Annotated in this window: 96 protein-coding genes, 1 other RNA gene and 3 pseudogenes (1 of these 100 only partly in view); 64 read left to right on the top strand and 36 right to left on the bottom strand. The window is 44.1% G+C overall.

All coding sequences use genetic code 11. The annotated features are described in order from the left end of the window. On the top strand, positions 1-789 hold a 789-nt coding region (locus tag DW182_RS07255), incomplete at its 5' end, for an Rpn family recombination-promoting nuclease/putative transposase (protein WP_118295169.1). Positions 790-1,413: 624 nt separating this feature from the next. On the opposite strand, the gene DW182_RS07250 is transcribed toward DW182_RS07255, so the two are convergent. Beyond that, entirely contained in the window at positions 1,414-1,983 is a 570-nt protein-coding gene (locus DW182_RS07250; protein ID WP_118295116.1) for a YdeI family protein, read from the bottom strand. 384 nt (positions 1,984-2,367) lie between these two features. On the opposite strand from DW182_RS07250, the gene DW182_RS22260 reads away from it, so the two are divergent. The 6 genes from DW182_RS22260 to DW182_RS07225 all read left to right on the top strand — a co-directional run bounded on the left by DW182_RS22260 (position 2,368) and on the right by DW182_RS07225 (position 8,703). Beyond that, positions 2,368-2,520 carry a hypothetical protein gene (locus DW182_RS22260; RefSeq protein ID WP_007212877.1) on the top strand — a complete coding sequence of 51 codons (153 nt, stop codon included), beginning with the start codon at positions 2,368-2,370 and terminating at the stop codon, positions 2,518-2,520. A gap of 157 nt (positions 2,521-2,677) precedes the next feature. Next, a complete protein-coding gene (locus tag DW182_RS07245; RefSeq protein WP_118295115.1) occupies positions 2,678-4,156 on the top strand; it encodes a radical SAM/SPASM domain-containing protein in 1,479 nt (492 codons plus the stop codon). Between the two features lie 38 nt (positions 4,157-4,194). Further along, on the top strand, positions 4,195-6,507 hold the full coding sequence (locus DW182_RS07240) for a TonB-dependent receptor family protein (protein ID WP_118295114.1): 2,313 nt from the start codon (positions 4,195-4,197) through the stop codon (positions 6,505-6,507). A gap of 271 nt (positions 6,508-6,778) precedes the next feature. Further along, positions 6,779-6,982: a hypothetical protein gene (locus tag DW182_RS22440; RefSeq protein WP_233564100.1), complete on the top strand. Its 204-nt coding sequence runs from the start codon at positions 6,779-6,781 to the stop codon at positions 6,980-6,982. Further along, a complete protein-coding gene (locus DW182_RS22435) occupies positions 6,979-7,164 on the top strand; it encodes a hypothetical protein (protein ID WP_233564099.1) in 186 nt (61 codons plus the stop codon). Before DW182_RS22440 ends, DW182_RS22435 begins: the two co-directional genes overlap by 4 nt. A gap of 531 nt (positions 7,165-7,695) precedes the next feature. Further along, positions 7,696-8,703 (top strand): PD-(D/E)XK nuclease domain-containing protein, encoded by a 1,008-nt coding sequence (locus DW182_RS07225; protein WP_233564098.1) that lies wholly within the window; start codon positions 7,696-7,698, stop codon positions 8,701-8,703. Between the two features lie 4 nt (positions 8,704-8,707). On the opposite strand, the gene DW182_RS07220 is transcribed toward DW182_RS07225, so the two are convergent. From DW182_RS07220 to DW182_RS07160, 13 genes are all read right to left on the bottom strand, one after another. Beyond that, a complete protein-coding gene (locus DW182_RS07220; RefSeq protein WP_118295112.1) occupies positions 8,708-10,303 on the bottom strand; it encodes an MFS transporter in 1,596 nt (531 codons plus the stop codon). A 12-nt stretch (positions 10,304-10,315) separates the two neighbouring features. After that, positions 10,316-11,383, bottom strand: a complete 1,068-nt coding sequence (locus DW182_RS07215; RefSeq protein ID WP_118295111.1) for an HlyD family secretion protein — start codon at positions 11,381-11,383, stop codon at positions 10,316-10,318. 38 nt (positions 11,384-11,421) lie between these two features. Continuing rightward, the gene (locus DW182_RS07210; protein ID WP_118295110.1) at positions 11,422-12,747 is read right to left on the bottom strand and encodes a TolC family protein; all 1,326 of its coding nucleotides are present in this window, start codon (positions 12,745-12,747) and stop codon (positions 11,422-11,424) included. Continuing rightward, positions 12,725-13,165, bottom strand: a complete 441-nt coding sequence (locus DW182_RS07205; RefSeq protein ID WP_007215588.1) for a MarR family winged helix-turn-helix transcriptional regulator — start codon at positions 13,163-13,165, stop codon at positions 12,725-12,727. The genes DW182_RS07210 and DW182_RS07205 overlap by 23 nt, the downstream gene beginning before the upstream one ends. A gap of 161 nt (positions 13,166-13,326) precedes the next feature. Next, complete coding sequence (locus DW182_RS07200; protein WP_147400116.1) at positions 13,327-13,596, bottom strand: sigma-70 family RNA polymerase sigma factor; 270 nt, start codon at positions 13,594-13,596, stop codon at positions 13,327-13,329. An 84-nt stretch (positions 13,597-13,680) separates the two neighbouring features. Further along, positions 13,681-15,531 (bottom strand): glycoside hydrolase family 13 protein, encoded by a 1,851-nt coding sequence (locus tag DW182_RS07195; RefSeq protein WP_118295108.1) that lies wholly within the window; start codon positions 15,529-15,531, stop codon positions 13,681-13,683. Between the two features lie 122 nt (positions 15,532-15,653). Beyond that, positions 15,654-16,988: a hypothetical protein gene (locus DW182_RS07190; RefSeq protein ID WP_117706603.1), complete on the bottom strand. Its 1,335-nt coding sequence runs from the start codon at positions 16,986-16,988 to the stop codon at positions 15,654-15,656. A 187-nt stretch (positions 16,989-17,175) separates the two neighbouring features. Beyond that, entirely contained in the window at positions 17,176-18,336 is a 1,161-nt protein-coding gene (locus DW182_RS07185; RefSeq protein ID WP_007666269.1) for a sodium ion-translocating decarboxylase subunit beta, read from the bottom strand. 1 nt (position 18,337) lies between these two features. Next, on the bottom strand, positions 18,338-18,763 hold the full coding sequence (locus DW182_RS07180; RefSeq protein WP_117693327.1) for a biotin/lipoyl-containing protein: 426 nt from the start codon (positions 18,761-18,763) through the stop codon (positions 18,338-18,340). A gap of 22 nt (positions 18,764-18,785) precedes the next feature. After that, positions 18,786-19,718, bottom strand: a complete 933-nt coding sequence (locus DW182_RS07175) for an OadG family transporter subunit (protein ID WP_117693330.1) — start codon at positions 19,716-19,718, stop codon at positions 18,786-18,788. Positions 19,719-19,750: 32 nt separating this feature from the next. Further along, positions 19,751-21,304 carry an acyl-CoA carboxylase subunit beta gene (locus DW182_RS07170; RefSeq protein WP_009128927.1) on the bottom strand — a complete coding sequence of 518 codons (1,554 nt, stop codon included), beginning with the start codon at positions 21,302-21,304 and terminating at the stop codon, positions 19,751-19,753. Between the two features lie 113 nt (positions 21,305-21,417). Next, positions 21,418-21,828, bottom strand: a complete 411-nt coding sequence (mce, locus tag DW182_RS07165; protein ID WP_007212904.1) for a methylmalonyl-CoA epimerase — start codon at positions 21,826-21,828, stop codon at positions 21,418-21,420. Between the two features lie 144 nt (positions 21,829-21,972). Further along, positions 21,973-24,384 (bottom strand): TonB-dependent receptor, encoded by a 2,412-nt coding sequence (locus DW182_RS07160; protein ID WP_118295107.1) that lies wholly within the window; start codon positions 24,382-24,384, stop codon positions 21,973-21,975. A gap of 151 nt (positions 24,385-24,535) precedes the next feature. Here DW182_RS07160 and DW182_RS07155 point away from each other — a divergent pair, with 151 nt between their 5' ends. The 8 genes from DW182_RS07155 to DW182_RS07115 all read left to right on the top strand — a co-directional run bounded on the left by DW182_RS07155 (position 24,536) and on the right by DW182_RS07115 (position 31,406). Next, entirely contained in the window at positions 24,536-24,769 is a 234-nt protein-coding gene (locus DW182_RS07155; RefSeq protein ID WP_115502469.1) for a YecH family metal-binding protein, read from the top strand. 261 nt (positions 24,770-25,030) lie between these two features. Beyond that, positions 25,031-25,858, top strand: a complete 828-nt coding sequence (gene coaW, locus DW182_RS07150; RefSeq protein ID WP_118295106.1) for a type II pantothenate kinase — start codon at positions 25,031-25,033, stop codon at positions 25,856-25,858. Positions 25,859-26,437: 579 nt separating this feature from the next. Then, positions 26,438-28,234, top strand: a complete 1,797-nt coding sequence (gene rpsA / locus DW182_RS07140; RefSeq protein WP_007212914.1) for a 30S ribosomal protein S1 — start codon at positions 26,438-26,440, stop codon at positions 28,232-28,234. 164 nt (positions 28,235-28,398) lie between these two features. Then, positions 28,399-29,313: a ribonuclease Z gene (locus DW182_RS07135; protein WP_115502692.1), complete on the top strand. Its 915-nt coding sequence runs from the start codon at positions 28,399-28,401 to the stop codon at positions 29,311-29,313. 269 nt (positions 29,314-29,582) lie between these two features. Next, a complete protein-coding gene (locus DW182_RS07130) occupies positions 29,583-29,903 on the top strand; it encodes a T9SS type A sorting domain-containing protein (RefSeq protein WP_007666249.1) in 321 nt (106 codons plus the stop codon). A gap of 20 nt (positions 29,904-29,923) precedes the next feature. Continuing rightward, positions 29,924-30,478 carry an RNA polymerase sigma factor gene (locus DW182_RS07125; RefSeq protein WP_115502464.1) on the top strand — a complete coding sequence of 185 codons (555 nt, stop codon included), beginning with the start codon at positions 29,924-29,926 and terminating at the stop codon, positions 30,476-30,478. Positions 30,479-30,525: 47 nt separating this feature from the next. Beyond that, the gene (locus tag DW182_RS07120) at positions 30,526-30,900 is read left to right on the top strand and encodes a hypothetical protein (RefSeq protein WP_118295105.1); all 375 of its coding nucleotides are present in this window, start codon (positions 30,526-30,528) and stop codon (positions 30,898-30,900) included. A gap of 32 nt (positions 30,901-30,932) precedes the next feature. Beyond that, a complete protein-coding gene (locus tag DW182_RS07115) occupies positions 30,933-31,406 on the top strand; it encodes a hypothetical protein (RefSeq protein ID WP_118295104.1) in 474 nt (157 codons plus the stop codon). Between the two features lie 154 nt (positions 31,407-31,560). Here the strand turns inward: DW182_RS07115 and mazG are convergent, their stop codons facing one another. Further along, positions 31,561-32,349: a nucleoside triphosphate pyrophosphohydrolase gene (gene mazG / locus DW182_RS07110; RefSeq protein WP_044264695.1), complete on the bottom strand. Its 789-nt coding sequence runs from the start codon at positions 32,347-32,349 to the stop codon at positions 31,561-31,563. A gap of 12 nt (positions 32,350-32,361) precedes the next feature. Continuing rightward, the gene (locus tag DW182_RS07105) at positions 32,362-33,411 is read right to left on the bottom strand and encodes a DUF3810 domain-containing protein (RefSeq protein WP_118295103.1); all 1,050 of its coding nucleotides are present in this window, start codon (positions 33,409-33,411) and stop codon (positions 32,362-32,364) included. Between the two features lie 174 nt (positions 33,412-33,585). On the opposite strand from DW182_RS07105, the gene DW182_RS07100 reads away from it, so the two are divergent. Next, positions 33,586-36,216: a valine--tRNA ligase gene (locus DW182_RS07100; RefSeq protein WP_118295102.1), complete on the top strand. Its 2,631-nt coding sequence runs from the start codon at positions 33,586-33,588 to the stop codon at positions 36,214-36,216. A gap of 106 nt (positions 36,217-36,322) precedes the next feature. Here the strand turns inward: DW182_RS07100 and DW182_RS07095 are convergent, their stop codons facing one another. The 5 genes from DW182_RS07095 to DW182_RS07075 all read right to left on the bottom strand — a co-directional run bounded on the left by DW182_RS07095 (position 36,323) and on the right by DW182_RS07075 (position 44,330). Beyond that, positions 36,323-36,769, bottom strand: coding sequence for a hypothetical protein (locus DW182_RS07095; RefSeq protein ID WP_118295101.1), 447 nt, complete (start codon positions 36,767-36,769; stop codon positions 36,323-36,325). Between the two features lie 66 nt (positions 36,770-36,835). Further along, positions 36,836-37,945, bottom strand: a complete 1,110-nt coding sequence (locus tag DW182_RS07090) for a DUF6340 family protein (RefSeq protein ID WP_118295100.1) — start codon at positions 37,943-37,945, stop codon at positions 36,836-36,838. A gap of 142 nt (positions 37,946-38,087) precedes the next feature. Then, complete coding sequence (gene secA / locus DW182_RS07085) at positions 38,088-41,384, bottom strand: preprotein translocase subunit SecA (RefSeq protein ID WP_118295099.1); 3,297 nt, start codon at positions 41,382-41,384, stop codon at positions 38,088-38,090. Positions 41,385-41,573: 189 nt separating this feature from the next. Next, positions 41,574-43,142 (bottom strand): alkaline phosphatase family protein, encoded by a 1,569-nt coding sequence (locus tag DW182_RS07080; RefSeq protein ID WP_118295098.1) that lies wholly within the window; start codon positions 43,140-43,142, stop codon positions 41,574-41,576. Continuing rightward, on the bottom strand, positions 43,143-44,330 hold the full coding sequence (locus DW182_RS07075) for a DUF4105 domain-containing protein (protein WP_370449797.1): 1,188 nt from the start codon (positions 44,328-44,330) through the stop codon (positions 43,143-43,145). Between the two features lie 336 nt (positions 44,331-44,666). On the opposite strand from DW182_RS07075, the gene DW182_RS07070 reads away from it, so the two are divergent. The 6 genes and pseudogenes from DW182_RS07070 to DW182_RS07050 all read left to right on the top strand — a co-directional run bounded on the left by DW182_RS07070 (position 44,667) and on the right by DW182_RS07050 (position 49,192). Continuing rightward, positions 44,667-46,241 (top strand): hypothetical protein, encoded by a 1,575-nt coding sequence (locus DW182_RS07070; protein WP_118295097.1) that lies wholly within the window; start codon positions 44,667-44,669, stop codon positions 46,239-46,241. 226 nt (positions 46,242-46,467) lie between these two features. Beyond that, complete coding sequence (locus tag DW182_RS07065) at positions 46,468-46,815, top strand: helix-turn-helix domain-containing protein (RefSeq protein ID WP_118295096.1); 348 nt, start codon at positions 46,468-46,470, stop codon at positions 46,813-46,815. Continuing rightward, positions 46,812-47,390, top strand: coding sequence for a BT4734/BF3469 family protein (locus tag DW182_RS07060; protein ID WP_118295095.1), 579 nt, complete (start codon positions 46,812-46,814; stop codon positions 47,388-47,390). Before DW182_RS07065 ends, DW182_RS07060 begins: the two co-directional genes overlap by 4 nt. A gap of 37 nt (positions 47,391-47,427) precedes the next feature. Beyond that, positions 47,428-47,721, top strand: a pseudogene (locus DW182_RS22765) (PriCT-2 domain-containing protein); the annotation flags it as partial. A 45-nt stretch (positions 47,722-47,766) separates the two neighbouring features. Continuing rightward, on the top strand, positions 47,767-48,201 hold the full coding sequence (locus tag DW182_RS22430; protein ID WP_233564097.1) for a DUF3987 domain-containing protein: 435 nt from the start codon (positions 47,767-47,769) through the stop codon (positions 48,199-48,201). Further along, positions 48,170-49,192, top strand: a complete 1,023-nt coding sequence (locus tag DW182_RS07050) for a DUF3987 domain-containing protein (RefSeq protein WP_158580792.1) — start codon at positions 48,170-48,172, stop codon at positions 49,190-49,192. The genes DW182_RS22430 and DW182_RS07050 overlap by 32 nt, the downstream gene beginning before the upstream one ends. Positions 49,193-49,209: 17 nt before the next feature. Here DW182_RS07050 and DW182_RS07045 read toward each other — a convergent pair whose 3' ends face one another. Beyond that, positions 49,210-50,106 carry an Abi family protein gene (locus DW182_RS07045; RefSeq protein WP_118295092.1) on the bottom strand — a complete coding sequence of 299 codons (897 nt, stop codon included), beginning with the start codon at positions 50,104-50,106 and terminating at the stop codon, positions 49,210-49,212. 323 nt (positions 50,107-50,429) lie between these two features. Between DW182_RS07045 and DW182_RS07040 the strand changes: the two genes are divergently transcribed. The 27 genes and pseudogenes from DW182_RS07040 to DW182_RS06900 all read left to right on the top strand — a co-directional run bounded on the left by DW182_RS07040 (position 50,430) and on the right by DW182_RS06900 (position 82,443). Continuing rightward, the gene (locus tag DW182_RS07040) at positions 50,430-52,358 is read left to right on the top strand and encodes a hypothetical protein (RefSeq protein ID WP_118295091.1); all 1,929 of its coding nucleotides are present in this window, start codon (positions 50,430-50,432) and stop codon (positions 52,356-52,358) included. Between the two features lie 148 nt (positions 52,359-52,506). Further along, a complete protein-coding gene (locus DW182_RS07035; RefSeq protein WP_233564096.1) occupies positions 52,507-53,331 on the top strand; it encodes a DUF6266 family protein in 825 nt (274 codons plus the stop codon). Positions 53,332-53,419: 88 nt separating this feature from the next. Further along, a complete protein-coding gene (locus DW182_RS07030) occupies positions 53,420-53,863 on the top strand; it encodes an N-acetylmuramoyl-L-alanine amidase (protein ID WP_118295090.1) in 444 nt (147 codons plus the stop codon). A gap of 50 nt (positions 53,864-53,913) precedes the next feature. Beyond that, a complete protein-coding gene (locus DW182_RS22125) occupies positions 53,914-54,006 on the top strand; it encodes a smalltalk protein (protein WP_158580793.1) in 93 nt (30 codons plus the stop codon). A gap of 90 nt (positions 54,007-54,096) precedes the next feature. Continuing rightward, the gene (locus tag DW182_RS07025) at positions 54,097-57,114 is read left to right on the top strand and encodes a hypothetical protein (RefSeq protein ID WP_147400115.1); all 3,018 of its coding nucleotides are present in this window, start codon (positions 54,097-54,099) and stop codon (positions 57,112-57,114) included. 21 nt (positions 57,115-57,135) lie between these two features. Then, the gene (locus DW182_RS07020; protein ID WP_233564095.1) at positions 57,136-60,357 is read left to right on the top strand and encodes a DUF6443 domain-containing protein; all 3,222 of its coding nucleotides are present in this window, start codon (positions 57,136-57,138) and stop codon (positions 60,355-60,357) included. 6 nt (positions 60,358-60,363) lie between these two features. After that, complete coding sequence (locus DW182_RS07015) at positions 60,364-60,801, top strand: DUF5958 family protein (RefSeq protein WP_118295087.1); 438 nt, start codon at positions 60,364-60,366, stop codon at positions 60,799-60,801. Positions 60,802-61,024: 223 nt separating this feature from the next. Beyond that, positions 61,025-61,606 (top strand): annotated as a pseudogene (locus tag DW182_RS22425) (RHS repeat-associated core domain-containing protein); the annotation flags it as partial. A gap of 556 nt (positions 61,607-62,162) precedes the next feature. Continuing rightward, on the top strand, positions 62,163-62,708 hold the full coding sequence (locus DW182_RS07005; protein ID WP_147400114.1) for a hypothetical protein: 546 nt from the start codon (positions 62,163-62,165) through the stop codon (positions 62,706-62,708). A 246-nt stretch (positions 62,709-62,954) separates the two neighbouring features. Next, entirely contained in the window at positions 62,955-63,260 is a 306-nt protein-coding gene (locus tag DW182_RS07000; protein ID WP_199678558.1) for a hypothetical protein, read from the top strand. A gap of 1,386 nt (positions 63,261-64,646) precedes the next feature. Beyond that, positions 64,647-65,195 carry a hypothetical protein gene (locus tag DW182_RS06985; RefSeq protein WP_171032145.1) on the top strand — a complete coding sequence of 183 codons (549 nt, stop codon included), beginning with the start codon at positions 64,647-64,649 and terminating at the stop codon, positions 65,193-65,195. 615 nt (positions 65,196-65,810) lie between these two features. After that, positions 65,811-66,275, top strand: a complete 465-nt coding sequence (ndk, locus tag DW182_RS06975; RefSeq protein ID WP_022392038.1) for a nucleoside-diphosphate kinase — start codon at positions 65,811-65,813, stop codon at positions 66,273-66,275. Positions 66,276-66,340: 65 nt separating this feature from the next. Next, a complete protein-coding gene (locus tag DW182_RS06970) occupies positions 66,341-67,072 on the top strand; it encodes a type III pantothenate kinase (RefSeq protein ID WP_007666214.1) in 732 nt (243 codons plus the stop codon). Beyond that, positions 67,059-68,321 (top strand): hypothetical protein, encoded by a 1,263-nt coding sequence (locus tag DW182_RS06965; protein WP_117706598.1) that lies wholly within the window; start codon positions 67,059-67,061, stop codon positions 68,319-68,321. The genes DW182_RS06970 and DW182_RS06965 overlap by 14 nt, the downstream gene beginning before the upstream one ends. Before the next feature lie 46 nt (positions 68,322-68,367). Next, on the top strand, positions 68,368-69,687 hold the full coding sequence (locus DW182_RS06960) for a tetratricopeptide repeat protein (protein ID WP_117706596.1): 1,320 nt from the start codon (positions 68,368-68,370) through the stop codon (positions 69,685-69,687). A gap of 11 nt (positions 69,688-69,698) precedes the next feature. After that, positions 69,699-70,361 (top strand): LPS export ABC transporter periplasmic protein LptC, encoded by a 663-nt coding sequence (lptC, locus tag DW182_RS06955; protein WP_117691620.1) that lies wholly within the window; start codon positions 69,699-69,701, stop codon positions 70,359-70,361. A gap of 3 nt (positions 70,362-70,364) precedes the next feature. Beyond that, positions 70,365-71,621 carry a hemolysin family protein gene (locus DW182_RS06950; protein WP_118295081.1) on the top strand — a complete coding sequence of 419 codons (1,257 nt, stop codon included), beginning with the start codon at positions 70,365-70,367 and terminating at the stop codon, positions 71,619-71,621. A 121-nt stretch (positions 71,622-71,742) separates the two neighbouring features. Continuing rightward, entirely contained in the window at positions 71,743-73,881 is a 2,139-nt protein-coding gene (locus DW182_RS06945; RefSeq protein ID WP_118295080.1) for a SurA N-terminal domain-containing protein, read from the top strand. A 155-nt stretch (positions 73,882-74,036) separates the two neighbouring features. Beyond that, positions 74,037-75,077: a 23S rRNA (adenine(2503)-C(2))-methyltransferase RlmN gene (gene rlmN / locus DW182_RS06940; RefSeq protein WP_117691614.1), complete on the top strand. Its 1,041-nt coding sequence runs from the start codon at positions 74,037-74,039 to the stop codon at positions 75,075-75,077. 69 nt (positions 75,078-75,146) lie between these two features. Then, the gene (locus tag DW182_RS06935; protein ID WP_118295079.1) at positions 75,147-76,208 is read left to right on the top strand and encodes a DUF4837 family protein; all 1,062 of its coding nucleotides are present in this window, start codon (positions 75,147-75,149) and stop codon (positions 76,206-76,208) included. 174 nt (positions 76,209-76,382) lie between these two features. After that, the gene (gene pdxA, locus DW182_RS06930; RefSeq protein WP_118295078.1) at positions 76,383-77,480 is read left to right on the top strand and encodes a 4-hydroxythreonine-4-phosphate dehydrogenase PdxA; all 1,098 of its coding nucleotides are present in this window, start codon (positions 76,383-76,385) and stop codon (positions 77,478-77,480) included. A 1-nt stretch (position 77,481) separates the two neighbouring features. Beyond that, positions 77,482-78,726, top strand: coding sequence for a sigma-54-dependent Fis family transcriptional regulator (locus DW182_RS06925; protein WP_118295077.1), 1,245 nt, complete (start codon positions 77,482-77,484; stop codon positions 78,724-78,726). Beyond that, positions 78,713-79,240 (top strand): LPS assembly lipoprotein LptE, encoded by a 528-nt coding sequence (lptE, locus tag DW182_RS06920; protein WP_118295076.1) that lies wholly within the window; start codon positions 78,713-78,715, stop codon positions 79,238-79,240. The genes DW182_RS06925 and lptE overlap by 14 nt, the downstream gene beginning before the upstream one ends. An 8-nt stretch (positions 79,241-79,248) precedes the next feature. Beyond that, complete coding sequence (locus DW182_RS06915) at positions 79,249-80,148, top strand: tetratricopeptide repeat protein (protein WP_118295075.1); 900 nt, start codon at positions 79,249-79,251, stop codon at positions 80,146-80,148. Positions 80,149-80,152: 4 nt separating this feature from the next. After that, positions 80,153-80,539, top strand: coding sequence for a preprotein translocase subunit SecG (gene secG, locus DW182_RS06910; protein WP_007666184.1), 387 nt, complete (start codon positions 80,153-80,155; stop codon positions 80,537-80,539). 141 nt (positions 80,540-80,680) lie between these two features. Further along, positions 80,681-82,081, top strand: coding sequence for an MFS transporter (locus DW182_RS06905; RefSeq protein ID WP_117706587.1), 1,401 nt, complete (start codon positions 80,681-80,683; stop codon positions 82,079-82,081). Between the two features lie 8 nt (positions 82,082-82,089). Beyond that, positions 82,090-82,443, top strand: a complete 354-nt coding sequence (locus tag DW182_RS06900) for a PqqD family protein (RefSeq protein ID WP_118295165.1) — start codon at positions 82,090-82,092, stop codon at positions 82,441-82,443. Here DW182_RS06900 and DW182_RS06895 read toward each other — a convergent pair. From DW182_RS06895 to DW182_RS06885, 3 genes are all read right to left on the bottom strand, one after another. Next, a complete protein-coding gene (locus tag DW182_RS06895; RefSeq protein ID WP_118295074.1) occupies positions 82,423-83,484 on the bottom strand; it encodes a DUF4831 family protein in 1,062 nt (353 codons plus the stop codon). The genes DW182_RS06900 and DW182_RS06895 overlap by 21 nt on opposite strands. A 412-nt stretch (positions 83,485-83,896) precedes the next feature. Further along, entirely contained in the window at positions 83,897-85,012 is a 1,116-nt protein-coding gene (locus DW182_RS06890) for a lactonase family protein (RefSeq protein ID WP_118295073.1), read from the bottom strand. A gap of 98 nt (positions 85,013-85,110) precedes the next feature. Beyond that, complete coding sequence (locus tag DW182_RS06885; RefSeq protein WP_118295072.1) at positions 85,111-87,942, bottom strand: beta-glucosidase; 2,832 nt, start codon at positions 87,940-87,942, stop codon at positions 85,111-85,113. A 242-nt stretch (positions 87,943-88,184) separates the two neighbouring features. Between DW182_RS06885 and ssrA the strand changes: the two genes are divergently transcribed. The 10 genes from ssrA (at position 88,185) to DW182_RS06840 (ending at position 98,533) form a co-directional block, all read left to right on the top strand. Next, positions 88,185-88,581, top strand: a transfer-messenger RNA (tmRNA) gene (gene ssrA / locus DW182_RS06880). Positions 88,582-88,844: 263 nt separating this feature from the next. Beyond that, positions 88,845-90,506 (top strand): glycoside hydrolase family protein, encoded by a 1,662-nt coding sequence (locus tag DW182_RS06875; RefSeq protein WP_199678557.1) that lies wholly within the window; start codon positions 88,845-88,847, stop codon positions 90,504-90,506. 393 nt (positions 90,507-90,899) lie between these two features. Then, entirely contained in the window at positions 90,900-91,928 is a 1,029-nt protein-coding gene (locus DW182_RS06870; RefSeq protein WP_118295071.1) for a L,D-transpeptidase, read from the top strand. Positions 91,929-92,015: 87 nt separating this feature from the next. After that, complete coding sequence (locus tag DW182_RS06865; protein WP_118295070.1) at positions 92,016-92,726, top strand: murein L,D-transpeptidase catalytic domain family protein; 711 nt, start codon at positions 92,016-92,018, stop codon at positions 92,724-92,726. 98 nt (positions 92,727-92,824) lie between these two features. Continuing rightward, entirely contained in the window at positions 92,825-94,174 is a 1,350-nt protein-coding gene (locus DW182_RS06860; RefSeq protein WP_118295069.1) for an MATE family efflux transporter, read from the top strand. Continuing rightward, entirely contained in the window at positions 94,171-94,314 is a 144-nt protein-coding gene (locus DW182_RS22120; RefSeq protein ID WP_158580791.1) for a hypothetical protein, read from the top strand. The genes DW182_RS06860 and DW182_RS22120 overlap by 4 nt, the downstream gene beginning before the upstream one ends. A gap of 271 nt (positions 94,315-94,585) precedes the next feature. Further along, positions 94,586-94,915, top strand: a complete 330-nt coding sequence (locus tag DW182_RS06855) for a PAS domain-containing protein (RefSeq protein ID WP_118295163.1) — start codon at positions 94,586-94,588, stop codon at positions 94,913-94,915. A 26-nt stretch (positions 94,916-94,941) separates the two neighbouring features. Further along, complete coding sequence (gene dinB, locus DW182_RS06850) at positions 94,942-96,045, top strand: DNA polymerase IV (RefSeq protein ID WP_118295068.1); 1,104 nt, start codon at positions 94,942-94,944, stop codon at positions 96,043-96,045. Positions 96,046-96,186: 141 nt separating this feature from the next. Next, positions 96,187-98,115, top strand: coding sequence for a heparinase II/III family protein (locus DW182_RS06845; RefSeq protein WP_118295067.1), 1,929 nt, complete (start codon positions 96,187-96,189; stop codon positions 98,113-98,115). Between the two features lie 43 nt (positions 98,116-98,158). Beyond that, the gene (locus DW182_RS06840) at positions 98,159-98,533 is read left to right on the top strand and encodes a YccF domain-containing protein (RefSeq protein ID WP_118295162.1); all 375 of its coding nucleotides are present in this window, start codon (positions 98,159-98,161) and stop codon (positions 98,531-98,533) included. Between the two features lie 64 nt (positions 98,534-98,597). On the opposite strand, the gene DW182_RS22255 is transcribed toward DW182_RS06840, so the two are convergent. Beyond that, complete coding sequence (locus DW182_RS22255; RefSeq protein WP_199678556.1) at positions 98,598-98,738, bottom strand: hypothetical protein; 141 nt, start codon at positions 98,736-98,738, stop codon at positions 98,598-98,600. Between the two features lie 287 nt (positions 98,739-99,025). Here DW182_RS22255 and DW182_RS06835 point away from each other — a divergent pair, with 287 nt between their 5' ends. The 3 genes from DW182_RS06835 (at position 99,026) to DW182_RS06825 (ending at position 102,556) form a co-directional block, all read left to right on the top strand. Beyond that, complete coding sequence (locus DW182_RS06835; protein WP_118295066.1) at positions 99,026-99,970, top strand: LytTR family DNA-binding domain-containing protein; 945 nt, start codon at positions 99,026-99,028, stop codon at positions 99,968-99,970. Positions 99,971-100,118: 148 nt separating this feature from the next. Further along, positions 100,119-102,059, top strand: coding sequence for a TonB-dependent siderophore receptor (locus DW182_RS06830; protein WP_118295065.1), 1,941 nt, complete (start codon positions 100,119-100,121; stop codon positions 102,057-102,059). An 83-nt stretch (positions 102,060-102,142) separates the two neighbouring features. Further along, on the top strand, positions 102,143-102,556 hold the full coding sequence (locus tag DW182_RS06825) for a DUF2141 domain-containing protein (protein ID WP_118295064.1): 414 nt from the start codon (positions 102,143-102,145) through the stop codon (positions 102,554-102,556). 274 nt (positions 102,557-102,830) lie between these two features. Here the strand turns inward: DW182_RS06825 and DW182_RS06820 are convergent, their stop codons facing one another. The 5 genes and pseudogenes from DW182_RS06820 to DW182_RS06800 all read right to left on the bottom strand — a co-directional run bounded on the left by DW182_RS06820 (position 102,831) and on the right by DW182_RS06800 (position 107,821). Beyond that, the gene (locus DW182_RS06820) at positions 102,831-104,153 is read right to left on the bottom strand and encodes a sigma-54 dependent transcriptional regulator (RefSeq protein WP_005775887.1); all 1,323 of its coding nucleotides are present in this window, start codon (positions 104,151-104,153) and stop codon (positions 102,831-102,833) included. After that, a pseudogene (locus tag DW182_RS06815) lies at positions 104,146-105,507 on the bottom strand (hybrid sensor histidine kinase/response regulator); the annotation flags it as partial. The pseudogene DW182_RS06815 and the gene DW182_RS06820, both read right to left, overlap by 8 nt. After that, positions 105,508-106,383, bottom strand: a complete 876-nt coding sequence (locus tag DW182_RS06810; RefSeq protein ID WP_004329298.1) for a radical SAM mobile pair protein B — start codon at positions 106,381-106,383, stop codon at positions 105,508-105,510. Next, positions 106,380-107,048 carry a radical SAM mobile pair protein A gene (locus tag DW182_RS06805; protein ID WP_004329299.1) on the bottom strand — a complete coding sequence of 223 codons (669 nt, stop codon included), beginning with the start codon at positions 107,046-107,048 and terminating at the stop codon, positions 106,380-106,382. Before DW182_RS06805 ends, DW182_RS06810 begins: the two co-directional genes overlap by 4 nt. Next, positions 107,045-107,821 (bottom strand): MBL fold metallo-hydrolase, encoded by a 777-nt coding sequence (locus DW182_RS06800; RefSeq protein WP_118295063.1) that lies wholly within the window; start codon positions 107,819-107,821, stop codon positions 107,045-107,047. Before DW182_RS06800 ends, DW182_RS06805 begins: the two co-directional genes overlap by 4 nt. Positions 107,822-107,951: 130 nt before the next feature. Here DW182_RS06800 and DW182_RS06795 point away from each other — a divergent pair, with 130 nt between their 5' ends. Then, positions 107,952-108,851 (top strand): AraC family transcriptional regulator, encoded by a 900-nt coding sequence (locus tag DW182_RS06795; protein WP_004329302.1) that lies wholly within the window; start codon positions 107,952-107,954, stop codon positions 108,849-108,851. 47 nt (positions 108,852-108,898) lie between these two features. Here DW182_RS06795 and DW182_RS22055 read toward each other — a convergent pair whose 3' ends face one another. Further along, positions 108,899-109,087 carry a hypothetical protein gene (locus DW182_RS22055; protein WP_005775886.1) on the bottom strand — a complete coding sequence of 63 codons (189 nt, stop codon included), beginning with the start codon at positions 109,085-109,087 and terminating at the stop codon, positions 108,899-108,901. A 23-nt stretch (positions 109,088-109,110) separates the two neighbouring features. On the opposite strand from DW182_RS22055, the gene DW182_RS06790 reads away from it, so the two are divergent. Continuing rightward, positions 109,111-109,770 (top strand): AraC family transcriptional regulator, encoded by a 660-nt coding sequence (locus DW182_RS06790; protein WP_004329304.1) that lies wholly within the window; start codon positions 109,111-109,113, stop codon positions 109,768-109,770. Between the two features lie 21 nt (positions 109,771-109,791). Here DW182_RS06790 and DW182_RS06785 read toward each other — a convergent pair whose 3' ends face one another. The 4 genes from DW182_RS06785 to DW182_RS06770 all read right to left on the bottom strand — a co-directional run. Beyond that, positions 109,792-110,739, bottom strand: a complete 948-nt coding sequence (locus DW182_RS06785; protein WP_008759995.1) for a relaxase/mobilization nuclease domain-containing protein — start codon at positions 110,737-110,739, stop codon at positions 109,792-109,794. After that, positions 110,736-111,101 carry a MobC family plasmid mobilization relaxosome protein gene (locus tag DW182_RS06780; protein ID WP_004329306.1) on the bottom strand — a complete coding sequence of 122 codons (366 nt, stop codon included), beginning with the start codon at positions 111,099-111,101 and terminating at the stop codon, positions 110,736-110,738. Before DW182_RS06780 ends, DW182_RS06785 begins: the two co-directional genes overlap by 4 nt. Positions 111,102-111,277: 176 nt before the next feature. Beyond that, positions 111,278-112,216: a toprim domain-containing protein gene (locus DW182_RS06775; protein WP_005775883.1), complete on the bottom strand. Its 939-nt coding sequence runs from the start codon at positions 112,214-112,216 to the stop codon at positions 111,278-111,280. Between the two features lie 257 nt (positions 112,217-112,473). Then, positions 112,474-113,213, bottom strand: partial view of a primase-helicase family protein gene (locus tag DW182_RS06770; protein ID WP_004328112.1) — the 3' portion only. Its footprint extends 466 nt past the window's final position; the window shows 740 of its 1,206 coding nt (coding positions 467-1,206); the start codon falls outside the window, past its right edge; it ends in the stop codon at positions 112,474-112,476.

Raw genomic sequence — 113,213 nt, 5'->3', positions numbered from 1 at the left:
GAGCCTATCCGCATCGTCGAGATACTGGAAAGCGAGGGCAACCAGCAACGTGAAAGCGAGAAGTTCAACCGTGTGGACATCAAGGCGCGCAATAGCAAGGATGAAATCATCATCGTTGAGGTGCAGAACACGCGCGAGATATACTATCTGGAGCGCATCCTCTTCGGCGTTGCCAAGGCCATCACGGAGCATATCGAGCTGGGAGAGCTTTACTCGGAAGTGAAGAAAGTGTACTCCATCAGCATTCTCTATTTCGACATTGGCAAGGGGAACGATTACCTGTATCACGGTCAGAACTCCTTTGTGGGCGTGCATACGGGCGATTTTCTGGAGGTCACCACCAAGGAGAAGGATGCCATCGTGCGCAAGTTGCCTGCCGAAATCTTCCCCGAATACTTCCTGATTCGTGTGAATGAGTTCAACAAGGTGGCCGTCACCCCGCTTGAGGAGTGGATAGAGTATCTGAAAACCGGAATCATCCGCCCCGATACGAAAGCTCCCGGACTGGAAGAGGCACGCCGCAAACTGATTTATTACAATATGGACAGGGCCGAACAACTGGCGTATGACGAACATATCAATGCCGTGATGATTCAGAATGATGTGCTGAGTACGGCGGCGGAGGAAGGAAGAGAGGAAGGAAGAGAGGAAGGAAGACAAGAAGGCATGCAGAAAGGCAGACAGGAAGAGAAAATAGAGAATGCCCGAACAATGAAATCCTTGAATATCTCCTCTGAGGTTATCCATCAAGTAACGGGTTTGGCCATCAAAGACATAGAAGAATTATAAATAGCACAAGATACTATTCATTTTCGTCTCGCCCGATTTCCGTTTTATGAGAAGCAGGCGGGACGTTCTGTTTTCCGGCGTAGAGACAGAGACATGAACCTAGAATATTGGGGGGTAAATAGATAAGTAATAATTTTAATCAATAACAAGTATTCCATTAATAACTGTAATCAGCGTTTTTAAAGAATAATAGCTACATTTTTTAAGAATGTTCTCCGCGTTTATTAACAGCGCAAAAAACGGTAATTAAACCTGATTTGGATATATTTCAACAAAAAAGGCAGTAATCCTTGTGAGGAAATACTGCCTTTACTTCTTTTATACTCGTTGCTATTTAGGTATATATTTGATATCTGTTTTTTTGAAAATATTGTCAGATTTATTACTTTTATGATGCTTTGCTGTAAGGATATTGCGGTATTCTTTGGAATAGAACGTTCTGGAAAATACATTCCGGTAAGTTCCGAGAAAAGAGAAAGTAAGTTTTTCCATTTGCTAAAGTTTTAGGTGTATATTAGAGTTCTGTTTTTAAACTTCTACAAAGATATTACATCAGAAAGGTGAAGTCAAGTGTTTCAGCCTTCATTTTAAATCGTTTTTCTATTTATGATGCTAATCTTTTGATTAATAGTATTTTTCAATTCCGCCAAATCCTGCTATTGTTTTATTGTCTTTTGTTTTGCTGATGAAGTTGTTTAACCGCTTCTCAAATTCTTCAGGACGTTTTCTCGCAGCCTCGATGTACGCTATTCGGATTCGCTTATATGCTTCGGAAAATGGTTGATAGTTTTTCCATACCGTTTCATTTTCTTTCAACTTATCAATTATATCATTGGGAAAAATGAAAGGCTCAGATAAAATACTTCGCGTTTTCTCTTCAAATTTTGGGTGTATCATTTTATTTTCCAATAGCCATTTAAGTCTTTCTTTGTTGGCTTGCGAGTAAGTGCTTTTAGGGTTTCTGGGTGTGAAACGCTGAATTTTATGATCTTTGTCAAGTGGTTTTGTTGTACTGTCAATCCAATCGAAGCAAAGGGCTTCTTCAACGGCATCATTGTATAAAATGCTTTTTTTGCCGGACGACTTATAGGGAAATACAAACCATATTTCACAGGAGGTTTCAAAGTTGTCCATTAACCACCTTCTCCAATCTTCTCGATTCTCAAAATACTTTATTTTATCTTCTGTAGTCATAGCAAGTTATTCAAACTAATCATTTTACTGCTTTACTTTCGTGGTAATGAAGCATTTCGCAATTTACTTTTGCCTCAATAATTTCTGTATGTAGCGCAGCTACCATTTTATACGATGCTAAAAACATGCAGGTTCCGATAGCTTAACGGCTTATTGCAACTGCCAAAAATACTAAATCTTGGAGAAACAGCCTCAATTATCTTTTAAAACCTTTGCTATGATTTATGGGGCTTATCTTCTATATAAGAAACCACGTGAGTTTGATATGCTCTTTAGTATAGTTCTCCTTGTATTTTTTTATTCAGTCCTGTTAAAGTGGACTGGCGCTACTTATATTTGCAATGTGATATTAATCAATGTTGTTTTATTTAAAATCTTTGAATTATGAAAGATGACGAAAAAAAAGCGATTGAAGAATTATTGAATTCTGAGTTGGAACAAATTGAAGGTGGTGCTTGTCAGTGTGATACAGGTGCAGGTCAGATTGTCTTTACCGTTCCTGATAAAACAAAGGATGACGGTATTAGGCAAGCCTAAAAGAGTACATTGATTCTATCAAAAATCTGTGTTGTTATATTTTTGCAGATTTCTGATGTCATGGTGATTAACGAGGCTATACAAAGGTAGTTAATTATTTTTGGATAGCTTCGTTTAAATAGAACGGCTTTTTAAAAGTATATAATAAGTAATATATATGCATGTATACTTCAATCCTCAATATTTTATCAGAAATGAAAGAGGGTGCTCTTATATTATAGCAAAGGCGATTCCTGTAAGTGAAAAACTAAAAGGTAGTGTGGGGAGTATTAGTGTTCTGCCACCTATTATTGGATATATCTTATCGCACATTGAAAATTGCGAGTTGGAAATAGCAGAGAAGGAAATCTCAAATGTAACCCAGCTTCGGGTTGAAACTATCGACAGATTCATCAAGAAATTGGTTGATAATGCACAAATGGTGGGATGGAAATATAGAGGAGTAAACATTTTATTCCCACCTTTTTTGCTGCTAAGTTCAAAAGAGAGATCTACCGGAACTATGTATACAACAAAAGATTTCCTTTGGATGGAACCTTTTATTCCTAAGCGTCCTTCAATACCCCTGAACATTAATTTTATGATAACTACTAAATGTTGTACTAATTGCATCTATTGCTATGCAGATAGAGATCGAGAGGATGATTTGTCTTCCCAAGATGTTCTGAAAGTGTTGGATGAAGCACATGAATTAGGAATCATAAACTTAACATTGTCAGGGGGAGATATATTTGCTTTTCTTGATTGGAAAGAGGTAGTACGGAAAGTGTGTCAATATGGTTTTTCATCTATCTTGAGTACAAAAGTTCCACTAGGTAAAGATGATATTTTTTTCCTTAAGAAAGTTGGATTGAGAAATTTGCAAGTGTCCTTGGATGCAGTGTCGCCGAGTATACTTATGACAACGTTGCGGGTGAAAAATGATTATGCAGGTAAAATGAAACAGATGCTTCAATACTGCGATGAGATTGGGCTGAAAGTAAATGTTAGAACAGTTCTTACTAAGTATAATGCAAATGAAGTAGAAATAGGAAAGCTATTTTCATTCCTTAATGGATTATCAAATGTTAATTCTTGGGTGTTAACCCCAGCCTTTTATTCCGCATTTAAAGATAATTACCAACAATATCGTGCAAGTGATCTGGAATTGATTAAAATTTATAACCAGACTAAAGCATTAAACACTGTAGCCCATTTTACAATATTGCATAATAAAATGAGTGAACGGAAATATACGCTTCAACCATATTCTACGGTTGAGAGTTTTGTGCAGAACAACCAAATATGCAATGCCAATAGTTATTCGATGGCTATATTGTCTAATGGAGATGTGACCGCTTGTGAAATGCTGTATGATAATCCTAACTTTATATTTGGTAATGTTCGTAATCAATCTTTATACGATCTTTGGAACTCAACTGTTGCTTTAAAAATGTATTCATATAAGCAGAGCATGATTGAGCAGAAAGAAAACAATCAATGTTCTAGTTGCCGTGTATATTCGGATTGCAAACTAAATGTTGGAAAACGTATCTGTTATGTAGATATTACTAAAGTTTACGGCAAAGATAAATATGAATATCCTGATCCCAGATGTCCTGAAGCTTTGGTTATAAAGGAAAATTTGATTTTATGATGCTGTCTCAATATTGAATGAATTAAAATAGTATTATTATGAAGCATATTTTCTCTTTCGCGTTCTTATTCCTGACCTTTGTTTATCAAGCATCCGGGCAAACGGTTAGTGGTATCCTGATGGATGAAACGGAACAGCCAGTTGCTTATGCCAATGTGGTGGTGATGTCATTACCCGATTCTGCCTTTGTTTCAGGGACAATCAGTGATGACAAAGGTTCTTTTACTCTTGCGGTAGACGGTAAGGATAAAATTATCCGCATATCTTCCATCGGATATATGACTGTCTATCAGCGTTGTCATGCTGCTGATTTAGGTGTTATACGGCTTGCGTCGGACACGCAGATGCTGAATGAGGTGGTGATTAAGGGAAGTCTGCCTAAAACAAGGCTGAAAGGGGATGCCTTGGTTACTAATATTCAGAACTCGGTATTAAGCGTTGCTGGTTCGGCTAATGATGTATTGGCGAAAATACCCGGTATACAGGGAAAAGACGGTAGCTTTACCGTGTTCGGCAAAGGAACTCCTGTTTTTTATATCAATGGGAGACTGGTACGGGATAATTCGGAACTGGAACGTTTACATTCTTCTGATATAAAGAGTGTGGAAGTAGTAACAAATCCCGGAGCGCAATATGATGCCACTGTAAAGGCGGTTGTTCTTATTCGTACTTTGAAACCTGTGGGTGAAGGGCTGGGCTTCAATGTCAAAACAGCTAATATGTATGGAGAGAATTATTTTACTCTCAACCAGTTCGATTTCAATTATCGTCATAAAGGATTGGATATCATAGGCTCTCTTTTCTACAGTGGTGGAAAAGACGGTACGAACATCAGTTTGGATCAGCAAACATGGGTAGATACGCTGTGGGCGCAGAGGTCGGATGCGTATACTTTAGCCAGGAGAGAGAATTATAAAGCTCGTTTGGGTGCCAACTATATGTTTAATGAAAAACATTCAGTCGGCATCCTTTATGATTTTGTTTATTATAGCACTGAGGAGCCCAATTATACTATGCGCTCTGAGATAAGTGCGGACGGTAAACCTTATGATAGTTGGAAAAGTAAGAATGTGCTTTCCAATGAATATCCTGTTCATCTTGTCAATGCCTATTATGTGGGGGCTATAGGTAAGTGGTCGGTCAATTTTAATACTGATATGCGTTGGAGCTATGAAGAAGATAAGCAGACGACAACCGAAGATAGTGAAAATTATCAGGATAGAACCGTGAAGACGAACCGCCGCTATGATAACGGATTGTTTGCTTCTAAATTGGTATTAAGTTATCCGCTTTGGAAAGGAAATTTGTCCTTCGGAGGCGAATACACGCATACTTATCAGAAGAATAAGTTTGCAAATGAACAGGGAATACTTCAGGATACGGATAATAAGGTTCAGGAATATAGTATTTCTGCCTTTGCAGAGTATAGACTGAAATTGGGAAAGTTAGATGTCGGAGCCGGAATACGTTATGAACATAATACCTCCGATTACTATGAAAGCGGTAAACTGGTGAATGAACAAAGTAAAGTATACGATAATGTTTTTCCGACTGTTTCATTGGCTTATCCGTTTGGACCGGTATCTGCCAATTTAAGCTATACGATGAAGACTCGGAGACCTTCTTATTCGCAATTGGACGGTAATATGAATTACATCAATCGTTATACCTACATGAGTGGTAATCCTTTGCTGAAACCTACTACTTACTCTGATCTTACCTGGGTGTCATCTTATAAGTTTTTTCAGTTGATTATCAGCTATCAGAGATCTGAAAATGCCATTGTCCACGTAACGAATCAGTTGAAAACACAGCCGAACATATCGCATACCACTTATCAGAATTTCAATAAGATAGATAAGGTTACTTTCCTGTTGGCAGCTTCTCCTACAATAGGATGTTGGAATCTTAATTATAGTGCGGGTATCATTAAGCAGTGGTTTGAGTTGGAGCATTTGGGAGCTATAAAGAAGATGCATCGACCGATGCCTTATTTATCGATGTTCAATACTTTCACGTTACCGAAAGGATTCCAGATTACATTGGATGGTGTATTCATGGGCAAAGGGCATGTGGAAAATCTTCTAATAGGTGAAAACAAATACATTGATGTCGGTATTGGCAAAACTTTCTTTAAGGATAAGGCTCTGTTGGTTAAACTAGATTGTTCTGACGTGTTTGACTGGAGGCGTAATAATACGACATTGTATGGAGAACGTAATATTCTGCGCGAAAAAGATAGTTGGACAGATTTGCAGAATGTGCGGTTGACACTTCGTTACAGATTTAATTCTTCAAAAAGTAAATATAAAGGTACAGGTGCCGGTATGGATGAGAAGGCAAGATTATGAAGACAGTGTATATAGTATTGATTAAATAACTTGATTTAGTTAATTGCAATCACCCCAAATAGCAATAGCCTCCGGATTTTTCACGTGAGGCTATTGCTTTTATAGTAAAAAGGAATGAAATGATCGAAAGCAGATACCGATTTATCTACATTTATTCGAGAATATTATGATTCACGTGAAAAGAAATCAGTAAAATATTGTTAAAATAGAATGTATTGAATAGCTTTGTAAAATTATCCTCCCGAATTGTAAAACCAAACATATTGTAAGAATGAAAACACACATCATTTATCTACTTTTTACTTTCTGTATCTTATCAGGCATTTATGCACAAAATGTGAGTATATCCGGTAGAGTTACTGACGGGAAGGGTGAACTTTTAGCATTTTTGTTGGGTGAAGTAGTTATCAAAGAGACTCGTCAGCATTTTAAGATGGAAAATGGTGGCATACACATATTAAGAAAGTTACTGTGATTACTAACCCCGGACCGGAGTATGATGCTTCTGTTAGCGCAGTGGTTCTGATTGAAGCCATACGTCCACCCGGAGAAGGGATAGGCGGTGAGGTTTTCGGAAGAATGGATGTCAGGAGCAAAGTTTCTGCCGATGGAGCGGTGTATCTGAATTACCGTAAGAATAAATTGGACCTGTTTTAGTTTCTGACTGGAACTCTATATTGATAATGAGATTTATGGCCATTGAAATACTGATTCAACGACTTAACTCCTTTAACTCCTAAAAAACAATATTTGCGAAACTAAAGTAATGTAGTGTCGCATTTGTATTGCAATGTTGCTGTATATGCTTTGCGTAACTGCTGCATATTGCTTGCATAACTGCTGTATATGCTTTGCAGTGATACTGAATATGCTCTGCAGCGATACTGTATGTGCTCTGCAGTGATACTGTATACGCTTTGCAGTGATACTGTATGCGCTTTGCAGTGATACTGTATGTACTCTGCAGTGATACTGTTTCCGCTTTGCAGTGGTTCGGTGTTATGGATGTAGGGAAACGGAACAGTGGTACATTGATTATCGACCCTAATTCCTTTAATAAAAATATAGTGGGGGATGTGGGTGTTTGCTTCGATAAAGCCCCATTTGCAAGCCCTTTTATGCACATCTTAAGAGAATTTTTTCATATCTGTAAAATGGATTATTTTTTATGATTTACAATGGTTTACGTTGGAAAATAGCCTAAAACTTAGTGCTGACAAACTGTTTGTCGTCACTTACAATCACTTTGTCGTCACTGCCGTCAAACCCCTACTGCCAAAGGGTTTGACGGCTATCAGTGCTGGAGTGCTGACAACTTATAGAAAAACTTTATTTAATCGGATATTCAATTGTGATATGACTTTCTATTATCTGCGTTATCAAACGGATTTTCATCGTGCTCCCGATGAAATGGTAGACAAGAATATCCGTACCGACTATAGTAAACTGAAAATGCTGGCACGCATTGACCATGATACCACGTATGAAGGTAGTCGTATGAGCACTATCGAAGAGATTGCTGCAACAGGTGAAATTATGGTGGACTTGTATACTTCTTTTCCTGCCGAACGGGTGGCGGATATAGACAATTTCCGCAGTCTGTTGTATTATTATGGGTTGCTCACCATGTGTGGCACGCGGGGCGACCGCTTGAAGATGTGTATTCCCAATAACTGTGTACGTGAGCAATATTTCGGTTTCCTGCGCGATTATTATCAGCAGATTCATCAGCTAAATCTTTCTCATCTGAAAGATTTGATAGATGACCTAACCTATGACGGTCAGTGGAAACCTTTCTTTGAAACGATGGCTAAGGCCTATCGTGAAAGTTCCTCTATACGCGACTCCATAGAAGGCGAACGCCATCTGCAAGGCTATTTGAAAGCATATCTTGCCCTTGCCTCCTATTATCTGGTGAAGCCTGAACTGGAAATGAACTATGGTTATTGTGACTTCTTCCTGTTGCCTGACAAGCAACGTTATCCGGATGTGAGGCATAGCTATATCCTGGAACTGAAATATGCTGCCCGTACGGCAACCGACTCTGAACTGGAGGCGCAAGCCGGAGAGGGGCGTCGGCAATTGCTGCAATACAGTGAGGACAAGATGGTGCGCGGCCTTGCCGAGGGGACAACACTGCACCGATTGTTACTGCAATTCCGTGGCTGGGATATGGTGAGATGTGAGGCAGTCTGAAGCTTTATACCATATCATCTCCCGTCTTCACCACAGCCACCTTCAGTGTCTTATGGAACGGGATGAAAGCGGAAACTATTGCGATGGTCAACGCTGTGATTAACAAATACCCGATAATGGTTTTTATTCCCAACAATAAACTTTGTTGTTGCAGGATGGCGTAGAGGCTGTTGGTGGCTATCTGGCTGGCTTCGTTATATCCATGTCCCTGTGCCAGTGCATTGTTCAGTGCCTGGCTGTAGCGTGTGGAAGTCACAGGATTAGTCAGTACCATGTTCTCCGAGAGGGTATTTATTCCCTTCATCTGCAAATGATAAAGTGCATTGCTGAAGAATGAGGCGGATATGGCAGGAGCCAGTACCGAGCGGAAAGAAATCAGGAAAAAAGCATTCGATAGCATCAGTTTGGGGTCTAAATCCTCTACTACATATACACCAAAAGCGATGAAGAGGCTCATCATAGCCAGCCCGCGCAGGAATACCGGAAGGTAAAGCATCTCATAAGTAGAGTAGGGGGTGACGCCAAAATAGAGTATCGCCAAATAAATGACGTAGCAGAACATTCCTCCTGAAATGAGGAAGCGGAACCGCCACCGTTGCCAACGGAACCACCAGAAACAGATGATGGCTCCCATTATGAAACCGGGTATGAGCAGCAGGCTCAGCGAGTTGGCGTGTACGCTATCTACTTTAATAATACTGTTCAGATAGTTGGTGATAAGTGAACTGCTGGCACTGAAAAACATTACCAATACCATGAAAGTATATCCGATGATGGACTTATGATGATGGAGAGGCTTTAGGCTGACGTAAGGCTTTTCTTGTGTGCGCTGCCGCTGTACAAAGAGATAAATAAGCAGCGGAATGGTGAGAACGTACACTTTAATCTTTATAGAATCAAACCAATCCAGCGTTTTCCCGTAAGTAAATACATATATGCTGAATAGTAGTGCTGCTGCTATGATGAACATGCTTCGTCCGTCTATATCTTTATATGGAATACGCATAGGGCGCTTGGCATACCGGAAGAATAATAAGATGAAAATAATGGCAATGAGCATCAGTAGAATGGTGAAGTAGTACATATATTGCCATTGATAATAGTAGGCCAGTTGCGCCGTCAGCGCCATTGAAATCTGTCCGCCGGAGAAAACGATGGGGTAGAAGTAGGCGTAGAATTCGCTACGTACATTCTTCGGGCTGAAGAACGGGCGAATCTGAATGATGAATTCCAGCATGATGAAAGCTTTCAGAAAACCGATGAAAAAGCTGCAAATAATCGTAATATCCATGTTGCCGACCTGGGCGCAGACGAAGCTGAGAATGATTTGCAGTAATAAATCGGTCAGTAGCAAGGTCTTTGGGGTGGCTATAGCACGAATCTTAGGAATGATGGGATAAGCTACCGCCATACCTGCCGCTGCCGCATAATACCCCATTGTGATGTCTTCGCTGAGTATCCCGAGGGTACTGCTGACTTCCAGCATGCTTCCCGTATAGGTTCCGTTGAGCATAATGATAGGGAACATCACCACGAACATAGTGACAATACCCAGCCATTGCGGTACCCAGGGGCGGAGTGGAAGGTTCAGTTTTACCATCAGTGGATTTTTTTATTTTCTCAGTGCTTCGGTTTCTACCATCATGCCTGCGCGGAGGCTTTTCATCTCTTCGGGAGTGGTATCGTCCAGCTCGATGCGAACGGGAATGCGTTGCTGCACTTTCACGAAGTTGCCGGCTGAGTTATCAGTCGGAACCAGGGCGTACTTGGAACCGGTTGCTTCGGATATGGCGGTAACTGTGCCGTGAAAGATATGCCCGCGGAAAGCATCGACCTTGATGCGTACTTTCTGCCCGATGTAGATGTGAGAAATCTGCGTTTCTTTGTAGTTGGCGGTGATCCATTTGTCGTTGCCCCGTATAAGATAGGAGATGGTTTGCCCGGCTTGTACGAATTGTCCCGGTTCGAGGGTACGGCGCCCCATATATCCGTCGTAAGGAGCGGTGACTATCGTATAAGAGAGATTCAATTTTGCCATATCCAGATCTGCTTCTTTGCGGAGGATATTCGCCTCGATGCCAGTGGATTTCTTACTTGTTTCGGAGTATTGGGATTTTGCCGCTTCCTTTTGTTGCAGCAGGGCCTGATAGCGTGCTTTCGTTGCTTCGTAGGCGGTTTTTACCTGTTCATACTGTTGCTGGCTGACGGATTCTTCGGCAAGCAGGTTGGCATAGCGGCGATAGTCCTGTTCCTGCTGCCAGAGCTTGGCCTTGGTTTCTGCAATGTTGGCTTCCTGAATGGCTACATTTACTTGTGAGGTCTGAATGCCGGAGCTTAATACGTCTTTTGCACCTTTCGCATCCATCAGGGCAGCTTCCGCATCCTTTACTTTGATGAGATATTCCCGGTTGTCAAGAATGAGAAGGGTGTCTCCGGCATGTACAGGTTGGTGCTCCGTGAAGCGGACTTCCTTGATATAACCCGAAGCGCGGATATTGAGCGGAGCTATATACTGGTCTACTACGGCATCATTGGTGATTTCGTAATGAACGTATTTCCAGAAGTAATTGATCGTCCATGAAATTCCCGCTAGTGCAAGGAGGATACATACCGTATTGAGGGTGATATTCCTTATTCTTAATCTCTTCAGTTGCTTATGTTTCTTTTGTAATTCGGACATAGACTACAATTGTAAATTAATAATTAAAAAATGAAGCATTAAAGCATGCCACAGGTTCGCTGTAATTCATAGTAAGTGTAAATGGCCTGCGTACGGGCAACGGTCAGTTGCAGTTCAGCATCCAGCCGCACGCTGCTTGCATCCAGCAGGTCGGTGAGGATGGAAAGCTGGTTCAGGTAGCGGTTTTGCACAATCCGGTAGTTTTCTTCTGCCTGGCTGACAGAGAGCTTCAGGGCTTCTATTCGGTTCAGAGCCTCTTTATGGCGGGTGTAGGCAGTCCGGATCTGAATACGGACGTTCTGCATCAGGAGTTCTTCGGCATACTTTTGAAGTTGTACCGTCTGCCGGGCTTCGTGCATCTTGTGCTTATTTTGATAAAGAGACGACAGGTTGTATGAGAGGCTGAGACCGATGTTCCAGTTGTTGTTGTACATGTCAGCCAGCGTAGTGCTGAGTGGGCGTGCAAGGGTGTTGCCCGCATGCAGTGACAGGCTGGGAAGGTAGTTTGCTTTAGTCAGCCGGATATCGTTTTTTGCCAGCAAGGTTTGTTGGCGGACAATCTGCATGCCCGGATAGTTGTTGTAGGCTAATTGTACATATGTATCATAATCAGACACACTGACGGCGGTATACAGTAAAGTGGTGTCCGGTGTTATCAGCTGTGATTCGTCCAGTCCCAACAGAATATCGAGTTGCTGAGAAGCTATGGCGATGCTGTTGTCAGCTTCCTGATAGGCCAGACGGTCGTTGGTCAGTTGCAACTCACTGCGGATTTCATCATTGCGGGTGACTATGCCTTCTTTTTTCATCCGGCGGATATCTTTCAGTCGGTGTTCGGACTCTTCGATATTGCGTGCCAGCACTTCCCGCTGTTTGTAGTAACTGAAAAGCGTCATGTACTGTTGCAGTAGTACCAGCTTGATTTCGGCTTCGTTGTCGGCACTGGTCAGGGCGGCTATTTGCTTTTTAAGTTCGGCCTGATGTATTTTTGCTTGTATCCTTCCTCCCTGGTAGAGGGGCTGCGTCAGGTTGATGTTATAGTTTTGTGACCAGTCCGGCGTTTCGGGGCGCACAGGATGTGAAAGTCCCCGCTGAAAGATGACAGGCTGGCCTATGATTCCGGCACTGGCACCTACTTGGATATCAGGCAATCGGTCTGTGTATGCAGACTTCTTTTGATCATTATAGATAACCTCTTGTAGTTTGCTCTTTTTAAGTTGAAGACTGTTTTCTGTGCCCAGACGGAAAAGTTCGTCTACGGATAATAGATGAGCATTCTCCTGAGCGGTTAGCCACAACGGAGCTACAGCAAGTATGTGAATGAGTAAGAGGCGAAGAAAATTAGAACTGATTGAATATCTCATAGAGTGTCTCTAGTTGATTGGAACATGCGTTTAGGTTCTCTATTCCCATCAGTTGGCCCGTCTGGGTATAAAAATCCTTGATGAGCGGGCGTACACGGTCGGATATCTCTTCTCCTGCGGGAGTGAGGTATACAAGTCGGTTACGGCGGTCGTTAGGGTCTTCCTGGCGCATGATCCAGCCTTTCTTTTCGAGGTTTGCCATCAGATTAGTCATGCAAGCTTTGTCTTTGGCTGTCTTTTCGGCTAATGCCTGCTGGCTGATTCCTTGTTCCTGCCACAGGGAACTCAATACTTGTAACATTTCAAAGGTGATATCTATGTTATTGCGTTTCAAAACGCGTTGCAGAGCTTGGCGGAATGCCATGCGGGTTCTTAGCATTTGCTGGATAAGCCCGCGGGATGAATTGTAATTCTCCATTGCTACGTTGCTTTTTATTTTTCGGGCGCAAAGGTAGAGCTTTTTATTGGAATTAGTCAAATGTTTGACTAATATTTATAGGAGGAGATTTGAAGAGCCTATATACCAAGCAACATTTTTTTGATACAATCTTTTACGGTGTAATGAGTATGAGTGAGGTTTTATACAGAGGTAATGAACTCGTTCAAACTGACATCTGTAGGCAATCCGATTTTTCTTTTAATCCGTTGTTTTGCCTTAACCACACCGGCAGTGCTTATACAAATAGTTCTTGCTACTTCCGCACTGCTGTATCCTAAATAGATGAGGATACAAATTATTCTTTCTCGCAAAGGCAGAACCATGAGTATCCTTTCTAAATATTCTCCATTGCGTCCGGAAAGCCAGAACAGTATTTCTATGATATCAATCCAGCTTTCTTCCGGTCTCACAAAGCGAATTTGGTGTAAGGATACAAAAAAAACGCAGAGCATGCATATATCTCTGCGTTTTTTTGTTTTCTGGTAAAATACTGTTTACAGTTCAATCACCAATGATTCTCTTGGTCCCATTGTCAGCGATTCACCGAATGCAACTGTCTTTCCACTAAGAATATCTTTTCCTTGTTTGGAATCTTTCAGTATTTCTTTGTAGAATTTCAAAGGAACAGTAGTCTCGGCATCTGTACCATTCAGCATTACGAATACGGTTTTACCTTCGTGCTGGCGGGCATACGCATAAACACCGTTCTGTACCATGAATTGCACCATGCTACCTTTGGCAATAACATCGTTCCCTTTACGCCAGTTCAATAAGGTCTTGTAGAAGTTATAACACTCGTTCTGTATCTTGCTGCGTCCTGCGGCTGTTAATGCGGTTTCTGTATCGCCAGTCCATCCACCGGGGAAGTCCTTACGAACGTATCCGTCACTCTTGCTCTTTACACCGTTCATCATGATTTCCGTACCATAGTAGAGTTGCGGAATACGGCGGGTGGTAAGTAGCAAGGTAGAAGCTTGTTTCAGCATTGGCAGATTGTCGCCTTCACCCAGGAAGCGGTCGGTATCATGGTTTTCGATAAATGCCAGTACGGAAGCCGGGTTGGGGTAGAGGAAGTCGTATACGAAGCTATTGTACACGCGATCCAGACCTTTGAACCATGTTTCGGTCTGCTCGTTCTTGGCAGTGTTGATTTTATCGAAGAAGCTGAAGTCCATAACGGTTTTCAGGTTACTGTTCTTCGGGGCAGAGAGTTTGGAATCCATTTGCCACCAGGCTGTATAAGCCGGTTCGGTAACCCAGGTTTCGCCTACGGTGTTGTAGTTGGGGTATTCTTCGTTCAGCTCTTTCATCCAGTTGCTCATGGCATCATAGTCGGCATACGGATAAGTGTCCATGCGGATACCGTCGATATTGGCGTACTCAATCCACCAGAAGCTGTTCTGTACAAGGTAGCGATATACGTGCGGATTCTTTTGGTTAAGGTCCGGCATAGCGGTAACAAACCAACCGTCGTTCATCTGATCGAAATCGTATTGTGAAGTATAAGGATCAACGTGCGGAGTCAGTTTGAAAGAAGTCTGCACGAAGTTCTTTTCATGATCGGGATTGTTGAACCAGTCTTTAGACGGCATATCTTTAATCCATGGATGTTCTACACCGCAGTGGTTGAAGATCATATCCATTACAATCTTGATGCCGCGGTCGTGGCATTTGGATATCAGTTGCTGATACTCTTCGTTGGTACCGAAACGCGGATCAACTTTATAGTAATCGGTAGTAGCGTAGCCGTGGTACGACCCGCCGGTCATATTGTTTTCCAGTACCGGAGTGAACCAAAGTGCGGTTATACCCAGGTCGGAGAAGTAATCCAGATTTTGCTCGATACCTGCAAGGTCACCACCATGGCGGGCATTCGGATCATTGCGGTCTACTTTGTATTCGGCCATGCCGGGGATTTGGTCATTGTCCGGATTGCCGTTTGCGAAACGGTCGGGCATCAACAGGTAGAGGGCGTCGGAAGCATCAAAACCTTTGTGCTCACAGCTTTTCTTGCTGCGTGCTTTCAGTTCATACTCTTTAAAGATTTTCTTTTTGCCTTGTGCAAAAGTGAGAGCTACTTTACCAGGTTTCACATCTTTCTCCAGTCTCAGGTAGACAATCAGGTAGTTCGGGCTTTCCAGCTTGACAGTGCTGCTCAAAGAAACGCCGGGATAGTTGACAGTAACGGAAGAATTACCGATGTCTTCACCGTAGACCATAAGTTGGAGTTCGGGATTTTGCATTCCGGTGTACCAAAACGGAGGGTCGATTTTGTTTACGTTCATAGCTGCATACGTACTAAGGGAAAGTAAAAACGTTCCCAGGATAAGGAATAATTTTTTCATGATATTAGCTTTTCGTTATTATGTCCGTATTTTGGTGCTAATATAAGCAAATAGCGGAGAAAGCTGCCGCTACTCCGCTACTATATACTTTATAATGTTATGCAAACGTTTTCTGTAAATGATCATTTATTTGTTTCTGCTCCTTTCCCTTGGAAGAAATCGTTGACTTTCCTTTTTTCTTGAATATCTTTTAGCCAGGCTTCGGCAGCATTATATCTGTTATTTTCCCCGATGATAGGTACGCCGTCGGCATCCACTTCTTGTCGTTTATCGTTATCCTTTGGCCGGGTTTTCAGGTAAGCTTTCAGGCATTGCTCGGCTTTGGAAGTATTTTTCAGCCTGTAATAGTAGACATAGGCGGCATCATATAGCAGTTTATGCTTATTCTTATCATACCTTTCATATTGTTCTAATAGAATATCAGCTTGTTCTTTATACATATTTGCCATTTTGTAGCAGTCGGCCAGGCCGGTGTAAAGGGGGACTATAGTGCTGTCACTGGGTATTGTAAGATTGATTGCCGTTTCCAAATGCAGTACGCCTTCCTTCGTCCATGGGGTTTTGGAGCAGGCACGCCCCAGGTAATAGTGTGCATTTACATTCGAACCGTCCTCTTTTACCGCCTTTTTTAATAAATCCCTTGCTCCATAAAAGTCATCGACAGCATAGTGGCTGATTCCTGCATACAGGCAAGTCAGGAACGTGCTGTCACCGTTTTGCAGGAGATAATTGTATCGCTCTATGGCCTCCGGATAATATTTATTCATACAATAAGCCTGTGCATTGACTCGGTTTACGAGAATGTTGGTGCTATCTAAGCAACGGTATTTCTCGGTAGTTCCTATAGCCTCATCAAACTGGCGGGCGGCTATGTATATATTTCCCAATATGGCGGGTGCCATGTAGTCTTTGGGATACCTTTCCTGTATGTCCTGATAGGCTTCTATGACAAGGTGCACATCAGAATTGTCGCAGACGCGTGACATGCTTTCCGCCCTCAGGTGCAGTACAAAAGCAGAACTGTCTTGCTCTGCCAGCAAATTGCTTTCCCTCAGGGCATCACGATTTCTTTTCATGTTCAGCAGCAGGCTGATGTACTGTATTCGTACATATTTATTGCTCGGATTAAGATTGAGCGCACTCTGGTAATAATCCAGCGCCTCCCTTTGTTTGGCGATGGACTTGCAGCATTCGGCGGCTTCAATATAAGCACGCGGGGTGAGTGAATCTTGCTCTATAATTTCCTGAAATACAAGCAAGGCTTTGTCATTATATCCCAATCCTTTCAATGCTCTTCCTTTCTGGTAGAGTAGCGGAACAGTTGGCGTCTCCTGCTCCATAAGTTTCAAGGCTGTTTCATAATCGTAGTTTGCCATCGCCTCCTGAATAGGATTCGTATTCTGTGCCATTAGTAATGAAGTGGCACTGAAAAAGAGTAGAATGAAGAGTTTTCGCATAGTCTTTTTATCTTTTAAGTATTGCTTAACTGGGTGCAAGTTACTAAAAAGATTTACTTTACGAAATATTCGTAGTGTCTTTTAGATAGATTAACTAATAAAAGTAGCGCCCCTTTTTTCGAAGGAGCGCTACAATAAACTGAGTAAAATGAATCGCAGAGATGCGAGTCATTTTACAACATATCTTTTACATCAAGAATCCCAGCAAGATACCGGCAGCTACTGCTGAACCGATTACACCTGCAACGTTCGGACCCATGGCGTGCATCAGTAGGTAGTTAGTAGGATCATATTCCAGACCTACAACTTGGGATATACGTGCTGAGTCGGGTACAGCAGATACACCTGCGTTACCAATCAACGGATTGATCTTATTATCTTTCTTCAGGAAGAGGTTGAATATCTTCACAAAGATGACACCTGAAGCGGTAGCAATTACGAATGACAATGCACCCAGACCGAAGATCTTGATAGAGTCCAGCGTCAGGAATTCAGAAGCCTGAGTAGAAGCACCTACTGTCAAACCTAATAAGATAGTGATTGTATCAATCAGCGGACCACGTGCCGTTTCAGCCAAACGACGGGTTACACCACTTTCTTTCAACAGGTTACCGAAGAACAGCATACCCAACAAAGGCAGACCGGACGGAACGAGGAAACAAGTCAGCAACAAACCGATAATCGGGAAGATTACTTTCTCCGTGTGAGAAACTACGCGCGGTGGTTTCATACGGATCAGACGTTCGTGCTTGTTAGTCAACAGGCGCATGATAGGCGGCTGGATTACCGGTACCAACGCCATGTACGAATAGGCTGATACCGCAATCGCACCCATCAGGTTAGGAGCCAGCTTGGATGAAAGGAAGATAGCCGTCGGACCGTCAGCACCACCGATGATACCGATTGCACCGGCTTGCATAGGATCGAAACCTATTTCCAAAGCAATCATGTAAGCACCGAAGATACCAAACTGAGCAGCAGCACCAATCAGTAACAATTTAGGATTGGATATCAGAGACGAGAAGTCCGTCATAGCACCGATGCCCAAGAAGATGAGTGGCGGATACCAACCGGAGGTTACTCCTTGGTACAGGATGTTGAGCACAGAACCTTCCTCATAGATGCCGACTTTCAATCCGGCTTCCATGTTAAAGGGGATATTACCGATCAGCATACCGAATCCGATGGGAATCAGCAGCATCGGCTCAAATTCCTTGGCTACTGCCAAGTATATGAAGAACAAACCTATCAGGATCATAGTGACATGACCTGCCGTTGCATTGGCAAAGCCCGTGTACGTCCAGAAGTCGGCAAGGTTGTTTCCTAAAAATGTGATAAATTCTCCCATATTATTCAATAATTACAAGGTCATTACCTTCGAGAACGGAATCTCCTTTACTTACGTTGATTGCAGTGATTTTACCGTCTTTGTCGGCATTGATATTGTTCTCCATCTTCATAGCCTCAAGGATAATAATCGTTTGTCCTTTCTTCACTGTATCACCTACATTGACTTTGATGTCGAGGATAACACCGGGAAGCGGAGATTTTACACCTGATTTGCCTGTAGAAGGAGCAGCCGGTTTCACTACCTGGGTCGGAGCAGGAGCCGGAGTGGTAGGACGGGTTACCGGTTTAACAACCACTTTAGGTGCCTTTTCCATTTCTACCTTGTAGGGGGTACCGTTCACTTCTACATGAGCGATATTTTCATCGATATCTCCAATGGTAACTTTATATGTATTACCGTTGATTTTATATTTATATTCTTTCATCGTTTTATCAATTTATAGGTGGTTACTTTTTCAGAGGAGTTTCACGTAATGTGTAAATCTTCGAACTCCATGGTGAATAGCTGCGTTTTACACGGGTGATAGTAAGAACGGTGTCTTCCACATCGTGTACATCGCTTTGCATCTCGTGCATGGCCATGGCAATGGCAGCAAATATCTCTCCCGGAGCTTCGCCCAGTTTCTTTTCTTTGGCTTCCTGCTTGTCAGTAATACCTTTAGCCTTCATTGCATTACGCTTGCTAAGGCTTACAGATGCTTTGCCGACAATCTTGAAAGCAATGAAAAGCAGGATCAAACCGCAAAATACTACACTCATGGCAGAAATAGACATACCGATACCATTGCTGTCATGCTCTTCGAATTTCTCCATCTTGGCATTGCTGTCGATGGTTTTGTTGTTGGTACTCGGAGTTACGTATTTCTCTGCACTACCGTCTTTAACTTCCCACTGAGAAGCAGCGTCGCTTACACGTCCGTAAGATTGATTGGTCTTCAATACTCCGGCAGGAATAGTAACTTGATCGATCAAGTTACGGCCAGAATCAAATAAGCCGATCCAATTCTCTTTTTCTGGATCCAGTGTGAAATTGGTATGGAATGTACCACGTCTTGGTTCTCCGTCTGCCCAGAATAATGAGTGCTGACGTGGTTTTATCAAAGTCAAAACATCACCTTTAGGGATGAAGTAGGTGGAAGTGTCACCGGGTTGGCTGCTTGCCCTTAATAAGCATGCTGCGAGGTCGGCACTACCATACGATCTATTGAATATTTCAATCCATGCGCTGTGCAAACCGTAGTCGTCCTGATAATTACCTTCGTTGGTAATCAGTACTTCATTCAGCAGCAGCTTATTGTTCGATCTTTTCTCTCCGCAGGAAGAGCATACACCTAACACCAGCAGCAAGGTAAAGAATATTCCGATTTTTGTTTTGTTCATAATCGTTCTTGTTTTTAGTGTTAAAAGCCTGATTACAAAGGAATATTACCATGCTTCTTAGCCGGATTAGTCAATTTCTTAGTCTGCAACTGTTGCAAGGCGCGGATAATGCGGAAACGTGTGTTACGCGGTTCAATCACATCATCGATGTAACCATACTTAGCTGCATTATAAGGATTAGCAAACAACTTGGTGTATTCAGCTTCTTTTTCTGCCAGGAATTGAGCAGGATTTTCCTGTTCCTTAGCTTCGCGGGCATACAATACCTCAACGGCACCGGCACCACCCATTACAGCGATTTCAGCCGTAGGCCATGCGTAGTTCATGTCACCACGGAGTTGCTTACAGCTCATTACGATGTGTGAACCACCGTAAGACTTACGCAATGTAACTGTTACCTTAGGTACAGTAGCTTCACCGTAAGCATACAGCAACTTAGCACCATGCAGAATTACACCATTGTATTCCTGGCCTGTCCCCGGAAGGAATCCCGGAACGTCTACCAATGAAACGATAGGAATATTGAAAGCATCGCAGAAACGAACGAAGCGACCACCCTTACGGGATGCGTTGCTGTCGAGCACACCTGCCAGATACTTCGGCTGGTTGGCAACGATACCTACGGACTGTCCGTTGAAACGTGCGAAACCGATAATGATATTCTTTGAGTAATCTTTTTGAACTTCGAGGAACTCACCGTTGTCAACGATAGCAGCAATTACTTCGTACATGTCGTACGGCTTGTTCGGGCTATCGGGGATGATTTCATTCAGAGAATCTTCCAGACGGTCGATTGGATCGGTGCAATCTACGTAAGGAGCTTCTTCCAGGTTGTTCTGAGGAATATAGCTCAGCAGTTTACGCAGCAAGGCCAAACCTTCTTCTTCAGTCTTGGCAGTGAAGTGAGTTACACCTGATTTAGTAGAGTGGACACTTGCGCCACCCAGATTTTCCTGAGTTACATCCTCACCCGTTACAGTCTTAACCACCTTCGGACCGGTAAGGAACATATAAGAAGTACCTTCCATCATCAACGTGAAGTCAGTCAGTGCAGGAGAGTAAACAGCACCACCGGCACAAGGGCCGAAGATACCTGAGATCTGCGGGATAACACCTGATGCCAGGATGTTGCGCTGGAAGATTTCAGCATAACCTGCCAGAGCATTGATACCTTCCTGAATACGTGCACCACCCGAATCGTTGATACCGATACAAGGAGCACCCATTTTCATTGCCTGATCCATAATCTTACAGATCTTCAGAGACATCGTTTCAGACAAAGAACCGGCAGAAACCGTAAAGTCCTGTGCGAACAGATAAACCAAACGGCCGTCGATAGTACCACAACCGGTCACAACACCATCACCGGGATAGTGTTTCTTTTCCATACCGAAGTTGGTACATCTGTGCTCTACAAACATATCCATTTCTTCGAAACTACCTTCGTCGAGAAGCATGGCTATGCGCTCACGAGCTGTATATTTACCTTTCTCATGCTGTTTGGCAATCGCTTTTTCACCACCACCCAGACGTGCAGCTGTGCGGCGATCTATAAGCTCTTTAATCTTTTCAAGTTGATTACTCATTTTATTAAATATAATGGGTTAATACTATTTTTTATTGTGAATTATGAATTACAAATGACGAACTGCCTGTAAAATAAGTAATTCGTCATTCCTAATTTCGTAATTAATGCATATTATTCCGGCTTTTCGCAAAGTTCTGTCAATACGCCCAGTGTTGATTTCGGGTGTAAGAAAGCAATGTTCAGACCTTCAGCACCTTTGCGCGGAGCCTTGTCGATTAAGCGAACGCCTGCAGCTTCTACTTCAGCTAATGCGTTTGCTACACCGTCTTCAATAGCAAATGCCACGTGATGAACGCCTGCACCTTTGTTTTCGATGAACTTAGCAATAGTACTTTCGGGAGAGGTCGGTTCGAGAAGTTCGATTTTAGTGTCACCAACTTTCAGAAAAGCGGTTTTTACTTTCTGGTCTTCTACAGTTTCGATGTTGTAGCATTTCAGACCCAATACGTTCTCGTAATACGGCAGGGCTTCTTCAATGCTCTTTACGGCAATGCCCAGATGCTCAATGTGTGAAATCTTCATAACTATATTTATTAATGTTGGTATAATGTCTTAATTAAAGGCATAAAACAGCACAAAGAAAGAGATTTCTTGCTTAATAAAGAAATTTTTCGTCAATTAATTATTGGATATTTGAAGTTTAGAAAGTTTTTTTTAGACTTCTGTTCAGAAGTCGAGCAACAGTCGGACGTTAATCTGACGGGATGTCAGGTAATTGGGCACTGCAAACTGGTTATTTCGGGTGTCTGTTACCCAATAATAGGAGTTGACGTTGCTGATATTTAGCAAATTGAAAATATCAACCCCCAACCAAAGGCTGCGGATGCCGCGCTTATTTTCGCGTTCGCTACGGTCGATGATACAGCGGGACATACCTATATCCACACGCCGGTAAGGGGATGTACGGAATACGGCAGCCTCGCGTCCGCTATGTGGAGGACCGAAGGGAAGACCTCCTGCAAGTGTACCTTTCAGGTTCATTTTCCATTTGCGACTACCGGGAAAATAGTCTGTAAAATAGAGCGAAAGACGGTAGCGCTGGTCGGTAGGGCGGGGGAGCCATTGTCCGTTTATTTTTTCTTCAGTTTTCATTAAGGAGAAGCTCAGCCAGGAATCTGTTCCGGGAACAAATTCACCGAATAGTTTCATGTCGATACCAGTGGCGTAACCTTTGGAAAGGTTGCGTCCGTAATAACTGATCCGTACATTATCTATATTGTAAGGGATGAGATTGCCCAACGCTTTGTAATACACTTCCATAGAGAAGCGGAACGGGCGCTCCATGGCACGGAAATTATAGTCGCCGCCTGCAACGAAGTGCAGGGAGCGCTGCGAACGGATGTCACGGTTCAGGGATACGGTAGCTATCCCGTCAACTTGGGTAGTATCCCGGAATTCTTTATAAAATGGTGCCTGGTAATAGACTCCGGCGGCTACTCTCAGGGTGAATTTCTCATTGAATGCCGGAATCAGAGCCAGGGACGCACGCGGGCTGAAGATGAATTCTTTGTTCCAGTTCCAGTAACTGCCTCGTATGCCGGCGGTCAGGGTGAATAGTCCGGCGGTGGAGCGGAAGCGGTATGTATCTTGCAGGTAAAATCCGTATCGTTTGCTGTCCGTTTCATTGCGTGAGCGGAGGGTGTAGAATAGTTCCGGCCCTTCGGAAGTCTGCGGCATGGAGTATCCGGCAGAGTCGCGCATTTCCCATTCGCGCATCCGGTCTTTGATGCGTTCCCGTTTGAACTCCGCACCCCATTGCAGGGAGTGGCTTTTCAGTCGGTGGCGGCCTGTGATGGAATAACTTTGCACTTCTGCGGTAAGGTAATTGCGGGCATGTTCCATGTAAGTTCCCACACCGATGGTTTCGGAAGTTTCCTCTTCGTTGGTAGTGCCGTCTACTTGCGTTCCACTGTCCAGGGAGTTCAGCCAGTATTGCCCGGTGATGTCGTACGTTTCCTGTTCTTTCGTGTGGAAGGCGGAGGCTTGCAGGGTCAGGCTGTTTTGTTCGTTCAGCCGGTAGGTGGCGTAGGCGGTTCCGAACAGGGTGCGGAATAAATCTTTCTCCTGTCCTTCAAAATAAACTTTAAACTCACGTACATTGCTGAGAGTACCGAAGCGGGTGTAGCGGTCTTCCGGCTGGAAGTTATAGCGGTTTTCTGAAATATTGCCGATGACGCCTATTTCCCAACGCTTCGAAGGTGTCCAGTCCAGATAAGTTTGATAGTCGATATAACGTGGGTTGTATTCTCCTTTTGTATCCAGCGTGCCGAGCAAATATTGGTTGGTTTTATAACGGACGCCGTTTGTCCAGGTTAGCTTTTTGGTGGCAATTCCTACGTATGCCGAAGCTCCCAACAGGCTGACGGAGGCACTTCCTTCCAATCGTTCGGGTTTCTTGTAAGTGATGTCCAGCACGGATGACATCTTGTCCCCGTACTTGGCCTCATAGCCTCCCGTGGAGAAGCCGACGGATTGCACCATATCGGGATTGATGAAACTCAATCCTTCCTGTTGCCCGGAACGGATCAGCAAGGGGCGGTATATTTCAATGCCATTGACGTACACCATGTTCTCGTCGAAACTACCGCCGCGCACGTTGTATTGCGAACTGAGTTCGTTGTTGCTACTCACTCCGGCCTGTGTGGCTATCACGGCTTCTATGCTTCCGCCCGAAGCGTCGGGGGCGAGGCGGTTTTGTTTGGTTTCTATTTGTTGGATGGTTCCGGTTTGCCGACGGCGCTCTGTTACGCTCACTTCGCCCAATTCAAAATTCATCGGGGGCAAGGTTATGTTCAGACTAATATTTCCCTGCGGACGTACTAACTTTCGTTTCCGGGTCTGGTATCCCAGCATGGAGAAGATGACCGTTACACTGTCTCGGCTTTCGAATTTCAGCGAATATCTCCCTTTCAGGTTGCTGACTGTGCCTATAGCTGTCCCTTCCAATCGTATTGTTGCCAATTCAATCGGATTACCATTTTCATCCGTAACCGTTCCGCCTATCTTGACCGCTTTCTGGGCAAGGGCGGGAGTGGAGAATAGTATTATAAGAGATGTCAGTAACCAAAAATGTCTCATACCTTTTCTATAAACGGAGAAACTTCCCGAAACGTATATCGGGAGGTAAAAAAGAGCTTTTAACTTTGCTTCTTTATTTTTTATAGGTTCGTGTCACATATGTTACAACTTCAATCCGTGCTCTGTGCTATCTTTGCAGAAAAAATAGATTATGGAACAGTTACATGCTCATGAAGTCCTTCACATGATGGAAGGCAACAGTTATTCGGAATCATCATTAAAAGAGGCAATCATCCGGAAATTCGGTGAGCATCAGCATTTCTATACTTGCTCGGCAGAAGATATGGATGCGGATAAATTGATAGAGTTTCTGAAAGCAAAAGGAAAATTCATGCCTGCTGCTGACGGATTTACGGTGGATATAACGAAGGTTTGCAGCCATTGATGCTGATACATTCGTCTTCTCCGTATCAAGTCCGTACCAAGTCCGTGTCAAGCCCAAGTAAAGGTACCTTTATACGGACCAGATACGGACTTGGTACGGACTTGACAGGGTTAAGATAGGGCTTTGGGACTGAAAATGAAGCAGAGGAATCTGCTCTTCAAGATGAATTTCTCTAAATAGATGTGCGGAGCAAAAAAAATCTGAATACATGTTTGCAATAAAACAATTTGTACCTTTGTAGCCGAATACAATATTGAAACTATGGGAATTGTAATAGGAATAGACGTTGGTGGAAGTACTACAAAAATTGTAGGAATCAACGGAGAACAGATACAGTCACCGATGTTTATCACTGCGACTGATCCGGTTACTTCTTTGTTCGGGGCTTTCGGGAAGTATATTTATGATAATGACATTCAGCTTTCGGATATAGAGCAAGTGATGCTGACAGGTGTGGGCAGTGCATTTGTAGATAGTCCATTGTATGGTTTACCCACGGATAAGGTCGATGAGTTTATAGCCAATGGGTTGGGTGCACGTCATGCCACAGATATTGACCAGTTGATTGTGGTAAGCATGGGAACGGGCACTTCTTTCGTAAGAATCAGCGGGGAGAAGATAGAACATATCGGTGGTATGGCTATTGGCGGAGGCACTTTGCAGGGGCTTTCCCGCTTGTTGCTGAAGACGCATGATTTCAGGCAGATTGCAGCCATTGCCGAGAAAGGCGACGTTACCCGCGTAAACTTACAGATCGGAGATATTTGCAATCGTCCTTTGCCGGATCTTCCGGTGCATGCCACTGCTTCTTTGTTCGGAAAGGCGGATAGCAACGCTTCGCAGGAAGATATTGCAAAAGGGATTATTTATATGGTACTGCAAACGATAGGTGGTGCAGCTGTGTTGTCTGCGCTGAATGGTCCTGTCAAAGATTTCGTCTTGATCGGTAATCTTACTAAATTTCCGCAATGCCATGAGGTTTTTCCAAATATGGAAAAGATATATGGGGTGCGTTTCCATATTCCACAGTATGCGGAATACAGGACGGCGATAGGGGCGGCGCTGGCGTATATCAGGAAGAATGCTTGAAATGTCTTATCTTTTGCAAATGACTCTCATGCTTTCCCTATTGTATCTCTTTCAGCGACTACTTCCCTTTCAAAAAAAACACCTGAATACTTGACTTCGGCTTTTCAATGTCGTATATTTGTATTCGTAATCTTAATTCAGATTCAACTTTAAATTAGCATAAGAGGAGGGACATTGTTTCTCCTCTATTTGTATCCTCCCTTTTCATTTCATTTGAAATGCCACATCTTAGCTTCCCGAATGCCACAACTCAATAAGTGAAATGCCATAGCTCAGCAGGTGAAACATGTGGCATTTGGGGGATTGACGTGTGGCATTTACTTCATTGACGTGTGGCATTTAGACCGTTTGTTTGTGGCAAATGCACCACCTACAGAACGTTTTTGCCTTGTTTCGTTCTCTATACAAAACAACTCGGTCGGAGTTCCCACTATTTTTATACGAGCCGGATGTAAAAATACCGAGAAATAACAGATGGAACTTTTTGCTCTTCAAGAAAATACTACTATCTTTGCGCCCGAATTTATGAGCTAATATAATGTCTCACTCAATTAATTATTAAACAACTTATTTTATTTAATGGAAAACTTAAAAAATGTAGCGCCTGTTGAAGACTTCAACTGGGATGCTTATGAAAATGGCGAAACCTTCGGTGGTGCCAGCCACGAAGAGTTGGAAAAGGCTTACGACAGTACGCTTAACAAAGTTAACGACCGTGAGGTAGTTGACGGAACTGTAATCGCGATGAACAAACGTGAAGTTGTTGTGAACATCGGTTACAAATCAGACGGTATCATTCCTTTGAATGAATTCCGCTACAATCCTGACTTGAAGATCGGTGATACTGTAGAAGTATACATCGAAAACCAGGAAGACAAAAAAGGACAGTTGGTTCTGTCTCACCGTAAAGCTCGCGCTACTCGCTCTTGGGATCGGGTGAACGCTGCTTTGGAAAACGAAGAAATTATCAAGGGTTACATCAAGTGCCGCACAAAGGGTGGTATGATCGTAGACGTATTCGGTATCGAAGCTTTCTTGCCGGGTTCTCAGATCGACGTGAAACCTATCCGCGACTACGATGTATTCGTTGGCAAAACTATGGAATTCAAGGTTGTTAAGATCAACCAGGAATTCAAGAACGTGGTTGTTTCTCACAAGGCTCTTATCGAAGCTGAACTGGAACAACAGAAGAAAGAAATTATCGGTAAGCTTGAAAAAGGACAAGTTCTTGAGGGTACCGTTAAGAATATCACATCATACGGTGTATTCATCGACTTGGGTGGCGTAGACGGTTTGATTCACATCACTGACCTGTCTTGGGGCCGCGTAAGCGATCCGAAGGAAGTGGTTGAACTCGATCAGAAGCTCAACGTTGTTATCCTTGATTTCGACGATGAGAAGAAGCGTATCGCTCTCGGTCTGAAGCAACTCACTCCGCATCCTTGGGATGCTCTTAGCGCTGAACTGAAAGTTGGCGACAAGGTGAAGGGTAAAGTAGTGGTTATGGCTGACTACGGTGCATTCATCGAAATCGCTCCGGGCGTTGAAGGTTTGATCCACGTATCTGAAATGTCTTGGTCACAACACTTGCGTTCTGCACAAGACTTCATGAAGGTAGGTGACGAAGTTGAAGCAGTAGTTCTGACTCTGGACCGTGAAGAACGTAAGATGTCTTTGGGTATCAAACAACTGAAACAAGATCCGTGGGAAACTATCGAAGAGAAGTATCCTGTAGGTTCTAAGCACACTGCTAAGGTTCGTAACTTCACTAACTTCGGTGTATTCGTTGAAATCGAAGAAGGTGTTGACGGTTTGATCCACATCTCTGACCTGTCTTGGACTAAGAAAGTTAAGCATCCTTCTGAATTCACTCAGATCGGTGCAGACATCGAAGTTCAGGTACTGGAAATCGACAAAGAAAACCGTCGCTTGAGCCTTGGCCACAAGCAACTTGAAGAAAACCCCTGGGATGTATTCGAAACAGTATTCACTGTAGGTTCTGTACACGAAGGTACTATCATCGAAATGCTGGATAAGGGTGCTGTTGTTGCTCTGCCATACGGTGTAGAAGGTTTCGCTACTCCGAAACACCTCGTTAAGGAAGATGGTTCTCAGGCTCAGATGGATGAGAAACTGTCATTCAAGGTTATTGAGTTCAACAAAGATGCTAAGCGTATCATCCTTTCTCACAGCCGTATCTTCGAAGATGCTGCAAAGGCAGAAGAAAGAGCTGAAAAGAAGGCTGCTGGTAAGAAGCCGGCTGGCAATAAGAGAGAAGACGCTCCGGCTATTCAAAACCAGGCTGCTTCTACTACTTTGGGCGACATCGACGCTCTGGCTGCTTTGAAAGAGCAAATGGAAGCTGGAAAGAAGTAATCACTTCTATATAATAAATAAGGTAAAGGGTGCTTGTAATTACAGGTACCCTTTTCTTTTTTCATCATAGGGGACACGGAGGCCACGGAGTACTTCTTATCAAGCAGAAAAAACTCTATGTTCTCTGTGCCCTCTGTGGTGAATTTCCGTATCTTTGCAGTGTTATGGAGAAATTTGAATTACATATACTGGGCTGCGGTTCTGCGCTGCCTACTACTCGTCATTTTGCCACTTCGCAAGTGGTGAATGTGCGTGACAAACTTTATATGATAGACTGCGGAGAAGGATCGCAATTACAATTCCGCAAGTCCCGACTGAAGTTTTCCCGCTTGAATCATATTTTTATTTCTCATCTGCATGGAGATCACTGCTTTGGTTTGCTGGGATTGATATCCACGCTTAATCTGCTGGGGCGCACGGCTGAGTTACATATCCATTCACCGAAAGGGTTGGAAGCCCTATTTGTTCCGATGCTAAGTTTCTTTTGCCGGCAAATGACGTATCAGGTTCTTTTCCATGAGTTTGAGACGAAAGAACCTGGAATGATCTATGAAGATCGTTCTCTGACAGTGACTACCATTCCATTGCGTCATCGTATGCCTTGTTGTGGCTTTCTGTTTGCAGAGAAGCAGCGACCCAATCATATCATTCGGGAGATGGTCGACTTCTATGAAGTGCCGGTATACGAGTTGAATAGGATAAAGAATGGGGAAGATTATGTGACTCCGGAAGGCAAAATCATTTCCAATTCCTTATTGACGCGTCCGTCTGATCCACCGCGTAGTTATGCCTATTGTTCGGATACCATCTATATGCCTGAGATTGCAGAACAAATAAAAGGAGTAGATTTACTATTCCATGAGGCCACTTTTGCAAATGCGGATTTGCCTCGTGCCAAAGAAACTTTTCATACTACTGCTGCTCAGGCGGGAGAGATAGCCAAGGCAGCAGGAGTGAAAAAAATGGTGATCGGGCATTTCTCTGCCCGTTATGAGGATGAGAATATTTTGCTTAAAGAAGCTTCGGCTGTTTTCCCTGAGACGGTGCTGGCTAAGGAAACGCTGTGCCTAGAGGTATAATTTAGTGCATAGCACTAAATTAGTGACGGGCTACAAGTTACAAGTGCCTTTCGATATGCTATTTATGGTTAAACTATTTTAATTATTCTTCTCTTAGGAGGGAAATAAAGCTACTTTCACGCTGCAAAGTACTTGTATCTTGTATCCCGTAGCTCGTAACTTAAATTAGCGGCATAGCCCCTAATTTATCATTTAACTGTCTGTTTTTTGTTTTATCGAACCGAATGCCGTATATTTGTACGGAATAATCTGAAAACATAGGCTTATAGATGAGAAAGTTACTCTACTGTTTTTTCTTTTTGTTGACTTTTTCGTCGCAGTCCGTGGCATGGGCGCAGGACGGTCGGAAGCAGGAAACGGCTCAGAAAGAGCAGCCGTCTTCTACTATTGTGCTGACTGTTTCGGTGGATAACCGGGTACGTGTGCAGAATGCAGAACCCGGCTCCCAGATGGAAGTCTACAATATTGTAGGCGTGAAACTTACCACGATACGCATTGACTCTACGGATGTCACCGTTCAGGTGAATTTGCCTAAAGGTTATTACATCTTTAAGATTGGGAATGTCGTGCGGAAAGTGGTAATCAAATAAACAAAACGGAATAGATACTTATGAATCCTTCCTATAATGAACGCGAAGTGCTGGAGCTTCTACAAGATGAAAGTACACAAAAGCGAGGGTTTGAGTTGATTGTTGCGCAATATAGCGAACAATTATACTGGCAGATCCGTCGTATGGTGCTTTTGCATGAAGATGCCAATGACTTACTTCAGAACACGTTCATTAAGGCATGGACCAATATCGATTATTTCCGTGGAGATGCGAAGCTTTCTACCTGGCTCTATCGCATCGCTTTGAATGAATGTTTGACTTTCCTAAATAAACAACGCGCTGTAACTACTGTTTCTATCGATGATGAAGATGCTTCTGCACTTCAGAAACTGGAAAGCGATCCCTATTTCTCCGGAGACCGAGCACAGAAGTCTCTACAGAAAGCATTGCTTACACTGCCGGAAAAGCAACGTATGGTATTCAACTTAAAGTATTACCAGGAAATGAAATACGAGGAGATGTCCGACATCTTCGGTACATCTGTCGGTGCTCTGAAAGCCTCTTATCATCATGCCGTGAAAAAAATCGAAAAGTTTTTGGAGGGAGAGGTTTAAACCTTTATCCCAAAACGTAGTCTAACCTAACAGAGAGGAAAAAGCTTATGAAAGAAGAAGATAACATATTGAAGAAGGTAGGGAAGGAAAATATTTTCCGTGTTCCTGACGGATACTTTGAGAATCTTACTTCAGAGGTGATGAGCCGGCTTCCCGAAAAGGAAACACCTGCAATTATTAAGAGAGAACCTACGAAGTGGGAGAGATTTAAACCATGGGTATATATGACTGCCATGTTTGTCGGCGCAGCATTGATTATCCGCGTTGCTTCTACTGATCGTACACCTGTTAACAACCGGATAGCGATGGACGAACCTGAAACCGAAGTTGTTTCTGATGAATATATCAGTGCTGTGCTGGATAATTCCATGCTGGATGATTATTCGCTGTATGTCTATCTCACAGATGCCGGTACAGAGTGATGTGAATAACAACTTAACTGTATGAGAAGAAAATGAAAAAGCTGATTGTTTTGTTTATTGTGATGTGCAGTTTCATCCCCTTGTCGTGGGCTATGGATGGATGTAATCAACATTTGTCTCCTGACGAATTCCGTGCCAAGCAGAAAGCGTATATCACTGAGAAAGCTGGATTGACCAAGGAAGAAGCTGCTAAATTCTTCCCCGTTTATTTTGAATTGCAGGATCGCAAAAAGCAACTGAATGATGAGGCATGGAACTTACTTCGAAAGGGAAAGGATGAAAAGACGACCGAAGCGCAATATAATGAGATTTTAGAAGGCGTATACGATGCCCGTATTGCTACCAACCGTCTGGAGAAAACTTACTATGAGAAGTTTAAGAAGATACTTTCGAACAAAAAGATATATTTAGTACAGCGTGCTGAAATGCGTTTTAACCGTGAGTTGCTGAAGGGGATGCATCATAAAGGTGGAGAACCTCAAAAACCGCAAGGAAAGAAAAAATAACAGAATATTAGGAGCTTCGGCTCCTTTTTTCGTCTATAGCCGATACATGCGGCTGCGAAGGCTTACACTTGCGGGAATGTAAGCCTTCACTTGTATAAGTGATGCCCTTCGCAGCCGCAAGTGTGAATCTTCGCAGTCCTATGCATTTGAGTTTTTATTTTTCCAGCTTTTTAGCTTCGTTCCAGAGGACGTCCATCTCTTCCAGAGTCATATCATGCAAGTTTTTGCCTTCCTTGATGGTGTGTGCTTCCAGATAATTAAAACGGTTGATAAATTTCTGGTTAGTGCGTTCTAATGCATTATCCGGATTGATCTTGTAGAGGCGTGCGGCATTGATGAGGCTGAATAGTACATCCCCGAATTCGGCTTCTGCTTTGTCCTTATCCATATTGGCAACTTCTGCCTGAAACTCCTGGATTTCTTCTTTTACCTTATCCCACACTTGTTCCCGTTCTTCCCAGTCGAAGCCGACATTGCGGGCTTTGTCCTGGATACGGTAAGCTTTGATGAGTGAAGGAAGGGCGGCAGGGACACCACTTAACACACTCTTGTTTCCACCTTTCTCTCTTAACTTTAGTTGTTCCCAGTTTTCGGAAACTTGTCCGGCAGTATCAGCTTTTACGTCACCGAACACATGAGGATGGCGGAAGATTAATTTCTCGCAAAGGTGGTCGCATACATCTTTCATGTCAAAATCGCCTTTCTCGGAACCTATCTTTGCGTAGAAAGCTACGTGTAGCAAGACGTCTCCCAGCTCTTTGCAGATATCATTTTTATCGTCACGTATCAGGGCGTCACAAAGTTCATAAGTTTCTTCAATGGTGTTGGGACGTAAACTTTCGTTGGTCTGCTTGCGATCCCAGGGACATTTCTCGCGGAGTTCATCGAGTATGTCCAGGAAGCGTCCGAAGGCTTCCATCTGTTCTTTTCTTGTATGTAACATATCTTTATAGGGTTATTTATTGCAATGTGTATAATAGGATATAAGCAACCCGACTACTTCGGAGTAGTTCTTGCGGCCACTTTGTATCTTGTTCCCTTTCAGGTACAGGTCGTATATCCAGTCTTGTATATCTCCGATGAGTGGACTGTATTTCTCTGTCCAGTATTCCTGATTACTTTTAGCCAGTTCAATGATTTCGGGGCGTATCCGGTTGAAGAGCTCTTTGTATTCTTCTTTATCCATCAGTCGGCGGGCATTGACAAGTATGTGTCCCAGTACTGAAAAATATCCGCAGAAACGGATACCTCGCGCTTGCGAACGGGTACAGACCTGATAAGCGTAGAAGTTGGCTTCCGCCTCGCTGGAAATGCCCAATAAATGTGCCAGCTCGTGAGCATACGTGGCAGGATACTGTGAGGGGAGCAGATCTCCATTCAAGGTAAATTCACAGAAGAAAGGTCCCATGCTACCGGTGACACCCACCATGGAAATCAGTGGAGTGAAAAGCATTGTCTTTACCCGTGGTGATTTATGGAAAGGATGATGTACACCCAGTGCATCACTGATCTGATTGTATCCGCGAACTGTTTCCCGACGGATGAGATCCTTATTGATGGTAGTTACATTTACATACGAACCATTCAGTTTGTCAACGTAATCATCAACAAAGTTCCGGAAGTTTTCGGGAGTGTATGCAGTGTAAGGAATCTCTGTTCGCTGGTAGAAATTGGGCTGTGAATAATTAAGTCCCCAAGCCAGATAGAACCAGACGTATATCCATAACAGATATTCAATATCATTCAGCAAGATGCGTTTCCACTTTTTCTTCTGAAAGCGGCGGGCATAGATAGGGTAGAGGAGTACGCCCGCAATGCTGAGGGCTATGAATAAGTCACCTATGGCAAAGGGAATGAGGCGGGAGAAAGACGAAAGAATATAGGCTATGACAGGATATACGCTGTGTGCATATATTTTTCCCATAGCCGGAATGAACTGTGTGGTCCAGACTACTAACAAGAGCGTGCATAGCACGATATAACGAATCTTCAGTTTATATTTCATCGCAAATTTATTTGAAAGGCAAAAATATACATTTATTAAATGTCACGTAAGAAATTAGCTTTATATTTGTCGTTCTCGGCGCAGAAAGTGCCGGAGGGTGGTAAGATTTGAATTAAATTTAGTAATTTTGCGCCCATTATTCGCGATAAATAAATTATATACAGATTTAAAGATATGGAATTAGCAAGTAAGTACAACCCTGCTGACGTAGAGGGAAAATGGTACCAGTATTGGTTGGATCACAAATTATTCAGTTCAAAACCCGATGGTCGTGAGCCTTACACCATCGTCATTCCGCCCCCTAACGTCACCGGTGTGCTCCACATGGGACACATGCTTAATAATACCATTCAAGATATTCTGGTACGCCGTGCCCGTATGGAAGGCAAAAATGCCTGCTGGGTACCGGGTACTGACCACGCTTCTATCGCTACTGAAGCGAAAGTAGTAAATAAGCTGGCTGCACAAGGAATTAAGAAAACGGATCTCACCCGTGACGAATTCCTGAAGCATGCCTGGGAGTGGACAGATGAGCATGGTGGCATCATCCTAAAGCAGCTGCGTAAACTCGGTGCTTCCTGTGATTGGGACCGTACCGCTTTCACTATGGACGAAAAGCGTAGCGAAAGTGTATTGAAAGTATTTGTAGACCTATACAATAAGGGATTGATTTATCGTGGTGTACGTATGGTAAACTGGGACCCGAAGGCTTTGACTGCCCTTTCTGATGAAGAAGTTATCTACAAGGAAGAGCATGGCAAACTGTATTATCTGCGCTATAAAGTGGAAGGTGATGCAGAAGGACGCTATGCTGTGGTAGCTACTACCCGTCCTGAAACGATCATGGGTGATACCGCTATGTGTATCAATCCGAACGACCCGAAGAACGAATGGTTGAAAGGTAAGAAAGTGATCGTTCCTTTGGTAAATCGTGTTATTCCGGTAATCGAAGATGATTATGTAGATATTGAGTTCGGTACAGGTTGCCTGAAAGTAACCCCTGCGCATGATGTGAACGACTATATGCTGGGTGAAAAGTATAACTTGCCAAGCATTGATATCTTCAACGATAATGGTACATTGAGCGAGGCTGCCGGTCTTTATATCGGTATGGATCGCTTTGATGTTCGTAAGCAGATTGAGAAAGACCTGAATGCTGCCGGCCTGTTGGATAAGGTGGAAGCCTATACCAATAAGGTCGGTTATTCTGAGCGTACCAACGTGGTTATAGAGCCGAAGCTTTCTATGCAATGGTTCCTCAAAATGCAGCATTTTGCAGATATGGCATTGCCTCCTGTAATGAATGACGATCTGAAATTCTATCCTGCCAAGTATAAGAATACTTATCGTCACTGGATGGAGAACATCAAGGACTGGTGTATCAGCCGTCAGCTGTGGTGGGGACATCGCATTCCGGCATACTTCCTTCCGGAAGGTGGATATGTGGTAGCTGCTACTGAAGAAGAAGCTCTGAAACTGGCAAAAGAGAAGACCGGCAATCCGGCCCTGACCATGGAAGATCTTCGTCAGGATGAAGACTGTCTGGATACTTGGTTCTCTTCTTGGCTGTGGCCCATCTCTTTGTTTGACGGTATTAATAATCCGGGAAATGAGGAAATCAATTACTACTATCCGACAAGTGACTTGGTAACCGGTCCGGATATTATCTTCTTCTGGGTAGCCCGCATGATTATGGCAGGTTATGAGTATGAAGGAAAGATGCCGTTCAAGAATGTGTACTTTACGGGTATCGTTCGCGATAAGTTGGGACGTAAGATGTCCAAGTCCCTCGGTAATTCTCCCGACCCGTTGGAACTGATAGAGAAATATGGTGCCGATGGTGTGCGTATGGGTATGATGCTGGCTGCTCCTGCCGGAAATGACATCTTGTTTGATGATGCTCTTTGCGAACAGGGACGTAACTTCTGTAACAAGATATGGAATGCCTACCGTTTGGTAAGTGGTTGGAAAATAGATGACAGTCAGCCTGTACCGGAAGCTGCAAGACTGGCATCTTGCTGGTTTGAATCCAAGCAGAATGAGGTTGCTGCCGAGGTAGCTGACTTGTTTAGTAAATATCGTTTGAGTGAAGCTCTTATGGCTGTTTATAAATTGTTCTGGGATGAATTCTCTTCTTGGTATCTCGAAATTATTAAGCCGGCTTACGGGCAAGGTATCAACAGTTCAATTCATGCTGCTACGATTGGTTATTTTGATAATCTGCTTCATTTACTTCATCCGTTCATGCCGTTCATTACCGAAGAACTCTGGCAACAGATGTATGAGCGCGAAGAAGGTGAAAGTATTATGGTATGTCCTTTGACTATAAATACTTATGTAGATACTGATACTATCCGGCAATTTGAAGTGGTGAAAGAGGTGATCAGTAACATTCGCTCTATCCGTTTGCAGAAGAATATTGCTCAAAAGGAACCGTTGACATTACAGGTTGTGGGTGAAAATCCAATTGCTGAGTTTAATGCGGTGATCCTAAAGATGTGTAATCTTACAGCAATTGATGTGGTAGATGCTAAAACTGAAGGTGCTGCTTCATTCATGGTAGGAACTACGGAATATGCTGTACCTTTGGGTAATATGATTGATGTAGAAGCTGAAATAGCCCGTATGGAAGCTGAATTGAAGCACAAAGAAGGTTTCCTGCAAGGTGTCATGAAGAAGCTGAGCAATGAGAAGTTTGTGAATAATGCTCCTGCCGCTGTCCTTGAACTGGAACGTAAGAAACAGGCGGATGCGGAAAGTATTATCAACTCTCTGAAAGAGAGTATTGCTGCGCTGAAGAAATAAGCCTTTTGGTCCGGGAGTTCTCCCGGACCTTTTACTATAAACGAATTAGCCCTTGCAATATCCGATTACTGCAAGGGCTAATTTATTTTTTATAAATCAAATGCTATTACTTTTCCAGCAGTTCTTTCAGAAAAGAATCCAACTCTTCATCCAGACCTTTCAGCAATTCTTCGTTCACAAGCAACGTGTCATCATCCATTAGCAGTAACTCTGCAATTGTCTCCTTTTCATCATCCACTAATACGAAAGAGTAAGGTTTCAGGATAGCCAGTTTTTCAAAGTCACCTCCGTTCTTCATGTTGTGGAGTAAGGTAGAAAGAATACGTTCTGCATTTTCGTAGAAATCATCTCCGTCATAAGTCATCCATTCCTCGATAGAGGCACACGCCAGATATTCGTCTTCGTCATCAAAGATGGATAGTTCGCCGGAATTCTGGTTGGTTTGCAGATGAATGTCGGTCACAATAGTTTGCTCGCAGCCGCAAGTGTATTTGCTGACTGCTTGTCTTATGGTCTTTTCTAAGAGTGATAAAGATGCTTGGCTCAGTTTCATAATAGGTATTCTTTCTTAATGGATGTTCAAAGGTATAAAAAAAATAATTACTCTTGCATCATTTGATTAAAAATCATTCTTAAATCGTTCCATTTGGACATTCAATCGTGTCATTCCCTCTTTTCGTTCTTGTAATTCATTTAAATAGCGGGTTACTGCAAAGTAGTTGGGAACGTCGCTGATGTCTATTCCTCCCTGCTCTTTTTTCTCTTCTATCTTGTCTATGTCGTATGCTTCTTTTTGCGCCTTCAGTGCCCATTCTTCTGCTGTCTGAATGCTATCTTGCATTTCATAACCTAAAGCAACGTTATAGGCTGCATACATTTTCTGTTTTCCCTTTTTCTTCTTCTCGTAAGTCTGTTTCCAAAGCTCAATAGCCTGTTCCCAGTTGTTTTCACGAACATAGACAGCTGCATCACGCATATTTACCGAACCGCTCGTAAACAGATAGCGGGAAGCCGTCTTCCAGTGTGGCAGCATATACTTTACAGGCACAGTGCCGGCAAATTCAGAAGCTTCTTTCAGCATCTCTGTTTCACTAATGAGTCCTGCACCGGCCTGAGCTATGCTGGGGGCAGCATAATCCCAGAAAATACTGTCGTTGGTATTGATTGTTACCATCGGGCCATTTCGGTTAGGCAGATATACTTTTACGGTGGGGTATACCTTTACGTCTATGGTTCCGGCATAAACACCCCATTCGCGCAGGTATTCAATTTTGCGGAGAGAGCGTATTTGTATATTTTCCAAAGCTATCAGGAAATCGACATTCAGGCTTTCGGTAAGACTTTCCACTTCACTCTTGCTGAGGGTACTTTCGCGGGGAATCATATCATTGGCCCGTAACATAGAATCGCAAATAACGACTTCGTCGAAATAGTTTTCGTTGGCAAGTGCTTCAGCCAGTGCCTCAGTGGTTATTTTTGCATTGCCGTTGAAGTATTTTGTTTTGCGGGCTATTTCCATCTCATCTTTTTTCTTTTCATCCGTTTCTTCTACGATCAGCTTGTTGTCCGGGATGGATGGCATATTATTTACCACGGCTACACGTTTGAGGCTGGGCGGAAAGCTAACTTCTGCCGGCAGCATATAGTCGATGGATAATTGCTCTACGGTCTGGCAACCGCCAAGTAGCAGAGCACAACAGATCCCTAAGAGATGCGAATACTTAGTCATAGGCTTGTTCTTTATCTAAGAATAACAAAAATACACTTTTGTATGGATATATAAAAGCCTCAAACAGATTTTAACCGTTTGAGGCTTTTATTAGTGATTGGGAGAGGGTGATAGGGTGATTATTACCTTATCACTCCTCTCATTACATGTTTTTCCCGTGACAGTTCTTATACTTCTTACCACTTCCGCAAGGACAAGGATCATTACGTCCTACAGTTCTTTCCGCACGAATCGGTTCACGTTTCACTTGCTCACGTGTATCCTGTTGGGCGGCAGCCTGTTGATTCGGATCATTCAGTTCTTGCTTTTGTTCGCGGTATTTGCTCATGTCTTGCTTCTGTTCGGGAGCAGCCTGCTGAATCTCCTGTGGCTCCTGTACCGGAATTTGTCCACGCATCAGGATAGAAACAGTCTGGTTATTGATCTTATTCACCATTGTATCAAACAGATTGACAGACTCCAGCTTGTAAATCAATAATGGGTCTTTCTGTTCGTAGCTTGCATTCTGTACAGAATGTTTCAATTCATCCAGCTCGCGCAAGTTTTCTTTCCATGCCTCGTCGATGACGTGCAGCAAGATAGATTTTTCAAAAGCTTTCACTACTTCCTTACATTCACTTTCGTAAGCGGCTTTCAGGCTGCAGGAGATGTTGTACATACGCTTACCATCCGTAATGGGGATAAGAATGTTTTCATACATATGTCCCTGAGTCTCATACACCTGCTTGATAACCGGATAAGCAACCTGTGCCATGCGGTCAGTCTTGCGCTTGAACAGATCCATGGCTACATTGAAAGCCTCTTCTGCGAGTTTCTCTTTCTTCTCGTTGCGGAACTGCTCTTCGCTGAATGGAGTTTCCATAGCGAGTGTTTGCAGGAAGTCCATTTTGCAGTTTTCGTAGTCGGGAGCTTCAACAGCAGCGGCAACACGATCCCAGATCATGTTCACGATGTCCATGCCGATACGTTCACCCATCAAGGCATGACGACGCTTGGTATACACAACGGTACGTTGTTTGTTCATTACGTCATCATATTCCAGCAAGCGTTTACGGATGCCGAAGTTATTTTCTTCCACCTTCTTCTGTGCACGTTCGATGGAGTTGGAAATCATCTTGTGTTCAATCATCTCACCCTCCTTGAAGCCGAGGCGGTCCATCACACCGGCAATACGGTCGGAGGAGAACAGACGCATCAATTCGTCTTCCAGTGATACGAAGAATACGGAAGAACCCGGGTCACCCTGACGTCCGGCACGTCCGCGCAACTGGCGGTCTACACGACGGGACTCATGGCGCTCCGTACCGATAATTGCCAAACCACCCGCAGCTTTCACTTCCGGGCTCAGTTTGATATCCGTACCACGACCGGCCATATTGGTAGCAATGGTAACAGTACCGCTCAAACCGGCTTTAGCTACGATATCTGCTTCCTTCTGGTGCAGCTTGGCATTCAGTACGCTATGCTCAATCTTGCGCATAGACAACATCTTGCTCAGCATTTCGGATATTTCTACAGAAGTAGTACCCACCAGCACAGGGCGTCCGGCTTGTACCAACTGTTCGATCTCTTCGATAACAGCTTTATATTTCTCGCGTTTCGTCTTATAAACGCGGTCGTTCATATCTTTACGAGCAATGGGGCGGTTGGTAGGAATCACCACTACATCCAGCTTGTAGATATCCCAGAACTCACCTGCTTCCGTTTCCGCAGTACCGGTCATACCCGAGAGCTTGTGGTACATACGGAAGTAATTCTGCAACGTAATGGTGGCGAATGTCTGCGTAGCAGCTTCCACTTTCACGTTTTCCTTGGCTTCGATAGCCTGGTGCAAACCGTCGGAGTAGCGGCGGCCCTCCATGATACGTCCGGTCTGCTCGTCCACAATCTTCACCTGTCCGTCGAGTACAACGTATTCGTCGTCTTTCTCGAACATGGTATAAGCTTTCAACAGCTGGTTGATGGTATGAACTCGTTCGGATTTGATGGCATAATTTGTCAGCAACTCATCTTTCTTGGCCAGACGTTCCTCATCTGTCAAGTTGGTTTCATTTTCCAGTTCAGACAGTTGTGCGGCTATATCAGGCAATACGAAGAGAGTAGGGTCTTCCGAATTTCCGGTAATCAGATCCACACCTTTATCTGTCAAATCTACGCTATTCAGTTTTTCTTCTATGACGAAGTACAACGGGTCAGTTGCTTCGTGCATACGTTTGTTATTCTGTTCCATGTAGATTTCCTCGGTCTTCAGCATGCCTGCTTTGATCCCCTGTTCACTCAGATATTTGATCAGAGGCTTGTTCTTCGGCAAAGCCTTATGGCTACGGAACAAGGCAAGGAAACCTTCTTCCTGTTCTTTTTTGTCACTGGAAGCAATGAGGCGTTTGGCATCGGCCAGGTATTGGGTAGCCAGTTTCTTCTGTGCTTCTACCAGACGTTCCACCAGTGGGCGGAGCTGTTCGAACAATTGGTCTTCACCTTTAGGTACAGGGCCTGAAATGATCAACGGTGTACGGGCATCGTCAATCAATACGGAGTCCACCTCATCGACGATGGCATAATTGTGCCGGCGTTGTACAAGGTCTTTCGGGCTGATAGCCATGTTGTCACGCAGGTAGTCGAAACCGAATTCGTTGTTCGTACCGAATGTGATATCTGCCATATAAGCTTTGCGACGTGCGTCAGAGTTAGGCTGGTGCTTGTCGATACAGTCCACACTTAAACCGTGGAACATGTAAAGAGGCCCCATCCACTCGGAGTCACGTTTAGACAGGTAGTCATTCACAGTTACCACATGCACGCCGTTTCCGGTCAATGCATTCAGGAATACCGGGAGGGTAGCCACCAACGTCTTACCTTCACCCGTTGCCATTTCGGCGATCTTACCTTTGTGCAATACCACACCACCGAATAACTGTACATCGTAGTGTACCATGTTCCAGGTAACTTCTGCACCACCAGCCAACCAGTGATTCTGATAGATAGCCTTGTCATCTTCAATACGTACGAAATCTTTCGTAGCAGCCAGCTGACGGTCGAATTCAGTAGCAGTCACTACAATTTCTTCGTTTTCAGAGAAACGTTTTGCTGTTTCTTTTACGATAGAGAAAGCTACGGGCAGTACCTCATCGAGTGCTTTTTCGTAGCATTCCAGTATTTCTTTCTCCAGTTTGTCTATCTGTGCGAAAACCTCTTCACGGTTTTCCAGTTCAATAGCTTCGATACCTGCTTTCAGTTCTTCTACTTTAGCGCGTTGCTCGGTAGCCGAGTTGTAGATGTAGGTTTTCAGTTCTTCCGTCTTGGCGCGAAGGGCGTCATTATCGAGTTTGGCAACTTCCGGGTAAGCGGCTTTGATTTTGTCCACCCACGGCTGAATTTCTTTCATGTCGCGTGTGGATTTATTGCCGAAAATCGAGCTTAAAAATTCATTAAATCCCATTATATATTTGTTTTTATTATTATTTGCTTAATTAGTTCGGGTGTAACTTTGCCTTGAATGCGGGTACAAAGTTACATTAAAATGCTGATTTACGAGAAGTTTACGAATTGTTTTTTGAGTAAAACACTCAACTTTCGATTCACTTCGTTAACATTTCACTTGATTTGCCAAGTAAGATGTGTTTTCAGCTTAAAAGTTCAGTGGAGTAGCTGTACAAGCGTTCGGGGCGCGGATGTGCATCGCACTTGACAGGGTAGGGGCTATGCGGGTAATATTGACAGGAACCCGTATGGTTTCGGGTTTTATACCACCACCCAGGAAGATGAGTGGAGCAGGCACATCTGCATGACGCACCACGCGGCTATCTGTGACATTTTCTTCTACGATAGTCCAGCCGGGCAACACGTCTATCAGCAGGTCGCCGGAACGCTTACGATGGAAACCGTTGCGTGCCAGTTCAATCTGGGGCGACCAAGGACCTGATAATAAGCGATGGGCGGAATAAGCTTCATTCACTCCGCTGAACTGTATCAGGAAGTCGGCGGATTTATTTTGTATTTCCGCTAAATTCAGTTGCTTACTCTCTATTAATTTATGGTTAAGATAAATCTGCTGGTTATAGTAGGTTTCTACGTATTGTCCTTCGCCATACGTAGCCATCAGATACATATTCAGCAAGGTGGCACAGCGATTCAGGTAGAATTCCCCGCCTGGGATGCGGTACAGGCCAAGGTCCGGTGCTTCCGGGTCGGCATATCCCGTAGATGCAATGCAGAAAATGACATTGTGCAAACCTACTTTGCGGTCGATGAGGTCGAGTAGGGAGCCGATACTGCGGTCCAGGCGTACGTATGTATCCTGCATTTCCATGGCACACTCCTGCGTACTCTTATGATTGTAGTTTCCTGCATAATAAGTCAGTGCCAGCAAATCCGGTATCTCATCTTTGGCAAGCGTACTCTTTTCCAGAAGTTCCTCTGTGAGTAAGTTTACCTCATCATTGATGAAGGGACTGGTAATCAGCCGGCGGAATTTATTGATCCGTTCGCTGTCGAACTTATATTTAAAGGGTTGGTCCCGCCATTCGGGCAGGAACGTATATCTATTTATAGGATGTATCGGTTCCCACACCATATCGCGGATGCGAAAATCGGGTGATTGCCGTTCATTGTATTGGCTTACCCACCATGGGAATTCGCTGTAATATGTAGTACTGCACCACTTACCAGTATTTTCATTCAACCAGAAAGCACCGTTTCCGGAGTGTCCGGCGGCAAGGATAGCTGCATCGCGCGAGGGGGCAATGGCATATACCATACCTTTGTTGCGGGTAGCTACTTTCAGTTCATCGGCAATGGTGGAAGTCAGTAATTGGGAAGGAGAGGAACTCTCGTCGGTGAAGTTCCCCATAAAAGCGGGGTCGTCCACACAGTTCATCGGGCGCAATGTATTGGTATTCATCCATTGCTGGGAGATGATGCCGTTCATTGAAGGCGTCGTACCGCTGTAGATGGCGGCAATGGCAGAGGCGCGGTCTGTTCCGCTGAAGGGAAACTCGGTTTGATAGAAAACCTTGCCTTCGCGCATCAGTCTTTTGAACCCTTTTTCTCCGTATAGGGAAGAGAATGCTTCCATGTAGTCGGTGCGCAGCTGGTCAATCGTCAACGTTACCACTAATTTTGGAGTGGCAGGCAGCGGTTGGGCTTGCAGACCGGTGAAAGTTAATGCGAGTATGGAAGTTATCAGTCCCTTTTTCATTTATCTTTTTTTCGATGTCAAAATAAGATTGCTTGCTGAACGTACCAGCAAACAAAGTGCCAAAGGTAATACAGCTAAGTCAAATCTTTGCGGTATTATCGCCCAAAGCAGTATAAAAAGTGTTAAAACGATAAAATTAAGTACCATGTACCGACTTTTCTGCCGTTTTCTCACCTTATTTATCATCCACGGGAGGCAGAATAGGTGCAACGGGTGGAATACAAACAGCAAATAATTGGGGCTTACTGCCGGATGTTGGGAGAACAAAGCCAGGAAAGTAAGGATACATCCGGCTATTCCGGCACAGAAGAACAGGATTAAATCCAGGCCCCAGAGAGTTTTCTGGCGTCGGATACCGTAAATAGTGGCGGCAGTTACCAGGATGAACAGCAGCAAGGCCGATTGCATAGGAGTAATGCCACCGGAGCGGTGGTCGGCAGCTGTCAGTCCGGTTTCTACAATTTTCTCTTCAGAGGATACCAGCGGGCGTGCTTTTCCCTCTTTATTTATGATTTGGGCAGTATTGAAGTACTCCTGCACATAGAAGGGAACGAACATCATCAGCCTCCGGTTGATAGGCTTGTCAGCTTCGCTACCCATACACATATCCATGCCAAAACGTGACCAAGGATGCCCCTCGCTGTATTTATGCAGTAAATCACGGAAAGAGATTCCCGTGTCATTGTCGGTCATATTGTCAGCATATTGCAGGGAGCCGTCAATGGCTTTCTCTATTTGGTCGCGCGGTCGGGTGGCGCAGTTGTCGTAAAAGAAGTTGTAACGATACTCACGGTTTTCCGGGCGATAGTTTTCCTGAAGCAGATTAAACAGATGTTCCTTTTCGTCCGGAGTGAGGTTCAGTGTTTGTTGCCATACGTCCCGCCCCAGGTAGTTGTATTCGGCTACAAAGTGCTCGTAATTGGTAACTCCTAACTGGTAGTCCGTCTCTCCCAAAGCGAAGCGGAGAATGAAGTTGGGGGCATTGAAATTGAACATGCCATAGTTGAAAACAGCGTCGATATTCCGGGTAAAGTTTTCGTAGCGGATGGCAGTATGCCCGAAAAGAGAATATATTTCTCCACCCGAGGCGCAGGTCAGCAGGCTGATGCGGATCGAGTCAGCACGTTGTGCCTTCATGTTGAAAGCACAAAAAACTCCTAAAATCAGTAGAAGGATCGTTCGTTTCATTTCGGTGCAAAGATAAGCAAACTAAGAGCAGAATAAAATGAATTTATTTATTTTTTATGTTGAAGTGCCGTTAATCTTGGGGGACTGTAGATTTCCCTTCATTTTCTTGGTAAAGATAGTATAATCCATTCTCTTTGTAAAATGCTTGGAATTAAAGATGATTAACGGTAAAACTTTGCTGTATTGTTTACAGTTTGCTACATTTGTGCGATTTCTTCTCAGCCCACCCAAAAGAACGATTTCGGTTATCGCTATGTCGATGAGCATTTTGAGAAAGACAGGATTACTGATTATTAACTTGTTAAACTAAAATGCTGGAAACTAAAATCGTTTACTATGTTTACCCCTTTGACCATCGCCATTTTCAGTGGTGCATTGTCCCCTTCCTGTTTAGAGGGGCAACGCTACGTTTCCGAGCGGCTTCAGCAGTCCGTTCGAAAGCTGATGAACCTGCCCGGCTCGTTGGACGGGTTGACCGATCAGTTGAAGGGGATATTGTCCGACTGGCAGGTTGAGTTACCGGTTCCCTCTTTCCTCTTCCTTTCTTCCACGTCCCCTTTTTCTGACTTTGATGCTACTGCTGTCCTTTGCCGCTTGCGGGTAGAAGAGATGGAGTATGTAGCTACGGTGTCTTATGGTGAGCAACAGTCCACTCCCCGTTATTATTTTTATAAAGCTCTTCTTCAGGCCGAAGCCCGGTGGCTGAATCTGTTGCTGAAAGATCGAATCAGTAGGATGAACAGTGACCATGCTGCACGTCTGCTGCTGTGTGAAGTGCTCGAAGAAGTGTATTGCACCGGAGTTGCAGTGGACGATGCCTGTCGGCGGGGAGTCTCTGCCGAACTGTGCGGACAACTGAAAGGAGCATTGGCCTCGCTCTACCTGACGCTGACTATCGACTTCGGTTACTTATTACAGCCAACTGATTTTATGGATTACCGCTACCTGCTCAGCGATGTCCGCTACTTTCACCCTATTCGGGAGTCGGAAGTGCGGCAATATGACATTCTGCAAGCAGGAAACCAGGTGAAATGTCTTCTCAGCGCAGGAATCACAGCAGAACATGAAGGTACTGCCTTGCAACTTTACAATAAACTGGTGGGCTTGCTTTCCGGTCTGGAGCAGCCTCCGCATAGCGATGCTCGTTTGTGGCAAGGTTTGGTAGCACTCGAGAACTTTCTTTTCTTTCTGCTCAGCGGCCTTCCACTCCATGAGGAGAATCTTTATGGAGTGCTGACCGATCAGGCATGGATGAACGATTGCCTGAACGATCTTTGTTTCCAGCAATATGCCGGACACTTGCACTACAATGAAGGGCGTGGTGCTTCCCATTGGATTATCCGCAAACAGAAAGAGCGTTGCATCGCCTTCCTCAACCTGCTGATAACGCACGATATGAGCCTTCCACGCCAGTTGCGTAGCTATCTGCTTCGCCAGCAGGAACTTTATGAGGAAAACTATTCACGGGCCTTCATTTCCATACAACCCAGCGAAAGACTCTCTTTCGTTCCTTCACGTCCGCTCGGGGCGAAGCTTCCGGATGAGGGGGAGATACATGCTTTTCTGGCCTTCCTTTATCGTGTGACGGACGGCAACGGGGCTTATTTGGTGACTCCTGAACATGTACAGTGGTTGGAAGATGCTTTTCTCTTGTTTTTGCAGAGCGGCCAGGTTGCAATGATTCACCGGAACAGGGTGAAAGTCCTGCGAAACTATATCGGGGTGCTTTACGGTCTTTTCTTTCATTACCAGCAGCGTAGAGGAGGATGGGATAAACAGGCGTATGCTGCTTTCCTTGCATCTATTTTCGATGTGGATGTGCAGCCCGAGAATCTGATAAGTAACAGTAAAAGGTATATAGAAGCCTACGAGAAGTTTGCCGAAAAAGAGAAACTTCGCTTCACTTCTTGATGATTCGTTGACGAAACTGTTTCGTCAACGAATTTTTTTTAAGAATTTCTGCTTAAAAAAAAGACATGGCAGCCGCTGGTATGTATCGTTTTGTATTACAGGATTTTTCTAATTAAAGATTCTATATAATGGAATTTGTGAGGCTGTTGCTTTGACGATACATCTCGTCAAGCTCACGTCAATTCAAACTCTTTTTCCTTTGCCTCCCGACAAACGGAAAAAGAATATGAAACAGAATCCACTATTTTCAGAAAAGCTGGAGCAGGTACATGATAACCTGCTCAGCTTGGCACGCTTGTTGGAACGTGCCAACGTGACTCCCCGTCCCCAGATTGCCAAAGACTGGGTAGATGGGCAAGAGGTGATGAATGCGCTGCACATCAGCCAACGTACCTTGCAGAACTTACGCGATAACGGTACATTGGGATACACCACCCTGGGCAAGAAGTATTTCTACCGTATCCGGGAAATTGACGACCTGCTGCAAAACAACTATGTAATGTATAAACTCAGTGCACTGGGCAAGCATGAGAAGAACCCGGTTACTGATAATGGGAAAGGAGGCAGCAGATGAATCGCTTCAGCTTTTTCCTGGCTCCCGTCAGCAACGTGGTGCCCCACAAGACGGTGGAACTGCATCAGATCTACAACGTCATCCGCGGCGATTATTATCGTCAGCCTACTGAGGAATTGCAGCGTCTCCGCCGTCTGCAGCAGGAAGAAAAAATCACTCAGAGGGATGTGCAACGCTTCAAGGCCCGCCATTTCGACTATGCCACTTTCAGTGGAGAATTCACCCGCAGGCGCGATGATGCCCTGCTGGCCCATAGCGGACTGATTTGCCTTGACTTTGACCACATAGACCAGTGGCACGATGGCGGACGCTTGAGCGGTGTCTATGGCTTGCGCTATGCCCTGATGCACGATGCTTCGGTAGATACCGCCCTGCTTTTCCGTAGCCCCGGTGGCGATGGTTTGAAGTGGGTAGTGCCCATCGACCTGGCGCAAGGCACACATACCGACTGGTTTGAAATCCTGTCTTTCTACGTATCCCGAAACTATGGGGTGGAACCCGATCCTTCGGGACGCGACCTCTCGCGTGCCTGCTATTTGCCTTGGGACCCGGACGTGGTGATGATGAAATGGTAACTAATTTCCCCGATTCACATAAATCATAAATCTTAAAATGTCAAAACAAAAATTCAACCTAAGCGAGTGGCAACGCAATGCTGCCCTCACCCTTGGTGACGAAGTAGAAATCGTCACTTCACGTATCGAACTAACGGGCGTGGACATAGCCCCCACCTATAACGACTGGCGCGATCTCGGCTTCGCACTTGCCCAAGGGCTGGGCGAGGAAGGACGTGCTTTTTATCACCGCTTGAGCCGTTTCTACAGTAGTTATCAGCCTGCCGAAACCGAGAAGCAATACACCGCCTGCCTGCATTCCCGCGGGCGGGGCATCACGGTGAACACCTTTTTCCATCTGGCACGGCAAGCAGGGGTGGACATCAATACCCGGTTATTGCCGAATTGCCAAAATGCCAAATTGCCGGAAGCGTCTCCGGTGGCACCGGGCGGAAGCACCGCTACGCCTGCTGATGCTGAGCTCCCGGTCTTTCCGGATGAGGTATATGCTTCGCTGCCCCGTCTGCTGGATGATGTCTGCTCTTACGGCATCTCGTCCGAAGACAGCGATATGCTCTTGCTGGGGTCTCTCACTGCCCTTTCCTCTTGCCTGACGCAAGTGACGGGCATCTATGGGCAGCGGCAGGTTTGTCCTAACCTGTTCCTCTTTGTCAGTGCACAAGCCTCGGCGGGTAAGGGGCGGTTGACGCTGTGCCGTCATCTGGTAGATGTGGTGCATGCCGACCTGCGCCGCCGTAACCGGCAGGAGTGGGAGGAATACCGGCGCGAAAAGTCGCTCTATGAAAAAAACAAAAGGCAAGGGGGGCGGTGACGAACCGCAACAGCCGCCTGTCAGGATGCTTTTCATTCCGGCAAACAGCAGTGCCACGGCTCTTTTCCAGACGCTGAACGACAACGAAGGCCAGGCCCTGATGTTCGAGACGGAGGGTGATACGCTGACTACCACTTTCCGCAGTGAGCATGGCAATTACAGCGACGGGCTGCGCAAGGCTTTCCACCACGAGCCTATCACTTACAATCGCCGTAAGGACCGTGAGTATGTAGAGATAACGATGCCCCGCCTCTCGGTGCTGCTCAGTGGAACGCCGCGCCAGGTAGGAGCACTGATTCCCGATGCCGAGAACGGGCTTTTCTCGCGCTTCCTGTTCTATAACCTTCCTTTGCGACCGGTGTGGAATGATGTTTTTGCCGGGAATGATGATGATACACTCGATAGCCGTTTCCTACGTTTGGGAGGTCGTTTCTTCCAGTTCTATACTCGCCTGCTGAAGGCCGGGCCTTTACGCTTCACGCTTACGGTGGAGCAGCAGGTGGAGTTCAACCGTTTCTTCGGCAACCTGCAGGAACAGGGGTTGCAGTGCAAAGGTCCGGATATGCTCGCCTCCGTGCGTCGTCTGGGGCTGACGGCTTACCGTATCTGCATGGTGTTTTCCGCCCTTCGCCTGATGGATTATGAAGGGGATGCCCCGTTGCCGGCCACTCTTTGTTGCCGTGATGATGATTTCCATACCACCCTTCTGATGATACAGGTGTTACTACGCCATACGGAGGCGGCTTATGAAAGCTTGCAGGCCGAGGCGTCGCATACGTCGCATCCGGCCTCCGTATCTCAGGGAAATACAAGTGAGAAGCGTCGGCAGGCCTTGTTGCAAATGTTGCCCCCTGAGTTCGACCGTGCACTCTATCAGGATAAGGCACACGAAGCAGGTATTCCCACTCGTACGGCCGACCGTTACCTTATTGAGTTGTGCAATCAGGGGCGGCTGAAAAAAGAGGGGCATGGGGTGTATGCCAAGAAGTAATGATGCAATGAGGATGCTTATTTCCAGATAACTTCGTTTTCCCAGTTAACCGGAAAACCCATGGCACGGGTATCTATCGAGGGATAGGCAGAAAGTAAGCTCCTGAACCTTTCGACAAACGAGTGGTTGGGGTTGATTATATCTAACAGGTAAACAATCATGCTTAATAGAAAATAGACCTGTCGTGTGCCGCTTGCGGGAAGTGCAATAAATGGTTGGTGTGGTGAACGGGGCATCAGGGGGCGGATGCTAAGTGTCCTATTCCATAATCGACAATGATGGGCGCAAATATTACGGATATACACGATACTATGCAACCATGAAGCAAAAACGGTATCGGGTAGCCCAAAATAGCTTGCAATACTTCGCTTGGCTCTTCCGGGAAGCAGGTTGTTGTATAGAATAGACAATGTGCCGAAAGAAGTTATTTCCATAGTTATCCAACTTGGTGGAAAAGAATCAGAATACTTTGATCTGAAAGCTGTTACAAATTCTTCATCGCTACGTTGGTATTCTTCGTTTATCTTTGATAAAATATGAGCATGGCGCATTGGATTATTAAAACGGGAAGCATCGGTAAACCAATATCCATCCCATTGTGAAGAGAGGATATAGGCGGTTTGTGTACGCACAGCTACTTCTATTTTCTCCAGTTCTGTGATAATTAGCTTGCGAAGCTCACTATCGAATTTATAGATGTTGTAAGCAGCGTCAAATGTACTTCCGGGTTTGAACTGGTGGTTTGGTTTGTCTGCCAATAGAGGATACCAGTAGCCGCTCAAACGGTAATAACTGATATTGTGTAACAGGTGTAAGGCTTGGGTCTCATCAGTGAAAACAAGCCCACGCTGTTTAAGCAGAGCTATTTGGGCCGTAAAAGATATGAGTTGTTTAGGATAAGGGATTTTAGTCATTGGGGTATAAAAAATAAAAGGCTTACCCTAAGCGCGCTGATCTGACGGGAAGCGGGGTAAGCATGTTGTTGCAAAGGTAAAACTATTTTTCTGAAATACAAAACTGATGCTGGTTTTATTTTAATTTTATAAAGTCAGGAGGAAGGGGAATTCTGCTAATTCCCTGTCTGCCCCCTGTCATCTCCGTACCATCTCCGTGTCTATGACTATGGACTTGGTACGGAGTTGGTATGGACTTGACACGGAGATGGTAAGAACTTGGTATATAAAAATAAAATCCTTACATTTGCATTAGAATACTTTTGTCTTGAAGTGATAATGCTATGAAAGAGCTTCTCTTGCAAGCCGTGCTCGATGCCGGCACCTGCGGCATCACGCCGCCAGCCCTCTGCCGATGGCTGATCGCTCTTACGGGTGGTCCGGTTGAAGGTGCAACGGGCAATGCACGGAAGTTTTATCACACACCTTGTCCCGATGTACTGGAAATATGGTTTCAAGATACATTGTCCCAACAGGCTGAAAACGTAATTTGTTACAGTCGCATTTCCTTCCGTCCGCTTCTTCCTGCTTCTGCTGCTACTTCCTCCACCGCTACGGATTGCCGGATCGCAGTGGAGGTGCTTCCTCCTGAACAAATATACACGAGCATCCCTTTGTCGGAAATGGGATTGGTGGGAGCTTCCCCCCGTTTGGTGGCTGTAGACGGGTGGGTGGTGCCGCACGGTTCGCTCAGTCGCGGGCCCATGGGAAGCCTGAACCGTGCGTATGCCGTGCTCACTCCTGCTTTGACTGCCCGGTTGGGAGTCTCTTTCCATACGGAACAGCAGGCGGCGGTTTCTGCCGGCCCTTATGATGTTTTGCGTCAGGAGGTGGAACGATTGCTGTCACTTTGTTTCCCCGGAGGCGGTGAGGTGGAGGGGTGTCCCCTTCACGTATCGCTCCGATTGAATGAAGTGTCTGCCGATTGCCTGCTGAATACGAATGCCGACCATCGCTTGTTACGGTTCGGATCATCGGGAGAGGGGAGTGCTCCCCGCAGTGCTTTTCCTCTTTACGGTGCCCGCCAGCCGGGACGATACCGTTATCTCAACATCACGATGCTCTATCCACGGGGAGAGCTGGAGACTGCCCGTCGGCTTTTCCAGCTTTTTGCTCCCACTGCCTCCCTGATGGCAGTGGAACCTGTGGGAGATGTGGACAGGTGGGTGCCATACGATGTGGACGATCATGCCGTAGATACACTGACACAGGCACTTTATCATCAGTCGGGGATGGATGCGCCCGGCGTCGGACGGCTTTATTGTCTGCTCACACCTTCGGGCAGTGTTGCCGGTACGCTGCTCCGGCAGCAACTTTCAGTCCGGCTTCGCAGGCTGGTTCGTTCATTGGGGGCATTCTATTGGGGACCTGTTCCGCTACATGCCATTGGGGGTGAGGCTTTCAGCAGACACCTGCCTACGGTGGCCTCGCGTTTGCTGGTACAGATGGGCGGTGTGCCCTGGGTGCCCCGATGCTTTGCTTCGCAGAATACCGACCTCATCGTAGGATGTTCACATTCGCGCCTTTCGCAGAGCTTTGAACCTTTCTGTGCGGCGACGTTCTATAATGATCCTTTGCAGTTCTGTCATTGCGATCTCTGCAAGCCTGCCGAACGATTCCCGTTGTTCTTTCCGGAATATTTCCAGATGGCTTACGGACGTTTTTGTACCGCCCACGACAACCGTCCGCCTGAGCGCTTGGTGATTTATTGCCATCACGACTTTCCTGTAGAGCCGCTGGCTTCTTTTGTGGCGTGGATGGGGAAGTTCCCGGCGGCTGTGCCGGTGGTATGGGTACGGGTGCGACGTACAACGGGCGCCCAACTTCGGCATTATGCCCCTGACGCACCGGGAGGTATGCCTCCTGCGGGTACTTGCTTGCGCCTGGATGATGATACTTTTCTTCTTTTTTGCCGGGACTTTGTTCCTTCTCCCGGTTCTCGTGGCGGCTTCTATCCTTATCCGCTCGAAGTCAACCTGAAGTGCTTATGTCCGGATGGACAGTTGCTTTCACTTTCCCCGGAGGAGGTGGAGGGAGTGCTGGTACAGGCCTGCCAGTTAGTTTGGGCCAATCCGGAGTGTTTGGATGGTAATCCCTTGCCGCTTGTACTGTCGCATACCGACCGCCTGGTGCGTCATCACTGCCAAGAGCGGCGGGTGGAGGTGGCGGACCGGAATGTCATCCGGGAGGAGTTTGGCAATTTGGCATTTTGACGGTTTGGCAAGTAGTTACAGGGCTACAAGCTACAGGGCTATGAGCTACAGAGCTATTTGACGCAAACCGACGCAAAAATCACACGTTTCAGGAATCCCCCTTCTTTCCGCTTTACCTTTGTGACAGCTGAACGGCGGATGCGCTTGCATGACCGTGCTGCTGCAGAAGCATAGTGCTTGCCTGCTGCCGCTTGTCCGTTTCAGCTTTGAGACTTGGACGCATTGTCCGGTCCTGATCCCTAAAAATATGACAATTATGGGAGAAATCAAACAAGGAATCCTTGGAGGATTCAGCGGAAAAGTGGGTACCGTGATCGGTAGCACTTGGAAAGACGTGAGTTATATGCGTGCAATGGCCATCAGTGTCAGCAATCCACGTACCCCGAAACAACAAACACAACGCGGCAAGTTTGCCATGAGCTTGAATTTTCTGCGTTCCATTACCCCTTACGTTCGCGAAGGGTACAAGACTTATGCTTTGAAGTGTACGCCTTTCAATGCAGCGATGTCCTACAATTTGCGCTATGCAATCAGCGGGTCTGCGCCCGATCTTGCCATTAATTATGAACATGCGCTGGTGGCCCGTGGCAGCCTGATGCCTGTCTTCAACGCTTCGGCTTCCGTGGCGGACGGCAAGCTGACTCTGACGTGGAAGGACAACAGCAAGATGGGTGATGCCGAGGCTGACGACATGGCTATGCCGTTGGTTTACAACAAGGCTCGCGGGGAGGCCGTCTACGACCTTAATGCTGCCGCCCGTGCCGATGCTACTGCCGAACTGGCCTTGCCCGATAACTGGGCTGACGATGCGCTGGCCGTTTATCTTGCTTTCCGCAGTGCGGACGGTACCCGTGTGACCAACAGTATCTGCCTGAAGAATGACGCTTACGAAGGCAGTGGTTCCGAAGGCGGTGGTGGCAATAGTGGCGGTTCCGGTGGCGACGGTGGCATCGAAGATGACCCGCTGGGATAAGGTCTAAAGCCGAGGGCTTTAGAAATTAAAGATTAAAGAATTAAAAATGAAAGGCTGCGCAGCTATTCATCATTAGACATTAAATTACATGAGAACAATCAACTACATCGTGGTGCATTGCAGCGCCACCCGCGAGGACCGTCCTTTTACGGTAGAGGCTCTCCGCGCCGTGCACCTCAGCCGTGGTTTCAGTGATATCGGTTACCATTACTACATCCGCAGGGATGGTACGGTGGTGAGAACCCGTCCATTGGCTCTTGCAGGGGCACATGTGAAGGGGTACAATAAGTATAGTATCGGAATTTGCTATGAAGGCGGGCTGGATGCCCGGGGGTGCCCGAAGGATACCCGTACACCGGAACAGCGTGCCGCCTTGCGACTGCTGGTACATCAACTTTTGCGCCGTTTCCATGGCGAAGTGCGCGTCTGCGGTCATCGCGATCTCAGTCCGGACAGGAATGGAGACGGGGTGGTGGAGCCGGAGGAGTGGGTGAAGGTATGCCCGTGCTTCGAGGTGGCTACGGAATTGTGAGCCTTATGAACTCAAAAAAACAAAAACTTATAAACTCAAAAAGTATGAAGATCAATAAATCAGTTTGGGATATGATCCTGAAAGTCGTCATCGCTGTAGCTTCGGCAATAGCCGGGGTGGTAGGGGCGAATGCAATGAATTAGTAAGCACTGTCTTAATGAATTAGCAAGTACCATCTCATTTGAGATAGTACTTGCTTCAATCAATTAATCCATTTACAACAGATAATCATTATGAGAAATATTCTATTTATTCTATTATTAGCGTTGGGCACCCTTGCCCATGCACAGGGAGGTCAGGAACTGCAACAGTTCTACACCCCCAATACGTATGCCTTTGCCCGCTACGGTGACCTGCCCGTTGACTACAGCACCGGTCTTCCGCAAATCAACCTTCCGCTGACCTCCATCAGCGACCGCGACATCAAGGTGGATGTTTCACTAAGCTATTACGCATCAGGTATCAAGGTAGACCAGGAAGCCTCGTGGGTAGGCCTGGGATGGAGCCTGAATGCAGGCGGCATGATCACTTGCCAGCTTCGGGGAGCACCCGACGAGATGGATGCCAAGACGGGAAAGATGCGTCGTGTGAATCTGCGCTTTAAAAATGATCATGTGGAAACCATGGACCAATACATCAAAGCCGAAAGGAGCAACTGGGTGAGTGCGGCCGACCTGAGACCTAACAGCTTCGATCCTGCACCGGATATCTTCTTTTTCAATTTCTGCGGAAGAACCGGAAAGTTCTACCTGGATGAAAACGGAAAAGGGCGTATGATCAATCAGGATGACTGTATCATAGAGTTCCAGCCGGACGGCACTTTCAAGATTACGGACGAAAAAGGGGTAGTATATCTTTTTAAGGATAAGGAATACGCTTATTACGGTGCGATAAAGGATAACTGCACTTCCGGATGGTATCTTTCGTCTATTACAAGTCCTGCCGGGGGCAGCATCACTTTCACTTATGTAAGTGGCGGTACGCTGGGAACGAGTGTCATCCACCGCATTGATGATTCTTGCTATATGACCCTCAATAAAGATCTCAATACGCATGAGATTCCCCCCAGCTACCTGCGGCCTGCCATTGTCGATAACTCCAATGAAGGGATAACCGGACTTGTGGTCAGCCGCATTACTGCTTCTTCGGGAGCACACATCGACTTTACGTGCAGCAGCGAGAACCGTAAGGATGCCCACAGCATACGGGGGAGCATGCTTGAGAGTATCACTTCTTATAATTCGGCAAACGACATTTATAAAAAGTACAAACTGTTCTATGGCTACTTTGAACCGGATGAAAGGCATAAAATAGCCGCTTCATATTACCAATACCTGAACTATCGCCTGCGTCTGGAGAAAGTACAGGAACTTCCGTCTACAGACACATCGGCACTTCCTCCCTATCGTTTTTCATATTATGGAGACGGTGGTTCCAAGACGGATAATATATATGCATTGCCTTACCGGTTGTCGCCTTGCCAGGACCACTGGGGATACTATAATTATACGGATAACAAGACCATTTTTGCGAATAACGCGGCGAATGAACCTTTCTACATTGACCCGTGGTACAGGGAGTTGGCTTACGGCAGCATGGAGACGGCATGGATGAACAGTTATAAGGTAACCGGTGGCGGTAGCCGGGATATGGATACTGAGGCGGTCAAGGCCTGTACTTTGAAGAGAATCACGTATCCCACGGGCGGCTATACGGACTTTGATTTCGAAACGCACGATGTCAACTATACATTAGGGAAAATCGGCATCGGCGGCCTGCGCGTCAAGAAGATAACAGACAATGATGAGAATGGCAACCAGAAAATCCGTAACTACGAGTATCCTTATTATTCGTGGGGAGAGAGCAAGTATCATCTGGTGGAAAATTTGTATCATGTCTGGTATCATCAGGATCTTGACGAATACAGCCATTTGGGAGTGTGCAGGGATTATCTGGCAGGCTACGGAGTTCCTGCCGACCTCATTGATTCACCGGATATCCTGCAAATCACATCTTTCCCAGCCCTGACTCTGGGTGTGGAAGGTGACTTCATGTACCCCAATGTGACGGAATACATAAGCGGGCAGGGACGCACGGAGTATACCTATACTTATGAAACGAACCATGAACCCTATATCCGACCGGGGGATGATGTCACGGCTCCCGACTGGTTCCGTTCTTCCTACATCTACATAAATTCGGGCGGGGTAATCCCTTCCACTATTTTGGGGGGCACGGCTACTTCTTACACTTTCCCTTTCATGACGGACGTCGACCTGGGCTGGATGCGCGGGCAGTTGGAGAAGCGTGAGGTGTATGGCGAAGACGGCTGGCTGGTGGAGGCTGACTATATGACCTATGAGGAGTGTCTGCTGGGCGTGGAAGCCGGAGGCAAGGCGGTGCAATTCAATGAATACGAGTTTCTCTTTGCCCGGGATTACTTGACAACCGGACGATCACGGTTGGCACAGGAGACTCATGAGGTTTATGGCGACAAGGGTGGGGTCTTACGTACCACGAAAGAATATACGTATGCCCCGGATTATCATAAGCTGGTGTCGGAAGTGAAGGAAACGGCAAGTGATGGTAGCGGGATTGTGACAAAGTATTATTATCCGCACGATTACACTTCTACTGCCAATGCAGCCCTTCAGACAATGAAGGATAAGCACATCCTCCTTCCGGTAGATGTACGCTCGTACAAAGGTGGGCGCCTGGTATCGGGTGAGCAGACCAAGTACAATGCATACGGCCAGCCGGAGACTGCTTACCGTGCGGAAACCACGGCTACGGAGATTGCTTTCAACAAGGATACACCTTTCACATTCACAGCCTACCTGTGGCGTACGTATGATGCTAACCGGCTACTTGTATCCGAGAAAACACGTGAGAATGGCCTGAAGTATACTTACTTGTGGTCGTACGGCAACCAGTATCCTGTGGCACGGATAGAAGGTGCGGATTACAGCGATGTGACCGGCTGGTTGAGCAGTGCCTCGGTCGGATTGCCAAACACGCTGACCCGCCCTTCGGATATTGAGAGCCGGCTGGCTTCCATTCGAAATGCCCTTGCCTCCAAAGACGTATTGGTCACCACCTATACTTATCTGCCGCAAGTGGGCATGACGGGTATGACGGATGCCAACGGTAAAACTACCGGCTACGTATATGATGATTACCGGAGGCTGTCTCTGGTAAAGAACCATGAGAGCAAGGCTGTGATGCAGTATAAATATAATCTTTACGACTAACCCTAAAAAGAAACAATGCGTATGAAACGATTTAGTATATTCCTATTATTCCTGATAGTCGGTTGTGCCCTGAATGCACAGGATGACTACCGGAACTACGTGCTCAGTCGCACGATGCTGAATGGGACAGGAACGTCCTATCTGGACAATATCACTTATTACGATGGACTGGGACGTCCTTTCCAGACGGTAGAGAAAGCGGTGCAGAGTGGTTTGCCCGTAAACAAGAACCTTGCCACCCTGCAGGAATATGATGCTGCCGGACGCGAATGGAACAGTTGGCTGCCAGTGTTTGCCGGTTCTTCCGATTATCTTGCTCCCGCCAGTATCAAGAGCAGTGCACCTGGAAATTACGACAATGACAGCCGGCCTTACAGCCAGCCGGTTTATAAAGCTTCGCCGCTAAACCGCCTTACAGCACAATATGGCCCGGGAGCAGCCTGGTATAATGCCGAGCGCCCGGTAAAGACGGAGTATCTGCTGAATACGAATGCTTCCCCATTGAAGTGTATCAAGTATGGCGTAAGCTCTACAGGAGGGCTGACCGGTAATTCTACTACTTTCTATACTTCGGGCGAACTTTCTGTAGTGAAGACTACGGACGAAGACCTGAACGTAAGCTATTCCTTCACCGACAAACAGGGGCGCACGGTGCTTACCCGCCAGATGAACAACAGCGAGGAACATGACACCTATTATATATATAATGATAAGGGGAATCTTTGCTTTGTGCTTCAGCCCAAATATCAGGAGTCGGCGGATCTTGGCAAGTATGCTTTCCAATATGAATATGATGCTCGCGGACGTTGTACGAAGAAGATACTTCCGGGTGCTGATTTTGTGGAATATACATACAATGACGCGGACCAGCTGGTCTACTCCCAGGATGGCAACCAACGGGCGCAGGCTACCAAGAAATGGACTTATTATCTGTATGACAAGTTCGGCCGTCTGACCGAACAGGGGGAGACTGAGAGTATAGAAAATCATTCTGTTTCCGAACTCCAACTTTCTAACTGTTATGATGGGTATGGCTTTTTAGGTACTACCGGCTTCGACGATATTGTTTACAGCATAAATGAAGCTGACAAAAAATACGGCAAGGGCATGCTGACCGGAAGCTCCGTTGCTGTTCCCGGCAGTTTCTCCCGGATTTATACTGCGTATTATTATGACGCAGAGGGACGTATGGTGAAGAGTGTGCAAAATAATCTGCTTGACGGGTTTGATGTAACTGAAACGGCTTATACTTTCAGTGGCAATCCTTCTGTGGTGACACATGTTCACAGCGCAGCCGGTAATGACAGGTTGACTGAGACGTATGCTTACAGTTACGATCACAATGACCGGCTGGCTAAGGTAGAACACACCTTGAACGGTATTAAAGTGACCCTTGCAGACTATATCTATGATGACCTCGGACGTCTGGAGCAGAAGAACCTGCACGGTCTTCCGCTTCACCGGCAGGAATACAAGTATAATGTGCGCGCCCTCTTGACAAGCATCTCCGGTAATTTCTTCGGTGAATCGCTTTATTACCATACGGGTGATAATCCTGTAAAGTGCTACAATGGTAACATCAGCAGTGTGAAGTCTAGCTTCAACGGTCCTCCTCGCGAGCGTTACTACCAATTCCGTTACGACGGGCTGAACCGTTTGACCGACGCTCATTTTAGTGGCTCTGCCTATGACCCTAAATTTCCTGCGGGGAACTTTGCCGAGCACGTCACCGCTTATGACAAGAACAGCAACATTCTTGGTCTCAGTCGTTACGGCCAGACGGGTGCCGGCAGCTTCGGTCTGATCGACAGCCTGACCTACAGCCTGCAGGGCAACCGGATAACGCGTGTGGACGATGCTGCCACTGCTTCTGCCTATGGTGGTGGATTTGAATTTAAAGATGCTGTAAAGCAGGACAATGAATACGTTTATGACGCCAACGGTAATTTAACAAAAGATTTAAATAAAGGAATCGTTGGAATTCAATATAATTATTTAAATTTGCCAAACAAGGTCACGTTCGGCGATGGCAGCACCATTACTTATACGTATGCGGCAGACGGCACGAAGCTCCGCACATTGTATAAAGTGGGTTCTACTACCACGACAATGGACTATTGTGGGAACGTGATCTATGAAAATGGTGTCCGTAAGTATCTTCTTACCGAAGAGGGTTATGTTTCCTTGAGCGACGGTATATACCATTACTTCTACCGTGATCATTTGGGGAATGTCCGTCTGGTGATGGGAAACTCCACGAGTAGCGGGGGACAGGTTGAGGAGCGTAATGACTATTATCCTTTTGGCGGTCTGATAGCTGACCTCGGTAGTGTGCAGCCTTACAAGTATAATGGCAAGGAACTGGATACTAAGAAAGGGCTGAACTGGTATGATTATGGGGCAAGGCAGTATGATGCAGCGCTGGGAATCTTTACTACGGTAGATCCTTCATCCGAAAAGTATTACCCGACCTCTCCTTATGTTTATTGTGGAGGTGATCCTATAAATAGGATAGATCCTACAGGAGCGGATTGGTATAAGGATAGTGACGGCAATTATCATTGGGCTGAAAGAGGAGACAATATAACTGAGGGCTGGACATGGGTCGGTTCTTCGGTCTCTATAGAAATCAGTAAAAGTAAGTATGTCAATTACTATGAGAACGGTGGTATTGTAGCCAACAAGCCTGTCAATGCTTTTGATCTGATCGCTTCCAGCCCTAAGTTGCAGAATCTTTTTCTTGGTGAGAATAGTCTGTTATCGGAGGCTTCCAAGTCAAGGCTGTTCAATGGACTTGTAAATCGTTCATTGAATAGTATTGGGATACCGGTTGGTCAAGCTTTGGTGGGTTATGCAGCTGTCGAATTTGGTGGAATTGCCTTAGGAAAGATTTTTGGCTGGGGAGCTAAGGGCTTAGTGAACTTATTAGGGAAAAGTGGGGCTAAAGCTGCAACTCAAACTGGTGTCAATACATTAACAGCTAGTGAATATCTTCGGATAGAAAATGCTGCAACTCGAATAAATATGCCTATAAATGTTGTCGGTAGTCGTGCGTCTGGTACAGCAACGGCATATTCTGATTGGGACTATATTATTGAGGGAATAAATAAACATAATTGGAATAAAATAAAAAATTCTCTTCCAGGCGCACGGTCTATATTAGACAATACACCACGGAATATAGATCTTATAAAGGAACCTCTTGATAGAACAAAACCATTTATAACAATTTATCCACGATAATAGTTTATGAAGTTTGAGCATGAAATATTAATTAATAAGTACGGTCAGGATCTAATAGATCTAGATCAACTAGTACTTCTGTATAAAAGCTTTGGAGAAGATTATAAAAGGTCTTTTATTCACGGTCTCATAACTTTGATAATGCAATCAAAGCCTAAAAAGGAAGACATTAAAATAGCTATATGTAATAGTTGTTTAAAGGAGAGTTATACACCATGTGTTTTGTTAAAAAAGGATTTGTCACAATCTAATCTTTATAAAATTGGAGGATTGCCCTCCTATGAATTAGAGAAAACCGTAGTCTTATTTCTAAATTTATTTAGAGTAGCTTATAAACGTAGATTTGAGAAAGAAAGGAATAATATTTATAAATGGTGGTATTGGGACTTGTCTGATAGTAGAAATCTAAAAAGAATTGAGGATGGAAAATTGACGATGGATTGATTTTCTGTCCGTTCAGTCGAGTATGTTATCCGGCTGAAATACTAAAATCTTCAATCAATTAATTGAATGATCCCTACCTTTTACAACAAAACACAGAGGTAGGGATCTTCTTGGCTTATATCTCTTATCATGACGAGCTTGAGCGTTCTTTTCTAACGGCACAAAAGCTATATTCAACAATGCTCCTTTCAACAAGAACTTCTTTACAGTCTGGTTAACAACCTACGATAATGGCAATTTAGCACAAGATTTAAACAAAGGTATAGAGGATATTCAATACAATTGCTTAAATTTGCCAAGACTGATAAAGTTTAAGGATCAGAGTACTATTACTTATACTTATGCGGCAGACGGGACAAAGCTGCGCGTGGAACATAAGATAGGAAATAGCACTACCCGGACGACTTACTGCAGTAATGTGATCTATGAGGATGGTACAGCCAAGTGTTTATTAACGGAAGAAGGTTATGTCTCTTTAGACGGTCGGGAATATCACTATTACCTGAAGGACCATCAGGGAAACAACCGGGTACTGGTTAACAAGAACGGTGGCGTAGAAGAAATCAACCATTATTATCCATTCGGAGGCGTCTTTGCAAGTGAGGAGAATGTGCAGCCTTATAAGTATAATGGTAAGGAACTGGATACTAAGAAAGGGCTGAACTGGTATGATTATGGGGCGAGAATGTATGATGCGGCGCTGGGGAGATTTACTACGGTGGATCCTTCATCCGAAAAGTATTACCCGACCTCTCCTTATGTTTATTGTGGAGGTAATCCTATAAATAGGATAGATCCTACGGGAGCGGATTGGTATAGAGACGAATATGGTAATTATCATTGGGTCAAAGCGGGAACTAATGTCACTGAAGGATGGACTCCTTTAAGTCCCAATTTATCTATAGAAATAGAACCTGCTGTAACTTCTGGTAATCCTCTGGTAGCTCCAGATGTGGATGCTATTACTGGTGCTGCTCCTCGCGCTTCTTTGTTTACAGAAGAAAGAATCAGTCAATTCGAAATGGGTAATGCCATTGATTTACCCATTCCGATTGGAGGTCTTGTAGCACCAGCTATGGAGGGTGTTTCACTTTCTTCGGGTGCTCTTATATTAACGATTCCGATACTCCTTCAAGGAGACGAGTCTCCTGCCTATGTGAAAGAGGCTACTGATAGTAAGAAAAATGAAAAGCATGGGGATAGTGGAAGAACTATGGAAAAAGCAAAGAAGAAAATGGGGGAACTGGACAATAAGCTACAAAATAAAAATTTGAATAGGAAAGATAAAAATAGAATGAAAAATAAAAAGAGACATATTCGTGAAGATGGAGAATTTAAAAATAAAGGAGAGGAACATAGTCATGGGAACACAAAACGGTAAAATAACTTTTATCCCCCAGCAGGGAATTGTGGCAGACAATAAGAAAGGAGTGACTGCATTCTTTAAATTTGGAGAAGATGTGCGGGAGCAACTTGTTTTTCCTTATACTGTAGAGAGGCACCGAATTCGACATGAAAATAATGAAGGTAAGTATTATTCATTATATATGTTTTTTGATGAAAGCCTTAGGGTGTGGACAGCGAAAGGACTAACTAAAATTTCAGGATTTTGTTGTTATAAAAGCTTTATTTTTAAGGGATATGAACTTATCGGAATGGACTTAGAACGATTTTTGCAACTAAATCTTTTTCATTTAGATTATATAGATGAGGATTATTATAGTGTTGCACCTGGGATAAACTTTAGACACTATAAAGTCTATTATAACTTAGCATTTCAACTGTCCATATATATTTGGAGAAAGAAAATCCGTGTGGTTTTAGTCTGTGGCTTTTTTTTCGAAAAAAAAATGTATGAAGATCCTGATTATTTGGAAATATTTAAATTAAAAAAAATCGAAGATTAGTACAGTATATGTAATGTCTTCCGTTCGATATTATTATGCGACTGTATCGAGTACTAAGATTCTCAATCCACTAATCTAATTTGTCCCTATCTCTGAATATGAATATTTGCAGAGATAGGGATTTCTTATCTGGACTATATCACTTGTCATAACGAGCTGGAACACCATTTATTATACGGTACAAAAGGCTGCTCAATAATACTATTTTAAATAAGAATATCTTACAGCCTGATTGGCAACCTTACGATGACGTTGACCGGTAATCAGCTGAACCGTGTGGATGATGCCTCCACAGCTTCTGCTTATGGTGGTGGATTCGAATTTAAAGATGCTGTGAAACAGGATAATGAATATGCTTATGATGCCAATGGTAATTTAACACAAGATTTAAACAAAGGTATAGAGGATATTCAATACAATTGCTTAAATTTGCCAAGACTGATAAAGTTTAAGGATCAGAGTACTATTACTTATACTTGTGCGGCAGACGGGACAAAGCTGCGCGTGGAACATAAGATAAAATACCACTACCCGGACGACTTACTGCAGTAATGTGATCTATGAAGGTGGTGAAGCTAAGTGTTTATTAATGGGAGAAGGTTATGTATCTTTGGATAACGGAGAGTTCTGTACACCTGATGGCGGAAAAGTATTATTAAGTAAGCTTCTGTGAATTATTGCTCTTTTGATTTCGTAAATAAAGTGTGATTAAAGGTATATATAATATATAGGGAATGGTGATTCATGGGCATTGAAGGAGGATGGGGAATGAAGAAAAATATATTTTTTTGTATAATATCATTGTTGTATCTTCTTGTGTGGGGATATTATAGTAAAGTGATAGAAATAGCACAAGGTGGAAATGGATTGGGAGGTGCTTTAATTTTGTGCTATGCAGCTATTATTTATACTATTTTTGAGATACTATTTGTGTATAAAGAACATAGAAGGTTAGAAGTCTTATTCTATATATTAATTTATATTGTATGCATTTTCCCGTTTGTGATACAGATGTTTTTATGGGTAAGTACAAACAAATTATCATTTGGACTTTATTATTTTGTTCAGTCGAATATTTTATTTGGCTGAACAGGGTATTAAATGTTTGCGAAATTTTGTTCCAAGTATTTCATTTAAAGAGATCATTAAAAACAATCCGAATAAACAATATATGCAACGCATAAAAATATTGAAAACAGATGAATGATTTTATTGGAATAATAAAGAAAATAAGGTTGACTCCTATTCTTATTTATTCACTGATATTAATTATAGATAATCTTTTTTCTATGCCATTTATCAGTGGGGTTAACCAAGGGGCTATAGGAAATGTAATTTCACTTTTAATAATAATATTATCTGTGATAGTTCTTGTAATAGAACGTTTTATTTCGTTTGGGAGTTACAATAAAAATCTCTGTATAATAGAGTTTGTACTCATAGCTATCACAACATTTTTTTATTGGTGTATTTTTTATTCATTGCCATTGTCAACAATGAATAGGCTTATTATGAATTGAAATAATCTACGAGGGTATGTAATAGAAAGAAATAGATAATGATAAAAAGAAATATATTAAACTTTATTTTGCCTTTGTATTGGGGCTTACAAGGAGTTTTTCTTCTTTCGATTCAGTCTATAGGTGCAATAATTGCTGCAGTAATTCTGCTGACAATATCCCTATTGAAAGTAATCTTGAGGAATCCTAATTGTGATATTCTGTTTTTAGTAGTATGTTTCTTCTATTCTGTTTGTTTATGTGTTACTATATTTCTTTTATATTCTCTTTTCGAAATATCTATTCTATTGCCTATATTTACAGTCGTAAATTTCTTGGTGATTGTATGTATGTTAAGGTTGTATGGGCATTGATAAGTTCATTCTATTTTGGCGATATGACGAGTTTAGATATGGAATAATATTAAAAAGGTAAGAATATGGCTATTAAATTTATATTTTCTTTTTTATTGATGATGGCTTCCGCATCGCTATATGGGCAAAGCAAAATAGTGAATGAAAGTGTTATCTACTCAAGTGATACCAGCCCTTATAAGAAAGAGGTACAAAGTAGTACATTTTTTGAAGTTGAGACTTTTTTGCCTGTATGTAAATCAATATTAGATACCACTAAGTCATCTAAACATGCTGTCTTCTATTACATTAAAAAGGAATTTCAAAAGGTATCTACAGATATATCTTACGTAGGTGGAAATGAGTCTTTAAGAGAATATCAAGATAGTCTTTATTGGGCTAATTATAATGGTGATGAAGTAAATGGTTCTTGTCTTTATACTATCCTCTTTAATGATAAACTTAAAATACGGGAAATAAGAATTATAAAAAGAGGCGGATATGATAATTCTAAATTTGATTATGATGGACTTATCAAGAAGATACTCTTATCCACGGAAGGAAAATGGCAAAGAGACGAAAAACTGCCTTCTGAAAACTGGTATTTTACAATAGGGCGTTTTATGGTAAGGTAAGATGGGCTGCTTTGTTTTGCTAAATGTTAGATTCGGTTATATCAAGATAAGTGTTTTTAATTATGTCACACTTTATTGAGGCAAATATTTATTGGATTGTGGCTATTGTAAATCTGATTCCAGTTTTACTTTTAGTCTTGTTTGTTACGTTTGGAAAAATAAGAAGTAATCCATTTATAATATTTATCAAGAGTGTGTTTGGTTATATTGCACTGTTTCTTGTGTTGGTATTAGTCGTTTTATCTATTGATATGAGTCTGGCGATGACAGTTGTCCTGATAATAGTGCTTCAAATGATATATTTCCCCATCGGCGGCATGTTGCTTCTATTTCTTTGTGTTAGTACTGATATGAACTGGGTGAAAGATAATTGGAAAAGGATGTTGCTGTCCTTTGTTATATTACTTCTTTGGGTGTTATGTGGTGTAATTTATGTAATTCAATGTTGAGTTAGTAAGAATATTAATCTTTTGAATTCTATGATTAAGTAATTGCTTATTTATCCTTTTTGCCTCTAATTCACATAAAAAAGACTCAACGAAGAGCTTATTTCAGGGAAAAGTCGTATTTTTGGAAAAGAGTTGTTTTATAACTTTTAAAAAAGAATCGAATATTATGATGGAGAAAACATTGGTCATTTTGAAACCATGCACCCTGCAAAGAGGCTTGGTAGGTGAGATCACAAATAGATTTGAACGTAAAGGCTTACGTCTAGCCGGTATGAAGATGGTGCAGCTGACGGATGAAATACTTAATGAGCATTACGCCCACTTAAGTGCAAAGCCGTTCTTTCAGCGTGTGAAGGATTCAATGATGGCATGCCCGGTCATTGTGTGTTGTTTTGAGGGAGTGGATGCGATTGAAGCCGTAAGAACACTGACAGGTCCTACCAACGGAAGGAAGGCTGCTCCCGGCACTATTCGCGGAGATTACAGCATGAGCTTTCAGGAAAATATAGTTCACGCTTCCGATTCGCTTGAAGCTGCAGAAGTGGAGTTGAAAAGATTTTTTAAACCGGAAGAAATATTCGAGTATAATCAAGCTACATTCGACTTCCTTTACGCTAATGATGAATATTGATAGAAAAAAGAAAACCAATTCAATTAAAATAGTATCTTTGCGCCCGGAAAAATAATCAGTATTCAGTGAATCTCGTTATTGATATTGGAAATACGGTAGCAAAAGTTGCTGTCTTTGACGGCTTTTCACTTTTGGAAGTGGTATATGACTCCAAACAGAATTTGGAGCATCTGAAAGATATTTATCATAAATATCACTTTGAAAAGGCGATTGTTGCAACCGTAATAGACTTGAGCGAACAGGTGTTGGCGCAGTTAGCATTACTTCCTATACCGGTACTCTGGCTGAATGAAAAGACTCCGTTACCGGTGGAAAATCTGTATGAGACTCCTCAGACATTGGGCTATGACCGTATGGCGGCTGTAGTAGCTGCTAACGAACAGTTTCCTGGCAGAAATATCTTGGTGATTGATGCCGGCACATGCATTACGTACGAATTTGTGGATGCTGAAGGACGCTATCACGGCGGGAATATTTCACCCGGTTTGCAAATGCGTTTTCGTGCACTTCACCAGTTTACCGGACGTTTGCCGCTGGTGCGGCGTGAAGGGCGTGAACTCCCGATGGGAAAGGATACTGAGACTGCCATCCGCGCTGGGGTGCTGAAAGGTATGGAATATGAAATTTCGGGTTACATAATGGCTATGAAACATAAATATCCTGAACTTTTGGTTTTTTTAACGGGCGGGGATGATTTTTCTTTTGATACAAACTTAAAAAGTATCATCTTTGCAGACAGATTTTTAGTGTTGAAAGGATTAAATCGAATTTTAAACTATAATAATGACAAGATTTAGACAAACACTTTTGGTGCTTTTGCTCACGATATTATCTGGGGCGACGGTCGCTCAAAATAATACAAATTCTCCCTATACACGATACGGATACGGACAGCTGGCAGACCAAGGGTCGGGTAATAGTAAGGCAATGGGTGGCATTGCTTATGGCTTACGTGACAAGTATCAGACTAATTTTGCGAATCCGGCATCCTATACGGCGGTCGATTCGTTGACTTTTATGTTTGATGGGGGGATTTCCATGCAGAATACCAACTTCAGTGATGGAACTGTTAAAAAGAATGCCAAGAACTCCAGTTTTGACTATATCACTATGCAGTTCCGCCTTTCCAAATGGGGAGCTATGAGTATAGGATTGTTGCCTTATTCCAACGTTGGTTATACAATGGCTAGTTATCAGGAAAACACGGAATATCCGGAGAATTCAGCCAGTACGACTTATGCCGGTGAAGGTGGTTTACACCAACTTTATTTGGGTGCGGGTTTTAAAATATTTAAAAATCTTTCTGTTGGTGCGAACATTTCGTATCTTTGGGGAGATATCACACATACCCGTAGCCAGTCATTTCCGTCTAATTCGACTGTAATGCCTTTGACTACGGTTACGGGCATGGAAATTACAAGCTATAAACTTGATTTCGGTGCACAATATACACACCAGTTCAGCAAGAAGCATGTTGCTACGTTAGGTGTCGTTTTTTCACCGGGACATGATTTAAATAATGACGCGTATATACAAAACCAGAAGGGTAATTCTTCGACGGGGTATACTACGACGCAAAAAGATACAATATTGACAATGGGTATTCCTATGACATTGGGTGCCGGTGTGACATATGTATATGATAATCGCCTTACAGTGGGTGCGGATGTTATGTTTCAGAAATGGAGTAGTACGACGTTTATGAATAATCCGGATGTTTTCTGTAATCGTGCCAAGATTGCTGTGGGTGCAGAGTATGTTCCTAATTTATTGGGAAGAAGTTATCTTTCACATATTAAATATCGTTTGGGAGCTTATTATTCCAAACCTTATTATAAGATAGATGGGGCGCGTGCTGCGAATGAGTATGGAGTCACTGCCGGTTTTGGATTGCCTTTGCCGCGTAGCCGTTCTGTATTGAGTATTTCAGCACAATATGTGAGAATGCAAGGTACGGAAAGCAGATTTTTGAATGAGAATACATTACGTCTTTGTATTGGCGTGACATTCAATGAACAATGGTTCTGGAAACGTAAAGTTCAGTAATTAGTAATTGAAGAATAGACAATATAACAACTAAAATTTAAATACAATGAAGATTAAAACGCTTGTAGCTGTCTTGCTCCTTTCGGGTGGAGTAACCAGCGCTTTCGCACAGACTGAAGATTGTAATAAGAACAGTAGTATTTCTCATGAAGCGGTGAGAGCAGGTAACTTTAAGGATGCTTATTTGCCGTGGAAAGAAGTTCTGAAGGCATGTCCGACATTGAAATTTTATACTTTTAATGACGGTATTAAAATATTGACGGCTTTCTTAAATGAAATAAAAGACCGTAATTCTGCTGATTACAAGAAGTATTTTGATGAATTAATGGAAGTATATGATCTGAGAATGCAATATACACCTAATTTCCAACATTTGAAAGGTACACCTACTGTAGGGGATACGAAAGGAAGTAAGGCTATTAGTTATATTGCATATGCACCTAATTTGGATGTAAATCAGGCTTATGCATGGTTGAAAGAGTCTATTGAAGCAGAAAAAGAAGGTTCCAAGAGTCCTATCTTGCACTATTTTCTGGATATGTCTTTGAATAAGTTGAAGGCTGATCCTAATCATAAGGAGCAATTTATCCAAGATTATCTGACAGACTCTGAATATGTTGATGCTGCTATTGCTGCAGAAAATGATCCGGCTAAGAAACAAGCTTTGCAACAAGTAAAAGATAACCTTGTAGCCATGTTTATCAATAGTGGTACTGCTGATTGTGAATCTTTGCAAAGTATTTATGGTCCTAAAGTTGAAGCCAATCAAACGGACTCTGCTTATTTGAAGAAGGCTATCGCTGTCATGAAGATGATGAAATGTACTGAAAGTGAAGCATACTTCCAAGCTTCTTATTATATGTATAAGATCAATCCTACTGCTGACGCTGCTACAGGATGTGGATATATGGCATATAAGAAAGGTGACTTTGATACAGCTATCAAATACTTTGATGAGGCATTGAGTCTTGAAAGCGACTCTGAAAAGAAGGCTCAATTATGTTATATTGTTGCTGCATCTTTGTTTAATAGTAAGAAGTTGTCACAGGCCAGAAGTTATTTGCAGAAAGCTATCGGTTTCAAGGAAAACTTTGGAGATGCTTATATCTTGCTTGCACAGCTTTATGCTTCCAGCCCGAACTGGAATGACGAGTCTGCTTTGAATAAGTGTACATACTTCGTTGTTATTGATAAGTTGCAACGTGCTAAAGCCGTAGATCCGAGTGTAGCTGATAAGGCAAACGAATTGATTTCAACGTATGCACGCTATACACCGAAAGCTGAAGACCTCTTTATGTTGGGTATTAAAGCTGGGGACCGCGTTACAATAGGTGGCTGGATCGGTGAAAGCACAACAGTTCGATAAGAAATATAAATATGTTACCAAAACGAAGTAACGTTCTATTTTGTAGAAGCTTGAGCATAACCATTGCCTGTGGGGCAGTGGTTATGCTTCTTTTATTTTCCGCCTGTTCCGGACGTCATAAGGATATGGGAGATGCTATAACAGAGCGTGATTCATTGCCTGTGATGGATACGAAAGGAGTCATGACTTTGATCTCTGATTCCGGTGTCACCCGCTATCGTATCAATACGGAAGAGTGGCTGGTCTTTGACCGGAAAAATCCGCCCTATTGGGCATTCGAAAAAGGAGTTTATCTGGAAAAATTCGACTCAGTATTCAATGTGGAGGCGAGTGTAAAGGCAGATACAGCGTATTATTATGAGAAGCAAAAGCTGTGGAAGCTGATGAGCAATGTGGATATTCAGAATCTGAAAGGTGAAAGGTTTGAGACTGACCTGTTATATTGGGACCAGAACAAACACACTATCTATTCCGATCAGTTTATCCGTATTGAGCAGCCTGACCGTATCATCACGGGACATGGCTTTGACTCCAATGAACAAATGACTATTTATACAATAAGAAAGCCGGAAGGCATTTTCTATGTGGATGATGATGCCACAGCGCCTGCAGACAGCTTGCGAACCGATAGTGTCCAAACTGGAAGTGTGCGAACCGATAGTATCAAACCATAAATTATGGATACCTATATTTATTTATTGATTACTATGGCATTCTCCGCCTTTTTTTCGGGTATGGAGATTGCTTTTGTTTCCGTAGATAAACTACGTTTTGAAATGGAACGTAAGGACGGTGTGACTTCACGCATCCTTTCTTATTTCTTCCGTAATTCAAATAACTTTATATCTACCATGCTGGTAGGTAATAATATTGCGCTGGTTATTTATGGTATCCTCATGGCGCAAATTATCAAAGTGCATTTACTGGGAGATTTAATCTCCAATGATTTTGTGGAAGTGTTGTTACAAACAGTCATCTCCACACTTATTATCTTGGTAACAGGTGAGTTTCTTCCTAAAACCTTATTCAAGATTAATCCCAATCTTGTGTTGAAAGTCTGTGCTTTCCCGTTATTTATCTGTTATGTCATTTTATATCCGATATCTCAATTGTCTTCGGGACTGTCTTATCTTTTTTTGCGTATGTTTGGGATGAAGATCAACAAGGAGGCATCCGATAAAGCTTTTGGGAAAGTGGATTTGGATTATTTTGTTCAGACCAGCATTGATAATGCCGAAGATGAAGAGGAGCTGGATACCGAAGTGAAGATATTTCAGAATGCACTTGATTTCTCCAGTATTAAAATACGCGATTGCATTGTACCACGTACAGAAGTGGTTGCTGTGGATCTGACGACTTCTCTGGAAGAATTAAAGAGCCTTTTTGTGGAGTCCGGTATTTCTAAGATTATAGTCTATGACGGAAATATTGATAATGTAGTAGGATATATTCATTCATCTGAAATGTTCCGTAATCCTGCTGATTGGCGGAATAATGTAAAGGAGGTGCCCATTGTGCCCGAAACAATGGCAGCACATAAGTTGATGAAGCTGTTTATGCAGCAGAAAAAAACTATTGCTGTGGTGGTGGATGAGTTTGGCGGTACGTCCGGTATTGTTTCGTTGGAAGATTTGGTTGAAGAAATATTCGGTGATATCGAAGATGAGCATGATAACACTTCGTATGTATGCAAACAAATAGGAGAGGATGAATATGTACTTTCCGGTCGTTTGGAAATAGAAAAGGTAAATGAGACATTCAATCTGGATCTACCGGAAGAAGATGATTATATGACGGTAGGCGGATTGATTCTGAATCGTTATCAAAGTTTCCCGAAATTGCATGAAGTAGTGACGATTGATAAATTTCAGTTTAAAATTATTAAGGTTACGGCCACAAAAATAGAGTTGGTACGCCTGAAAGTGGTGGAATAATAACAGAATAGCGTAATTTTTTAAAGAATAAATAGATGCGTATTAGCATTTTTTGTATCTTCGTGCGCTAAAATGAAGTTTGGAGAAAATAATAATAAACAAATAAATCATATTAACTAAAATGGCAACATTACAAAACATTCGGTCTAAAGGACCCTTATTGGTGATTGTTATTGGTTTGGCGCTGTTCGCTTTCATCGCAGGAGATGCTTGGAAGGTATTGCAGCCACACCAGTCACATGATGTAGGAGAGGTTAACGGAGAGGCACTTTCCGCTCAGGATTATCAGAACTTGGTAGAAGAATATACTGAAGTTGTGAAATTCTCGAGAGGTACAAGCGCACTTACCGATGAAGAAAACAATCAGATTAAAGATGAAGTTTGGAGAAACTACGTTAACAATAAGTTGATTGAAAACGAAGCGGAAAAACTTGGCTTGTCAGTTTCTAAAGCAGAAATTCAGGCAATCATCGATGCTGGTGTACACCCGATGCTGCAACAAACTCCGTTCCGTAACCCGCAAACCGGTGCTTTTGATAAAGATATGTTGAAGAAGTTCCTGGTGGATTACTCTAAGATGAATACAGCCCAGATGCCGGCACAGTACGCTGAATATTATCAGTCTATGTACAAGTTCTGGTCTTTCCTGGAAAAACAACTGATTCAGACTCGTCTGGCTGAGAAATATCAGGCTTTGGTTTCCAAATCTCTTTTCTCTAATCCGGTAGAAGCTCAGGTTGCTTTTGATGCAAGAGTAGACCAATCTGATTTGTTGCTGGCTGCTATTCCTTATTCTTCTATTGAAGATTCAACTGTAGCCATCACAGATGCAGACCTGAAAGCTGCTTACGACAAGAAGAAAGAACAATTCAGACAATATGTAGAAACTCGTAACATCAAGTTCATTGATGTACAGGTAACTGCAAGTCCTGAAGATAGAAATGCTATCCAAGAGGAAGTTGTGGAATATACAGAACAGCTTGCAGGTACTCCGGGTGATTATTCTACTCTGGTTCGTGCGGCAGGTTCAGAAGTTCCTTATATTGATTTGTATTATACTTCTAAGGCATTGCCTACTGATGTAGTTGCTCGTCTGGACTCTGTTTCCGTAGGTGGCGTATATGGTCCTTACTACAATGCAACAGATAATACAATCAATTCATTCAAGAAATTGGCTACAGCCTCTATGCCGGACTCTATTCAGTATCGCCAGATACAGGTAGTGGCTGAAGATGCTGCTAAGACCAAAGCTTTGGCTGACAGTATCTATACTGCTATCAAGGGTGGTGCTGACTTTGCAGAGATTGCTAAGAAGTACGGTCAGACAGGTGAGTCTACTTGGATTTCTTCTGCTAACTATGAAGGTGCGCAGTTGGATGGTGACAATCTGAAATATGTGAATACAATTACTACTCTTGGTAAGAATGAAATGGCTAACCTTTCTTTGGCACAGGCAAACATTATCTTACAGGTAATGGACAAGAAGGCTGTTAAAGATAAATATAAAGTAGCTGTTATCAAACGTCCGGTAGAATTCAGCAAGGAAACTTATAGCAAAGCATACAATGATTTCAGTCAGTTTATCGCTGCTAATCCGACTTTGGAAAAGATGGTAGCTAACGCTGAAGATGCAGGATATAAACTGTTGGATAGAAATGACCTGTATAGCTCTGAACATGGTATCGGTAGTATCAGAGGTACTAAGGAAGCTTTGAGATGGGCTTTCTCTGCAAAACCTGGTGAAGTATCCGGTTTGTATGAATGTGGTGAAAGTGATCGTATGTTGGTTGTAGGTGTGTCTGCCATTATTCCGGAAGGTTATCGTCCATTGGCTTTGGTAAAAGACCAACTGAGACTGGAATTGATCCGTGACAAGAAAGCTGAGAAGATTATGGCTGATATGAAAGCAGCCGGTGCAACTTCATTCGACCAATACAAATCTATGGCTGAAGCAGTAAGCGACTCTGTGAAGCACGTAACTTTTGCAGCTCCTGCTTATGTTCCGGCATTACGTGCCAGCGAACCGTTGGTAGGTGCCTATGCATCTATTGCTGAACTGAATAAACTGAGTGCTCCGATTAAGGGTAATGGCGGTGTATTCGTTCTTCAGCCGTATGCTAAAGAAAAGCTGAATGAGACTTTCAACCAGGAAACGGAAGAAGCTACGTTGCAGAATATGCATGCCCGTATGGCAAGCCAGTTCCTCAACGACTTGTATCTGAAGGCTGATGTGAAAGACAGTCGTTATTTGTTCTTCTAAGAATTTGCAGAATAATAATATAAGAAAAGCCGTCTGATGTAATATCAGACGGCTTTTTCTTTAGGGGGGGATCTCATTTTCTGTGTCTGTAATTGCCTTTATGCAACTTTATTCCTACCTTTGCAAAGATAAATTGGATAGATTGATAGATAATTATGCCGAAACAAACTCTTTTAGGACTAACACTCACTGAATTGCAAGAGGCGGTGAAGAGACTGGGAATGCCCGGATTTGCCGCTAAGCAGATAGCTTCATGGCTGTATGACAAGAAAGTGAATTCCATAGATGACATGACCAACTTGTCGCTAAAACACCGGGACCTCCTGAAAGATATCTATGAAGTGGGAGCAGATGCACCTGTGGAAGCTATGCACTCGGTGGATGGTACGGTGAAATATTTGTATCGGGCAGGGGATAAACATTTTGTTGAAGCAGTTTACATTCCGGATGAAGACCGTGCCACACTTTGTGTTTCGTCTCAGGTGGGATGCAAGATGAATTGTAAATTCTGTATGACGGGTAAGCAGGGCTTTACCGCTAACCTGACTGCCAACCAAATTATCAATCAGATCAATTCTCTCCCTGAAAGGGACAAGCTGACCAATGTGGTAATGATGGGTATGGGAGAACCTCTGGATAATCTGGATGAGGTGCTGAAAGCTTTGGAAATTATGACTGCTTCCTATGGGTATGGATGGAGTCCCAAACGGATTACTCTTTCTACAGTTGGTCTGCGCAAAGGTTTTCAACGCTTTATTGAGGAATCTGAATGCCATCTGGCCGTCAGCCTACATTCTCCGGTTGTTTTGCAGCGCCGGGAATTGATGCCTGCTGAGAAGGCTTTCTCCATTACAGAAATGGTAGACTTGTTAAAAAACTATGATTTTAGTAAACAGCGTAGACTATCCTTTGAATATATTGTTTTTAAGGGCGTGAATGATTCGTTGCTCTATGCTAAAGAATTATTGAAACTCTTGCGCGGGCTGGATTGCCGTATCAATCTTATTCGTTTTCATGCTATTCCCGGGGTAGATCTGGAGGGGGCGGATATGGAAACGATGACTAAACTCCGTGATTACCTAACTTCCCACGGTTTGTTTACTACGATACGTGCTTCCAGGGGTGAAGATATATTCGCTGCCTGTGGTATGCTTTCTACTGCCAAGCAGGAAGAGAATAAACAAGAATTAATATAAATTATTAACTTTGGCTCGGATGATATACGTATTCTTCGTAGTTTTGTAGAAACATTAACTGGTAAGTATATGAGAAAGCACCTGTTTTATCTAAGTTTAGCTCTTGTAGCAATAGCCTTTTCCGCATGTAGTGGCGGTAAGAAGGGCGTGTTTGGTGCGACTTCAAGTGGTCGTGCGTATGAAATCCTGGTAGTAGTAGATCCAGCTATGTGGGAACGTCCTGCCGGTAGGGCGCTTTATGATGTACTTGATACGGATGTGCCGGGGCTTCCCCAGTCTGAGCGTTCATTCCGCATGATGTACACTTCTCCGGCAAATTATGATGCTACATTAAAGTTGATTCGCAATATTATCATTGCTGATGTGCAGGATATTTATACTCAGCCTAAATTTAAATATGCGAAGGATGTATATGCATCTCCGCAGACTATCCTGACGATACAGGCTCCTGATGAAGCTTCATTCCAGACGTTTGTGACGGAAAACAAACAGACTATTATTGATTTCTTTACCCGTGCGGAGATGAATCGTCAGATTGCACAGCTGGAAAGGAAACATAATGATTATGTGTCTACGAAGGTTAAGAGTATGTTTGATTGTGATGTATGGGTACCGGCAGAGCTTTCTTCTACTAAGCAAGGAGAGAATTTCTTCTGGGCAGGTACGAATGCAGCTACCGCTGATCAGAACTTTGTCATTTACTCTTTCCCTTATAGAGACAAGAATACTTTTACTAAGGAATATTTTGTGCAGATGCGTGACTCTGTTATGAAAGCTAACATTCCGGGAGCTAAGGAAGGTATGTATATGGCTACTGATACCTTGATGACTGATGTACGCCCTCTCAATATTCAAGGAGAATATGCACTGGAAGCTCGTGGCTTGTGGCGTATGAAAGGTGATTTTATGGGTGGTCCGTATGTATCGCACATGCGTCTGGATCCGGTGAATCAACGTATCATTGTTGTAGAAGCCTTCATTTATTCACCTGATAAACTGAAACGCAATCTGATGCGTCAAATGGAAGCATCTCTTTATACATTGAGAGTTCCGGGTGACAAGCAAACAGATGCAGAGATACCATTGGGGGTGAAGAAAGAGCAAGCCCCAACTGCTGATCAAGAAAAATAATATTGAGAATGTATAAGGAGAATCATTATTGAAGAAATATTTTTCATCCGCAGATTACACAGATAACGCAGATTGGGATTTTAAGGAATCTGTGTAATCCGCGTAATCTGCGGATGAAAAATTATCACTGGGACTTCTGACGCATCCTCATTAAAAAATGATATATATTTAAAAATGGAAGATAATAAAATAAGAGTCGGCATTACACAAGGAGATATAAATGGCGTGGGTTATGAGGTTATTTTGAAGACATTCTCTGATCCTGTTATGTTGGAACTGTGTACACCTATTATTTATGGTTCGCCTAAAGTGGCTGCTTATCATCGTAAGTCACTCGATTTGCCGACAAACTTCAGTATCGTGAACTCTGCTGCAGAAGCAGTTCATAATCGTTTGAGCGTAGTGAACTGTACAGATGATGAAGTGAAAGTGGAATTTTCGAAAGCAGATCCCGAAGCCGGAAAAGCAGCACTTGGAGCACTGGAAAGAGCTATTGAAGAATACAAGGAGGGACTGATTGATGTGATTGTTACTGCTCCTATCAATAAACATACCATTCAGTCGGAGACTTTCGCATTTCCCGGTCATACGGAATATATAGAAGAGCGTCTGGGTAATGGTGCCAAGTCATTGATGATTCTGATGAAAGATGATTTCCGGGTGGCTTTGGTTACAGGGCATATTCCTGTCAGCCAGATCGCATCGACTATAACGAAAGAACTGATACAGGAGAAATTAGCTATCTTCAATCATTCATTAAAGCAAGATTTTGCTATCGGTGCACCGCGTATTGCTGTGCTTTCTCTGAACCCGCATGCGGGTGACGAAGGATTGTTGGGAAAAGAAGAGGAAGAGATTATTATTCCGGCATTGAAAGAAATGGCTGCAAGAGGCATATTGTGCTATGGCCCATATCCGGCTGACGGTTTTATGGGTTCAGGTAATTTCACTCATTTCGATGGAGTGCTTGCCATGTACCACGATCAGGGATTGGCTCCGTTCAAGGCACTGGCAATGGATGAAGGTGTGAACTATACTGCCGGATTGCCCGTGATACGTACTTCACCGGCTCATGGCACTGCTTATGATATTGCTGGAAAAGGATTGGCCAGTGAGGACTCTTTCCGTCAGGCTATTTATGTGGCTATCGATGTATTCCGTAATCGCCTTCGCGATAAGGAAGCACATGCCAACCCCTTGCGAAAACAATATTACGAAAAGCGTGATGACAGCGATAAGCTGAAACTCGATAGTGTGGAAGAAGATTTATAGAATGACAAAAGCGGAAATACAACAAGTAAAATTACGATTCGGTATCATTGGGAACAATGAAGCATTGATGCGTGCGATAGACGTTGCCATTCAGGTAGCGCCTACCGACCTGTCTGTACTGATAACCGGAGAAAGTGGTGTGGGTAAGGAGAGCTTTCCACAGATCATTCACCAATACAGTAGGCGTAAGCACGGTCAGTACATTGCAGTGAACTGTGGTGCCATTCCCGAGGGAACCATTGACTCGGAATTATTCGGTCACGAGAAAGGAGCCTTTACTGGTGCCATCGGTGAGCGGAAAGGATACTTTGGGGAGGCGGATGGTGGAACAATCTTCCTGGATGAAGTGGGAGAATTGCCTTTGCCTACGCAGGCTCGACTGCTCCGGGTACTTGAGAGTGGCGAGTTTCTAAAAGTCGGTTCGTCTAAGGTGCAGAAAACCAATGTGCGCATTGTGGCAGCTACTAATGTTAATTTGACACAGGCCATTTCCGAAGGACGTTTCCGTGAAGATTTGTATTACCGTTTGAATACTGTACCGATTCAGGTACCCCCTCTGCGTGAGCGTGGAGAGGATGCATTCCTGTTATTCCGTAAGTTTGCCTCAGATTTTGCTGAAAAGTATCGTATGCCTGCCATCCAGTTGACGGAAGATGCTAAGCAATTATTGGTTTCTTATTCATGGCCCGGTAATGTACGGCAGTTGAAGAATATTACGGAACAGATTTCCATCATTGAAACTAACCGTGAAATCAATGCTGCCATTTTGAGTGGATACCTGCCGGCGCAGAATAGTATGCAACGCCTTCCCGCTTTGTTTGGTGTGAAGGAATCCAAGAGTTTCGAAAGTGAGCGAGAAATCCTGTATCAGGTTCTTTTCGATATGCGCCAGGATGTGACGGAATTGAAAAAGCTGGTGCATGAGATCATGACTGAACGTGGGAAAGCTGCTGCTCCGGCTGTGCCTGCTACTTATTTCACCCAACCGCCTGCTGTGGTAACTCCGGTTTCTCAGAGTCTGCCTACCATCATTCATCCTTCCATAAAGCCATCTCATGATATTGATGATGACATACAGGACACGGAAGAATATGTAGAAGAATCTCTCTCTCTGGATGAGGTGGAGAAAGAAATGATACGAAAAGCCCTGGAAAAGCATCATGGTAAACGCAAGAGTGCGGCAAAGGATCTGAATATCTCCGAGCGTACCTTATACAGAAAGATTAAAGAATATGGATTGGATTAAAAAAATAGCTTCGACAACATTGTTGTTGAGCGTATTACTGATAGTAAATTCGTGCAGTATAAAAGTAGGACTGGCACCGATTAGTTCGATTGACTACTCCAAGGTAAAGACTATTTCGATAGCAGATTTTCAGAATCGTGCGGAGTATGTGCATGGGCCATTGGCTCCTGAATTCAATCAAAGTTTGAAAGACTTGTTTATGCGTCAGACTCGCCTATCACTTGTTAATGGTAATGCTGATCTTGAAATAGATGGTGAGATTACAGGTTATAACCAATATAACGAAGCGGTGGATGCCAGTGGATATTCTTCAAAAGTAAAAGTTACTTTGACTGTGAAAGTTACTTTTGTGAATAATACGGACCATAAAGACGACTTCACAGATCAGCAGTTCTCTGCTTTCCAGACCTATGACTCTTCTAAGTTGTTAAGTGAAGTACAGGATGAGTTAATTAAACTGATGGTGAAAGACATAACGGAGCAAATATTTAACGCAACCGTAGCTAACTGGTAGGAGTAGGAATGACGCCTGTACATTTGCAACAATGGATACAGCATCCCGAGGCGTTGAACCGGGATACCTTATACGAACTTCGTACGTTGGTAACCCGCTATCCTTACTTTCAGTCCCTGCGTTTGCTCTATCTCAAGAACCTCTATGTGCTGCACGATATTAACTTCGGTGCGGAATTACGTAAGGCCGTACTGTATGTATCGGACCGCCGTGTATTGTTTTATCTGATTGAAGGTGACCGATATGCCCTTCATCCTCATACTTCAGAATCTGTTGTCGGGAAGGAGTTGGAGGAAGAGCCGAGTATCGACCGTACCCTTTCATTAATAGACGCTTTTCTTGCCACTGTGCCGGAAGAACATTCTCAGACGACAGAGTTGGATTACACAATGGATTATACCGCCTATCTGATGCAGGATGATGAAGATACGGACGAGGCAGATACATCATCGACTATCCCGGTGGAAGTACCCAAGTTGCGTGGACAGGATTTGATAGACGGATTTATCCGGCAGAGTGAAACCGAGGAAGGCATCAGCTTGAAGTTGCTGAAAGAGGAAAATCCGCTTCTACTTCCATTGATTGAGGAGGAAGAGGACGAAGTTGAAGAAGAAACACCGGTTATAGCCGAAGAGATTCCTCAGCCCATAGAGGCAGAAACAGAGCAGGAAGATGATTCTGAAGATACGGATACTGATGAAGAGACGACTCATAAATCAGCTTCGGGTGAGTTGGATGACAGTTGTTTTACTGAAACTTTGGCGAAAATTTATATCAAACAGCGCCGATATGACAAGGCTCTTGAAATTATTAAAAAATTAAGTTTGAATTATCCAAAAAAAAATGCTTACTTTGCAGACCAAATCAGATTTTTGGAGAAATTGATTATTAACGCTAAATCAAAATAACAAAATGTATTTATTCTTAGTTATCTTAATGGTGGTTGCATCTTTGCTGATGTGCTTCATTGTATTGATTCAAAATTCCAAAGGAGGCGGTTTAGCATCCGGCTTTTCTTCTTCCAATCAGATTATGGGTGTGCGCAAGACTACTGACTTTCTGGAAAAAGGAACATGGTTCTTGGCAGGATTCATGGTCGTAATGAGTATTGCTACTGCTTATGTGGTTCCTACTTCTTCCGGTAAGGGAGGCGATGTGATTCTGGAGCAAGCTCAAAAAGAAGAAAAGACCAATCCGTATAACATGCCTACTGGTACAGCTGCTCCGCAGACAGAAGCTCCTGCTACAACAGAAACTCCTGCAACAACTGCTCCGGCTGCTGAAGATTCAGCTAATTAAAGCTAAGCGCGGATGATCCCGCAAAAGAAATAAGAAAGAGGTTGATGCCGAAAAGGTGTCAGCCTTTTTTCTTTTTATGACGGATTTAACTACCTTTGTCGGGATTATGCAGTCTGACTAATAATTAATCTAAATAGTACAATGACAGAACAATTAAAACTTAAATTGAATGACTCCAAAGCTACCCGGTGGGGAGCATTGGTAATTGTTGCTTTCACAATGATGGCAGCTTACTATGTAAACGATGTGGTAGCACCACTGAAAACAATGTTGGAGTCGGATCTTGCTTGGACAAGTAGTGATTTTGGATTCTTCACAGGTGGATATAGTTTCCTGAATGTATTCTTCCTGATGTTGATTTGGGGTGGATTAATCCTTGACCGTTTTGGTATTCGTTTCACTGGTAAATTATCAACTATCTTGATGGTGGGAGGTACGGCACTTGAATATTATGCCATGACAGGGCTTGCCGGTCCGGATGCACAGATTTTCGGTCTTAACGAGATTTTCGGTTATAAAGCAGGCGTATTCGTTGCATTTGCCGGTTATTCTATTTTTGGTGTAGGTGCGGAAGTTGCCGGTATCACTGTTTCTAAAATTATAGCCAAGTGGTTCAGGGGTAAAGAACTGGCTACGGCTATGGGTGTACAGGTAGCACTGGCACGTATTGGTTCGCAAGCCGGTTATGCAGTGGCTATTCCTATGGCACGTGCTCTCGGTCTTTCTTCTCCGGTATTATTAGGATTGATATTACTTGTAGGTGGTTTGATTGCTTTCTTTATCTTCTCAGTGATGGACAAGAAGTTGGATATGCAGATGGCTGCTGCTGCCGAAGAAGCTGGTACAGTAAGTGAAGAGGAAAAGTTCTCTTTCAAAGATGTGAAGAATATCCTTATTAACCCGGGTTTCTGGTTAATAGCTTTGCTATGTGTATTGTTCTATTCTTGTGTGTTCCCCTTCCAGAAGTTTGCTTCCGAACTTATGATTACTAAGTATGGCATCAATGAGAATGTAGCGGGCACTTTTGCAGGATTGCCGGCACTGGGAGCACTGATATTGACTCCGGTATTTGGTGGATTTATAGATAAACGTGGTAAATCAGCTTCTATCATGATATTGGGTGCTGCTATGTTGATAGGCGTGCATTTCATTTATGCAATTCCTTCCATTGACTACTGGCTGGTGGCTATTGCACTAATGATTATTTTGGGTATTGCTTTTTCTCTGGTACCATCTGCTATGTGGCCAGCGGTCGCTAAGATATTTCCGGTAAGTCAGTTAGGTACAGCATATGCATTGATATTTTTTATTCAAAATATTGGTCTGTGGGGGATTCCTACTCTGATTGGTAAAGTACTTGATGTTTATTGTATAACCGGACAAAAGCCTGATGGTACAAATATATATGATTATACAATACCTATGTGTATTTTTACCGGTATAGCCTGTATGTCTCTTGTAGTGGCCTTTTTCTTAAAGAAAGCGGATAAGGAAAATGGGTATGGACTAGAATTGCCTAATATACAGAAAAAGGAAAACTGATAATGAGTATGGAAACACCAGAAGGAAAAGTCAGTCTGTTGGATGCTGTTCCGGTTCGTTGTGACCACATCTTGACCGAATGGGAGGGAGATTACGCTATAATCTCCTATCCCCGGTTCAAGTATGAGTGGATGCGCCGGCTTTTGTTACCGAAAAGCATGTCTCCTGATATTCATGTCCGACTTGAAGAACACGGCAGTGCAGTGTGGCGTCTGATAGACGGGCGGCGTACGGTACAGGAGATTGTTTTCCAGCTTGCCGATCATTTCCATCTTGATGAGAATTATGCTTCACGAGTCACGACTTATGTGATGCAATTACGAAAGGATGGATTTATAAAATTACTCTCTGTCAACTTTTAATAAAGCCCCTGTTTCAGGATCGAATAATACCTTTATTGTGGAATTCTTATTGAACAGTACAGGAGCGAGATATTCGACTACACCAAATTGTGTGACAGGAATTTCTGAATTATACAATTCTTTATTGTTATAGCTTAATGTAACGTGAGCTCTGCCCGGTACATTGTAGGCAACACCTTCATCCAGCTTCTTCTTTGGATCGACTTCAGGGATTTTTATGCTTTTAAGGTCAGTTACCGTGATATAAATAGGTTCGCCTGCCAGGTCATTGTTGGCTACAATACCCAACTTCTTAGAAAAACGGAAAGCAACTTCATTCTTCATCTCTTTGGGGACGATGCGGATGGTATATATTTTCTCTTCATCGGTCACTTTGCCTGCAAACATTTCGGTCATTGCACGTTCCTGCAAGGTCAGGTTATCCAGCATAAGCTTTAGTTGTGCACCGTCTTTGGGCATGTTGTCCGATTCACCGCGCAACAGGGCATTTTTGCTTTCACGGATGTTATAGATTTCTTTTGCAACCAACTCCGCCATCTTTGCCGTTGAATTTGCCATCAGGATTTCTTCTGTCAGGAAGCTACGGGGATTGACGTAAGGAGTATTATCAGCTGCCTTGGGAGTGGTAGGAGCTGCTTTCTTTTGTCCGCTGCCCAACGGCATGTTGATGGAGTAGACGATGCCGTCTTTGCTCAATTCGATAAGAGGAGCCACGGTTTTGTCTTTCATCTTTACAAAATATACATTCTCTTTATCAGGTATACCGACTACTGCTGTTTGTATCTTGTCCAATGTCCAGTAAGTTTTCGGTTCGGAAGAAACATTAGTTAATCGCAGATAACGGTCAGCATACTTGGAAAATTCTCCGGGAGTATAGATATGTTTAGTGGCTTGCACGGTAAGTTCGATTTCTGTTTTCGGAAGTACGTAAGTAACGCCGTAGTCTTTGCCACGCATGATACCTGTTGTCACTTCTGTTTGCGCTATGGCAGAAACGGAGAACAACAGTGCTGAAAGTAATACTATGTTTTTTTTCTTCATAAATCGCGTTGTTTAAACAATTTCGGTTAAGGGACAAAGTTAATGAAGTTATTTTTGTCAAGAGTAAGATTATAGAATATTAACAGAATAGGCTGTCAGTGCCGTCAGAAGCCTTTCTGGACGGGGTGACTGTTTTTTACTAAAACCTTATCGGGTTTTTACTAATTTTCCGGTAGATTTTTACTAATTTTCAGTCGTGAATTTAGTAAAAATCCGAAGCCCTTTTTGTAAAGGGTGGGACGGATGTATTTTGCCTCAAAGTATCTTATTTTTCGCCTGAAAAAGTATCGGATATAAAAAAACAGGGAGAAGCAAATGCTTTTCCCTGTTACTATCTGTGACCCTGAATCTAAATCAGGATTACGATGACAAATATACAAGATTAAAAACCGGAAGTTAAGCTTTTACCCGGCTATTTTACGAATTGGATGCAGACGGGTTTATCAATACGGATATCTTGATGCGTATCTGATAACAGACCTGTTACGGGATCTCGTTGGAATACCTGAATGACATGACTGTCGCGGCAGGCGGCCAACAGATATTTCCCGTTCGGGGTGATAATAAAGTTACGCGGATGAATCCCCGTCAACTGGTAGCCTACCTTTGCTAACATGCCGGTTTCCGGATTTACTTCGAAGATGGCAAGACCGTCACCTTTCAGGCGATTGCTGGCATACAAGTATTTCCCATCGGGACTGAGATGTATATCGGCACTGCCACGTGCACGGAGTGTGTCGGCTGCAATGGTCTGTATCTTTTCCAGTTTACCATCCAGGTAACTGAAAGCTGTGATATTACCGGATAATTCGCTGATAAGATACGCGTACTTGCCGTTCGGGCTGAAGGTGAGATGACGTGGACCGGAATTAGGATCTACGTCAATAGCTTCGGCAGAAGGGTGGGGGATAATGCTCTTCGGGTGTATGACAAAGCGTAGGATACGGTCGGCACTGAAATCAGTGGCAAAGATATATTTTCCATCCGGAGAGAAAACAGTGCAATGTACGTGGGGTGTTGCCTGTCTTTCAGCGTCCGGTCCGCCGGTACTGCCTTCAAAAAGGGTATCGATAGGCTCTAATGAACCATTCTTTTTCAACGGGAAGATAGACATGCTACCTCCGCTGTAGTTGGCTGTGAGTACTTCTTTTCCGTTGGTGGCAACGTAGCAAGGATCGGCTCCCATAGTGGGCTGGCGGTTCAACAAACTGAGTTTCCCTGTTTCCTTATCGAAGGAGAAAGCATTGAGAGCAGCTGTTGTGTCGTTCATTTCGCTGACGGCATAGACAAACTTTCCATCTTCCGAAGGGATGAGGTAAGACGGGTTGAGTACTTCGATGGAACTGAGCGAGGTGGCAAGTCCCGTTTCCTGGTTGAAACGGAAGGTGTAAATACCTTTGCTGTTTCCATCAGTGTACGTACCTACCAGCATGGTGAGTTCGTCACTTCCGTTGTTTACGTTTCTCGCTTTGTGGGGTGCACAGGCTGTTATTGCTAATCCAAGCATACAGAAAAGAAGTTTTCTCATGATATTATGTTATAGAGTGATAATGTTATAGAGTGATAAGGCGATAAGGTGGTAATATGATAAAATATCACGCTATAACTTTATCACCTTATCACTCTTTAGCGTGCTTCGCACACTATTTCTGCCACTCCTACGCGGTCATCATTTAGTACAATGCGCAAGTCGCTGGCAATAGTTCCTTTGAACGTATATGAAATCAACTTTCCGTACTCGCTGACTGTACCCGAATAAACCGTCAGGAATTGTCCGCCGCCACTTGAAAGCTGGATTTCAAACTCCGCCGGCAGACCGTTGCCTCTGCTGAATGCAATGGAAACGCCATCTACCTTGGAACCGTTCTCCAAGGCAAAGGTAATATAATCTCCTTTATTTCCTTCCCAAACAGTATTCATTTTTTTATCGAGCACGTTCATTACACTTTCCGGATTGGTGCTGGCAGTTACGGGAGCATCCGGTTTTGCCTGTGTTTGCATGGGGGCATTTGGATCTTCTACTGTCAATGTTCCACTTAGGCGGATATCTTCGGAAGAAGCACCTACCATAATGCTGAAGTCTCCCGGTTCCACCACCCATTCCATGTGTTTATCCAGCAATTCCAGCTGTTTACGGTCGAGGGCGAAAACTACCTCTTTAGCTTCTCCCGGTTGCAGGTGGATACGTTCAAAGCCTGCCAGATTCTTTTCGTAAGTGGTAACGCTGCTCAGGATGTCACGAATATACAGCTGAACCACTTCATCACCTGCACGTTTTCCGGTGTTTGTTACTTTGCAGCGCACGGTTGCCTTTTGGTTCGGTGTAATTACTTTCGGACTGATTTCGATGTCGGAATACTCAAAGGTGGTGTAACTCAGACCGTATCCGAATGAATAGAGTGCACCGTTGACGCGTGACATATTTCCATCCAGTCCCGGATTCTTTCCGCCGTCAATCTGTGAAGAAGGTTTGCAGGGGAAGTTGAAAGGAATTTGTCCGACACTTTTCGGGAAAGTGACTGTCAGTTTTCCGCCCGGGTTATAATCTCCGAAGAGTACATCGGCTACTGCTGTTCCACCTTTGGACCCCGGATACCATGCTTCTAAAATAGCGGGAACGAACTTGTCTGCCCAATTGATGGATAGCGGGCGACCGTTAATCAGCACCAGTACGACGGGCTTTCCGGTTGCTTGTACAGCTTGAAGCAGTTTCAGTTGTCGTCCTGGGAGTTCGAGACTGCTGCGCGATTTGTTTTCACCACAGGTACGCTGTCCGCCTCCCAATACGACTAAGGCTACATCTGCCTGACGTGCATTTTCTACTGCTTTATCAATTTCAGCTTGTTCGCTATCTGTCATCGGATAGTCGATAAGTTCGCTTTCCGGCCAATTGGCATCTACAAGATCACAGCCTTTGGTGTAGAGTACTTCTGCTTTGCCTTCGGATTTTTGACGAATGCCTTCCAGCACTGTGGTTACTTCTACTGCCAAAGGACCGTAGTGTGTCAGTGCATATCCCTCTTCGTCTGCATTTGGGCCGCAAACTGCTATTTTCTTCACGTTGTTGATATCCAATGGCAACACGTTGTTTTCATTCTTCAATAAGACGAGGCTTTCGCGTGAGGCTTGTAGTGCAAGAGATTCATTTTCAGCTTTCTCTACTTCTCTATCGGCTCCTGCAAGGTCAGTCTGATAGGGAGCGTCGAACAGCCCTATGAGGAATTTGACACGCAGAATGTCACGTACACGGTCGTTAATCACTTCTTCGCTTAGTCCGCCCTCTTTTACCAATTCGCGCAAAGGCAATACATATGAATCCGGTGACCGGAAGGTGCAACGTACATTCAGACCGGCTTCTACACTTTGACGCACGGCTTCTTTCATATCTTTGGCGGTGCTGTGTTTGGTATAAAGATATTCAACGGCATCACTATCCGAAACCACATATCCCCGGAAACCCATCTCGCCACGCAGACGTGTAGTCAGCCAATAATAACTGCCTTGTATGGGAACACCGTCGTAATCATTGTACGAACTCATCACTCCCAATAATCCCGCTTCCTTTATCACCCGTTTGAAGGGGTAGACATGTATCATTTCCACTTCGCGTGGTGACATTTGCGGGTCTACACGTGCCATACCTTCGCGGGCGCCCTTGTTGTTACTATAAGCAACGAAATGTTTTCCGGTTGCTGCTACCTGATGGTTATGTTGCATGCCGCGTACCATTTCAATACCCAGTTCGGCAACGAGGTAAGGAGATTCACCATATACTTCCTCATAGCGTCCCCAACGCTGGTCACGGCCGACATCGAGGATGGGAGCATAGACATTGGTATATCCCAATATACGGGCTTCCCGTCCGGTGATTAATCCTACCTGGCGTATCAGTTCGCGGTTCCAGGTATGTCCCAATCCCAGTTGTGTGGGAAAATTGGTGGCACGGTAACTTTCTATTCCGCGGATACCTTCGTTCGTAAAGTCTACGGGGATGCCGAGGCGCGTTTCTTCTATAAAGAAGCGTTGTACTTCATTCAGTGCCCAGGCATGGCGGGATGCCGGCCATACATAGGGATTATCCGATGGGGGAAGTCCCCATTGTTGGAAACCGTTCAGGTGTTCGTCAATGGCACCGATGCCGTCTTTCCAAAGCATTTGTTTCCATTCGGGGGTGGGGAGGTCGTCCTTTAGTACACGTTTATAGCCGTAGAGGGTTACCATCTGGCAAGTCTTTTCTTCCAGTGTCATCTGGCTGAGCAGATCTTCGATACGTGCATCCAGCGAGGCATTCGGATCTTCGTATACATCCTTCACTCCGTTTTTGTTGAAATCAATCCAGCCTTTCTGGTACATCTCGCTTTTGACGGGTTTGTACACAGCCGGTATCTTCACGTTTTTTTGTGCGCAGAGCAGAGTACTGCCTCCGAGCAGTAGTGTCATTGCAATTAGTTTCTTCATGATATTTATATTTTTGTGTATATTATCTTCTGTTGTCAAAGGTACGGGTTATGTGGGAGAAAGAAAGGTAAAATCGTCCGGAGTACTGGCTTTTATTGTACGTATGGTAATGCAAGACTGCTTTGGGTCTTATAAAAAGATAAGGTTTATTAATCCGAAGTAAGCAATCACACTATTCTTTTGTACAGTAACAAAAGAATTCTTATCTTTGCCCCACGATTTCTAAAAACCGTATGTATTCTGGGGTTGACTGGATTTGACAGCGGGTAGAAATAGTAAGTAAGCATGCAGTGCGTCGTTGATTTGCACTTTAATCTCAGTCCTCAAAATTTTATCTGGCGAAAGACAATACGCTCTTGCTGCTTAATCGAATCATAGTAGATTAGCTTAATCCCGGCACCAGGTGCTGGGACGAGACATCACTCGGAAGCTGTTGCTCCGAAGCATTCCGATCCAGTGGTGCAGTTACATCGGAGATAGTTCTTGTCGGCCTTGAGGCGAGAATGAAACTTTAAAGGATAAGGCAATGGTTGATGGCTTTGGTTCTGCCGTTGCTCGAAAACTTAAGCAAAGATAAGCATGTAGAAAGCTTATGATTTCCTCGTTTGGACGAGGGTTCGATTCCCTCCAGCTCCACAAATAAAAATGGTAAGTCCTTGAACTGCTAAAGTTCAAGGACTTTTGTTTTACCAGATATTCTCTCTTAATTTCCAACTACTTAGGTAGTTGTCACCGAATCGTATACAATAACGTGATGAAAATGAAAAGCATCTGTAAAGCTGTAATTTCTGTTTACGTAAAGGTTTACGTGCCTTTTTACTTTCTTTCCTTTTCCTTTTATATGCAATTCTTCTACTTTTGGCCATGTAAATCTATTTAAAACCAATTCTAATATTATATTTATGGAAAGAAGCCTCTTTAAATTTGCTCTACTGGGAGTCATGCTCTTGATCAGTCATTCCTCTTTTTCACAAATAACGGAACGGGAACGTCCTGCGGAATGGAAACAATTAGTGAAAGGCTCCCGCTTTATGGATCGCTTCCTGCCGATGAAGGGAAATGTACTTTCATCCGATACATGGGGCGCTGACTGTGTGCTTCCGCGTTATGTAGATAATGGCATTGAAGACGGTATCTGGTCCTATTGGGGTGGAAATATTCGAAAAGGCGAAGACGGTAAATATCATCTATTTGCCTGCGGCTGGCTGGAATGTTCACCTAAAGGACACATGGAATGGCCTAACTCATACGTATTTCATACCGTAAGCGATAATCTGACAGGGCCTTTCAAGCCTGTTCGTGTCATAGGTAAAGGGCATAATCCTGAAATATTCCGTGCTAAGGATGGCCGGTATGTTGTCTATGTAATTGATGGACGTTATGTATCCGATGATCTGAATGGAAAATGGGAATATGGAAAGTTTGATTTCAATGCACGCGACCGCCGTATTATCGAAGGTCTGTCTAATCTTTCATTTGCCCAGCGTGAAGACAGTTCTTATGTAATGGTTTGTCGCGGTGGTGGTATCTGGGTCAGCAAAGATGGATTATCGGAATACAATCAACTGACCGACAAACGGGTTTATCCGGATGTGGACGGTCGGTTTGAAGATCCCGTAATCTGGCGCGATCATATTCAGTATCACCTGATTGTTAATGATTGGCTGGGACGTATTGCTTTCTATCTTCGTTCAAAGGATGGAGTGAACTGGGTGGTCGATCCGGGTGAAGCTTATATGCCGGGAGTTGCTGTACATGCAGACGGACAGGTGGAAGACTGGTTCAAATATGAACGCCTTAAAGTGTATCAGGATAAATACGGACGTGCCATTCAGGCTAATTTTGCGGTAATCGATACGCTTAAAAACGAAGATAAACCTTTTGATCACCATAGCTCAAAGAATATCAGTATTCCCTTGAATCCGGGATTGTTGCTTACCATACTGGACGAGAAACCTATTACCTCGGGTACAAAAACAATTCGTGTGAAGATACAGGCGGAAGAAGGCTTCAATCCCCAGACGGATATAGATGTGAATTCCTTGCGCTTCGGTGCTTCTGAAGAAGTGAATTATGGTAGGGGTTGTCAGGTATTGACCACAGAAAGTGCGGGCAAGGATTTGATTGTAACTTTCAATGGCAAAGGAAATGGCATCACTAAAGATGAGTTTGCCCCGAAGTTGATTGGAAAATACAAAGATGGAAGAATACTTTATGGGTATGCGCGTTTGCCATACATTGATTATATAGAACCGATCCTTTCAGCTCGTGCCCCAGTCTTTACCAAATCCGGGAAGGGACTGGAATGTACAGTGGAAATACAGAATTTCGGTCAGGTCGGCTCAAAGAAAGCATTGGTGGAAGTAGCGTATAAAAAGGAAGGAAAAACAATAAAGGTAGCTTCCGGTATGGTTCCGGCATTGAAGCCTTATGAAAAAACAGATATATTGCTTTCTGCTAAAGATGTGTTTGAGGAAGGAAAGGAATATGATTTGATAGTGACACTCTATTCCGGCAAAAAAGTATTGTCAACATTTAATCTGAAAAAGAAAGTGTTGGAGTAATCTGAGAAAGCTATCGGTCCCGATGATTTGATAAGGGGATAAATATTCCGCTTACAAGGTATTAACTTCCTGTCGACAAGGTCTCAACTTCTTGTCAACAGGAAGTTAATTTTTTGTATGCAAAGAGTTGGCATCTTGTAATGTATTGATAAATAAAGCCTTCCTAACTTGTCTAATTTTAATATAATAAGGTTCTGTTCATAAACGAATGATTAATATTATACCGTCAATATCTTTCGGAAACTTTCATTAAATTTCTATCTTTGCGGAAATCCGTATTACCTGAATAAGATGAAACGATACCTGCTGTTATTTCTTATGTAATTGATTTCTATGAAGAGTCAACAATAACAGGGAGGTAGTCGTTATTAGGTTATAGTTAAATTTCATTTTATGAAACATTTCGTTCTTTTTGCCTGCGTGGCCGTTGGTTTGATTTTTGCCGGATGTCGTAACCGGCAGGAACCACCTGTGCCGGTAGTTGTGCAGGAGGCTGAACCTAAAGATACGGCTGTGCTGGAATTTCCTCATCCTAAAGAGAAACAGTTGACCGCTGCCGATATTTCCCTTACCAAAGAATTGCTTTATGACCAGCATACCCTCGAAGATACCTATCCATATAAGGATACGGTACGCTCTTTCAAATGGGATGTCATCCGGAACTGCCTGGCTTATATCGAGAATATGCAGCGCGATACTACTGCAAGGTGGGTGGTGTTGCAGAATTATAAGAATCTGAATAAAGAAGCTCCCCTGGTACGTAAGTTCGTGCGGAATGTGTATCGCCGTGTAGCTGATACACTGGGCGTGGAGCGCTATCAATCGGTACCGCTATATCTGCCCACTGATACGCTGGTACCCGAACGTTATGGTAGAGACGGTACTATCGCTTATCTGAAAGGCGAGGAGGGAAGTTTTTACCGGATATTACCCGCCACTTTTGAAGAAGAATGGCTGGCACCACGCAGTTATCTGAAACAATTGCCGGATAGCACCGTCTTTAATCATGTGATTTTTGTCGACCGCCTGGATCAGAATATTACTACCTTGGAACATGTCTCGGAAGGTGAGTGGAAGATACGCAGCATGAATCCCGCCACTACCGGAATGCATGCTCCACCCTATGCTCAGGAAACCCCACTGGGGATGTATCTGCTTCAACAGAAGAAAACGCGTATGGTATTCCTGAAAGATGGTTCGGCGGAGACAGGAGGCTATGCCCCCTATGCCAGCCGTTTTACGAACGGAGCTTATATTCACGGAGTGCCGGTGAATGCGCCGCGTACAAGTATGATTGAGTATAGCTGGTCGTTGGGAACCACTCCACGTTCGCATATGTGTGTGCGCAATGCCACTTCACATTCCAAGTTCGTTTTCGATTGGGCGCCTACCGAACGCTCTTTGGTTGTGGTGATTGAATAGTGAATCCTCATTTTTAACTATCTGTGTGATAGGTGTCTGGAGAAAAAACTGTAATTTAGCCGCCGTTATTTCTCTGGCTAAAGTTTTATGTTGCGATTTATTGTATCCATTTTATTCTTATTTCTTCCTTGTACCTTGTTTCTGGGCGGCAAGTCGTCAGATAACACTCCTGATTCTGCTGAAAGGACTGCTGCATCTGATGTTGAGGCTTATGCGAGCTTATACCGTTCCATGCAGTTGGAAGGAGTTGTTAACTGGAAAGCTTTCCGGCAGGCTGTAGCAGGTTATTATAAAATAGACAATCGTAAACGGGAGGTGTTGACATTGATAGACTTTTCCCGTCCTTCTACCGCAAAACGTCTTTTTGTATTTGACATGAGGGAACGTAAAGTACTTTTCTCATCGGTTGTTTCCCACGGAAAGAATAGCGGTGATAATTATGCCACTTCCTTTTCCAACGAATATGGTTCCTACAAAAGTTCACTGGGGTTCTATCTTACAGAATCTACTTATCAGGGAAAGAATGGGTATTCGCTTATTTTGAATGGTTTGGAAAAAGGAATCAACGACCGGGCTCGTGAGCGTGCCATTGTGATGCATGGGGCGGCTTATGCCGATCCTTCGGTAGTCAGCAGAGGAGGACGTTTGGGAAGAAGCTTTGGCTGTCCGGCTGTTCCGCAAAAACTTTCCCGTCCTATCATTGATGCCATTAAAGGAGGAAGTGTGATGTATATCTATGCTGAAACTCCTGATTATCTGGCACACAGTTCAGTCTTAAAAGATGCAGACGGACTGTAGTTTAATTCTTTTCATTACGAAGCATATTTTTGACGTTTGTCAATTCCTGTAATCTTATCTTTTCATACCTTTGCGTGCAATTTTCAGAGGATTAATTTATGGCAACATCAAGAGAAATGACGGCAGGACGCGCATTGCCGTTGATATTCAATTTCACTATGCCTCTGTTGATGGGAAACCTGCTACAACAGACATACTCTCTGGTAGACGCGGCAATCGTAGGAAAATTCTTGGGTATTAATGCACTGGCTTCGGTAGGAGCAAGTACTTCGGTGATTTTCCTTATTCTTGGTTTCTGTAATGGATGTTGTGGAGGTTTCGGTATTCCTGTGGCGCAGAAGTTCGGAGTGCGGGATTACAGTACAATGCGTCGTTATGTATCGGTCAGTTTACAACTGGCAGCGGTGATGTCGGTGGTGATTGCGATAATTACGAGTATTCTGTGTGGAGATATTTTGCAGATAATGCGTACACCGGATATCATATTCCAGGATGCCTACTATTATTTATTGATAACGTTTATCGGAGTTCCCTGTACTTTCTTTTATAATTTGCTGTCCAGCATCATTCGTGCTTTGGGCGATAGCAAGACGCCTTTCTGGTTTCTGTTGTTTTCCACTATACTTAATATTCTGCTCGACTTGTTCTGTATCCTGGTATTAGATTGGGGAGTGGCGGGAGCCGCCATCGCTACGGTCTTTTCACAAGGCGTATCGGCTGTGTTGTGTTATGGATACATGATGCGCCGTTTTGACATATTGCGGGGAACACCGGATGAACGGAAGTTCAACGGCGCCTTGGCACGGACACTGATGTATATCGGTGTACCTATGGGATTACAATTCTCGATTACCGCTATCGGAAGCATCATGTTGCAAAGCGCCAACAATGCATTGGGAACTGCTTGTGTAGCCGCTTTTACTGCTGCCATGCGCATCAAGATGTTCTTTATGTGTCCGCTTGAAAGTCTGGGCATTGCTATGGCTACTTATACCGGACAGAATTATGGTGCGGGTAAGCCCGGACGTATCTGGATGGGAGTAAAGGCAAGTACGTTAATGATGATTATTTACTGGGCGTTTACGTTCTGCATATTGATGCTGGGGGCACGTACGTTTGCCTTGCTTTTTGTGGAAGCGTCTGAACTGGAAATATTGAAGGACACGGAGTTGTTCCTGCATATTTCCGTGTCCTTCTTCCCGGTTTTGGGATTGCTCTGTATTCTGCGATATACCATCCAGGGAGCGGGATATACCAATCTTGCTATGCTTTCCGGAGTTTCCGAAATGATAGCACGTGTGCTGGTAAGTCTTTATGCAGTGCCCGCTTTCGGCTATCTTGCGGTCTGCTTCGGTGATCCGACGGCATGGATTGCGGCTGTCCTGTTCCTGGTGCCGGCATTTATTTTTGTATATCGGAGGTTGCTTCGGATGAGGAGAGAACAGTGAGTATAATTCCCGTGCCTCCTCCCGGTGCCTGTGCTATCGTCGCATATTTGCCTATTTTTGCTTCGGGTACTATGGTTTGTGGCCAAGTAGTAGGACAGGTGGTGATGAATGTGACAGACTTTGCACAGGAAACAACGTAACTGAGCTATGTTGTTCTTATGGGTTATTATATCATCATCCGTATTGATGGTAGTCATCATCCGTATTGATGGTAGTCATCATCCGTATTGATGATAGTCATCATCCGTATTGATGATAGTCATCATCCGTATTGATGATATATCGAATCATACACTAAGGTATGTTCATTCTAAAGATTTTGTTGATAGGCAATAAGGGTGTCATTGGGAAAAACATTATCTTTGGGTCATAAAAGTAAAAGGTATGAACCGTAACTTTATAGCAAAAACTATGTACGAATGGGCTAATGAAATGAACTGTGCCGTAACCGTATGTGACACAGAAGGAGTCATCCTTTATATGAATGAGAAAGCATGTCGCACGTTTGCCAAACATGGCAGTCTGATAGGCAAGAATCTATTTGATTGCCACAACCCGCAATCGCAGGACAAGATACGCGAACTGCTTGAAACGGGAGGTATCAATGCTTATACCATTGAGAAGAACGGAGTCAGGAAAATGATTTATCAGACGGCATGGAAACAGGATGGTGTGGTGGGAGGCCTGGTAGAGATTTCCATGGAGATACCCGGAGAGATGCCCCACTATGTGAGGAAATGAATCGTAAAATGGAAAGGTGATTATGCATGATGTGTTGCGAAGGCACTGAACGAAAAATCATACATATAGATATGGATGCGTTTTACGCATCTGTAGAACAGCGTGACAATCCAGAGTTGCGCGGAAAACCTATTGCAGTGGGTTATGCCGAAGAACGTGGTGTAGTGGCAGCTGCCAGTTATGAGGCGCGTCGCTTTGGAGTGCGTTCGGCTATGCCATCTACGAAAGCAAAGCGGCTTTGTCCGCAACTTATCTTTGTGCCTGGACGGATGGAGGTGTATAAAGACATCTCCCGCCAGATACATGAAATTTTCCATGAATATACGGATATCATTGAGCCGCTTTCGTTGGATGAGGCTTTCCTGGATGTGACAGAGAATAAACCCGGTATCCCATTGGCTGTGGACATTGCCAAGGAAATCAAACAAAAGATACGGAGAGAACTTAATCTTGTAGCATCCGCCGGTATATCTTATAATAAATTCCTGGCAAAGATTGCTTCGGATTATCGCAAGCCGGATGGACTGTGTACCATCCACCCTGACCAGGCGCTGGATTTTATAGCCCGTCTTCCCATCGAGAGTTTCTGGGGCGTAGGTCCGGTGACGGCAAAGAAGATGCATTCATTAGGGATTCACAATGGAGAACAGTTGCGAGCCTGTTCACAGGCCATGTTACTGCGTGAGTTCGGAAAAGTCGGTTCATCGTATTATGATTGTGCAAGAGGAATTGACCTCCGTCCGGTGGAGTCGGTGCGTATTCGTAAATCTATCGGCTGTGAACATACATTGGAGAAAGATATCTCGCAACGTTCATCGGTTATCATCGAGTTATATCATACTGCGGTGGAACTGGTTGGGCGTCTGGAACATAAAGATTTTAGAGGAAACACACTGACGCTGAAAATCAAGTTTCATGATTTCAATCAGATAACCCGTAGTATTACGCAGGCCAAAGAATTAATTACTCTTGATGTGATTCTTCCCTTGGCAAAACAACTACTGAAAGAAGTGGATTATGAACATCATCCTATCCGCCTGATAGGTCTTTCTGTTTCTAATCCGCGGGAGGAGACAGAGGAGAAGGGCGTCTGGGAACAGTTGAGCTTTGAATTTAGTGATTGGAAATGAACCCTCTTTCCCTGTGATTTATTAATCCGATGTACAAATGGATGATTTTGTACCCAACTACGGATAATCAGATACACTGTTTTGGCGGAACTTGTGTACTTTTGCCTCATCGTATAACAGATAATCTAACTTTTAAATATCATGAAGAAGAACACGCTTTGCCGCATTATCCTTTCTTTCTGCCTGCTTATTGTCGCAGGTGTTTCAGCACATGCCTATACCGAACGGAATCTTTTGCAAAAAGCTGCCGGTAGTGAAGAACAACTGAAAGAGGTATTGGTGATGAATCAGAAATGGGTACCTTATCCTGCTTATACCGACCGTGCCGGTTGGGACGAATTGCTGGGTACCAATAAAGAAAATCTGATTCGTGCCGGAGAGAAAATGCTTAATTACGAATGGAAAGTAATCCGCGCCACCGACTATCTGGAATATGAACGCAGTGGCGAACGGAACATTATGCAAAATCCCTATGAGGCCAACCGGAAAGCAATCAACATCCTGATGCTTGCCGAACTTGCCGAAGGAAAAGGGCGGTTTATCGACCAACTGATAAATGGAGCATTTTATAGTTGCGAGATGACTTCCTGGGTACTTTCTGCCCATCTGGTACGTCAGACCACCAAACGCTCTCTGCCCGATTATCGCGAACAGGTGATTGATCTGGGTTCGGGAAACTTCGGTTCCATGTTGTCGTGGGTATATTACTTCTTCCATGATTCTTTCGATAAAATAGATCCTGTAATCTCTCAACGCTTGCGTCATACTTTGCAGGAGCGTATTCTCGATCCTTATATGAACAATGACCGGGAATGGTGGATGGCTTTCCAATGGAAACCGGGAATGATTATCAATAATTGGAATCCATGGTGTAACTCCAATGTATTGCAATGCTATCTTTTATTAGAGAATGACCGTGACCGCCTGGCAAAGGCTGTTTGGCGCAGCATGCAGTCGGTAGATAAGTTCATCAATTTTGTAAAGGCTGACGGTGCTTGTGAAGAAGGACCGTCTTATTGGGGACATGCAGCCGGGAAAATGTATGACTATCTTCAGATACTTTCGGATGGAACAGCCGGAAAAGTATCTCTTTTCAATGAACCGATGATTCGCCGGATGGGAGAATATATCAGTCGTACGTATGTAGGAAACGGTTGGGTAGTGAACTTTGCGGATGCTTCTGCCAAGGGTGGAGGCGATGCACAGTTGATTTACCGTTATGGCCGTGCGGTCGGCAGTGAGGAAATGATGCAGTTTGCTGCTTATCTGTTGGATGGTAAGCGTCCTTCTGTGCCCTTGGGCAATGACACTTTCCGCTCCTTGCAGTCCATATTATGGAATGGAGAACTGGAAAAGACGACTGCTGCCCATACCATACCTGCTTGTACCTGGTATCCTGAAACGGAATTCTGCTATCTGACCAATAAGTCCGGCTGGTTCCTGGCTACGAAGGGCGGATTCAATAATGAAAGTCATAATCATAATGATGTAGGCACATTTTCATTGTATGTCAATACGATACCTGTGCTGATTGATGCGGGGGTAGGAACTTATACACGGCAGACATTCAGTAACGAACGTTATACCATCTGGACCATGCAAAGTAATTACCATAACCTGCCGATGATAAACGGAGCACCCCAGAGTTTCGGACAGAATTATAAGGCTACGGATGTTGTCTGCCAACCGAAGAAACGTTTCTTCTCAGCGAACATTGCGACGGCTTATCCGGAGGAAGCCGAGGTAAATAACTGGACACGTGCCTATTCATTGGGTGATAAGCAACTGACGATTACCGATAATTTCTCCTTGAAATCAGCGAAAGAACCTAATCAGGTGAACTTCCTTACTTGGGGAAAGGTGGATATTTCCGTGCCCGGAAAGGTGACGATAGATGTACAGGGACAGAAAGTAACTTTGGAATATCCCGGTGAATTCATAGCAACCGTTGAAACGATCAATTTGCCTGATACACGTCTTTCCAATGTTTGGGGAACGGAGATTTACCGTGTTGCCTTGAAAGATAAAGATGCGCGATTAACAGGTAAGTATAAGTTTGTTATTAAATAAAAAAAACTATATTTGCGTATTAGAATACAAGAAACGCAAAATTATGGGATGTTTTATGAATTTATTATGGCTGGTGTTCGGAGGTATTTTTACCGCTATAGAATATCTTGTTGCCAGTTTATTGATGATGATTACCATTATCGGTATTCCGTTCGGTATGCAAACTCTGAAAATGGCTTCACTTGCATTATGGCCTTTTGGCAAAACGGTGCGGAGCGGTGAACGTTCGGGTGGTTGTCTGTATATACTGATGAACGTGTTGTGGATACTTCTGGGCGGTATCTGGATTTGCCTTTCTCATCTGGCATTCGGTGTGGTGCTGTGCATCACCATTATTGGTATCCCCTTCGGACTACAGCATTTCAAACTGGCAGGATTGGCTTTGACGCCTTTTGGAAAAGACATTGTAAGCGACTGATAAAAGAAGAGGGCGAAAAACCTTTCGGTTTTCCGCCCTCATTCATTTTATTTAAAGGTGTTATTTACATGATAATGTTAGCTTGCTTTGCAAGCAGTTTTTGAAGTTTGCCATTCAGAGCCTGGCACATAGTTCCGTTTCCCATTGCTTGATAGCGTTTAATACGGTACTGTAACATAAAAATTTCATTTGCATTCTTTTTCATAATTGTCATCTTTTTGTGCTTTCCGCGTTTCGGAAAGCGGGTTTTACATCTTTTTCTTTTCTCTTATTAACGCTGCAAAGATACGAATTGTTCACGAGAAACATGTTTTAAAACATATAATAATGCGCTTTTTATTCGTTTTTCTTTAGAAATCCCTAATTTTGCTATGTGCATATTACAAAAGTATGACTAAAAATGGAATAAATGATCTTTGTACGATCTATTAATAATTTGTATACCTTTGCAGCATCTTACACATAATCAACCCTTACAAACAGGAAGTCATAATGATAAATAAACTGTTGACACTTTTACGAAGCCCTTATCCATCATTGGTGAAGAGATGGAAAAGCGTGATAATACCTTCACTTATAGTGTTTCTGATCCTTTTTGTGTTGCAGCCTTTTGGCATTTCTATGATGGGAGGCTATAAATTCTGGGTAGTGTTAGGTTATGGAGTGGTTTCTTCATTGGCACTGAGTATCTCCACGTATTTGTTTCCTGCTTTGTTTCCCCGTTATCATAGTGAGAAGAACTGGACATTAGGCCGCGAATTGTTAGGAACTTTGGGAGCTTGTTTGCTGATTGCGATAGGTAACTGTTTCTATACGGCTTGGGTATTTGGTTCATTCATACTGAGCTGGAAAGGATTTCTGATAAGTTTGGCTTGGGTGGCGGTTCTTGCTCCTTTCCCTATTGTCTTCTTTTTGATGTGGAATCGTAATTTGCAGCTGGTACGTAATCTGAAGGAGGCAACGGAGATTAACTACGCTCTTGCGAAAAGAGAGAATACCCAGAAGGAGAAGATTCGGACAAGGAATGAGGAACAGATAGGAGAAGGTAGGGCAGTAGAAGAAGTAGCAGAAGAAGAAACTCCTATGCAGTTGGTTTTCTCCGGCGGAACGAAAGAAATGCTGGAAGTGGATGCCCATACCTTATTTTATGTAGAAGCAGAAGGAAATTATATTAGAGTAGCTTACAGTAGTGCGGATAAGATGCAGCAAAAGCTGGTGCGGGCTACTATGAAGCAGGCGGAAGAAGCAGTTGCTGCCTGTCCGTTTATTGTCCGTTGTCATCGGGCCTTTCTGGTGAACATACACACTGTGGTAAAAGTAAATGGAAACTCACAAGGATACCGTTTGAGACTGGAAGGATGTACGGAAGAAGTTCCGGTTTCCAGAGGCTATGCAAAAGAGATAAAAACGCTGATAGAAGGGGATACGGAAGGGTAGTCATTCGTCACAGAATAAAAAAAATACAGCCATTCGTCACAGGAGGAGTGCTGTTTGTCACATATCCGGATAGTCTGTCCCGGATATTTTTTTGCCTGAAATTCTTAGTCTATGTTTGCTGACGGAAATCGTAAAGAACATAGATAAAATGAAAAGATTGATTCTACTTTTTAGTGTAAGTGTATTGCTGATGGTGCAGCACTTGGAGGCGCAGACAGCTGTGACGGATACCGTTTTCTTGCAACTATACAATGATAGTGTAGATTTGAAGGAAGTGGTAGTGAAAGGTAAAAGGACGCCTGTTGCCAACAGTCGTTGGAGTGATATGAGTCCGGTGGAACTGGTGACTGTGGGAGGTGCAAACGGTGATTTGTATCAGGCATTGCAGACACTGCCGGGCACGCAGGTACAAGGAGAAAGTGGCCGGCTGCTGGTGCGCGGCGGAAGTAGTGATGAAACACAGACATACATTGACGGAATGCACGTCTTGAATCCTTATACGGCTACAGGTATAAACTCACCGGCGCGCGGGCGTTATTCCACTTTTATGTTCAGTGGTGTCAATCTGGAATCGGGCGGGGCTCCGTTGGAATACGGGGATGCACTCTCGGCTGTGTTACCATTGGAGACAAAGGATAAGCGCCCTATCAATAAGTTAGGCATTAATGCCTCTACGGTAGGCTTCGGTGGGGGAGGTACACGGGCTTTCGATAAAGGTTCACTTTCGGTGAACCTGGATTATCAGGACTTATGTGTCTATGATCATATCTATTCAGGACGTACGGATTTTGAAGATCCCTACCGGATGATGACCGGATCGGCACAATTCCGCTATCATCCCGATGATGCTACGCTTTTCAAGATTTATGGCGGCTATGATCATACTGACTTTTCCAATTATGAAGGCGCTGAACGTAGACTGTTCGATCTGAATGAGAATAATTTCTATCTTAATACAACTTTCCGTAAGCGTACTTCCGGTGGATGGAACTGGTTTGCAGGTGCGGCATTCTCTTTCTTTGAACAGAAGATAGGTAATGTATCACTTTCGACAGATCATTGGATGGAACAACAACAGGAACTTCATGCAAAGGCAAAAGTGTTCAAGTGTATTTCTCCGGCTTTTCGTCTGGATATGGGAGTGGAGAGTTTTATCCGCCGGTATGAGAATCGTTATCAATATCAGATGAAAGAGGCGGAGGGAATAGATAGCCATCATGAAATCAATCCGACGATCAGTGCAGGCTTTCTTTCGGCGACTTACTATCCGGTGGAGCAATTGAAGGCGGAACTTTCTGTCCGCACAGAATATACTTCATTGAATGAAAAGGTGAATTTCTCACCCCGTCTGGCTGTTAATTACTATTTGGGAGATGTAGTACTCTCTGCTACGGCGGGACGATATACACAGTTGCCGGTTAGCAGATTGCTGGCTCAGGAGAACAAGTTGAAATCGGAATCATGCATTCAGTATAATCTGGGTGCGCAGTATGAGGGTGATGGACGCTTCTACAAGGCTGAACTTTATTATAAGAAATATGACCGTCTGGCATTGGTGGAAAAGGGAACGGTAGATGCAGCGGAAGTACTGACTTCCGGTGGTTATGGCTACAGTAAAGGTTTCGACTTATTCTTTAATGACCGTGTCCTGCTGAAGAATCTGGAATACCAACTTTCCTATACATATAATATTGCCAAGCGGAAGTTTCAGGAATATACGGAACTGACTACTCCGCAATATGCCACTCAGCACAATGCATCCCTAGTGCTGAAGTATTCCATTCCGCGAATCGGCACGATAGTCGGTTTGACGAACCGTTTCAGCAGTGGGCGTCCTTATCATAATCCGGATTTACCGGGCTTGATGAATGATCATGTGAAGCCTTATAACAGTCTTGATCTCGGACTGACATTCCTGCCCAGTAAGAAAGTGATTATCCATGCCTCTGCTACCAATATCCTTTGCCGGAAAAATGAGTTTGGGCGGGTGAATAATAAAGCTATTCTGGCTTCAAACGATCATTTCTTCTATATCGGGGTGTTTATCACACTTGGGAAGAAGGCGGCTTATGATGTTTCTAATTTCTAATTTAATTAAAAAAAGGTCCGTGTTCGTCCGCCTAATCCGTGTCGTCCGCGTATCTATTTATAAACTCTTTAAAAACAAATCAAATGAAAGCAATGATTATTAGTTTCGTATGTGTTTTGGCTTTTGCAACTCAAAGTCTGTCTGCACAAAATCTTACTCTGGAAGTACGTGGTATTGAAAATGTAGCTGGTAAACTCTATGTTGCCATCTACAACTCTCAGGAGACATTCATGAAGAAGCCGCTTGCCGGTTTTGCAGTAGAGGTGAAGGATAAAGTTGTGTCTATCCCCTGTAAAGGACTCCCGGCAGGAACTTATGCCTTCTCCATGTATCAGGATGAGAATGGAAATGGTAAATTGGATACCGGTGCTTTCGGTATTCCTGTGGAGAAGTTTGGTTTCAGCAATGATGCCGAAGGCGTTATGGGCCCCCCTTCTTACGAAAAATGCAGTTTTACCTTCTCTGAGGATACAACTTTAGTGGTACATCTGAAATAAACTTCAGATAATTATGAAATTCTGGAAGATTTTTATAACCACTTTATTAGCAAGCAGTTCTGAGGATAAGGTAAAAATGAGGTAATGATTTGGCAACCCTGTCTATTTCTACGTTCTGCTGTGAGTTGCTGTCAATGTCTCTCGTCTTGGTACAAAAGTAGCAATAAAAATCGGATACACATCAAAATGTCCCATGATTTTTATCACAGGACGTTTTTTATCTTCGCTGAATAATCCGGTTTAACCGTTACTTCTATTTTCGGCAAGTTGCGGGCTATGATTGCTGAAATTTATACTTTAATCCATACTCTTCCAACTTGCTATACAGCGTTGTACGTCCGATTCCGAGCAATTCGGCGGCAACCTTGCGGTTTCCGTTTGCCTGCTTCAACGCGCGTAAGATGCGTTCCTTGTCCTCCGCATCGTTTCGCAAGGCGAAGCTGACAGGTGAGGTCGGTTTCGTTACGGCAAGTTCCAGATGCTCTTTCATGACAACTCCCGTCTGTGCCTGCAACACCGCGCCCATTATCTTCTGCCGAAGCTCACGGACATTACCCGGCCACGGATGGGTCAGCAATGTCTTACGGGCTTCCGCATCGAACCCAGTCACGCTACATTCCAATTCATTGTTAGCAATCTCACGGAAGAACTCCGCCAACGGCATGATGTCCTCCTGACAGTCACGCAAGGGCGGAACAGTTATCTCGAAGTCGTGCAAACGGTACAGCAAATCCTGTCGGAAACGTTTTTCAATGACCGCTTTCTCCAGATCCTCGTTGGTGGCGGCGATGATGCGGACATTGAAACTCTTGTCCGTCTTGTCACCTATAGGGCGGTATCTCCGTTCCTGTATGGCACGGAGTAACATCTGCTGGGTTTCCAATGCGAGATTGCCTACCTCATCCAAGAACAATGTGCCACCCTCTGCCTCATTGAAGTATCCTTTCTTTGTGCTGTCCGCACCCGTAAACGCGCCTTTGACATGTCCGAAGAATGCCGAGGGCGCAAGGTCTTTGGAGAGTGAACCGCAGTCCACAGGCACAAACGGTTTCCCTGCCCTTTTGCTCTTATCATGCAGATGGTGGGCGATATGCTCCTTGCCCGTGCCGTTCTCTCCGAATATCAGCACGCTCATATCAGTAGGGGCAACTAATCTTATCTGTTGCATGATTTTCTGAAAGGCGGAACTGTCACGGGCAAAAACGGGCATACGATTTCGTCCGATACTCCGTTCTTTCAGGATGGTATGAAGCAGAGGCATAAGTTTATCCTCCACAAGCTGCTTGGGGATATAGTCCAGCGAGCCGAGTTTCATACTTTCGACTGCCGTATGCACTTCGGCATAGTTGGTCATGATGATTAACGGTTGTGTCATGCCTTCCTTGCGCATCCAGCGCAGCAGGTCGATGCCGTCACCGTCGGGTAGTCGTAGGTCAGAAACCACGATGTCCCCGTCTGAGGCTTGTTGCAGAAGTTTCTTCGCGGTCGAGAGGTGGTAAGCCTGCACGGTACGGAATCCTTCCCGTGCCAGCAGGTTGCAGACAAACTCGCAATACACGATATTGTCCTCCACCACGATGATTCTTGTTTTATCCATTTTCGTATTTTTCCTTTCTTCTTTTGCCTGCCGGATAATTTCAGCACCTTTATCCAGCACAGCCGGTCACCGCTTTGCATATCGCTTCGTCATCTGGAGTGGCACTTCCATGAAGTTGGGCGTAAAGTTCCCTCAATGGCTGGTCGGCACGGAGAATCTGCCATGAACTTCGCAGATGGTGTGTAAGTGTGTCCAGTTCTTGGAGGTCTTTACGCTGTTCTGCATCCTTGACCGCCTGCATTTCCTTTTCGGTTTCCGCTATCAGTTTGTCCTGCATGACGGATTCATTGCCATAAGATAGCAGAGTGGAAAAATCCGGCTTTTCATCCAATATGCTGCTTAATGCGCATTTATCCGTAATCTCCATCAGTTCGGATATGGAGAACGGCTTGAACAGGCATCCGGCAAATCCACGCCCTATAAGTTCCTCCTTGCTGCAACTGCCCGAAGCGGTTGTCACGACTATGGGAATACTCTTCGAGTTGCCTACATTGGATGAGCGCAACAGTTCCAGCAGTTCAAAACCGCTTATCTCAGGCATATTCAGATCCGTCAGAAGCAGGCTGTATTCCTTTTTTCGTATCAGCTCCATCAGTACCGAAACATTGGTACAGGTATCGCAGTGCATCCCTTCCTGGGCATACATTTCTTTCAACATAAGGAGAAGTACCTCGTCATTGTCGATGGCAATCACATCATGGCAGATATGATTATGGCGCATTTGCGCTTGAATTGTCTGTTCCGGCAGTTCCTCGGCTGTCTGCATGGGAATTTCCACCGTGAAGCGGCTCCCTTTGCCTTTCTCGCTTTCCAAGCGTATAGTTCCACCGAGCATCGCCACAATACGCTGCACGATGGACAATCCTAATCCGAAGCCGTCTTTTGCGGCGGCATTTGAAAGACGTTCAAATGCACCGAATACTCGTTGTTGCTCATCTTCGGTCATGCCCGTACCGGTATCTTCAACGATAAGTTTCAGCAAACCGTTATCATAATCCGCTGCCAATGATACACTACCGTTATCCGTGAACTTGATGGCGTTTGACAACAAGTTGTTGCCGATTTGCAGGATACGTTCCTTGTCGGTCAAAACCACCGCATCGGTGTGGCTCTCCACTATCAAAGTCAGCCCCTTGTTCATGGCAATGGGCATGAACTCCGTTTCAAGAATATGCGTGATTGCGGAAATCCTGCAAGGGGAAAGGTTGGGTTGCTCCTTGCCGTTGTCCAGACGGAAGAAATCCAGCAGCGTGTTGAGCATCTCCCGCATACGCTCGGAAGATTGCCGGATATTATCCACATACATGGTGCTTTTATCCGCGCTACAACTTTTCTGCATCAGTCCGGCATAGCCTCATTTTGTCAATCGTATTTTTTCGTGGTAGAAGTAGTTTACGATGACAGGTTTGCCTTTTTCCGAGCGTCCGTATGGCAGATCGTTTATACGATACGGGAAGCCCTGCTCCTTGGCGTAATTTGAAATGTCCTGCTCCAATGCCTGCCAGTATTCAAGCCTTTTTTTATTGTAAATTTCCTCGTAAAGCGGTATGAGGTCAGGATACTTCTCACGGATATACGTCATTATCCCGCCTTTGAACTGCCCGCGTAAATTCAGGTTTTCAAGCCAGATTAAATCAGCATAATCTTTTACCTCCTCTATTATTGCCTTCACGTCTGTTATTCTGGGGAATATGGGCGAGACGAAGCATACGGTGCGGATACCTGCCTCGTATGTCTGACGCATCGCTTTCAGACGGCGTTCAATGCTTACGGCGTTGTCCATATCTGCGCAGAACTGCTCGTCGAGCGTATTGACAGACCATGACACAGTCACTTTGGGAAAACTCTTCAACAGGTCGAGATCGCGAAGGACAAGATCGGACTTTGTGCATATCATAATCTCGGCATCGCTTCCTCGCAGCTCTTCGAGCAGCCTTCGGGTACGGTGGAATTCTTCTTCATACGGATTGTAACCGTCCGTCACAGACCCTATTACAACACGTTCACCGTCGTATTTATGAGGATTCGTTATCGGCTTCCAGTTTTTTACATCTAAAAACGTACCCCACGGCTCGGTGTGCCCGGTGAACCGTTTCATGAACGATGCGTAGCAATACCTGCAGGCGTGGGGACACCCTACATAAGGGTTGACCGAATATCCTCCCACCGGCAGAGAGGATTTGGTCATTACACTCTTTACATCTATTTCCTTTATTGTATCCATATTCATTGTATTCGTCTGGTAAATTGTTCCGGCAATTCCTGAATCATTCTTTCGTCGCCCATAATCGGCAGCAAATCCTCTTTCATGAACACCGGTATGCCATGAGCCTTTGCCTGTTCTGCAATGCTAAGCACCCATTCGGGGCGCGAATATGACTTTCCTTTTCGGTTTCCGGTCTCTGTGCCTATGACAATCCAGTCAATTCCCTCGAAATCAATCTCGCCGATATCATCGAAGAGAGGTTCAAACGTGACATGGTAGTGTCGTGCTTTGATATTCTTTTTCAAATCATCAATCCTCCTTTTCTCGGAACTGCGCGTGACGGTCACGCCCATCCATACGTTCTCGTCGTCAGAGGAGAAACTGATTTTGTCAGGGCGCTTCGTCAGAAAGATATAGGCGTGCTGGGGATTGCTGCTGATCCGCTCGAAAATTTCTGCGTTCCATTCAGGCTTCCAATCGGAGAAATCGCTCATTCCTGTCATGAGCCACACATGAGGACGGGACGTATCGATGATGCGCAGTTTTCGTTCCATGTATTCAGGCACGGAAAAGTCGTCGGTAATGTGGAAACGGCGGCAGTTGTTACGGGCATAGCAGTAAGGGCATCCTATAGTGCACCCTACCACTATGTTCATGTTTTTTATCAGGGATTTAATGCAGACACTCATAACACAACTGTTTCTCCGTCCTCCGGGATAATCAGCCGGCTCATGTCGGCTTCGTGATGCGTTGCCTCATTGCGCAGAATTGCACGGGTGGTCTGGCAATGGTCGATGGCATCCATGTGTACGGCTATCAGCTTGATATGCGAAGGCAATTCGTCAAGTATCTGCATCACTTCGTTCTCGTCGGGGATGATAGGACCGTCCGTTTTGGAAAATTCGGGAAAGATTGCACCTCCGGAGTTTACCACGATATAGTCAGGATTGAACCATTCCACGGTGTCTCGGATACATGCTTCCCATCGGCAGTCACCCATTATATAAACGGTCGGGAAGCCCTCGGCTTTTAGCACATAACCTGATACAGGTCCCATCATCTGCCCGATCTGCCCGAAACCATGATGTCCGGTCGTGCGGTAAATGGATATGCCGTCTATTGTTTTTATTTCTTCGATGGGTATCACATTTGTAAATCCGTCGTTTCTGATGGCGTCCGCGTCCTGGGGCTGAACGTAGAAAGGAATTTCTTTGGGCAAATGTGTGGGGACACTCGGCTCGTAATGGTCGATGTGATTGTGGGTCAGGAGCACCATGTCCACGCCTCCGATAATATCCTGAATAGGAATGGTGAGGTGTACCCTCGGTGTTTTATTCACACCGAGGGCCGATATCAAAGTGCCTTTGTCGGCTAAAACGGGGTCAATTAGCATGGTGTGTCCCGCATACCTGATTTTCAAGGTGGCATTGCGCACCAATTGTACTGTGGATGTCTTTTTCATGACTATATGTCTTGTTATTGATTACGGGTGCAAAGTTCGGAAGAATCCGGCGAAACATCTATGCCTGAAAAAACGGTAATTATGCCATTTTGATAAATGAAATTATTATCTTTGCAAAAACGACAAGGATATGGACGAGATAATCAACCCTGATCGACTGGTCAGCGTACCGTTCAACAAGACACGCTGCGGCGTGGATTTTTACATCAATACTGCCATAAACAAGGACATCGGACTTGTGCTGACAGAAAACAAGCGGTTTAAGACAGACTTCTTCAGCTTCTACTTTTTCCGTAAGGCAAACGGATATTTGCTACTGAACTTCCGCAAGATTGAACTGCGCGACGGCATGGTTCTCCTGCTTTCACCCCATCAGCAACAAGAGTGGCATGTAGATGAGACGGCGTTGGATTACACGTTCCTTATATTCCGCGAAGATTTCATGCGTACTTTTATCGCCGACAAGTTCTTCGTTTTTCGCCTTTTGTATTGTTACCAGACAGATACGCCGCCTTACATCAATGCCACACATGACGAAATGAAGGAATATATGCGGCTGCTCGGAAAGATTAAGTATGAGCTGATGAATCCAGTGTCCGATACGTACAATATCATTGTTTCCTTACTATATTATCTTTTGCTGATTATCAATCGTACATACGCTGCCGCCTATTGCTTGCCCGCTGAAATTGCTAAAAACAATTTCGCTTTTCGGTTCAAGGACTTGTTGGAACAGAATATCCGCACCCACCAGCGGGTGCAGGAATATGCAGACATGCTTCATGTCAGTCGCATCACACTCAATAACTCAGTAAAAGCCCAATTCGGAGTATCAGCTACCCATTTGATAAAACAACGTCTGCTTGAGGAACTGAAGAACGAATTGCTATTCTCCAACCGCACTGTCAGTGAAATGGCGGATGATTTCAATTTCTCTGATCCGAGCCATCTCATGCGCTTCTTCAAACAGCAAACAGGCAAAACATTTACTCAGTACATGACGGATTACAATAAAGGCATATACGAATAACTTCTTAATATAGTCGATAGCGGCTATCGAAATATGGTTGTTGATGTTCAGGCGTTTTTGTACTGCATGAACCATTTTACGATTTCTGGATCTTCGTGCGAGCCGAGTAAGAAAGGCTTGTCGGTATCCAGCGTCTTTATCCGTGCCATGTCGTCGGCCGACAGGGTGAAGTCTAATATGTCGAGATTCTGCTTCATGCGTTCCGGTTTCACAGACTTAGGAATAATTATGCACACTGATATTTATCGCGCCCGGACAGGTGTTCGGTGCGGAAGATGACGGCATGCAGTTCCAACCAGATGGCTACCTGCTTATGTTCCATCCCGACCTGCTGCGGAATACACCTCTCGGGCGGATAATGCGTGAATATTCGTTCTTTTCCTACGAGACAAACGAGGCATTGCACCTTAGTGTGGAAGAACGGCAAATCATCATGGATTGCTTCCACAAGATTCAATATGAATTGAACCATCCGATACACCGTCACAGCAAGAACCTCATCACAGACAGCATCAAGACGTTCCTTGATTACTGCACACGTTTCTATGACCGCCAGTTCATCACACGCGACAACCAAAACCGAGACATCCTCGCAAGATTTGAGCGGTTGCTTGACGAATACTTCCATGATGGGGCTGCTAAACGGATAGGCTTGCCCACTGTACAGTATTGTGCAGACAAGCTCTGCCTCTCGCCCAACTATTTCAGTGATTTATTGAAAAAAGAAACAGGTTCAACCGCCCTGCATTTCATTCATGACAAGTCTATTGAAATAGCCAAGACGGAACTTGCATCTACAGACGACACCGTTAATGAAATCGCCTATAATCTCGGTTTTCAGTACCCGCAACATTTTACCCGACTGTTCAAGAAAGAGGTAGGTTACACTCCGAATGAATATAGAGCGCAAGTGTCGTGAGAATTGGATTAGTACAGAATATTAGAACCCAACACCTCTCTTGCGCTTAACTTTCTTCCTTCTGCGAAGTATATCCACCATTTCCTGATTGGCTTCCGCATCAGCAGCGTTATAAGATGAGCCACTGCTTTTTAGCAATCCCCAAGAGCCGTTGAACAACTCGCTTTGTGCCGTGCCGGACGGTGCGCTTGGTGTAGCCGTTTCATATATTCCGGCTGTTATTCCCATACGTTCCCTGCATCTGTTGTGCTGCAAAGCCGCGTCAATCTTGGAATAACTGAAACGCCTGTCCACTTTGGAGCCGTTGAAATGGTAGCCATTCATGGAGAATACAACACCCTGCACCTCGCTGGTCTGCCCCTTATGCTTGAAATATACTTCCACTCCCTGCCGTTTCAGGTTGGCGATAAGCACGTTCCAGTTGCCGCATCTGCCGACTTCCATTTTGATGATGTCGTAAAGCGCATATTTCGTCCTGTCTGGCTCTTTCAGGCGGTTGCGTTTGACATTGTCCTTTCCGCCAGCCATATGCAAGCCGTATTTCAAGGTCAATTCCTTGCAGATGCGGGTACTGCGCAGACGCTCGTGCCTGTCCGATATGGTATTGCCGTTGTTGTCTATGCGGTTGAAAGCAATATGCACGTGCGGATGCTCCTTGTCGAAATGCTGGGCGATGAAGAACTGCGTATTCTTGATTCCCATCCGTTCCATATATTCAAGCGCGATGCCTGCCATGATACGGTTCGTCAGCCGTAACTCATCCTCTTTGGAAAAACTCAACGCGATATGTCCGACAGGTTTTGTCACCTTATCGTTCATCCGTGACTGGGCATTGAAACTCATGGCGATAGTTTCCAGATTTTCCATAAACAAGCCTTCGCTTGCTACTATCTGCGTATCCTTCTTCTTGTCGATGATGTAATCCACCACACCCTTGAAGTCGCTTCCTTTTACGATTTTCGCCATCATATCCCTATCTTGGTTATAAGTTCATGAATCCTTGCCACTGCCACCTTGCAGTCCCACCGTTCATCGTGGAAGCCTCCGGCGTTTGCCTTACGCGCAAGCTGGTTGAGATTGTTAGCCATGCCGCAGAGTTGGCGGATGTATCCGGCATGTTCCTCCGACAGCCGTTCTTTCACATGACCGTTACGGAAACATTCCCTCATGTACTCGCTTGGTGATACGCCCGCCTCATGCGATCGTGTCAGCAGGCGGAAGTAGTCGGCTGCCGTCATTTTCACTGCGATACGGTATTTCAGTTTCTCGGTTGCTTCCTTCTTGGGGCGACCTCCCTTGTTGCGTTCCTTGTGTTCCTTTGTCTGTTCCATATTTTATTCCTTTTAATTCAGTTACTGATTCAACTGTATAGACCGACGGGATGCCACCTCCTGCAATTTGGATGGTGGGTGGCAAGCGGTTTCGGTACACCCGAAACACAAACTTGCTACCTCCCAATCCTTAAGGAATGAGTTTCGGGCATCTCCCGTTTTTCTCATTCGGGATGTCATAATCCCAACCCTTTCTTCTTGGGTTTTACGATAGTTCTTGGCGGTGGACTAACGGCTAATTTCTGCCGGATTCCACGCAGGTAATCGTTCAGGTCTTTATGCCCTTTGTAGTTGTCGGAGAAGTCGCGGATGCGTCCGGCGAACTTCCTTTCCAATTCCCGATACGCCTTTCTTCCCGCCTCGTCATTGTCGAGCATGCAGTGGATACGTCCATACCCGTGCAGCACATCTATAGCTTTGGAAACATTGGCGGTCGAATTGAGGATGACGTAATCCTGCCTGTCAAGGTCGGGCAAGTTCGAGCAGTTCCTCTTCCGCAACGTGAGGAATGAAAGATAGTCCATCATGCCCTCGAATACAAGGCATTTCTCTCTCGCTTCTCCCTGTTGCCGAATATGGCTGATGTCTTTGGGTGCGACACAGCCTTTGAAAAAACGGTTACGCACTTCAAATCCTCCCGCCACATTCGGAAAACCGATGGCGAAATAGGGCTTGCCGTTATGGGTGAAGTGGAGCTCTTTACATTGCGCCTTTGCCAAAGCGATGTTTATGCCCCGTTCCTGCAAGTATCGGAGCAATGCCGGATGGGTGAGTTCGCCCACCTCCAAATGTTGGAAACTCGGTTCGGATGCCTGCTGGCGAAAAGAGAAAGATATGGGACGGATGTGTGGTGCCTGTTCCGCTATCTTGCCAAGCAGATAAGGCACATGGTCGGATGCGTACAGTACCCCTGCAAGTGCGATGATGTTACCACCTCTTCCCAGTCCATAATCGAACCACAGGTTGCGGTCGGTGTTCACCTTGAACGAGGCTTCCGTTTCCTGACGGAACGGGGATTTATACCACAGGCAGTTTCCCTGTTGCTTTACGGGCGAATAACCCAAACTTTGCAGATAGTCCGCAATTTTGATTTGTTTTGCTTCTTGGATGTTCATGATATAATTTCTATGGATTTGATGATGACTGTAAAAACGTTGATTTGATGAATGGGATATGTATTGTCCTATACGTTAATGCTTTATATTCTCAACATCTTCTCAACAAACCACTCACAAATAGAGAATCCAACAAACTGATGCTGTTTCCCTCTCAACTTTTCTTTTCGATTGTTGAGAATTTGTTGAGAGTGTATGCTGTTTATTATCAGTATGGTTATATCATTATTCATCAATTCAACAAAAAAAGAATAGTATTACAGGGATTCAAGTTGTTCCCTTGTGACGGTGTAGAAACGACCGACTCTTTTTATCGGCTCATATCGGCACTCCCGATTGTAATTGAATTGGTAAGTGGTATATGTAAGCCCGTTAGAGGCAGGAGTAAGTTTCCAACATTCCTGCAATACCTTTCTGACTTGGTGCTTCTCCACCTTTACCTGCGAATGTACCAGCAAAAGAAGAATGTCGTTGTGGCAGAACGAGAATGTGTCCGTGCCGACACTTTCCATAATGTCAAGGATAAGTTCGCACATCTCTATCTCCAATCGGTTGCGGTTGCTGCGGATAATCTTCTGCAAGGCTTCGGTATGCAGCAAAGAGGGCGCAAACCACATACGGCTTTCCTTTTCGGTGGAAAGTTGTCTGTATTGCAGGTAATACAGAAAGGCAGGTATCTCAGCTTTCAGCTTTTGCAGGAAGTCTGTGTCATCGGATTGCAGACGGTCTATCTTGCGCACCCAATAGCGTGTTTCACCTGCATCAATGATAACAGGCAGATACTCGTTGTTGGAGCATAGCACGAACTTGGCAAAGAACGCTATCTCGTCACGGTCTTTGCCTTTGGCTTCCACCTTGTAGGAAAGTGTGGTGCTGAGGTTCTTCAACCGCTCGCTGTCCTCCCTGCGGTTGAGCAATACCTCGTCCACCACGATGAGCAGTTTTCCTGCCCAGTCGGAATTGAACTGGCTGCGGAAGTCCTCGTTGGTATTGAAAG

Origin of the sequence: Bacteroides sp. AM16-24 (assembly GCF_003471885.1) — a bacterium.
GTDB lineage: Bacteria > Bacteroidota > Bacteroidia > Bacteroidales > Bacteroidaceae > Bacteroides.
The sequence above is the reverse complement of the archived record's forward strand: the minus strand, read 5'-3'. Positions and strand labels throughout refer to the sequence as shown.

Excerpts from the sequence above, each read along its gene's own strand:
- DW182_RS06775 (WP_005775883.1), bottom strand. The coding sequence starts at position 112,216 with ATGAACATCCAAGAAGCAAAACAAATCAAAATTGCGGACTATCTGCAA.
- secG (WP_007666184.1), top strand. The coding sequence starts at position 80,153 with ATGTATTTATTCTTAGTTATCTTAATGGTGGTTGCATCTTTGCTGATG.
- DW182_RS06935 (WP_118295079.1), top strand. The coding sequence starts at position 75,147 with ATGAGAAAGCACCTGTTTTATCTAAGTTTAGCTCTTGTAGCAATAGCC.
- DW182_RS06805 (WP_004329299.1), bottom strand. The coding sequence starts at position 107,048 with ATGAGTGTCTGCATTAAATCCCTGATAAAAAACATGAACATAGTGGTA.
- DW182_RS22255 (WP_199678556.1), bottom strand. The coding sequence starts at position 98,738 with ATGAAAAAGAATGCAAATGAAATTTTTATGTTACAGTACCGTATTAAA.
- DW182_RS07045 (WP_118295092.1), bottom strand. The coding sequence starts at position 50,106 with ATGACTAAAATCCCTTATCCTAAACAACTCATATCTTTTACGGCCCAA.
- DW182_RS06960 (WP_117706596.1), top strand. The coding sequence starts at position 68,368 with ATGAAGATTAAAACGCTTGTAGCTGTCTTGCTCCTTTCGGGTGGAGTA.
- DW182_RS07195 (WP_118295108.1), bottom strand. The coding sequence starts at position 15,531 with ATGAAAAAATTATTCCTTATCCTGGGAACGTTTTTACTTTCCCTTAGT.
- DW182_RS06830 (WP_118295065.1), top strand. The coding sequence starts at position 100,119 with ATGAAAAGATTGATTCTACTTTTTAGTGTAAGTGTATTGCTGATGGTG.
- DW182_RS07070 (WP_118295097.1), top strand. The coding sequence starts at position 44,667 with ATGTTTACCCCTTTGACCATCGCCATTTTCAGTGGTGCATTGTCCCCT.
- DW182_RS07090 (WP_118295100.1), bottom strand. The coding sequence starts at position 37,945 with ATGACTAAGTATTCGCATCTCTTAGGGATCTGTTGTGCTCTGCTACTT.
- DW182_RS07245 (WP_118295115.1), top strand. The coding sequence starts at position 2,678 with ATGCATGTATACTTCAATCCTCAATATTTTATCAGAAATGAAAGAGGG.
- DW182_RS07120 (WP_118295105.1), top strand. The coding sequence starts at position 30,526 with ATGAAAGAAGAAGATAACATATTGAAGAAGGTAGGGAAGGAAAATATT.
- DW182_RS07015 (WP_118295087.1), top strand. The coding sequence starts at position 60,364 with ATGAAGTTTGAGCATGAAATATTAATTAATAAGTACGGTCAGGATCTA.
- DW182_RS06835 (WP_118295066.1), top strand. The coding sequence starts at position 99,026 with ATGATAAATAAACTGTTGACACTTTTACGAAGCCCTTATCCATCATTG.
- DW182_RS07025 (WP_147400115.1), top strand. The coding sequence starts at position 54,097 with ATGAGAAATATTCTATTTATTCTATTATTAGCGTTGGGCACCCTTGCC.
- DW182_RS07115 (WP_118295104.1), top strand. The coding sequence starts at position 30,933 with ATGAAAAAGCTGATTGTTTTGTTTATTGTGATGTGCAGTTTCATCCCC.
- DW182_RS07130 (WP_007666249.1), top strand. The coding sequence starts at position 29,583 with ATGAGAAAGTTACTCTACTGTTTTTTCTTTTTGTTGACTTTTTCGTCG.
- DW182_RS06860 (WP_118295069.1), top strand. The coding sequence starts at position 92,825 with ATGGCAACATCAAGAGAAATGACGGCAGGACGCGCATTGCCGTTGATA.
- DW182_RS06950 (WP_118295081.1), top strand. The coding sequence starts at position 70,365 with ATGGATACCTATATTTATTTATTGATTACTATGGCATTCTCCGCCTTT.
- DW182_RS06945 (WP_118295080.1), top strand. The coding sequence starts at position 71,743 with ATGGCAACATTACAAAACATTCGGTCTAAAGGACCCTTATTGGTGATT.
- pdxA (WP_118295078.1), top strand. The coding sequence starts at position 76,383 with ATGGAAGATAATAAAATAAGAGTCGGCATTACACAAGGAGATATAAAT.
- DW182_RS06985 (WP_171032145.1), top strand. The coding sequence starts at position 64,647 with ATGGCTATTAAATTTATATTTTCTTTTTTATTGATGATGGCTTCCGCA.
- DW182_RS06870 (WP_118295071.1), top strand. The coding sequence starts at position 90,900 with ATGAAACATTTCGTTCTTTTTGCCTGCGTGGCCGTTGGTTTGATTTTT.
- DW182_RS22440 (WP_233564100.1), top strand. The coding sequence starts at position 6,779 with ATGAAAACACACATCATTTATCTACTTTTTACTTTCTGTATCTTATCA.
- DW182_RS06855 (WP_118295163.1), top strand. The coding sequence starts at position 94,586 with ATGTACGAATGGGCTAATGAAATGAACTGTGCCGTAACCGTATGTGAC.
- DW182_RS07215 (WP_118295111.1), bottom strand. The coding sequence starts at position 11,383 with ATGTCCGAATTACAAAAGAAACATAAGCAACTGAAGAGATTAAGAATA.
- DW182_RS07190 (WP_117706603.1), bottom strand. The coding sequence starts at position 16,988 with ATGCGAAAACTCTTCATTCTACTCTTTTTCAGTGCCACTTCATTACTA.
- DW182_RS07125 (WP_115502464.1), top strand. The coding sequence starts at position 29,924 with ATGAATCCTTCCTATAATGAACGCGAAGTGCTGGAGCTTCTACAAGAT.
- DW182_RS06865 (WP_118295070.1), top strand. The coding sequence starts at position 92,016 with ATGTTGCGATTTATTGTATCCATTTTATTCTTATTTCTTCCTTGTACC.
- DW182_RS07065 (WP_118295096.1), top strand. The coding sequence starts at position 46,468 with ATGAAACAGAATCCACTATTTTCAGAAAAGCTGGAGCAGGTACATGAT.
- mazG (WP_044264695.1), bottom strand. The coding sequence starts at position 32,349 with ATGTTACATACAAGAAAAGAACAGATGGAAGCCTTCGGACGCTTCCTG.
- DW182_RS07080 (WP_118295098.1), bottom strand. The coding sequence starts at position 43,142 with ATGAAAAAGGGACTGATAACTTCCATACTCGCATTAACTTTCACCGGT.
- coaW (WP_118295106.1), top strand. The coding sequence starts at position 25,031 with ATGGGAATTGTAATAGGAATAGACGTTGGTGGAAGTACTACAAAAATT.
- DW182_RS06905 (WP_117706587.1), top strand. The coding sequence starts at position 80,681 with ATGACAGAACAATTAAAACTTAAATTGAATGACTCCAAAGCTACCCGG.
- DW182_RS07135 (WP_115502692.1), top strand. The coding sequence starts at position 28,399 with ATGGAGAAATTTGAATTACATATACTGGGCTGCGGTTCTGCGCTGCCT.
- DW182_RS07040 (WP_118295091.1), top strand. The coding sequence starts at position 50,430 with ATGAAAGAGCTTCTCTTGCAAGCCGTGCTCGATGCCGGCACCTGCGGC.
- DW182_RS07005 (WP_147400114.1), top strand. The coding sequence starts at position 62,163 with ATGGGAACACAAAACGGTAAAATAACTTTTATCCCCCAGCAGGGAATT.
- DW182_RS07050 (WP_158580792.1), top strand. The coding sequence starts at position 48,170 with ATGAAAAAAACAAAAGGCAAGGGGGGCGGTGACGAACCGCAACAGCCG.
- DW182_RS06785 (WP_008759995.1), bottom strand. The coding sequence starts at position 110,739 with ATGATGGCGAAAATCGTAAAAGGAAGCGACTTCAAGGGTGTGGTGGAT.
- rlmN (WP_117691614.1), top strand. The coding sequence starts at position 74,037 with ATGCCGAAACAAACTCTTTTAGGACTAACACTCACTGAATTGCAAGAG.
- DW182_RS07205 (WP_007215588.1), bottom strand. The coding sequence starts at position 13,165 with ATGGAGAATTACAATTCATCCCGCGGGCTTATCCAGCAAATGCTAAGA.
- DW182_RS06820 (WP_005775887.1), bottom strand. The coding sequence starts at position 104,153 with ATGGATAAAACAAGAATCATCGTGGTGGAGGACAATATCGTGTATTGC.
- DW182_RS06895 (WP_118295074.1), bottom strand. The coding sequence starts at position 83,484 with ATGAAGAAAAAAAACATAGTATTACTTTCAGCACTGTTGTTCTCCGTT.
- DW182_RS07240 (WP_118295114.1), top strand. The coding sequence starts at position 4,195 with ATGAAGCATATTTTCTCTTTCGCGTTCTTATTCCTGACCTTTGTTTAT.
- DW182_RS07105 (WP_118295103.1), bottom strand. The coding sequence starts at position 33,411 with ATGAAATATAAACTGAAGATTCGTTATATCGTGCTATGCACGCTCTTG.
- DW182_RS07100 (WP_118295102.1), top strand. The coding sequence starts at position 33,586 with ATGGAATTAGCAAGTAAGTACAACCCTGCTGACGTAGAGGGAAAATGG.
- secA (WP_118295099.1), bottom strand. The coding sequence starts at position 41,384 with ATGGGATTTAATGAATTTTTAAGCTCGATTTTCGGCAATAAATCCACA.
- DW182_RS07020 (WP_233564095.1), top strand. The coding sequence starts at position 57,136 with ATGAAACGATTTAGTATATTCCTATTATTCCTGATAGTCGGTTGTGCC.
- DW182_RS06925 (WP_118295077.1), top strand. The coding sequence starts at position 77,482 with ATGACAAAAGCGGAAATACAACAAGTAAAATTACGATTCGGTATCATT.
- DW182_RS07000 (WP_199678558.1), top strand. The coding sequence starts at position 62,955 with ATGACGTTGACCGGTAATCAGCTGAACCGTGTGGATGATGCCTCCACA.
- DW182_RS06965 (WP_117706598.1), top strand. The coding sequence starts at position 67,059 with ATGACAAGATTTAGACAAACACTTTTGGTGCTTTTGCTCACGATATTA.
- dinB (WP_118295068.1), top strand. The coding sequence starts at position 94,942 with ATGATGTGTTGCGAAGGCACTGAACGAAAAATCATACATATAGATATG.
- DW182_RS06900 (WP_118295165.1), top strand. The coding sequence starts at position 82,090 with ATGGAAACACCAGAAGGAAAAGTCAGTCTGTTGGATGCTGTTCCGGTT.
- DW182_RS07210 (WP_118295110.1), bottom strand. The coding sequence starts at position 12,747 with ATGAGATATTCAATCAGTTCTAATTTTCTTCGCCTCTTACTCATTCAC.
- DW182_RS06885 (WP_118295072.1), bottom strand. The coding sequence starts at position 87,942 with ATGAAGAAACTAATTGCAATGACACTACTGCTCGGAGGCAGTACTCTG.
- DW182_RS07060 (WP_118295095.1), top strand. The coding sequence starts at position 46,812 with ATGAATCGCTTCAGCTTTTTCCTGGCTCCCGTCAGCAACGTGGTGCCC.
- DW182_RS07095 (WP_118295101.1), bottom strand. The coding sequence starts at position 36,769 with ATGAAACTGAGCCAAGCATCTTTATCACTCTTAGAAAAGACCATAAGA.
- DW182_RS07220 (WP_118295112.1), bottom strand. The coding sequence starts at position 10,303 with ATGGTAAAACTGAACCTTCCACTCCGCCCCTGGGTACCGCAATGGCTG.
- DW182_RS07075 (WP_370449797.1), bottom strand. The coding sequence starts at position 44,330 with ATGAAACGAACGATCCTTCTACTGATTTTAGGAGTTTTTTGTGCTTTC.
- DW182_RS07250 (WP_118295116.1), bottom strand. The coding sequence starts at position 1,983 with ATGACTACAGAAGATAAAATAAAGTATTTTGAGAATCGAGAAGATTGG.
- mce (WP_007212904.1), bottom strand. The coding sequence starts at position 21,828 with ATGAAGATTTCACACATTGAGCATCTGGGCATTGCCGTAAAGAGCATT.
- DW182_RS07030 (WP_118295090.1), top strand. The coding sequence starts at position 53,420 with ATGAGAACAATCAACTACATCGTGGTGCATTGCAGCGCCACCCGCGAG.
- DW182_RS07160 (WP_118295107.1), bottom strand. The coding sequence starts at position 24,384 with ATGAGACATTTTTGGTTACTGACATCTCTTATAATACTATTCTCCACT.
- rpsA (WP_007212914.1), top strand. The coding sequence starts at position 26,438 with ATGGAAAACTTAAAAAATGTAGCGCCTGTTGAAGACTTCAACTGGGAT.
- DW182_RS06800 (WP_118295063.1), bottom strand. The coding sequence starts at position 107,821 with ATGAAAAAGACATCCACAGTACAATTGGTGCGCAATGCCACCTTGAAA.
- DW182_RS07185 (WP_007666269.1), bottom strand. The coding sequence starts at position 18,336 with ATGGGAGAATTTATCACATTTTTAGGAAACAACCTTGCCGACTTCTGG.
- DW182_RS22260 (WP_007212877.1), top strand. The coding sequence starts at position 2,368 with ATGAAAGATGACGAAAAAAAAGCGATTGAAGAATTATTGAATTCTGAG.
- DW182_RS06915 (WP_118295075.1), top strand. The coding sequence starts at position 79,249 with ATGACGCCTGTACATTTGCAACAATGGATACAGCATCCCGAGGCGTTG.
- DW182_RS07035 (WP_233564096.1), top strand. The coding sequence starts at position 52,507 with ATGACCGTGCTGCTGCAGAAGCATAGTGCTTGCCTGCTGCCGCTTGTC.
- lptC (WP_117691620.1), top strand. The coding sequence starts at position 69,699 with ATGTTACCAAAACGAAGTAACGTTCTATTTTGTAGAAGCTTGAGCATA.
- ndk (WP_022392038.1), top strand. The coding sequence starts at position 65,811 with ATGATGGAGAAAACATTGGTCATTTTGAAACCATGCACCCTGCAAAGA.
- DW182_RS06795 (WP_004329302.1), top strand. The coding sequence starts at position 107,952 with ATGGACGAGATAATCAACCCTGATCGACTGGTCAGCGTACCGTTCAAC.
- DW182_RS06845 (WP_118295067.1), top strand. The coding sequence starts at position 96,187 with ATGAAGAAGAACACGCTTTGCCGCATTATCCTTTCTTTCTGCCTGCTT.
- DW182_RS06840 (WP_118295162.1), top strand. The coding sequence starts at position 98,159 with ATGGGATGTTTTATGAATTTATTATGGCTGGTGTTCGGAGGTATTTTT.
- DW182_RS07170 (WP_009128927.1), bottom strand. The coding sequence starts at position 21,304 with ATGAGTAATCAACTTGAAAAGATTAAAGAGCTTATAGATCGCCGCACA.
- DW182_RS07180 (WP_117693327.1), bottom strand. The coding sequence starts at position 18,763 with ATGAAAGAATATAAATATAAAATCAACGGTAATACATATAAAGTTACC.
- lptE (WP_118295076.1), top strand. The coding sequence starts at position 78,713 with ATGGATTGGATTAAAAAAATAGCTTCGACAACATTGTTGTTGAGCGTA.
- DW182_RS06810 (WP_004329298.1), bottom strand. The coding sequence starts at position 106,383 with ATGAATATGGATACAATAAAGGAAATAGATGTAAAGAGTGTAATGACC.
- DW182_RS07175 (WP_117693330.1), bottom strand. The coding sequence starts at position 19,718 with ATGAACAAAACAAAAATCGGAATATTCTTTACCTTGCTGCTGGTGTTA.
- DW182_RS06780 (WP_004329306.1), bottom strand. The coding sequence starts at position 111,101 with ATGGAACAGACAAAGGAACACAAGGAACGCAACAAGGGAGGTCGCCCC.
- DW182_RS07155 (WP_115502469.1), top strand. The coding sequence starts at position 24,536 with ATGGAACAGTTACATGCTCATGAAGTCCTTCACATGATGGAAGGCAAC.
- DW182_RS06890 (WP_118295073.1), bottom strand. The coding sequence starts at position 85,012 with ATGAGAAAACTTCTTTTCTGTATGCTTGGATTAGCAATAACAGCCTGT.
- DW182_RS06825 (WP_118295064.1), top strand. The coding sequence starts at position 102,143 with ATGAAAGCAATGATTATTAGTTTCGTATGTGTTTTGGCTTTTGCAACT.
- DW182_RS06875 (WP_199678557.1), top strand. The coding sequence starts at position 88,845 with ATGGAAAGAAGCCTCTTTAAATTTGCTCTACTGGGAGTCATGCTCTTG.